The organism is Neobacillus sp. DY30, assembly GCF_030123065.1.
Classification (GTDB): domain Bacteria; phylum Bacillota; class Bacilli; order Bacillales; family Cytobacillaceae; genus Neobacillus.
Window position 1 is genome coordinate 4,196,029 of the sequence record NZ_CP126093.1, and the last position, 115,343, is coordinate 4,311,371.

Here is a 115,343-nt window from a genome sequence, read left to right on the forward strand (position 1 = left end):
TAATATACATGATTTCAGAAAAATTGTAGTCTATTACGACTCCTTTCGTCTTGAATTTTCAAAAAAATACACAAAGAATCCTTAACTGTATAGATAAATTATTTTTATTTATTAACATGGAAATCATGTTTTTCCACAAAAAAAGACCCCCAGAGAAATAATCTCTGAAGGCCTTATAGTCCATTATTTAAGCTTCTGCAAACTCTTCTTCTTGTTCCTCAAGCTTTTTCATTCGTTTCTTATATACGAACTTCGATAAGTTTATCGAGATTTCATATAGCAGCAGTAAAGGAAGTGTCACTACAAAATCCGACATAAAATCAGGAGGAGTAATGACAATTGCGATTAAGATCAATACAAAGTATGCATACTTACGGATTTTCGATAGCACAAATGGATTAATAATTCCTAACGCTGTTAAAAACATAACGACTGCCGGCAGCTCGAACAATACTCCAAACGGAAGTGTCATATTCATAAGAAAGCGGAAATATTTTTCAGCTGTAAAGTTGGTTACAAACATGTCTGCTCCCATATTGACTAAGAACTCAAGCACCATTGGGAAGATGATGAAGTAACCAAAAGAAAGACCAACGATAAATAAAATAAACAGTGCCGGAATATAGGATAAGGTAATTCTTTTTTCAATAGGCTTAAGTGCCGGCTTTACAAACATCCATATTTGGCTTGCCAAAACTGGGATGGTACCAGCGATTGCAATAACTGTTGCGATCATAAAATAAACCCAGATAATGTCACTCGGTCCGAGTACAATCAACTTAACATCAAGACCTCGAACAAGCCAATCGTAAATATCAGTCACATAAATGAATCCAACAATAAAAAAAATAACGAACGCTACGGCCGAGATAATTATCCGTTTACGTAACTCATCTAAATGGTCCACTAATTGTAATTCTTTATCTTCCATGTATTTCCCCTGCCAATTTCATTGGTTGAATAAGTAAACAGTTTTAATAACGTTTCAATAGTCTTAAAGATAAATGAAGAAAAAAAGGTGCAAGAAAGAATCTTACACCTTATTTAGTCAATTTTTGTTTTTCCTCATCTATGTCCTTCATCACATCATCGGTTAATTCACGAGTCGATTTCTTGAATTCCTTCAATGTTTGTCCGAAAGCACGGCCAATTTCAGGCAGCTTCTTAGGTCCAAAAATAATCAAGGCTAGAGTTAGTATAAGGATTAATCCTGGTATGCCAATATTTGAGAACATTGATTTACATCCCCTTTAGTTAATTATCTTTCTACTACGATTATAGTATTGATAAACACTTTTGAGTTAAATATACGCAATAATTCATATTAAATTCACATTATCTAAGAAAAATTACCTAGTTGTGATGTTTAGCATTTATTTCTCTACTATTTACTCTTAACAATTTACCAAGAACAGCCCCTGAAGTCAATGTAAATATGCTTTTAAATTGTAAAAATATTTTGACAATTAGTTGTTTTACCGTTTATAATTTTATCAACAGAAACATATACTATTGAAATATTATATGAAATGGATGTGATGAAGATGGAATTTTCACTCAGTAGTTTTGATGGAGCCCTGCCAGTAGAAGTCACCATCGATGAAGAGAACGGCAGGTATATGATTCGAAAAAGCGACAGCAGCGGGGAGTACTTTAATAGCCCTAATGAATTAATCGAATGGGTGAAAGCACACTTCCATGAGGAGGACTTCTGCCATCCAGATGAATTTAGAGGAATGCTCGATAAACTAGCTGATTATGAATTAAATGGCTCCTATTTTTAAAAACGAAAGAAGCATCACGACGATGCTTCTTTCTTTATGATGCCATACTAGTATCATCCAGGTTTTTAATGATTAGTTGGCGGACTTCGTCAGTTAGTTGTTTATAGTCCTCATGGATTGGGTTAATTGGATGTCCTATAGTTACCTTTATATTTGCTGGTTTTATGAGGCGTCCATTTTTTTCAAAAACATCTGCTGTACCTTTTATTGCAATCGGAACAATCGGCACTCCTGCATCTTGTGCAAGCCGAAAACCTCCCACTTTAAATGCCTGTACTGGGCCGCCCATACTCCTCTTTCCCTCTGGAAAAATTACAAATGAATGACCTTCTTTAATTAATTCTACAGCTTCTTTCATATTGTTAACTGCTTGCTCGCGGTTTTTACGATCTATAAGTACACAATTAAGTGCATCTAACCATGAGGATAAAATCGGCACTTTTTTCACTTCGATTTTCGATACAAAGCCAAATGGCTTATCAATCGCTGCCAAAAGTACTGGAATATCAATATCACTTTCATGGTTGGCTATAAAAACAACTGGTCCTTCAGGAATTAATTTCAAACCCGCTACGCTAACCTTTGAACCTGTCAACTTCATAAAGGTTTTAGAAAAATGCTGTGGGTAGGCATGAGCCATTTTATCTCGTTCCTGGACTGGCAAATGCCTCAGCGTCTTTAATCTGGCTAGCTGCGGGATACTATAAATTAAATAACCGCTGATGTACAAAAAGCATATGATTAGCCTAAACATAGGTTCCCCCTTTTATCATTCTAAAATATTATAAAGCAGCAAAGGAAAATTTGTTTAGGCATAATGCTATTTTTTTCAAAAATAAAAAAGACAGCACCATTAATGGCTGCCTTTTATAATGCGGTCATAAATTCTATATTCGTATTTGTAAGGATTTTTCTCATCCTTAATCCCTTTTTCACAGGAGACAAGCTCCCATTCACGTTCATTGAACTCAGGAAAATAGGTATCTCCCTCAAACTCTTCGTATATATGTGTGATGTAAAGGCGGTCTGCATAAGCAAACGTTTCTTTAAAGATTTCAGCACCGCCAATGACGAAGATTTCATCATCCTGTTTTCGGGAATATTCAACAAATTCCTCCATCGAATAGAAGATGGTCACATCATTACTTTTATAATCCAATTGGCGAGTAATCACGATATTTTCTCTGCCTGGAAGAGCTCTGCCAATTGATTCATGCGTTTTTCTTCCCATTGCAATCGGGTGTCCCATTGTCGTACGTTTAAAGAATTTTAAATCCTCTGGCAAATGCCATGGCAATTCATTATCTTTACCAATGACTCTATTTTCATCCATAGCAACAATAAAAGATATCATACTGAGACTACTCCTTTAATATGCGGATGTGGGTCATAACCTTCTAAAGAGAAATCTTCGAATTCAAACGAGAATATATCCTTTACGTTTGGATTGATCTTCAACTTAGGTAATGCACGAGGTTCTCGCTCCATTTGCATTTTCACTTGTTCCAAATGGTTTTGATAGATATGGACATCACCAAACGAGTGCACAAATTCACCAGGTTCTAAATCACATACCTGAGCAATCATCATCGTCAATAACGCGTAAGAGGCGATATTGAATGGTACACCTAAGAATACATCTGCTGAACGTTGATACAACTGACAAGATAATTTCCCGTCTACAACGTAAAATTGGAACAAGCAATGACATGGTGCCAGCGCCATTTTATCAATCTCTGCGACATTCCAAGCATTTACAATCAGTCTGCGTGAATTAGGATTCGTCTTAATTTGATGTATTAAATCACTGATTTGGTCTACTGTCGTTCCATCGGCACCCGTCCATGAGCGCCATTGGTGTCCATATACAGGTCCTAGTTCACCGTTTTCATCAGCCCATTCATTCCAAATACGTACACCATTTTCCTGCAAGTAACGGACATTGGTATCGCCATTTAAAAACCATAGCAACTCATAGATAATCGATTTTAAGTGTAGCTTTTTTGTAGTTAGTAAAGGAAATCCTTCTTGTAAATCAAATCTCATTTGGTAGCCAAAAGTACTGATTGTCCCTGTTCCGGTACGATCACCCTTTTCATGGCCATTTTTTAAAACATGCTCGCATAGATCTAAATACTGCTTCAAAACTTACACTCCCTTGTCCTTACATATGTTTTTCATTTTACCACATTAAGAGCGTTCGTGTAGCCTTTGAAAGAAGTCAAACGTCTGAGGAGCTAGTTTTTTCAATTCTAACTTTGTTTTATCATTTAGGTAATACATGGCAAAGGTTTCAGCAAAGTATTCCTCAGCATGCAGGATAAAATAAGAATTCCCAGGAAACAATATTCCTCGTTCTTCTTCCCAAATCAGTTGAAACTCTTTATCTTTACTAATATTCTGGAATACAAGGTTATCAATTGAATGGGCAATTTCGTGCAGCTCTAAATTTACAGAGCCATGACCTTTTCCTTTTTCACTGTGCCCTATTTTAACCAAAACTACCTGCGAGCCGCCAATTCCGGGTACCTCATCCCACGTTGTTTGTGTATTGTAGCCTCGTGGAATTTGCCCGGCTAAGTAGCGTGCAGTTTGGTTGTCGGTTAATTTTCCTGTAAATAGCTTAAGAGTAATATCTTCTTCGTTGATTTTTTCTAAAAGAGTTTCAGGCAAATTGGATATTCTAGTGATAATTCCTGCAGCAGCTTTTTCATCAAAAAGGCTTTTAGGTAATAAAATTATTTCGTTTAATGGTTGAAGAGAGGATTCGTTTTTTATTAATTGATAGAGTTCAGAGTTTCTCGGATAATCACCTAATGGAATACTGTCAAATGAGGCTTGCGAGGTGGTAATCATTGATAAAAACAAGCCGGCTATGATGGAGGAAACAACCCATTTACGCATAATATAATCCTCCTAGTAAATAAGTACTTTACTAGAATTATAACATGCTAGATTGTACGGAATAATTGGTAATTAATTGGTGGAATCGAGCAACGCAGATATATCCACATTTTCGCAGATAAATTCGATTATACGCAGATATTTCAGATTTATCGCAGATATATTTTCCAAGTTACTTAATCTAATCGAAAAACACATATAAAACAAAGAAAAGCTGCCTAAATACGGCAGCTTTCCTCAAAACACTATACTTCTAAACCGTAATTCCGGCAAAGTGCAGCTAATCCACCGGAAAATCCGCTTCCGATGGCGTTGAATTTCCATTCACCGTTGTGACGATAAAGCTCACAAATAACGACTGCGGTTTCTACAGAAAAGTCTTCACCTAGGTCAAATCGAAGGATTTCACGGTTGGTTTCTTCGTCAAACAACCGGGCGAATGCATTGGAAACCTGACCAAAATTTTGGTTCCTTTCGTCTGCTTCGTGAATCGTTACAGCAATCGCAATCCGGTGTACATGTGATGGAACCTTGCTGAAATCAATTCTTATTTGCTCGTCGTCGCCATCACCTTCACCTGTGCGGTTATCTCCAGTATGCTCCACACCGCCTGAGGCATGTACTAAATTATTATAGAAAATAAAGTCTAAGTCTTGAGTTACCCGCCCATTGGCATCGGTTAAAAATGCAGAGGCGTCAAGGTCGAAATCATGTCCTCCATGATAGCGGTTTGTATCCCATCCAAGCCCGATAACAGCCTTTGTCAGTCCAGGATTTGTTTTTGTTAAATCTATTCTTTGTCCTTTAGATAAATTGATGCCCATCTATCTCACCTCTTCAGAACTTGATATAAGAAGGAACAAGCTGCGCCTGTTCCTTAAAGATTAAGAATAAGAACGTACTACTTCACTTAAGCTGGCAGCGTTTGTACCAGTGCCAACAGCTGCGAACTTCCACTCTGTATTGTGGCGGTAAATTTCACCAACCACTAATGATGTTTTGCCGCTATAATCATCTGATAAGTTATAACGGATCATTTCTTGTCCATTAGTTGGATTTACTACACGAATAAATGCATTGCGGATCATGCCGAAGTGCTGCTTTCTTTTTACGCAATCATAAATGTTAACGACAAACACAAGCTTTTGTACGCTTGATGGAACACGGCTTAGTTCTACCATTACTTGCTCGTCGTCACCGTCTCCGTCACCTGTTAAGTTGTCTCCAGAGTGCTGTACGCTGCCATCTTTGCTCTTCAAGTTACCAAAGTAAATAACGTCATTGTTGTTTTGAATTTTATCGTTAGCACCTAGTAAAATTACAGAAGCATCACAGTCTATGTTAGCACCTCCGCCAGCTCCTCCGCCGCCAAACAATCCGCCGAAGAGACCGCCGCCTCCGCTTTTACCATTTTGAACTGGATCCCAGCCCAATCCTACCATAATTTTAGTTAGTCCTGGATTTCCTTTTGTTAAATCTACTCTTTGACCTTTTTGTAAGCTAATAGCCATAAAATTCACCTCATAAAATAAATTTTTTATTTTAACAATCAATTAGTATTGTTGTTTCAATTTCTTAAAGTTATCCTGCAGCTGTTCTAGGCGTTTTGTTCCTTCTACACGCAGGCGTTTGTTTTCTTCTTCGATGGCTCTTGTTTCCTGCATACCTTTGATGATAATATTCCAGGATTCCTCGATGGTCTCGATTTTAATGCTTGGACCGCCTGCGAGCCTTGCAATATCAGTACTTTGCTTCGAAATATTGGATGCATTCTTCAAGAGCATCTCATTCGTGCGGCGATCAAGCTCACTCATGGAGTCAGCGACAAGTTTCTGCCTTTTCGCGGCGACCGCTTGAATGAGTCCATTTTTAAAAATCGGAATCGTTGTGACGAAAGCAGAATTGATTTTTCCAATCAGCTTCGTATTACCTCTTTGCAGCAAGCGGATTTGCGGTGCTGTCTGCAGCGCTACCATCTTAGCCATTTCAAGGTCATAAATCCGCTGTTCTAAAGCCTCAATCGCATTTTTTAACGTATCCAATTGCATCGAAGCAATCTGATCACCTGCGGCAACACGGTTTTCCAACTGTGGCAATTGGTTGTTTTTAAGATCTTCCACTTTCATTTCACCGGCTACCACATATTTTTCAAGGGTCAAATAATATTGATAATTTTGCTCATACATTTGCTCTAGCATTTTCGTGGAATCAACCATTTCATTCTGGTACTTCGAAATTTCCACGTATACCTTATCAATCTCAGAGCCCATGGTTTGGTATTTTCCAAAGACTTTTTCAATCATTTTCTCGCCTTTTTTAAAAAGCTTGCCGAAAAATCCGGTAGAAGTTTTTTGAAAGTCCTTTGGATCAAACTTATCCATAATTTTGGTAAGCTGCTTTAGAAGCTCCCCTGAATCTTCAACCTTCGTGGTGCGCATATTCCCTAAAATTTGATCAGAGAAACGGGAGATTTGTACAGCAGGCTCTTTCCCAAACTCTAAGATCTTTATCTGATCTCGTTCATCAATAGACCGTGCCAGATTTTGAACTTCTGTTTCCTTTCTGAGGGTAAGTTTAATATCTGAAATCTTTGCATCACTTAGTGTATCCTCAGTCATTAAGTTAGCAGATTGATTTTGTGGTAGATTCACTCTTTAATCTCCCCTTAAATTTTTTATAATTCCTTTAAAAAATTTACTTTTGAGCTTGAAAGGTTCTTTATATTCTAAATCAAAAACAACATCCTCCAGCCAGTGCGTATCAAATAAACGGTCATGAAGGAAATTTTCAATATCATTATGACCAGGCGGATTATAAACAATAATATCAATACCAAATTGGTTTAAAAGCAGCATAAGAGCGGCATCTGATCGTGATAACATACCGCGGGACTCATTGTTATAAATGATTAACTTCGGCACATGCTGAGAGTAATCAAACTTCTCCAACAACTGAATGATTTCCTTTGGTGTAAACATCGCCTGACTAAATAAATAGACACTTACTTCTTCCATGCTTTCCCCTGGTAACGACTTTAAACCAGGGCGCTCACAAATTCGTCGAATCGCATTTGCAATCCCCTTTTGCAATCCAGCTGACAAAAATGAATATGGCCAATAATGTGCCTGCATCATTGCCTCAGGGTTCAATAATCCGTCTCTGCCGAGTGCGTTCCGGTAGTGAAAACGAAAATCATTAGAGCTTGACCATGTAAAAGGCAGTTGGCGAATCAATAGGCTATGTTCAAATTCTGTTAGATTTTGAATTCGATCCCAATACTCTTTCCGGTTTTTACTCACTCCCTGAATTTTGGCAAACAAGGCAGGGATTTTAACTTGTCCCATGTCGACTTCAAAGCCTGGACGAACCATTGCGATTTCTTTTCCGAGTATAAATAATTCATCATACGTGGTTTTTAAGGTAATGGAAGAGGGCGTATAATCCCTTAATTGCCAAGGTTTATATAAACCCGAGCCTTCTTGGTTGAGAATAGTCTCAATCTCTCTTGAAGCACGATAGGCCACCGTAGTTTGACGATTTCTTCTCTCTTTTGGAAATGGTTCGGCTGGTTGTTTATTTGGATAATGATGCGTAAAAATTTCATCTTCTAGAAATCCAGCTAAACCATCTTTACCTTCCGGATGAAAGATAACTAAATCGCAGCCAAGCTTCATTAAATAGTAGACAAAATAAGGCTGACTTCTCTTCATATCGCCATACCATAAGAATTTAGGCATTTCCTTTTGCAAGTCAACATTATCTAATAAAGGATTTAAATGGTTCATTGACCATTTAATTACATCGACTAAAACCCTTCTTAGTTCGTGATTTTTCAAGCCGCCCTCTTCACGCTCGGTGAAAAGTTCGAGCGTGCTGATCATCGCTTCCCTTATTTTCCGATGAATAGCTGGAGTATTTGACTTATAAAGCAGCCGCTCACCATCAAGGAACGCGGTGAATCGATTAATGGAAAGTTTCTGATCTTGACTGATATTCAGCACCTTTTGAATGGATTGAAAATGCTGGTTATCAATGTGTTTATTTAATGTTTCCTCACTTAATAAATGTAAGTGAGTATCCGAGGATGACACATAATCAAAAAGCTGATTATAGTACTCGTCACTGTCTATCGGAATTCCAAGGAATTTCGCCAGTACTTGCCCGATCTGAATGCTTCCCTGCTCAAATGAAAATCCCGGGCGTTCTGACAGGGGCATTTTCAGCATATCAAGCCAATTTTCCAATGAGAGGGATACAGGTCGGACATTCATTTGGTTGTATGGTAAATTCATTCATAATCCCTTCCCTCAAAAAAGCGAAAGATTTTTGTACGTTACAGTAAAATTATGTAAGGGTATTCTTTACCATCATATCACAGTTAAAAAATTGGTTCATTGTTTATACGAAAGTAATCGTAAAATGTTTCATTAATTAGGCATTTTCCTCATTTTTCACCTTTTTCCTTGTCCTTACATATGATTGAGTACTTAGAGATAAGTAGGTGACTAAATGAGATTTTTATACAAGCGGCCTAGAATGGAAGATGTCAGCGAGGAATTAAGTATCATTATGGATTTAATGGTCTCGAAAACCTTCGTTATAATCGATTTATTCTGGTTATGCTTACTTTTTACTTTGTTTCTTACTCCCGTTCTTGCCAGTGTTAGTATGTCTGTCTTATTTTTTTGTGGTTCCTTTGCTATGTTCAGTTCCATCTATTTTTATTTCTTTTATCCCGACATTAAAAATTAGATTTTGAGTGTTAAGGCCTTTAGGAAATGCTGGAGTATATCTTCGCCAGCGGCAATGCCGAGCTGGTTTGTCAGCGCGAAATCAGCAGGTCCCTTCACTTTAAGGAGCTCTCCATGGCTTGGGACAATTGGATAGCGGCAATTCTTGAGAAAATCCAAATCTAAAACGGAATCACCTGCGCCCGCCATTGCTACCATCCCTTCTCGGTTACAAATATATTCTAGCGCCTTCCCTTTGCTAATAGCCGCTGGAATAAAGTAGAGCTTTCTGCCCTGAAGGCTCATTTTCCAACCATAATTGGCTGTAAGTCCACGAATTTCGATGAGTTCTGATTGGGTGGGAAGACAATTTAATATAAAGTAAAAAAATAAATTATCAGCACGCTTTCTCTCCCCATCCAACATAATTCCAGCCATTTTTAACGCAGATAGTAACTCTTCCTCATGTGCACATCCAGTTTTCAACTGAAACATTAAATGTTCAGACCACTCTTTTAAAGGTTCCCCGTTGTATAAAATATGTGCTCCATTTGTCGTAATTGCGTATGACAATGGTATTTCTTCTTCAAAAATTACAAACCGTCTAAATTGTTCTGTTGTTCTCGTGGTAACCGGTATAAACAAGCTGTGCTGGTTCACTTCTTTCAACATGGAAAAAGCAGCTTCCGTCATATATCCTACCCATTTTCCCTTATTCATTTCAACCGGCTTCAACACAAGATTCTCTGGTATTCCGAATTCTCCGATTGCCCGATCAGAATACATCAATGTGCGGTCAAGATCCGATGCAGTTATCATTTACTAGTCTCCTTAACCGATTTAATTAACCCCATACACAAATAATTCATATCAGGAAATATCTCTACTTCTACTCCTTTTTCTTCTGCGAGCATGAGAATATGTTTCACATAAGGACTTGAAGGATCACGCATGAGGATTTTCCATGGGACTCTTCTAAGTAGTACTCGTGTTGTTTCACCAACTCCTGGCTTGATATAATTCGTGCTTCCTATATTAAATTCTGCTTGGATGGTTTTAACATCCTGCATACCTACAAATTCTGCATGAATTTCTTGGTGTACTCTTTGTAATACAATTCTTTCCGCTTCTTCGCTGATTGCAGAAAATTCACCAGCAATTAAGTCAATATAATCATTCGAAACATCGCTGGGTAGAAGTTCGCGGTAATACTTTGCTCCGTGAAAATCAATTTTGCCAATGTACGTGTCATTTAATACCGTACGGCTAACAAGTCCTGAAACGGTCGAATTTAAACAAGCGCTTGGAATGAGAAAGTCCTCTCTCGTTCCAAAAACTGTCGTGCAATGGCCAGGGTCGGCAACGACAGCAAGTTGATCATCTAGCTGAATTTGATATATTTTTTCAAATTGTTGGCATGCCTTTGTTAATTCAAGCGAAATGGCCCCTTTTCCTGTCCATCCATCCACAAATTGAATGTTTCCCTTTGGGTGTTTTTTAAGGATAAAGTGTAGTGCATTTTCATCAATACCTCTATCACGGATAATGGAAACACTATAATGAGGTAAAGATATGCCATAGCGGGATTGAATATATCTTTTTATTAAAATTCCGACAGGCGTACCAGCTCGCGCTAGAGATACGAGAATGGACTGATTTCCCTTATTTCGATAAATTTGCTCTGCCACAATACCAACGCATAGGGCTACCTTTGATTTATACTCATTGGCGGTTTGCCAAAACAAATCAACATATTCCTTTGGCGGCTGGTATTCTATTGGCAGTGATTCACTATAATGCTGACCAGATTGAACTCTCATTTCGCGATTTACAGTGGAGTCTTCCAGCTGAATCGTACTCAAATCTTTTAATAGAAAAAGAACATCATCCTCAGAATAGCTTCCCATTTTAGCAGGCTGATTGGTTATCATCGACATTCTTTCACCCCTATTACTCTGAGAAAAAGGCGATTTTAATCGACTTTATCTGTAATTTTTCCACTTGTTTTAATAATGGCTGCAGTTTTTCAGCGTCCACTTTCCTTTCAAAAAAAACAAATAATTCATCATATACACCAGGAGGAATATTGTAAACGAAGTGAGCCACATCCTGATCCTCTGGATTAGGAAATCCAATACCAAATCTTGCCCCATACCCTTGGTTATTTTGAATATAGATGGGACTTCTGGTGGTAGATTGATAGAAGACATTTTTACCCATTTCCGCTGCCAATTTCATAGGAATGTACATGAATTCCCCGGTCCCTAAACATATCGTTTTTGATGCCGTTCTGTGTTGTCTCAATACATCAGCAGCTTTAATTACTTTCCGATGGAGAGCGGCGTTAGTGCTGCTAGCTATTCCAAAGCGGCCCGTTTCCTTTATATAGGGAGGCTTATTGCCAGTTTCGATATCTTCTTTTTCAAAAAAAGAAGATAAAGATATTGTTTCCATTGCTGTGTTTATTTCTATATGTGTATCAGGTTGATCCTCGGATGTTTCAAGCTTTTCAATCTCATTTACTTCAACCTTACCGCTCATTAAACTTACGACATTAATATTGATTCCAAGTGTTTTTTCAAGTTGTATAAAATGCTGTTTGTTTTCCTCAGATCGCCAATCCAAAATTGAAACAACCGTATATTCTTCCCTAGGAAACTGTGAATGAATCGACTGGATAATATTGATTGCTGTTTTCCCTGTGGTCATTTCATCATCTACTAAAATAATTTCCCGCTGATTATCAATCATTTCTACCGGAATATAGCAGCGATGAGAGGTAGCATGAGAATGCTCCTCTTCAAAGGTAATACACGGTGTTAGATGATCTAGCACCTCTCTGGTAGTATGGAAATATTCTGCTTCTTCAAAGCAATCAAAAAAAGCGTGTCCGAGTGAAGTAGCTGTCTCTGCAAACCCAATCACAACCGGGTTTACTGATTTAGGAATAAAAGAAACGCTTTGAAAATCTGTTTCTTTTTGACCAAATGATTTCACTAAACTTTCTTTTACTTGACATTTGTATTCTCTTACACTCTCTGCATATCTAGCTGCAAGTAAAGCAGGTATTATAAGACCTTTTTGCGGTTGTATTGGTAAATGTTTTCCTAGAACCTTACTAACAAACAAAAACGACCGTTTTTTATTGATTCTTGCTGCCATTATAAACAATTCTTCAAGAGGTAACTGAAATGGATTAGCACTTACTTCAATGTCCACAGTAATTTTGTCAAGAATTGTATACGTATATGTCTTTTTTGATAAGGTCGATATTTGTGTATCCTTCATGTAGCACCCCGTAAAGCTGAGATTTTAAGATGATTTTTTTCGCCCAAAACAAATGAGGCTTAATTTCGTTCATTTTGTTGGAAAAATCACTTTTTTTCACTCCATTTTCACCCTTTTCTGTTTCAACAATGGAACAGGCATCAATATATTCCTCGTAAGTTACAACATTTAGTGCCTGTACGGCCTTAATATGGGTAGGATGAATAATGGTTTTTCCCGTTAGCCCGTTAGCAATATCCATTAACACTTCTCTAATTAGACCATCCATATTCTGGTCAATTAATTCAGCCCGCCACTTCAAGCCTTCATCACCATATCGTTCGCGAAAAGGTGTCTGTCTAAGCTGTGGTTTTAACATCCTTGGTTTAGAAGAGAAATACTCCCAGACCGGTCCTGAAATTACATAAGGACTTTCAGACCGTTGAAAAACATTTATAATATCTGCAATGCAATCTCGTAAAACCGCAATCTCGTAAACAGTGGTATCCACACTTCTGCGAATTCCGTACAATCCGCAAAAATCAGTTGCCCCAATTCGAACATTCAAGATAGTATCCTTATAGCAATCAAGGAGATGTTTTATTGCCATTAATTCTGTCATTCTTGTTTCTTTATGTATTATTTTATCACTTTCAAGGATAGGCATGGCGTAAAAAGGCTTGTCGTCTGTGTGAATTTTCACAACCTCCGCTAACAAGTCACCGCCAGTCTCTGCATTAAATTTCGGCAAAACAACGCCAGTTAACAATTCAATTGCATTACCTAGCTGTTCCTTCATTCTTTTAAGCTGATCTATATTCCGAATCCGGATAAACATTAGTGGCAGGTCATCAATTGTTAAATAATTTTTATTGATTTCACCATATAATTTTAGCAGTTCCTCTACAAGCAGCACTTCTGCCTTTTCAACCTCGAAATCACCCACGGCATCCTCTAGGTCTATTACAAGGGAAGTTAACCCTTCATGCTTTTTTGACAGGAGATCTTGATGAATATTTGGGCGAGTTGCGGGCATGTATAGAGTTGCGCCAAGTCCATAAGATAAAAGCTCCCGATCACTATACTTATTAAAGTCCCTGGGCTTTTGAAAGAATAATGTTCCAAGCTCATTTTCATAAAAATAGGTAAAATGCTTCATTCTAAATGACTCCTTTAATAAAAAAGATGGGGACTGACTTTCGTCTGTTCCCCATTTTATGTCACACGTTTATAATTATGATTCCTTAGAAACTTCTTTCTTTTTGTTCATGAAATGAACAACAAAAGTCGCTCCAAATACTAGTAGTAAAATAACGAAGAAGGTGATATGACTTACATGAACCCCGAATACTCCGGCAAACATTTTTGCAGATATTAAAAGAATTAAAATATAAGCTGATGTCTCAAGTTCTGGAATACGATCAATTAATGCCAAGAATACTCCGGCAACACCTCGCATCATTAGAACCCCAAGCATACCGCCAAGCAACAGCACCCAAACCTCATTACTAATTCCGAAAGCAGCTAGAACACTGTCAACTGAAAAAGCAATATCCATTAATTCTACTGCAGCAACTGTTCCCCAGAAGGTTCCAAATAGTCGAATGAGCAAGCCCTTTTGATTAATCCCGTGCTCTTCCCCTTCTTCTACCTGACTCGCTTTTCGTTTATCAATGAAATACTTAATTGCTAACCAAGCAAGATAAGCAGCTCCTAAAACTTTAACCAGTGTAAATTTAATTAAATAAACTCCAATTCCAATTGCAATAAATCGGAAGATATAAGCACCAAGTAAGCCATAAAAAAGGGCTCTTTTACGCTGTTCTGGCGGTAAGTGTTTTACCATTACTGCTAGAACAAGAGCATTATCGGCTGATAGTAACCCTTCGAGAATAACTAGGGTAGCGATTAATCCCCAGTTAACCGGATCTGATAAAACCTCGACCCAGTGCTGCCAGTCAAAAAATAATGAATAAGTTTCAATAATTCCTTCCCACATTAAAAAAATTCCTCCCGGATATTAAAAGTTTCGTTCAAAGACCCAGCATGCGCTGGGTCTTTATTCTAGATGTTATCCTACTTGTAATCCAAAGTCTGTAGCAAGAGCCGCTAAGCCGCCTTGGTAGCCGCTGCCAATTGCGCTAAACTTCCACTCACCGTTATGACGATATAGTTCGCCAACAACAACTGCTGTTTCGATAGAGAAATCTTCTCCTAAATCATAACGAATCAGTTCCTCACCGGTTGATTCATTGAAAATTCGGGCATACGCGTTAGAAACTTGACCAAAGTTTTGGTTTCTTGCAGCCGCATCATGAATGGTAATTGTGAACGTAACACGTTGAATGTTAGAAGGAATTGCTGTTAGATTGATGTTTACTTGCTCATCATCACCATCACCAGCACCAGTACGGTTATCACCATTATGTACAACAGCACCATTTGCACCTTGTGGGTTATTGTAGAATACGAAGTCTGTTTCGTTTGTAACCTTGCCATTCTCACCTAATAAGAAAACGGATGAATCCAGGTCGAAGTCATGTCCGCCATCATATTTATTGGTATCCCATCCTAAACCAACTACTACATTTGTTAACCCAGGATTTGTCTTCGTTAAATCTACTTTTTGACCTTTTGATAAACTGATTGCCATTTTTTCATTCCTCCATTTTAGGTAATAGTCTATATACGAGCTCCTCTAGGAAAGGTTTCAAAAATTATAATAAAATTTTTACTATCGGTTTTGCAAATCCTTAACTCATCCATTTTGGCGGGGTATTTTTATCCCAATAAATAGACCCTAGCTCATGATGGCTTTGAAATTCGTCATGATAGGTATGGTAATGAAAATTAAACCAGTAACCGGCTTGCGGTGGATTATCTCTTCTCACATGGAAACGAAGAACATCTTTGTTCGTTTCACTATTTTTGACATTAAAGATTTTTTCTGATTGTCCCTTGCCTGGAGTCTCTGTAATAGCTAGATTTAGTAAATCTTCTGCTGGGAATTGCTCAGCGGTTTCCTGTAAAGCCTTTTCGATATTAGGCATAATAATTTCCCGAAACTCATTTTCAATTACAGGCTTAATCCTTGTACCGAATTTTTGATAGGATTGCAGCTCTGCCTTTTTAATCAGCTCTTCGACAAATTTTTCCTTATCTACTACTTCTTCTGTCTCAAAGAAGCTATTTTCCTCAGCATAGCCTCTTAACAGGGCAGCTTCAATCGTATCTCTCTCTGTAGGTTTCTCAGCATTTACGTTATTTATTAGTTGAGTCGGAGTAATAAGTCCAAATGTTAAAACTGAAACGAGCACCACAAACGATTTACGAATCCATTTATTCATCTAAATTCCCCTTTTTCACCTGGAAGAATTGGATTAATTTTTCCGATATTTTTTGACTCTTACCAATTATTATACTTCTTTTACTGGCAAAATGGAAAAATCATTACTTGCAGAATGATAGAAATTCTTAATTTTCAAGGAAACCAAAGTGAAATTTAGCTGTCTTTCTCCGTAATACGTGGAAACCATATTTTTCAAATCGTTTACTTTTATAATGATCCTTTAGTATGACTCTATTTTTCGATACTCTCATCGCTTCCTCTATCGTTTCCTCATTCAAATCATCATATAGAGCCATATGACCTAAGGACTTAATCCCATCAGATTCAAGGATAGCTTCATCAAACATCGGGTCAAAATAGACACAATCGACGGAGTTATCCGGAAGAGAACTAAGATACTCAAGCGCGCGGCTATGAACAACCTCTATTCTAGCCATCGCCTTATTCATATCGTAAATCTCCGAATCCCAAGTTTTCAGTCCTTCCCTTACCATGAATGCCAAATACTTTTGACCCTCGGTACCTGTCACCGTACCTTCATCCCCGACTATAAAACTTGCGACGATTGAATCTGATGCAAGACCCAGGGTACAATCGAGGAATGTCATCCCCTTTGTAAGTTGTGCAGCTTCGACAAAGGGGTCATGTTCACCGTTTGCCAACCGCTTGATCCGAAACATTGCTGAATTAGGATGAAAAATGAAGGGCTGCTCCGCTTCTAGCGAAAATAGTTCAAGCCTTTCCTTGCCTACAACGATACATTCGCTATTTGTTTCTTTTTGTAAAGCTTGAATGGACTTTTTTCTTCGCGGTATGTACGGCACTGCTAATGTATCTGCGATTTTCATTGCTTTTTCAATCATTTGCTGATTGGTTCGTCCAGCTGTGGTAACAAACATGACGCGTAAAAACCTCCAAAAAAAAGGACGTCGAATGACATCCTTTTAGCAATTGGCATCAAATGCAGCCTTTAAATTATCCATAATGGATTCCATTGGCATTCCTTCAATATCATGACGTGGAATAAAGTGAACCACTTTATTTCCCATTAATAGTGCCATTGATGGTGATGAAGGCTCAATTCCCTCAAAATACTCACGCATTTTTGCAGTTGCTTCTTTATCCTGTCCAGCAAATACGGTTACAAGGTGGTCAGGCTTTTTCTCACTTGTTAATACAGCCTGTGTTGCCGCAGGACGAGCAAGTCCAGCAGCACATCCGCAAACTGAATTTACAACAACAAGCGTTGTTCCACTTGCATTTTCCATATAGTTTTCGACTTCTTCAGCTGTCGTCAGTTCTTGAAATCCTGTTCTTGTTAACTCCTCACGCATTGGTAAAACCATTTGTCTCATGTATTCTTCATAAGCCATTGACATTATAAAAACCTCACTTTCTATATTTGCAGTGTACTATAATTAATTTACTAAGTGCAATTCCAATTAACTTTCCGTTTTTCGAGCCTCAGTCATTTGCTTCCATACAGAACCTTTAGCTGCTTCGCCGCCTTCTATTCTTTCGATTGCCATCTTGATTTGCATGCTGACCTCAAATTCAGGATCGTTTTCAGCTTCCTTTAAGGCTGGCAATGACGTTACATCACCCACCTCATACAAAAACATCGCTGCCCGCCAACGAACTAATTTGCTGGAATCTTTAAGTGCTTTCGCCATCTCTTCACCTGCTTCGGGAAAACCGAGATCAGATAAACAATCACCGGCAGTCCTTCGAACCGTAACGGTTTTATCCTTTAATGCAGTATATAAATAAGGCAATACCGCCTCGTCTTTTATCATACCTAAATAGACAGTTACTAATCGGCGTATAGAAGCCTTTTCATCTTTTAACGCCTTTGCTAAAACAGGTAAATCTTCAATTTCTGGATCATCCATTTGCTCAAGCAGCTGATAACGAATCTGCCAATCGGGATTCTCTAATGATTCTAATGTTACTTTTTTGCGTTCTCGTATTGGTCTTGGTTTAATATCAGATTCCTTTATTTGCGCTCTGGATACCAGATCCTCGAGTCGTTCAGCAGGATAAGCAGCGATTAACTCCTCGATGACTTCTTTACCGATTTGTTCAAAATCGCCATAGCGAACACCAAGAGCATCCCATTTGCGGAGCAGTATATAATTCTCATCCGGAAGCTGTGCTCGTTCTCTTGCCTTTAAAAAGTACTCAGGCATCCCAAATCTTTTTTCAGTACTGCCATCTGTTAGCTTAACTTGAAGCGGAATATCTTTAAACATTTGAACCTCAACCTTGATTTCACCAAAATGTTCATCTACTGGATTACCGGTTTGCGTTAATTGCTCCGCTGTTTCCCCAAATGCCTTACGGACTTGCGGCAGCAAATCCTTCCAGTCGTATTTCGCATTTCGTTCAACCGCGAGGAAATCTGAGACATGATAGACACCCTTGATACCCTCAATTTGAAGGATGTCTTGGATCACATCTGGTGCAGTTTGAGCTGTTTCTTTTTTATAATTATGGCTTTTCCCCATTGGCAGTTCTTGGTCTAAGATAATTTTCATTGTATTTGGGCTTGGCGTCGGTTCAATACCCTTTATTTTCATAAAGTTCACCTAATTCTTTAGTTTCTCTTTACAAGTTTAACATAATGGTGATATTTCATTCTAGAAATTGGTCTTGTAGTACAGTTCGGGAAACGCAGATATAATTTCCCCGAGCAAAAAAAGTACGTCATCGACGCACTTTTTTTACTCACCTTCCGCTATTTCAGCTAGATATTCCCATCTCTCGATTAAGTACTCGAGCTTTTCGTTTAATTCTGCTTCTAATTTCATTAATTCCTGCGCTTTTGTGAAGTCACTGCCTGTGTTACCCATTTCTTCAGCTACTTCTTCTAGTCGAGCTTCCGTTTTAGCAATGACTTCGTCTATTTCTTCCCACTCTTTTTTCTCCTTATAGGTCATTCTTTTCTTTTTTTCCTTTTCTGGAGCTTTAGCCGGTGCAGGATTATTTGCTGCCGTCTTCTTTACTTCTACAGCTGTTTCTTTTTCAAGGTACTCACTGTAATTTCCATAAAACGAATCGATTCGGCCCTCGCCACGCAAAACAAGAAGCTGGTCTACAACTTTATCAAGGAAATACCGGTCATGGGATACCGTAATTACCACGCCAGGAAATTCTTCTAAGTAATCTTCTAGTACAGTCAATGTCTGGGTATCAAGGTCATTGGTAGGCTCGTCCAGTAAGAGTACATTTGGTGCGGTCATTAACAGTTTTAACAGGTATAAACGGCGCTTTTCTCCTCCGGATAATTTGCGTATTGGTGTCCCATGAGAAAAAGGCGGGAATAGAAAACGTTCAAGCATGAGTGCGGCAGATAGGGTTTTACCATCAGACGTCTCCACGACTTCGGCGGTTTCTTTAATGTATTCAATCATCCGCTTGTTTTCGTCCATGTCTTCGCTTTCCTGTGTATAGTAAGCGATCTTTACTGTTTGCCCCATGATGAACTCACCTTCATCAAGCGGAAGCTTTTTGGCCAGGATGTTCAACAATGTTGACTTACCAGCACCGTTCCTTCCGATAATTCCAAGCCGGTCTCCTGGTTTTACAAGTAAATTAAAGTGATTTAAGATTGTTTTTTCCCCGTACCGCTTTGACGCATCCTTGAGTTCAAAAACCTGTTTTCCAAGCCTGCTTCCGTTTAATGAGATGTCAACCTTTTCACCTGTCGGCTTCCCGCCAGAAAGCTTATCTTCTAGTTCATCGAACCGCTGAATTCTCGCTTTTTGTTTGGTTGTTCTCGCTTTTGCACCGCGTCTCATCCACTCAAGCTCACGTCTAAACAGATTTTGCCTCTTCTCGAAGGTGGCAGCTTCATTTTCCTCGCGGATTGCTTTTGCTTCCAAAAAGGCAGCATAATTACCTTTATAGCTATAGAGATTTCCGCCATCAAGCTCAAACATTCGGTTAGCAACACGGTCTAAAAAGTAACGGTCATGTGTAACAAGCAGGATGGAGCCGTTATATCGGCTTAAATATTCCTCCAGCCATTTAACAGAGTCAAAGTCTAAGTGGTTCGTAGGCTCGTCAAGTATAAGTAAATCCGGTTCAGCAATCAGGACTTGAGCCAGCGCTACACGTTTTTTCTGTCCCCCAGAGAGCTCACCTACTTTCTTTGTGAAATCCTCAATTCCGAGTTTCATTAAAATAGACTTTGCATTTGTACTTGCATCCCAGGCATTTAAAGCGTCCATCTGCTTTTGTAATTGGAATAAATCCTCTTGAACCTTTGTATCATTTGGTAATGTATTCAAGAGCATTAGTGTTTTTTCATATTCGCGCATTAACCTAAGAATAGGTGCTTCACCATGAAAGACCTGTTCTAGAACCGTTTTAGCTGGATCTAAATCAGGCTGTTGGTTCAGAAATGCAATCGAGTAATCCTTGCCTGTGATAATTTTCCCATCATCTGGCTGATCTAAGCCGGCAATAATTTTTAAAAATGATGATTTTCCCGTTCCATTAATGCCAATTAAGCCGACTCGCTCTTTTTCACCGATGGTAATAGAGATGTTGTTAAATAATTGTTTTTCTCCATATGTTTTCGTAACATTTTCTACTGTTAGCATTTTCATCGGTCTTGACCATCCCATTCTAGATAGAATTGTTCTAAAAAGTCCACCATCGTTTGATGACGGCTTTCTGCCATTTCTTTCGCAGTTTCCGTATTCAATAAATCCTTCAACTTTAATAATTTTTCATAGAAATGGTGTATGCTCGTTGATTTCCCTTTACGGTATTCATCTAAACTCATTTCCTCGCGTACACTTATGCTGGGATCGTATATGGTTTGTCCTTTTTTACCGCCATAAGCAAATGTCCGTGCAATTCCAATGGCACCAATCGCATCCAATCGGTCCGCATCCTGAACGATTTTTGCTTCAATTGTTTTAAGCTCGGTTTTACTTCCACCTTTATATGAAATCGTATCAATAATTTGTACAATAGCGTCTCGAGTTTCTTCTACCATTTCTATACTTTGTAAGAATGAATCCAGCTTATTTTTTCCTAATTCGGCACTGTCATTAAGCTTTTCATCAGGGATATCATGCAAAAGCGCCGCCATTTCAATAATATAGGGGTCACCAGCTTGTTCTTGTTTGCAAATATGTAATGCTGTCCGTCTCACGCGGTCGACATGGAACCAATCATGTCCTGTTGCGTCATCACCTAATTGACTGCGGACAAACGTTTTCGTTTGTTCAATAATTTGATTCTTCATGTAAAACACCTTCCTTCACCCAAGTATTTTATCATGAAAAGCAAACAAAAAATAACCCCGAGAATTCGGAGTTATTTTTTGTTCGCCTGACGGCCGCTCTTTTTCTGGCTTTGTGACTTCGTGTTACCGATTGTATACTCGCCGCCAAATTCAACATCATTTTTTTGATCTTGCTTTTCAATCTCTTCACGCGTCAAATTTTTATTTTTCACAGTGAATCCCCCTTACCTAAAATGAACTGCCATTTTAGTATGCTCACATGGGGTTAAACTTATTTCAAGCCATTATGCCAGCTGATTCCAAGGGTGTTTTCACCTGCGTGAACGCCAATGACCGCCCCTAACGGACAGGTGATAACTTTTAGTTCAGGATATAATCGCTCTAATTCCACTTTCCATTCATTTGCATGTTCCTGATGTAAACCGTATAGAATATATACTTCTTTAAATTTATTTTTTTCGTAAGAGGATTTAAGATAGTCTAGAATCCTTTCCTTTGCCTTCTTATCACTTCTCACTTTTTCTTTTGTGGTCAGGGAGCCGTCTTCAATTGAAATGATGGGCTTCACGTTTAGCATGCTGCCTAAGAAAAACTGTAAACCAGACATCCTGCCGCTGCGATGAAGCTGTTCTAGGCTTCCTATTAAAACATACGTCTCATTGGTGGTCTTTAGAGATTCTAACTGATCTAAGACAGATTCAAGGCTATTTCCAGCCTCCGCTAACTCCATCCCTTTTTTTAATAAAGCCGTCATTGGTGCAGTTAGAATTTGGGAATCAAAGGTTTTAACAGGAATATCAACAAGCTTAGCAGCCTGTTCGCTTGAAGACACGGTACCACTAAGTTTTCCTGATATTAGAACTGCTATAATCTGGTCATAATCATTGGAAAGTTTCTCGTATAATTCTTGGAAAACACCTACTGAAGGCTGTGAAGTTTTTGGCGGTGTTTTAAGATCTTTTAATCTAGCAAAAAGCTCTGCCGCTGTTAGATCAATTCCGTCAGCAAATTCCTCACCGTCTAATAAAATGGTTAATGGTATTGTATACAGATCAGGATGATTTTTTAATTCTTCATCTAAAAATGCCGTACTGTCAGTTACCCATGCCGTTTTAACCAATATGATCTCCCCTTAAAATTGGTATGAGGTCCTAATATCTAGTTAAAACAATCGTACCTTGAAATCATTTTCTTGTAAATATTAATATCCATAAAAAAACCAGCTAAAATTTATAGCTGGTTTCCACCTGTTCAACGAATTCCTCCAAGGTATGATTGTAATCGTTCATTGGTTTTTATCATAAAATCAATCATCTCAACTAAATCATCCATTTGGTCCTCGCTAATCAGTCTGTCGAATTCAATAGAAATGCAATTATCAACGAGTGATTTTGACGTTGTAATGGTTACAGATTGATGGATCTGTCTTGTCTCTCCCCAAATATTAATGAATATTTCTCGTATTTCCTGTAACTCAGTTTCATTGGTAATACCCTCATGAAAAAATTTCAGCATTATCGTACATCCAGACTTTTCTTGTAACAAGGGGTTTGGCAGTATCTCTGCTGCAAGATTAATCAACTCTGCTTTAATACCCAATTTAGCTGTTACGTTAGAAAATGTAGTCGAGGCGTTTTGAAAGTGTATATCAAAACTGCGGGACATTTTCGCCATATTCATGATGTCATTCCGGTCTATAATAACAATCTCACCCGCTAAATCTAAATCATATAATGCCCCTTCAATGACCACCTTCATATTATCGAAAGCCGTAGGATCAAACATCAACTCACCTCACGTCTAGAACAGTCCTAATGCCTTACCGGTGTCGTCCACATCCATATTTAATGCAGCTGGTTTTTTGGGTAATCCCGGCATGGTCATAACCTCTCCCGTTAACGCCACAATGAATCCAGCACCTATCGATGGCTTGAACTCTCTAACATTGACGATAAAATCAGTTGGTCTTCCTAATTTCGTTGGGTCATCGGATAAGGAATATTGCGATTTTGCCATGCAAATCGCTAAATTAGACCAGCCGAATTTTTCAAAGTCCTCCAGCTGCTTTTTCGCTTTAACAGAGAATTCTACGTCTTTTCCGCCGTATACCTTTTGAACGATCGTTCTCACTTTCGTTTCTAGGGAATCTGAAACGTCATATAAATGCTGAAAGTTGTTTTCTTCTTTTTCGATAACTGCTAACAATGTTTCTGCAAGCTCGACTCCTCCGGCACCACCTTTTTCCCAAACCTCTGTTAAAGCAACAGGAACACCCTCGGTTTTGCACCATTCTAGTACTGTTTGAACTTCCCGTTCTGTATCCGTAATAAATTTATTGATGGCCACCGCTACCGGTAAACCAAAGGCTTTAATGGTTTCAATATGTTTTTGCAGATTTGCAAACCCTAATGTTAGGGAAGGGATGTTTTCCTTTGCCAAATCCGATTTTGCTGTCCCTCCATGCATTTTTAAGGCACGAATGGTCGCAACGACTACAACAGCTTCTGGTTTAATACCAGCACTTCTAGTTTTGATATGTAAAAACTTTTCCGCTCCTAAATCCGCACCAAATCCACCTTCTGTGATTACATAATCAGCCAGCTTGGCAGCGGCCTGGGTGGCAATTACACTATTACAGCCATGAGCAATATTCGCAAACGGCCCGCCATGCACCAGTGCAGGAGTATGTTCAATGGTTTGCACGAGATTGGGTTTAACCGCATCCTTAAGCAATAAAGTGAGCGCTCCTTCAACCCCAAGATCTCCTACTGTAACTGGTTCCTTTTTACCATTATAGGCCACAACCATTCGTGCTAATCGCGATTTTAAATCCTTCAAATCGGAAGCCAAACAGAGAACGGCCATAATTTCTGAAGCAACTGTAATATCAAATCCATCTTCTCGTGGAACTCCCTGAAGAGGTCCACCAAGACCAATAATCACTTTTCTTAGTGCACGATCGTTTAAATCAACGGCTCGTTTCCAGACAATTCGCCGCTGGTCAATGTTTAACTCATTCCCTTGTTGTATATGATTATCCAGTAATGCAGCAAGAGCATTATTTGCTGTTGTTATTGCGTGCAAATCCCCGGTAAAATGCAAATTTATGTCTTCCATCGGTAAGACCTGAGAATAGCCTCCCCCGGTGGCACCGCCTTTAATTCCCATCGTAGGACCCAATGACGGCTCACGCATCGCAATCATCGCTTTCTTACCTATACGTTTAAAGGCGTCACCCAGACCGACGGTTACGGTAGATTTCCCTTCACCAGCAGGCGTAGGATTAATAGAAGTAACAAGTATGATTTTGCCATTTTCATTTGTTTCAATTTTCCTAAGAGCTTCATATGAGATTTTTGCTTTGTATTTACCGTATAATTCGAGGTCATCTTCCTTTAGACCAATTGATTCAGCAATTTGAACAATTGGCTTCATGGTTGATTCTTGTGCAATTTCAATGTCGGACTTAACTGATGTTTTCATTTGCAAAAATGATCCCCCGCATTCACATAGAATTAATAGCCTCTTTTATTGTATCAAATCCTTGATTTATTTTCGTGTAATATTTTTCACAAAACTTTATCCTTTTCTGAAAGTAAGATAATGTTTATAATGTTATTGACCAAATATTTAAAAAAATACTATATACTTAACCATTAGAAACAAAGGGGGAGTGCACCATGCCTATTAACATTCCAAAGCTGCTGCCTGCACGAGAAATACTAGAAAATGAGAATATATTTGTTATGGACGATGAACGGGCCATCAGCCAGGATATTCGTCCATTAAAACTTCTTATTCTCAATTTAATGCCTGAAAAAGAGAAGGCAGAAACGCAGCTATTAAGGCTATTGGGAAACAGCCCGCTGCAAGTAAATGTAAAATTTTTAAAAACGAATTCCTATGAATCTACACACACAAGCAAACAGCACCTTGAACAATTTTACACCACTTTTTCAGAGGTCAAAAATCAAAAGTATGACGGTATGATTATAACTGGAGCTCCAGTTGAACTGATGGAGTTTGAGCAAGTAAAGTATTGGGAAGAACTCACGGAAATTATGGACTGGACAAAAACCAATGTCACCTCTACCCTGCATATTTGTTGGGGAGCACAGGCTGCACTCTTTTATCATTATGGGATTGATAAATTTGAACTGTCACGTAAATGTTCGGGAATCTATGAGCACCAGATCTTCGAGCAAAATGATTTACTTCTTCGCGGATTTGATGATCATTTTTATGCTCCTCATTCTCGATATACAGATGTATCGATTGGTGAAATCCATGAGAACCCTGCGCTTACGCTGTTAGCCGCCTCTGAGGAAGCAGGTGCCCTGCTTATTTCCTCCCGAGATCGAAAACACGTGATGATCACTGGGCATTTGGAATACGAATCTGACTCATTAGCACAGGAATACAATCGTGATATTAGCAGAGGGCTGGAAATTCATATGCCAGAAAATTACTTTCCAAATAATGATCCAACACAACCGCCGATTAATCGCTGGCGTTCCCATGGACACCTATTCTTTTCGAACTGGCTCAACTACTACGTATACCAAGAAACACCATTTAATTGGGAATAAACAAAAGAAGCATCGAGGTAGACCGATGCTTCTTTTGTTGTCTTATAACAATTTGTGGTAAATTAATAGCCCTCCATCGTTTATTTTCCGTAAATTATAGAAAGAATATCGAGCAAAGGGGGGAAACGTTGTGGAAACAGTAGTAGGATTGCACCGAAACCATTTTGGTGAGATTATTAGCTTTGTTACTTCCGAAGGCCGGGTCATCTCTTATCAAAAAGCATTACTAGAAGCAGCAGACGGAATTATCCAAGGCGTTCAGGCAACTGAGAATCATGATGGGAAACTTGTTCTAAATCCTGAGCAGGATCCATCCTTTGATCAATATCCAAATTTATTTTAATTCAGAAAGGGAACATCGATAATGTAGCCTATGAATACCATTTTTGTTGTTTCCTTAATGAAATGGGTCTCATGAGATCCTTCTTAACGAAAACAACAGTAAAAGCACCTGGTTTCTACCAGGTGCTAAGTTTATTCTGCTTCGTTTTGTTTTTGAATTTCTTTTAATGCTTCTATCCTCGATTCATCTTCTTGAAAAAATTGAACCAAATCAACGATTCGTTCAATCGAATCCCAGCTTAAGTGGTGTTCGATTCCTTCAACATCTTTATATATATTTTCATCTTTGACGCCGATGATTTTTAGAAACTGTTCCAGTAGATCATGTCGAAATACGAGTCGCTTTCCAATCTTATTCCCTTTAGTGGTTAAGCTAAAGCCTCGGTATTTCTCATAGACAAGATATTCATCTTTGTCCAGCTTTTGAACCATTTTTGTTACTGAGGAGGGATGAACAGATAATGCCTCTGCAATATCTGATACTCGGGCGTATCCTTTTTCTTCAATTAACATATATATTTGTTCAATATAATCTTCCATACTCGGTGTTGGCATCCCGTACCTCCATAAAAAATACTCTCTTAAAAGTTTACTATAGAAAAAAAATAGTGACAAGTTCAATTATGGCTTTGTCACAGTTTTGGAATTCTGTTCTTCGAATAAAAACTTAATCCTCTGCTCTTGTTCATCTAGAAAAAGCCTTGCATTAAACGATTTATCCTTATTGGTAAAACCTTCAATCAACTCCGTTTTCCCTTCAGATAACAGAAGTTTAACATTCTTTTGGGTAATGTTTTTCCCAAGGATTTTTTTAGATATTGTGAAATTGCATTGGTTTTGTTGATAGTTAGAACACCCGTAAAAGCTGCCTTTATCCACAATGGAGCCATCACATTTTTTACATTTGCCAAGTTTTGTACCGCCTTTACCCTTTGTCATCTTCTTACTAGGGGTAAAATTTTCACGTACATCTTCTGAGAAAACCCAATTAGCAGAATGACCTACACCTGATGAGATTAGGTGGGAGACCATTTTATTGGTCTGTTCCATAAAATTCTTGGGAGAAGCTGATCCCTCTGATATTTCTTTCAATTTTTGCTCCCATTTTGCTGTCATTTCCGGCGAAGCTAAAATTTCCTGTCCAATGGCTTCAATTAAAATTCTAGCTTTAGCTGTCGCATATACTAGGTTCTTCCTTACATCAATATATTTTCTGTCTTTTAACATGGTAATAATACCAGCTCTCGTCGCTTCAGTGCCCAAGCCTTCCGTTTTGGACAAGATTTTCTCCATTTCCTTGTCTTCGATATGTTTACCTGCTGTCTTCATTAACGTAATTAACTGACCTTCGGTATAGCGTTTTGGCGGCTGGGTCTGGCTTTCTTTTACATCCACCTTTACCGTACGGCCTTGTTCCCCTTTGGCTAATTGTGGAAGAGCCGGTTCATCCTCTTTTTCCTTTTGGTTGATGACCTTCCGCCAGCCTTCTTCAATTTGAACCTTACCTTTTGATTGAAACACTGCCCGTCCATCTACCAATGTTGTTATGGTTGTATATTCGGCAATTGCTTTTGGATAATGTGCCGCTATTAAACTCGTAACAATGAGGTCGTAAAGTTTCTTTTCATCGGGATCAAGCCTATCGATATTGGGAATTTGTTCCGTTGGTATAATCGCATAGTGGTCTGTTACCTTTTTTTCGTTTACATACCGCTTGTTATCAACAAGTGATTCTAACGGCAGTGGAAAATATTTATCATAACCATTAATCTGACTTAATTTTGCAAGAATCTCTGGAAAAGTGTTCGCTTCTTCTTTCGTTACATACCTCGAGTCCGAGCGGGGATAGGAGACATTCCCTTTTTGATAGAGTTTTTGAAGAACATCTAACGTTTTCTTCGGTGAAAACTTATATCGTTTATTTGCTTCCGCCTGAAGTGCCGAGAGATTATAAAGTAACGGCGGTAAAAACTCTTTTCTTTCAGATTGTATCTCTGATACTTCTGCAGGCTTATCTCGGCAAAATGCAGCAACCTTCTCAGCCATTTCTTTTGTTTTTACTCGGTTTTCTCCATTATTCTGCCATTTTCCGCTATATTTCTTGCCATCCATGTTAAAATGGGCAATAACTTCCCAAAAGGGTTCAGATTTAAAATTTTCTATCTCTAATTCTCTTTTTACAATCAAAGCCAATGTGGGAGTCTGTACCCTGCCAACTGAAAACACATCAGAAAACCCTTGTTTTTGCAAAAGCAAGCTATAAAGCCTTGAGGCATTCATTCCAACTACCCAATCTGCACATGCACGAGTGTATGCTTCAAAATATAAATTTCTAGTATGATCTTCATCTAATAATTTATTAAACCCTTCACGGATGGAATTAGGTGTTAAAGATGAAATCCATAGGCGTTTCATTGGCTTTTTACAGCCTGTAATCCGAAGAATATTTCGGATAATTAATTCACCCTCGCGTCCAGCGTCGCCCGCATGAATGATTTCGGTTACAGCAGGATTATTAACTAGCTTTTGAATTACGGAAAATTGTTTTACTTTATCCTTCGTTACTTCATATTGGAATTGAGAGGGTATCATTGGCAGGTTATCCAACGACCATTTCTTCCATCCTGGCTGATAAGCTTCTGGGTTCACCAACTGACATAAATGTCCAATTGCCCACGTAACATACGCTCCATTTGTAAACGTCTCGTTTGGAAAAATCTCTATAAAGCCATTTTGTTTTTTATTTTTAAAAATAGAAGCCAAAGTTGATCCTTGATCTGGCTTTTCGGCAATGATTAATTTCATTATGATTGCTCCTTTTTAAGCATTCAGGAATCATTTTCCCATTTTATTTGTCTATTTGTAAAGGATAAAAATTTATCCATTAATAGACCATTAGCTAAATATAGGAAGGATTTTAATCGGAAATTTGAGGAATTTGAGAATATAAACTATTAATTTTTGGAAGTTTTAGAGCGGATTGGATATTAATATGAAGAGAAAACAGAAGTAATGATAGTAAATATTTCAACTCCTTTTTATAGAGGATTTCACAATCATTTTCCCACTTTTCTTGTCATTCGTAAATGCTAAAAAGATATTAAGTGTAAATGGCAAAAACCACAGTACCATGCTGTGGTTTTTGAAAATATTTAAATTTACCTATTTATTTTCATGAACAACTTGAAAAAACCTTCTTGCTTTCTCTCTTAATTCAACAAAATCAGTTTCATTGTAACCTTTTTTCCCTTTAACTATAGAGCTGCCTACACCTAGCGCTGTTGCACCTGCCTTCAGAAATTCCTTTGCGTTAGTTACATCGATACCTCCAGTTGGTACTGTAGGAATTTGAGGAAATGGACCTTGAATATCTTTTAAATAACTAACGCCCATTGTGCCAGCAGGGAAAATTTTCACTAAATCTGAACCGTTATCATAAGCAATGAGTATTTCTGTTGGTGTGAGTGCACCTGCAATACAGAAGACGCCATGTCTTTTGACTGTTCGAATTGTTTCAACGTTAACGGCAGGTGTGAGAACAAACCTAGCCCCAGCCTCAATTGCTTGGATTGCCATTTCAGGGTTAAGAACGGTTCCAGCTCCAACATACATCCGACCTTCAAATTTCAGGCTCATCTCACTAATAATCGACAATGCATATTCTGTGTTGAGTGTAACCTCAACCAACCTGATTCCCTCTTCATATAACGTTTGAAAGATTTGTTCTACATCTTCCACTGCTATTCCTCTTACAATGGAGATAATCTTGTGTTCTTTAAATTGTTCTATTTTCATAGACTTCTCTCCTTATTATCTTTCAACATCATCTGACGTTGAATTCATAAATTGAGATAATTGCTCACGTTCTGGCAGCCCTTCAATATCTCCTTTTACCTGAGTTGCGAGGGCTCCGAATGCATTTGCCCTTTGAACAGATTCATATAATGATAATTTATCCAGTAAACCTGTTATGAAACCGGCCGCAAAAGCATCTCCTGCTCCAATCGGGTCTACTACTCGCTGAACGTTATAGCCTGGCACATACTCTACACCTTTATCAGTAACTGCACATGATCCTGCTGGACCCAGCTTGATTACAACCTTTTTGGGACCAAGGTTAAGAAGCTTATCACCTATTTCCTGTACATCATTTGTTCCAAACAAAAATTCACCTTCGCTAATCCCTGGAAGAACGATATCTGCTTGTTTTGCAATATCAAGTAAGGTTTCCCGTGCAACCTCTTCTTCCCACAGTGTCTTTCGCAAATTCGGATCAAATACAACCTGTACCCCATGTTCTTTCGCTATGGTTATCGCAGCCATTACTGCTTGATGACAAGATTTGCTCAACGCCGGGGTAATGCCAGATACAAATAAATATTTTGCTTGACTTATATATGAAACATCGATGTCCTTAGGAGAAAGACGACTGGCTGCTGAGTTACTTCTATAATAAAAAACCCTAGTTTGATTTTCTCGTAAATATTCTTTAAACATTAAACCCGTTGGGAATTCATTATCTTCTTTCACAAAGGTTAAATCAATATCCTCTCCTCGCAAAAACATCAATAATCCTTTTCCAAACTCGTCCTTACCAACTCTACTAATCCAGCCGGCTTTATATCCCATACGAGATACACCAATTGCCACGTTTGTTTCTGATCCAGCAAATGATTGAGTGTACTGATTAGCATATCGTAAATAACCTTGTTTATTTGGAGTGAACAGACCCATGGTTTCCCCTATGGTAATTACATCAAGCTTTGATCTTTTCATAAAAACCTCACCACTCTGCAACTGTTCCATCTTCATTACGCCAAACTGGATTTTTCCAGTCATGGCCAACTTTTGCAGCTTCTCTAACCTTCTCTTCATTTACCTCAACACCTAAACCAGGCCCTTTTGGAAGGGAAACAAATCCATCTTGGTATTCAAACGTCTGTGGGTTCAAGATATAGTCTAATATGTCATTACCTTGGTTATAGTGAATCCCTAAACTTTGTTCTTGGATAAAGGCATTTGGTGAACAAGCGTCCACTTGCAGACACGAAGCAAGTGCAATCGGACCTAATGGGCAATGTGGTGCCAAAGCTACATCAAAGGCTTCAGCCATTGCTGCAATTTTTCTTGTTTCTAGAATTCCACCAGCATGTGATACGTCTGGTTGAATAATATCTACAACACCTTGTTGTAAAAGTTCTTTAAAACCCCAGCGTGTATACATTCTCTCACCCGTTGCAATTGGTGCAGATGTATAACGAGCAATTTCTTTTAATGCTTCATTATTTTCAGGCAATACCGGCTCCTCAATAAACATCGGACGATACTGATCGAGTTCTTTTGCAAGAATTTTTGCCATAGATTTATGAACACGTCCGTGAAAATCGATCCCAATTCCAAAATCACTTCCTCCAACTTCACGGACGGTCGCAATTCGTTCAATGACTTTTTCAACTTTCGAAAAAGAATCGATATAATGTAATTCTTCTGATGCATTCATCTTAACTGCAGTAAAACCTGCCGCGATTTGTTTTAGTGCTGCTTCGCGAACATCACTCGGACGGTCCCCGCCAATCCAGTTGTAGACCCGAATTTTATCACGACTTGCCCCACCAATTAAATCATAGACTGGCGCATTATAAAATTTCCCTTTAATATCCCATAATGCCTGTTCGATACCTGAAATTGCACTTGTAAGGATTGGGCCGCCTCTGTAAAAACCTGCACGGTACATTACTTGCCATAAGTCCTCAATTCTCATTGGATCTTGTCCAATGATATAGCTGCTCAACTCTTCAACCGCTGCTTTTACTGTATCTGCACGGCCTTCAACGACAGGCTCTCCCCAGCCAACAAGTCCGTCATCGGTCATTACTTTAAGAAATAACCAGCGGGGTGGTACCTTAAATAGCTCTATGCTTTTAATTTTCATAACGACTCTCTCCCTTTACCTTGATCATTAGTGTGTTTAATAATTGTGTTGCAATTGGATGTTTTCCATATTGATCCTTCAACTTCCAAGTAACGATAAGGACGGAACCTTTTCCGTCTCGATGGTGGACAATTGAACCACCGTTTTGACCTAACCACCCTTGGAAATACCCAGCTATTACATTCGATTCCTCAGCAAGTCTAGGACTTCCGAACATGTTTATCGTTCGCTTCGTTCCCTCTTTTTTATAATCTGCAAAAGGGATCACATAATCAGGGAACAACTCAGCCCCTTCCCAGCCGACTTCAGGGTGAAGAGGTATACCATTAAACCATTCTCTGTTTATATAGTTCATAGATGAAGCACGCGGCCAGCTCTCACCTGGTGGCAGTTGACGGAAAGGATAATGTCCATTTTCCTCCAAATGATCTCCCGCCTCAGCTAAGAAAATCACATGACCACCATTATGAATATGTGTATGAATTTCTGCATCTAAGCAATCAGTAACAGCAATAACATCCTTTTCAAGATCATCCGTGATTTTAACTCCATGTGCTTCCAATTTGTTTGCAAATTCCTTTGACAACTGATGAACATATACAGTTGAATCAGGCTTCTGTATAGCATGTTTATTTGTAAAAGTGAGTTCTTCCACGTTAGAAGCAATAACCTGTCCATTGGATATCAACACTAGTTTAAATTGTGCAAATTCGGAATTACTTACATCCGGCACTGTAAAGCAAATGCCATCCTCAGTTTTCCAATATGTTTTGTCAGTCATATTAATATGAATTTCACCATTCAATGTCTCAAAGTTTTGTTGGTTATCACTGAAAATTTCCCACTTAATCGTAACGTCACTTAAATGCGCTAAGTCATTAACCACAATGATATCAACCTTTGTCGATTCTCCTGACCATAGATTCTTATTTGAAGTATCAGCTATTACACAAGTAGGTCCATTAAAATCTTTTAATCTATTAAATTCTTCTTTTGGCTCTCTCATAAAATCCAACCAACCATTTGTCTCCCATTCAATATCAGTGAACTCAGTGACCACATACCCGGCAATTTGAGGTCTTTTTCTCATTTCTTCTATTAAAGATTTAACCCCTCGAAACATCCTTCTTTGCGAATGTACTGACAACTTCTCTAAGTCTCCTAAAGCCTCTTTAATACCGAATTTCGAATGATTAACTAGTGCCGTTGTTGGCTTTTTATAATCATCTTGATGGGTGCCATCCCCTTGATTCACAAACCACCAAGGCTCTTTCCCTTTATAGTAATTACGTAGTTTATCTATACTTGGTAATCCCCACATTCCGAATTCTGAAATAAGGAGTGGTTCTCCCTTAGATTCGTACCCAGTAACAAAGTTTCTTTCACGCTGTCCAATAACATATTCATCAAGATCATTTTCCCATTCTTTGATTTGTTCGGGTAAGGCAAAATAACGATGGTGATCGTTAATATCTGTTTTAACGTGAGTCCAACCACTATTGTCACAATACAATCTTGTTTTATCCCAACGCTTTACTTCATCAAATAGTTTGGCGACATGGTCTTGTTTTTTAATGTCAAACTCAAGATCCCACTCTAATCCCCATTCTTCATTGTAGATGGACCAGATGATAATGGAGGGATGATTGTAATCTCTTATCATCATTTCATTTAAAAGTTTCACAAAACGTTTTTGAGCTGTTGATGTCCATTTCACATAATTTGGCGGCTCTGCCCAAATTAACATTCCAAACCTATCTGCCCAGTATAAATAAACCGGCAGCTCTGCTTTTATATGCTTCCTCAGGAGGTTAAATCCCATTTCTTTCGCTGCTTGTAATTCTTTTTTAATGAACTCAACCGATGGTACTGCATAAATGGTGTCTGGATAAAATGCTTGATCTAATGCGCCTCGGATGTAAATAGGCTCATTATTTAAATAAATCCGTCCATTCTTTTGCTCTACTGTTCGATATCCGAAAGTTGTTTCATACGAATCTACTTTCCCCTCAGATACTAACGTAACCTCAATTTCGTAAAGATAAGGTGTTTCTGGTGACCACTTCTTCATGTCTTGTACATTTAATATCGTTTTGAAATGAGTCAAATTGTTCGTTTGTTGAAAAATTGGTAGAGTTGTTTCCACCATTTGTAACGTTCCCGAATAACTATCCTTATCTCCCCATCGTTCATCACGAAGAGAATGTCCTTTAATGACAAAGTTTATTTCTAGGGGTTCATTTATTTCACCAGAAATTAACGAACTGATTTCAAGGCTTTCCTCATCAATATTCGGTGTTACCAAAACATTAGAAATATATGTTTTATCTCGCATTTCTAATTTAACTGATTGCCAAATCCCACTGACACGAGTATACCAACTACCTTGTTTTCCAATTGGTATCTCTGCATTGGCTTCATAATCATATACTCGAATGGTTAATTGATTGTCATCTTTTATAAGAGTAGATGATATGTTAAATTCAAACGGTGTAAATCCACCTTCATGCTCACCGATATATTGACCATTCCACCAAACTCGACATGAATAATCGACCGCACCAAAACACAAATAATAATCGTGGTGATTTGTTATATTGTCTATTTTTACTTGTCTCTCATACCATGCAGCTCCATTATAAGAAACAAATTCGTCGCCTTCACGCTGCCAAATATGTGGAACTTCAACACTTAGGGCATTCGGAATACTACCTGTATACCAAGATTCACTTTCACCTTTATTTGTTGGATCAATACTAAAATTCCAACTTCCATCTAAAACATAAGTTTTCCGCATGATGTTCCATCCCTTTTATAGATTTACTTAATTCCAGTCATTGTAATTCCTTTAATAATATGTTTTTGGAAGAATATGAACACAATAATAGCCGGTAAGCTTGCAAGAACGTTTGCCGCCATAGGAATCATTAATTCTGCTGTGTAAGCACTTTGGAATGTTGGTATTCCAACTGGCAGAGTCATCATTTTCTCTTCATTTACTGCGAGGAATGGCCATAAGAAATTATTCCAGGAAGTAATAAACGTAAAGATTCCTAGTGCAGCCATTGATGAACGAGATAGTGGTAAGAAAATGCTCCAAAAGATACGCAATGTACCTGCTCCATCTATTTTCGCTGCTTCTACCAACTCATTTGGGATTCCATCATAGAATTGCTTCATTATAAAGACACCTAGTGGTGCTGCCAACCCCGGTAAAATAAGGGCACTATAGCTGTTAACCAGACCAAAGTCCATCATTATTTGAAATAAAGGAATAATTTTTGCTTCAACAGGGACCATTAACCCACCAATAATTAGCCAAAAAATAAAGTTTTTCCCTATAAATCTTAATCGTGATAAAGCAAAAGCTGCGAGTGATGTTAATACAATGGTTACAACTGTTGTTACAGTAGCTACATATAAACTATTCCACGTCCATCTCCAAATAGATGCATTATTCAACACATAACTATAATTGTCTAAGGTAAATGGCGCTTTTATTAATTCGCTAATGACAGTAACCGCCGTTCCCCCTGGCTTCAATGCTGTTATAAACATCCATAACACAGGGATAAACCATATAAACACAAATAGATAGCCGAAAAGATGTAATAACTTTCTACTAGTTGTTGTCCTCTTTTTGACAGATGCCACTGTTTCCCTCTCCTTCCCAAGTAAAAATATTAGTCTTTATTTTGAAAGAACTTAAATTGAATAAATGCAAAAACAATTGTAATGGCGAAAAGAACATAAGACATGGAAGATGCGACTCCCATTTGCTGCTCGATAAAGCCTTTTTCATAAATGTATTGAACTAATGCTCTTGTTTCTGTACCAGGTCCACCATTCGTCATCAAATAAGGCTGTCCAAATAATTTAAATGAATTAATGGTTTGTAATACGACCGTTAATAGCATTACACCCTTTAATGAAGGCAGAGTGATTGAAATGAATTGTTTCCAAGAATTTGCTCCATCCATCTTAGCCGCTTCATAATATTCATCTGGAATTTCCTGTAGACCTGCAAGAAATAAGACCATGTTAAACCCAACTGTCCACCAAATTGTTGCTAATAAGATGGATACCCAAGCAAGATTTTCGTCTCCAAGCCAAAAGATTTCTCCAACAACCCCCATTTTATGGAGAAAAGTATTTAATAAACCAGTATAAGGTTGTAAAATAAATACCCAAATACTTGCGATTACCGAAATCGATAGGACATAGGGAAGGAAAAAGACAGAGCGGAGAAAGGTTGTTCCTTTTAATCCCGCATTAACCAACAACGCAATTCCCAAACCGACAAAAATGAGTGCAGGAGTTGAAATTAACACAAAAAGGATGGTATTCCCCAATGCTTCCCAAAAGTAACTATCCTTGACCATAGTGATGTAATTTTGAAATCCGACAAAGGATGAATCCATTCCTAATGTCCAATCATGTAAACTTATGATAAAACCTTTAATTATCGGGTAAAGCATAAACAGACTATATACAATTAAAAAAGGGGCTAAGAACAAATAGGCTTTCAAGTTTTCTCCCCTAAAAAATTGAAACTTCACGGGTTTTACCTCCCTTTATTTAATAGAGGATCTCGATTTGTCTTTTAAGAATCGAGATCCTCTATTATATTTTTATTTACTTAATAATTCGTTAACTTCTTTTTCCGCGTTTTCAAGTGTGTCCTTAGCATCGGACTGACCATTCATAAAAAGATTTAAATGCTTTTTAAGGACATCATTGATTGCTGATAACTTTGGTGAGTTTGGCATATATGAAACGTAGTTACCAATTTCAGAATAATCACTTCTATAAGCTAAATCTTTAAACTCAGATGATTCTAAGATTTCTGGTTTACTCGGAACATGTCCTGCTTTTGCCCAAGAAGCTGAATGTTCAGTAATCCAGTTAGCAAATGTTAAACTAGCTACCTTCTTCTCTTCTGTTTGCTTCTCTTGTTTTGGAATTACAAATAAATGTGAGTCACCCCAAGTAGCTTTTTGATCAAATATTTGGGGAATTGGTAATGCAACAAACTCAAGACCTTTATTTTGTTCTAGAGCCCCTGTCATCCATACACCATTCATATGGATAGCAGCTTTTTGAGCAGTGAATAGTTCTCCGCCGTTTTTAATGTTTTTTGGCCATAATTCGCCTTCGATCATTTCATTTAATAGATTTAGTGCTTCTAAAGATTTCTCATTATTAAAAGCTGCTTTAGTTCCGGCATCATTTAACATCTCTCCACCTTGTTGGGTGTAGAATGTCCACCACATACGCAGTGGTGAATCTCCATTAGATGTTGCCGCTAATGGAAAGGTACCAGCTGGTGAGTTTTTCTTTACTTGTTTTAAAAATTCTATAAATCCTTCTGCACCTGGTTCGATAGATGGCTTCCCATCGGCACTTAATAATCCTGCTTCATCAAGGATTTTTTTATTGGCAAACATGATAAGCGCATGGGTATCTAAAGGTATTGCATAATGTTCATTATCAATAATTGTAGCGTTTACAATATTTTCACTAAACGTTGTCCAATCGATACTGGCATCGCTTGAAGTCTTCTCAATACTCTCTATTAATTTAGCAGATTGTAGTTCAGCAAGTTTAGAGGCATGTGCTAACGCAACATCCGGTGCCTGCTGTGACGTAACAGAAGTCCTAATTTTGGTGTAGTATTCTTCTGCCTTTAAGTTTAATAGTTCTACTTGAACCTCTTTATTTTCTTCATTAAACTTCGTAACTAATTCCTTCATGAAATCTCCGTCTCCGCCACTTAATGGAGCCCAAAAAGTCAGTTTCGTTACACCATTTTCTTCAATTGTTGAACTTTCCTCATTTCCACCACTAGAGCACGCGATAAGTCCAAATAATAATACCAGAATTAACATGAATACGCTTACCTTTTTCATTTTAAATAACCCCCTCTTTATTGACTTTCATTACACGTCTTATTATTACATTAATACTTGTTATATATCAAGTATTTATATTATAAAAATAGATTTTTTTATCTTATACTATTTTTTCTAATTTGAGAAAGAGTTATCCAAAAGGGCTTATTCCCTATAAAATCAACAGCCAAATAAATATCGACTATCACTTGTATATTCTTTACAAACATATTATTATTTAATTATTGTTACAATAAAATATATATATAAACATTTATTAATACTTTTAATCACATTAATACTTGTAATAAAAGGGGGGAATTATATGAGAACATTACACTTAACATTAGAAGAAGCTATTGAAATTTGTAAAGTTCTGGCCCACGAACACCGAATGAAGATAATTGGAATATTAAGTGAAGGGCCTATGAACGTAAATGACTTATCTGAAAAAATCGGGATTCCTTTTTCTACAGCAGCAGTAAATGTAAAAAAATTAGAGGATGCAGAACTAATTACAACAGAAATTGTTCCAGGACGAGGCACTCAAAAAGTAAATTCGAAAAGGTACGACCGTATCATTATTAATTTGACTGAAAATGAAACCGTGCTAGAGGACATCATATCTATTAAAATGCCGATTGGTGAGTTTGTAAACGTAGACATTGAACCAACTTGCGGTTTATTAAGTGACACAGGAATTATTCATTCTCAGGATGATGTACGTTCATTTTATGAACCCGAGAGGAAGCTGGCCCAACTTCTTTGGTTTAAATCAGGATTTGTGGAATATCATTTCCCTAATCGCATCCCATATGGGTCGAAAGTGGATGAATTAAACTTTTCTATGGAAATTTGTTCTGAAGCGCCCTATCACAAATTGGATTGGCCATCCGATATTACCTGCTGGGTCAATGGCGTTGAGATAGGGATGTGGACTAGCCCTGGAGATTTTGGAGGTGAAAGAGGATATTTAACACCGTCGTGGTGGGGGACAAAAAATACCCAATTTGGGCTATTAAAAAGTTGGACAATTACAAGAACTGCTAGCTTTATTGATGGCGTGAAAATATCTGACATAGGTATCGATCAACTAAAATTATTAGAAAAACCTTATATATCATTAAAGCTAGGTGTAAAGAAAGATGCAGACAATAAGGGTGGAATGAACTTATTCGGTTCAAAATTCGGAAATTATGAACAAGATATTGTAATGACAATTAAACATTTAAAAAAGAATTAATCATTAAAATTACAAAGAAGCAACCATTATTGACTTTTTAATGTCATTAATGGTTGCTCCTTTTGTGTAAATGCTATTGTATAAGTTTTAAATTAGAATTCTGCATATACCAATTTTCTTCAGGAATAATGTTAGATACAGTTAAAATAAATGATGGTATTCGTTCAACATCAAAAACGATTGCACCTATCTTTTTTGTAAACATAAGAAAGGCATCTCCATGTGAATATGATGATAAATCATTTCCGATTTGAAGCAATGACGTCAAGACAACTTGTTTTTCTTCGGCTTCGATGTAGATTTGTGGCGAGAATCTTAAAATCCATTCATCTCCCTCAATTGAAAATCGGTACATTACACCTCACCCTTTATCAACCATTTTTATAAGAATATGAGGCTGATAAAATTTTATGTTTAGATAGATTTATTAATTTTGAATATTGCATGATAATACGATTTATTGGTTAAAAAAGCGCTTACTTTCCTTGACTGTCCAGAAATATTCATGTATATTAAAAGCGTCATGTATCATTAATTGAATAGTATTTATATTATCTTTGTGGTCATGATAATATTTATCTTTGGCACTTTTAACAGTGTCTTGAAAGGCTTAGGAGGAAATAGTAAATGCAAAACGGTAAAGTAAAATGGTTTAACAATGAAAAAGGTTTCGGTTTTATCGAAGTTGAAGGCGGAGACGATGTATTCGTACACTTCAGCGCGATCACTGGCGAAGGCTTCAAGTCTTTAGAAGAAGGCCAAGAAGTTTCTTTCGAAATCGTTGAAGGAAACCGCGGACCACAAGCTGCTAACGTAGTAAAACTTTAATCTATTAATAACAAACCAAAGGCTGGCGTATTCCGTCAGCCTTTTTCTATTTAGGTGCCTATATCTCTGTTATCTCGTTTCAAGTAATCATGTCAGCCTTTTTCCATATTCTTTTAGTTTTTCCCCAACTGTACATTGTGAAATACAAAAGCGATGGGCTAACCTTCTGCCGCCTTCCTTTTTGAACTGTTGATGAACAAAACAGCCATCACAGTATTGAACTAACAAGGTTTCAACATGACTGAACAGTTCTTTTCTGTTTAAATTTTTCACAAGTCTACGGCACCCCGTCTCTTAAATGATTTGTGTCTTTGCAAATATCTCTTTTCCCTCTAAAGCTTGAGTCGCCAATTTATCTGCTTCTTTATTGTCATTTCTAGGAATCGGTGTGAATTTTGGAATGAGTGACAGTGCTTTAATTTTTTCTTCAATCCTGTCAAGCCAGGCATTGAGTACGTCCTCATAACACGGCCACTCTCCCTCCAGCTGCTTTAACACTACCTGAGAGTCCCCTTTAAATTCACAAGGCAAATGATGTACGCCCAATTCCTCCAAAATCGTCAGCGCATAATAAAATGCTGCATATTCTGCTTCATTATTTGTTTCCAATTCATCAAACACTTCATTCGCCCTAATGCGATATTTCTTTTTTCCTTGTTTAAAGAATATAACTACCCCAAGACCAGCAGTATTGGTTTCCTTTTGAAAACCGCCATCAAAATAAACGGTAATTTCATGAGGATCATCTTCAATTTCAGTAACCAGCTTTTTCAATTCTTTCAAAATCCATGATGTCCCAACCTCATCATAAAAATAAATATCACTTGCTTTTCCTAATTTTTCAAGCTCTTCACCCGCTTGTATTGCCAATTCCACCCCTAACCAATCAGAGGTAAATTGGATTTTTTCATTTTTTCCTGTTTTATAATTCCACTCAAGTCTATATTTCATGTTTTTCAACCTTTCTCAAAATATTTATAAGTTGAAAGAAAAAATCTTTTGATTTACACTATTTTACAATATGTTTAACTATCTAATCTTAGCATACCCACATCAACAAAGTAGAAATAGGAAAAATATATTTCCTGTGTGTGGTGTTAGAGTATGATAAACTTTCAATTAATATGAACTGGAGGGTCTGCTTTGATTGAAGTTTATATCGACGGTGCCAGTGCTGGTAACCCTGGACCAAGCGGTGCTGGAATTTTTATTAAAGGGAATGGGACAGCAGAAAAATATTCGATTCCACTCGGCTTGATGTCAAATCATGAAGCAGAATATCATGCTTTAATTAAGGCTTTAGAAATCTGCTTAGAAAAAGGCTATTCGCATTCAGTTGTATCTTTTCGAACCGATTCAGAATTAGTGAATAAAGGTGTTGAGAAGGAATTTGTTAAGAATAAATTGTATGCTCCGCTGCTTGACCAAGCATTACAACTGTCCAAACAATTTGATTTGTTTTTTATGAAGTGGATTCCAAGCAGCGAAAATAAAACAGCAGATGAATTAGCGCGGCAAGCAATCCGAAGAAATACATTGGGGGAAGAGAATGCAACATGAGATTGCTGACAAAAGCCTCCAAGGTAAAGCAAAAATCCTCCTTATTCAGGAGGATTTTTGCTTATATTGCCACTAATTCTCTTTCTTTAACAAACTTTAGGGCCGCATTTCTTGTTTGTATTTTGCTCGAAACAAGGGTTTCTAATAATGACACATAAAAACTGCCATCAAAGGTTTTCTGTGCTTTTAATGTGATCTCTATAGCAGAATTAATTAATTCATCGGAAGCATTCGTGTAGTGTTTTCCGAAATAAATAAAACCGATTGCATCCTCTTGAAATTGAAAACCTTTTCCTTCCAAGTAATGCAAGTACTCATCAACTGTCCGCACTGGCTTCTCCATCCCTCTCCAAGCAATCTAAAACCATCTACTACCCGATTTTAACTTAAAATTCGACATTTTTCTACTATTTTTTGTGCATAAATGCCCAACTACTCCTACTAATGCCCCAAGAATGGCACCGCCGATTACTTCTTCAGGCTGATGTCCTAACATTTCCTTCAATTTTTTTGGAGCTTCTTGTTTAAATTCCACACTTTCCTCTTTATCCACTTTTTCCATTAGATCATGCATGGAATTTACCTTTAAGGTAAGTTCACCTGTTTGCCGGCGAATTCCTTGAGCGTCATACATCACAATCAGCCCATATACAAGGGATAATGCAAAATCAAATGTTGGCAGCCCGCGCTGTAAAGCAATATAGGTAGTTAGTGTAGAAACTCCTGCTGAATGGGAGCTTGGCATTCCGCCTGTTTGAAAAAAGAGGTCTGGACGCCACTCTTTCTTTTTATAATAATGAATTGGGATTTTTAAACCCTGTGCCAATGCAATACTTGAAAGAGCTAAATAAACACCTTTGTTCATTTTTATCACCTCTTATCTTTATTGTTTAGAAAGTTGAGTTTTATTATTCTCACGTGGAAATACTAAAAAAATGGGAGGTGAACAGCGGTGAGTAAACATGGTTCAAGAAATCGCGGTGTCAAGGCACCCGGAGTAAATCCACAGGGATATGGCCAAGATGCGGAAATGACAGAAGATCCTAAGAGTAAATTAGAAAATGCGGCTAAAAAAAGCAACACTAAATAAAAATGAAAAGGCTGTCCCTTTTTTGGGACAGCCTTAGGCTTTATGATTTAAACATATAACTTTTAATAAAAAAAGTTGAATTACATGCAATAATTGCACCAACTAATCTATATAAAAAAAAATCTTTTAGTATTGTTTCGAATTATCCTGTTTATATCGTGAATATTCATTCCTTTGATTTCCGCTATTTTACCAAGCGACTCCTTCATCATAAGGGGGTGTGTTCTTTTTCCTGAAAATTGACCTTCAAAGGGCCATGGGCCATCTGTTTCAACCATAATTTTATTAATCGAATAACTTCGAACTAAAGTAAAGTTTTCTGGTTCTTCCATGGCAACCTCTGGAGTAATTGATACAAAGTATCCATTTGCCAGCATTCTCTCGGTTGTCCGTTGATCCCCTTTAAACCAGTGGAAATGAGCCTTGGAAACAGAATGCTTTTCGAGAAGATCACAAACAACTGGGGCATCAGAATAGACGGCATGAAGAGAGATAGGTTTTTCCCATTTTTTCGCCAGCTTTACAAATATTTCAAGCAATTCAATATAGCGGCCATAGTCTTTTTTTGTAACTTTATTTTCTGCCCTCATAAAAAATGGGAGCCCTACTTCTCCTACAGCAATCATTTTATCTTTGTTACTTCTCATCCAGTTTATTAATTCATCAAGTTCTTTTTCCGTTGGTAGCAACTGCTCTGGATGAAAACCAAATGCTGGTTTTATGATGGGATATCGTTCTGATAAAATAAGATTCCTCTTACAGGAATCGAGATTCATCGAAACAGAAACAAGTGCTTCAATGGCTTCGTTCTCTTGAGCTAGCTCGGCAATTTCAATATCATCATATTGATCTAAATGAATATGTGCGTCTATTAGCTTATCCATCCTTGTCACTTCCTCCGTTTATTAATGAATAAGCAACAGTCCGCTTCCATTTTAGAAATATATCATCTAAAAACAAGCTTTCATCCCGCGGGCGTTTAAACGGGACCTTAAATTCCACTGCCACTCTTGTTGGCTTTGCAGAAATCACAATGATCCGATCCGATAAAAATAATGCTTCTTCTATCGAATGAGTAACAAATAGCACGGTACGACGATAGTCCTCCCAAATCGAAAGAAGCCATTTTTGCATCTCTAATCTTGTTAATTCATCAAGCGCCGAAAAAGGCTCATCAAGACAAATGAGTGATTGTGGACTTAGCAGGGCTCGTATAAACGCGACGCGCTGCTTCATTCCGCCGGAAAGCTCTTCCGGGCGAGCATGTACATAATCAGCAAGACCAGCTTTATGAAGCATTTCGATTGCTTTATCACGATCCTTTTTTCCCAGCAGTTCAGCTCCGAGCAATACATTTTGTAAAACAGTCCTCCAAGGCAAGAGCGAAGGCGTTTGCGGCATAAAACTAATCGAGCCGCGTTTTCCAATAATATTATATCCCTCAAGCTGAATGACTCCTTTCTCAGGAGTCATTATCCCGCCAATTAAGTTAAAAATTGTGCTTTTTCCACTTCCAGATGGTCCGATAATGGTAACAAACTCTTCTTTTTCAATCGAAAAAGATAAATCTGAAAGAACCTCATTTGATCCAAAACTTTTTACAATGTGATCAACCAGTAAATGACTCACTCCATGCTACCTCCCTTGCTTTGCCAACGAATGAAATACTTTTCGGCAGCAACAATAACGGCAAAAAATAAGAGACTTAGTACCATGATGGATAGAATGGCAACGAATACTTTGTCTGTTCTAAATGAAGAAGATGCTAAGGTCATATAAACGCCAATCCCCTTTTCCGCTCCAAGCCATTCAGAAATTACAGCCCCCATAACACTATAAGTTGCTGAAATTTTTAATCCAGAAAAGATGGAGGGGAGTGCATATGGCCATTCAAGCTTCCAAAACAACTGAAACTTGTTTGCCCCAGCCATTAACATATAATGTTTATGGGAATATGGAACTTGCTTAAAACCGTCTAAAGCTGCCACAGTTATAGGAAAAAAACAGGTAAGGGTAATTACAATAATTTTAGGTAATAATCCAAATCCAAACCATATGACAAGCAGGGGAGCGAGGACAATAATCGGAACATTTTGTGATAATATAAGTAACGGGTACACCGAGTCTCGAATCCAAGGGACCAAATGCAACGAGACAGCAACAACCAAACCAACTGTTGTCCCTACCAAAAACCCCTCCACCGCAATTTTCGCTGTTGAGACTATATCTGGATAAAACGCCGTCCAACCTGAAATAATCTCATTCACTATCATTGTAGGTGCCGGTAAGAGCCAATCAGGTACTTTCGTTATCTTTACAATGATCTCCCATAAAATGAACAAAAGAAGGAGAACCGCAACCGGTCTCCATCCTTTTCTAATTAAATAGTTCATCGATATTTTTCCGTCAAGGTTTCCAATGTAATCCCTGTTGGCTGGTAAAGGACTTTAATTTGAGAAATTACATTTTTACTGCCCATTTCCATCATCCGTTCGTTCATTTTTTCAATGATTGAAAACAAATGTGATAACTCACCCTCCATTGTCGTCTCTAACGGATGGACCTCATATTTTACCCCAGACTCATGGATGACTCGAATCGCTTCGTCCACATAAGGTATCACATCTCCACCATCAGTCGGCTTCGGGATGATTTGTATACTAACTAGTGCATTTGCCACAATAACCCCTCCTATTCAGGTAAGAACTCATTCGTAAAAGCTTTTTTAGCTTCTAATTCTTTTTCTAGTAATCCATTTTCATACATCCAGGAAGCATAGTTTTCCCATACTTCAAGCTTTTGTTCACCCCAGCGAGGTGCATCATCCTGGTATTTAGACGCTAACCATTCTTGACTCTTTTTCACAAGCTCAGGATCTAAATCTGGTGCTGCATTTAATAAAATATCTGCTGCATCACCTGGATTATCGATCGTAAATTCATACCCCTTAGCAGCTGCTTTTACAAATGCTTTTACGGTGTCAGGATTTTCCGCAATCATTTTTTCATTTGTCGTTAATACAGGCGTGTAGTAATCTAGCTTTTCTGAGTAGTCTGTTAAATATACCATGTTTATTTTCTCGCCACGCAGCTCTGCCTCGACTCCGGTCCACCCATAATATATCCAAGCAAAATCAATATCTTTTTTAACCGCGGTGAAGAAATCCGTGTCTCCAATATTGATAATTTTCACCTTCTCAACATCGGAATTTTCTGTTTTCATTAATGAATCGATTACAGATTTTTCTGCTGGAGATCCCCATCCGCCATATGTTTTACCCGCAAAATCCTTTGGCGTAATTATGTTTTTATCTGCAGGAGAGGCGAATCCAGATGTATTGTGCTGAATTACAGCCGCAATTGACACAAGCGGGACACCTTGAATCCGAGCCTGTGTTATACCTTCTTGATAGCCAACCCCAAATTGTGATTTTCCGGACGCTACCAATTGGTCTGCACCAGCTTCACCCGGCATAATAATATTTACATCAAGGCCTTCTTCTTTAAAGTAACCTTTTTCCTTGGCAACGTATAACCCAGTATGGTTCGTGTTTGGCGTCCAATCTAATACAACCGTAACTTTTTCTAGGCTTTTTTTATTCTCTTGCTCACTTCCCTGTGAATTTTCCTTAGTATTTGTACCGCAGCCTGCGATTAACAAGACCACTAGTAACAAACTAATCCATGTCTTCACTTTTCATCATCCTTTATTATGTAATTTACAGGAAATAGATTTGGATAACATTTTCACGTTTTTTCACTTAAAAGGACGTTTTTTAAAATGAAAAAGCGCCCTAGTTTTAAGCATGGGCGCACACTAACAAAAGTGGTTTTGTTAAATATGTTCCCTCCGCTGGTGTTAACCAGATCAGGTTCAAAGGGTCATTATCTTATGGATAACCTCTCAACCGGCAACACCGGCTCCCCTATTTTTTAGTCTATTTCCTATCATCATTCACATTATAAATGCATTTTAGCAGTTATCCTATTAAAAAGCATCATCCATAGTTATTTTTTCTCCGCAGTCCCCTATATTTCTCTCCAACTTATGCAAACCTCTTTTTCTAATGCACATTAGCAGGTGAATCTTTTTCTTGCAAACTCCAATAGAAATGCAATCGACAAATTATACAGAAGGAGGCTACCCCTCTTTGGGACAGCCTAGGATCTCAGGAAACAAACGATGCTTCAATAGGCAGAAGACGCTGCAAGCCACGAAGTTCTAGTTCCATTAATTTATTTAATGCTTTTTCCTTTTCGATATTAAGTCCGGCCTCTTCTAGATTACATGTTACAGGAACATCACACTTAATTTCTGCAAGCATGCGTGATAAGTGAAGCATTTCTAAATCCTGTTCAATCTTTGTTTTGTGAGATTTTGAAAGCCGATCAAGATTCGAAATAATCCCCTCAACATGCTCAAATTCTTTTAATAGCTTGAGAGCGGTTTTTTCACCAATTCCCTTTACTCCAGGATAGTTGTCACTTGGGTCACCCATTAAGGCTTTTAAATCAATCATTTGTCGTGGTTTGATACCTTTCTCTTCAAAGAAAGTAGCAGGAGTATGAACAAGGTAATTCCCATACCCTTTTTTTAATAAAATAACCGAAATACTTTCATCCAGCAGCTGAAGAATATCTTGGTCACCAGTTAAAATTGAAACATGAGCATGCTCCCTCGCCTGATACGCGATTGTCCCAATGCAATCATCCGCTTCATAGCCCGCTAAACCGATGTTAGGGATGTCAAACGCAGCAACTACTTCTTTAACTAAATCAAATTGAGGGATTAGTTCGACAGGTGCTTCACCCCGATTACCTTTATAAGCCTCAAATAATTCAGAGCGGAATGTTTTACTGCCCATATCCCAACATACAGCCACATGGGAAGGTTTAAAAGACGAAACCGCCGTGAATAAATGTTTAATGAATCCGTGAATTCCATTCGTTGGAATCCCTTTTGAATTTATCATAAACTGACCTGTTACAGCAGTAGCATAAAAAGCACGAAATAACAGCGCCATTCCATCAACTAGCATAAGAGAAGGTTTTTGATTTTCCAATGTTTTGACCTCCGATCATTTAAAAACAACACGGGTTCTATTATAACATAAAAACCTATTCTATTTTGTTTTCTTGATAGGAAATCCAGTCGCTAAAACTTCCCAAGTAAAGTTTTACCTTTTCAAATCCAGCTGCCTTTAAGGCTAGAAAATTAGGTGTGGCCGTAACACCTGAACCACAATAAACAATGATTTCGTTTTCAGGATGAATGTCTGAGAATCGTTGTTTTTGGATTTCTGCCGAATGATAATAGCCAGCATTAAGGCCATCGAACCATGGCTTATTAATTGCACCAGGTATCCGCCCTGCTTTTTTATCAATAGGTTCCTCTAAACCTAAATATCTTCTTTCTTCTCTTGAATCAATCAAAATGGTGTTCGATTTGTGTTCATTCACCACTGATTTTACTTCTTCCATACTTGCAAGTAGATCGTGATTAACAACCGGCTTGAAGTAGGTTTTTTTATAATCAGGTACTTCTGCTGTTACAGGGTAGTTTCCTTCACGCCAAGCTTTTAGCCCCCCATCTAGAACATACACCTTTTCGTGTCCTAGGTATTGCAGCAGCCACCAAAACCTTGCAGCAAACGCACCCTCGCCCTGGTCATAGGAGATTACTGTTGTGCTTTCATCAATACCTGCCAGTTCAAGTTTATCAATCAACTCCTCGATATCTGGCAAGGGGTGTCTGCCGCCATGTTCAGAAACTTCTCCCGATAAGTCTTTCTCAAGATTAAAATAACAAGCTCCAGGAATATGATGGTGTTCATATTCCTGTCTGCCCTTTTTAGGGTCTGCTAATGAAAAAGAGCAATCCACAATACGGACATTCTGCTCATATAAGTTTTTTAATAGCCATTCTTTGTCAATCATTACATTCATGGTCATCCCCCAATGAAATTAATTCATAGACTCTTCCAGCTTTTGATATACTTCTTGTAATTTTTCAATGGATACCCCACCATCTAGGGCGGTTAGAAGACTTACATAGTAATCATCTGCCTGCTGCTCTATTTGGCCGATTACTTTTTCGAATTGGTCAGATACAATACGGGCGTAGTATGCAGTTAGTTTGTCGCCTTCAAATTTCAAATAATGATCCGCAGGGACATTTAACACTTGATATAGCTCATCACTCATTAACTTCTTTTCATTTTTTTCAAAAAACGACTTTGGATTTTTAAAATAAGATAATGCTTTCGTAAACAGCTGTTTGTTTAGATCGCTAAAAGCCAAAGGAAACTCGATTTCCCCTTCATGTTTCAGCTCAAAAGGTGCAAATGATAAGTCTTTATTAATATCCTTCATGCTTCGCGTTAGACCTGTATAATAGTCGGTTAAAACCTTCCCAGCAAAAGTGTCCAGTCTGACCGTCGTTGCTCGGAGCTCCTGGGCAAAATCGAAACCTATACTTTCTAAAAACTCATCCAAAGCCGCTTGTAATGCCTTTTTCAAATTTCTTCCATCATCACGCAGTACAGCTGGATTAAAGGCTTCTTTGAAAAAATCACCAAAACGGAGGAATACCCTTTGTTTAATATAGTAAAGAAGTTCTTCACCTTCTTGGGTCATTCGTTTTTGTGCACCCACTGCTGTTTGTTTTTGAAGGTAAGCTTTAATCATTGCTTTTTGCTGTTCGATTTCGGTGCGTTTTTTGTCCTTTACAGATTGGTCTTCTTTAGAATTATCAATTAATTTTCCGACTAACTCATGTACACGATTTAATTCATTACCTGCTGATGTCAGAGCCATTTCTGTTAAATCATTTGAAATAAAATGATAGAAATCACCTTCAAACTGTCCCATGCCTGATTTTACAGCTGTTTTCGGCTCCAATTTTTCCTTTAGCGCTAACAAACTAGATAACGGATAGAGATGTGGTTTTCGTATCCCATATTTTATTAATTGTTCTGTTACATATTCCTCTACGGTTTCCTTCTCTTCCTCATTTTCAGCTAAGTCAATTGCATTGATAATAAAGAACATTTTATCGAGCTGGAAGGAATCCTTTACCCGGCCGAGCTGAATTAAAAATTCCCTGTCCGCTTTTGAAAAGGCATGGTTATAATACGTAACAAACAAAATCGCATCGGAATTTTTAATATAATCGAAAGCTACCCCTGTATGGCGGGCATTTATTGAATCAGCCCCTGGTGTATCAACGAGGGTAATGCCTTTGCGAGTCAATTCACAATCATAGTAAAGTTCAATCCATTCTACAAAGCACGACTTTTCTTCCAATGCCACGAAATCAGCAAATTCGGTTAAGTTTGTTTCTACTATTGTTCCAAGCTGCTTTCCATGGAGGAGGAAACCTTTTTTAAATGCTTGTAAAAATGCATAGTGTGTCTTTTCGGCTACACCCTCATGCCCCTTATCAAGCATAACCTTATCAATTTCTTTCACTGCACCTGCTAAAGCAGTAGTCTGCAAATTAAATAACTTTAATGAACGATTTAAATCCTCGAGCATGGCGTTTTCTTCCTTGAATTTCACCAGGACCGTGCCGTGCTGAAATTGTTCGGTTACCGGTTTGATTTTATTTATCGCCGCTGTTGTCGGATTAGGAGAAACCGGAAGTACCTTTTCTCCCATAAGTGCATTGGCAAACGAAGACTTCCCTGCACTGAATGCACCGAATAACGCGACTGTAAAACCTTTGTGTGCCAGACGGTCTGCCTTGTCTTTCAATTCCTTCGAAAGCTTTTGGAAACCTGGAAGACTGTCTATTAGCATTGCAGATTGCTCTAAACGAGCTACCATACTTTGTACTTGGCTTCTTGCTTTTTCCGTTTCATTTTTCTTAGTTATATTTGTTTCTTCCTTAATCACTCGTGAAAGCTGCTTATTCTTCTCAATAGCATCAGGCATTGTAACTGACTGACCCTTTATAACTTCTGCGTCCTCTTCTTCCTGATTAAAAAGTAAATACTCATCTACTTTGTCTTCTATTGATTCATGTAATAAATTCACTACTGCTGATTCTTTAACTGCGGTTTCTTTTTCAAACTCAGTTATTTCCGATAGTGAAATAACATAATTTTCAATGTTTTGGAGCTCTTCTTGATACATATCTTTTAATTTCTCTGTTTTTGCTGCTAATACTGGCATAAGAACATTTTTAAAATCTAACACGGCATCTCTTACTAATTTTTTGATTCCATTTGCCAAGTCCTCTGTGTAATGAAGCACATATTCACCAGAAACTCTCGCACCTTGCTTAACTGTTTGAACAATTAAATCGATTGGAACTTCGACAGAAAATGATTGTGCTTTATTTTGTAACTCTTGGTCGTCTAAACTATGGTTTTTTAAGATAGCAATCAGGTATTCACGCAAATGCCATTCAAGCTGTGATTTTGTTTTCTCTACCAGGTCCTGGTAAAGTCTGTCAAGACGGGCATTCTTTTCTTCTAACGTCTTTTGTTTTGAAAAAAGGAATCCTACCTTAAATTCAGGCTGAGAGGCTTCAAGAAATGCCTCTGCTAACTCTCTTGTTTGAAATGGCATCAAATAGGCATTATTCAAAATCTTAGCTATTTCTATGTCCACTTCTTTTTCAGTTTCCTCGATCCCTTTTTCAAGTGTCTTCAGGTTTGTGCTGATGGATTGATAGGTTTGTGTGAGTTCCTTTTTTTCGTCCTCAGGCAGCTCATCTAAAACTTCAAAAAATGGCTGGAGTTGATCTTCTCTTTTATTCCGGTCTTGTTCTACATGATCTTGTGCTATTTTTTTCAGTGAATAAAAAATGGATTGCTGTAAAAGATGATCCTTATTTTGCAATTTCTGTGCGATAAAAGCTTTTAATTCACTAAATTCATTTAGTTTATGATCTTGGTACTTTAATGAAGTATAAAAGATACGTGCTGGCTTAACTCCCCATGCACCGAAGGAGTCAGTGACGCTATCTTGAAATTGGCGGAACGAGAGCTCCTCTTCTTTGTGTTTATCCACTTGGTTAATAACAAGATAAACCTCTTTACCTGCTTCCGTTAACTCTTTTGTAAATAAAAAGTTTAGCTCCGCTTGGACATGGTTATAATCCATCACGTATAACACTAAATCTGCAAGATGAATGGCTGATTCTGTTGCCACCCTGTGTGCATCATCAGCTGAATCGATGCCCGGAGTATCCATAATTACCGTATTAGCAGGAAGTTGGGAGTCCGCATGACTGATTTCGATTTCTTCGATCTGGTCTCCATCCTTGCAGTAATTCTTTACTAATTCATAATCATACGGTGCTAAGTACACCCGGGGCTTTTCATTTTTGAAAAAAACCTTCGCGTATTCCTCCCCCGACTTTACCTTTACGAGGTTCGCACTGGTGGGAATCGGGCTCGATGGCAGCAAATTCTCGCCGACCACTTTGTTAATCATCGTTGATTTTCCCGCCGAAAAGTGACCGCAAAATGCAATCATAAACTCCCTATTTTGGAGTTTCTTTGCTAACTGCTTTGTTTTTTCTGCATTCTCAGTATCACCGTTTTTGATAAGGTATTCATATAAAGCAAGGATTCTGTTTTTAAGTGAAGTGATAGTTTCTTGCTTATTAGCCGTTTGCACCATAGTCTTTTCCCCTTGTTCACAACTTTGTAATATTTTATATTTTATACGATAATTCAAACTTTTCCTATCGTGAAAACTTAATTTGTTAACATAATATTCACTTCTTTTATTTTATTCCTTAGGTACAATTAATGAATACAGGAAGGAAGTGGAATATGGCATATAAGGAACGAACCGAGTCAGATGAGTTAAAGAATTTTAGATCTTTGGATAATCGTATGATATTACCGAGTAAGGAAAAACAAATCTATTCAAACATAGAAAAAGGATACGAAGGTGAGGTGAAGTTTGATAAGTATACTGAAGGGCTGAATTCAAGTAAGTTTCTGGTATTGAATGATTTACAGCTTGAGACCAATTCTACGAGCTTTCAAATAGATTCATTTATCATCAGCCAAGGGACCCATTTTCCTTGTGAATTGAAAAATTTTGAAGGAGACTTTTATTATAAATCCGACCAGTTCTTTGCAATGAATAATACTGAGATTCAGAATCCCCTTGACCAAATAAAGAGAAGCGGTACATTGATGCGGCAAGTTTTACAAAAGATTAAATACTCTACTTCCTTAAAATCAAACGTCTTCTTTGTCAATCCCACATTCACCCTCTATCAAGCACCATTGGAGAAACAAATTATTTATCCCACTCAGCTCGCTAAATTTTTCGAGGAATTAAATGCGAGAACGTCTACTCTTACTGATGACCACTTTAAGCTAGCAGAATATTTAGTGAAGGAACATAAGCCAGGCTCTCCCTACAGCCGGTTACCACCTTATACTTATGAAAATTTGAAAAAAGGGATAACCTGCCGCTCTTGCTATTCCTTTTCCGTTAAGGCGGGAGAGACTAAAATTGTGTGCAATGTGTGTGGCTGTATGGAGAATGTAGAGGATGGGATACTGCGATCTATTAGGGAGCTGCAGCTTCTTTTTCCAAACATAAAAATCACAACTAATTTGATATTTGAGTGGTGCAAGGTAATTGGATCTAGGAAACAAATTAGGCGGATATTAAAAATACACTTTAATGCATTTAGAAGGGGGAAGTATACCTATTACGAGTAAAACTTCACCATCTAATTTCCAATAAAAATTCTATAGTTACCCAAATCCTTTTTCAGCTTGATTTCGGTCGATATAAGAGCTCTATAGGTACCCGAACCCTTTTTTCAGCTTTGCTTCGGTCACTATACGAGCTCCCAAGTTAGAGTTTCGGCAAACTCTTGGTTAATAAAGCTACCTTTTTCATTTTCACACCATGTTCAAATTTCAAAAAAAATAAGCCAGGGAGTCATCCTTGGCTTATTACAAAATTCTTTAATGCGTTACATTTTTTAAGACGTGCTTCATGACGAATGCGTATATGAATACAGTTCCACCTACAAGTGCAAAAGCCATATTAACACCTTCCTATCCGCTCAACTGTGATGAGAATGATTTTCATTCTACTTTAGAAATAGAATATCACAGCTGATAATCATTTTCAATACAGAAAAGTTAATTGTCATATTTATTTAACAATTTCGGCAAAAACCGATTACAGCTTCCAAAGCTTCCTTCGTATTCTGTGAGTTCCCGCAGTGCTTTTTCCTCCGCTGGTATTCTGATTGACAGCACGAGTATATTTAATATCGTGAACAAGCAAGCTGTTATGTATGCACCAAACATCAATGGTACGACCAAAAGTTCTATAGAGACAACCAAATAATTGGGATGTTTAATGAAACGGTAAGGTCCCCTTCTAACAACCTCAACATTAGGTAATACAATAATTTTCGTATTCCAATAACGCCCAAGCGATGAAAGTGCCCAGAATCGAATAGTCTGCGCACAAACAAACAATGCTGCAAACAACGGCCAGAAAACAGAAACCTCACGAGAAAAGGTCATTTTCTCAAGAAATAATACAACAAAAAACAGCGAGTGCATCAGTACGATAAATTGATAATGCTTCATACCAAATTCTATAGCACCCTGTTCCTTCAGCCACTTCTCATTTTTTCTTGCAATAACTAACTCAAGTAATCGTTGAAATATTAAAACGGAAATAAATATAAAAAAAGGAATCATTCTTTACCCCCATTTCAGTAAAAGCAGTTCTGAACTAAATCCCGGACCTAGAGCGGTGCAAAGTCCATAGCTCCCCGCTTCCCCGCCCATTTCCATAAATCGCCTAAGGACATACAAGATGGTCGCAGAAGACATGTTCCCAAATTGCTTCAATACATCAAGGGAAATATCTGTCATCGAGGCAGGTATTCCTAATGATTGGATATATGCTTCAATGACTTTTTTCCCTCCAGGATGTGCAATAAAATGGTCAATTTCAGACAGTTGGAGCCCATTCTCACTCAAAAATTTACTTACATTAGGTTTTAGCCATTCCTCAATAATACTCGGAATATCTTTCGAAAATACGACAAATAATCCCTGATCCTTTATATCCCAGCCCATGACATCTAAGGAATCTGGCATTAATGTTGATTGAGTACTAATAATGGCTGGAGCTGTCTTTTTAACGCAAAGAATATCAAGGTTTACCTCATTACCGCAAACCAACGCACAAGCCACTCCATCAGCAAATAGAGAAGTTCCTATTAAGTTACTCTTTGAAAAGTCATTCCGTTGAAAGGTTAAACTGCAGAGTTCTACCGAGAGCACCAAAACTTTCGAATCGGGGTAAGCTTTGCAATATTCAAAAGCCCGCGATAATCCAGCAGCACCTCCAGCACAGCCAAGCCCCCAAATAGGAATTCTTTTTGTGTTCTCCCTAAATGGCAATAGGTTCATGATTCTTGCCTCAATGCTGGGAGTCGCCATTCCGGTTGTTGAAATAAAAATTATCGCGTCAATCTCTTCACATTTTATTTCTCTTGTTAAAAAAATCTGGTTTTTAAGACAGCTCTTAATTGCCTGCACACCGAGTTTTACAGCAGATTCAATATAAGCATCGTTTTTTTCTGCAAAAGAATGATCTTCTCTATACCAGCAAATATCTTTAACGATGTGTCTTTTTTCAATTTGTCCGTTTTGGAAAGCTTTAAGCAGCCTTTTGATATCCTTAAACCGCTCTGAAAAAAGCTCTCTAGCGAAGTCGATTGCTTGCTCTTGTTTAATTTCAAACTCTGGAATCGCTTCTGCTACTGAAAGTATCGTTGGCATTGGGTTATTCTCCTTCAATCTAGGTAATGGTATTTTTACCAAAATAAGGAGAAATATGTACAAAAAAAAGCTTCCCTGCTAGAGGGAAGCCAACGTTTTGAAGGTTGTTGTTGTGCTCTTTGATTATAACTGAAATGCAGCAGCTAAATCATTACGCAAACTTTTCCATTTTTCTTAAAGGCCTTCAAAGTCTTTTCAGTTCAAGAAATAAAAAGTGCCTGATTAAAGCACTTTACCACCATTACTGTTTTTCTGACTGGGACTGAACCTCAATTTTGATCTTTTTATCAGCTAATGCCCCACAGACTTTACAATACACGATCTGGTTATAGAGGAGACGGCATGGTTCACAGTAATATTTTTCCATTCATAACACGCTCGCTTCTCAAAATTTAGATACATTTATATCATTCTATTTAAAAATTTCAAAATTGTGTCAACTATTAAAAAAACAAGCTTTTTTCACTATAACAAACATAATCAATTACTTTTATCACAGGTATTAAGTGATAGTTCACAATTTAGCCACAAGAACCCTGCTGTTATTGTGATATAAATCACTGTTATATCAACTTATTACTATTATCATAGTATTTATCTAAGGAATGAACATTTTGTGAAGTGCCAATTTTGTTATTTTTTCTACACAATTGTTTTGTATTATGAAAGAGAACTTATTATTTTAATTTAACTATTCTGAAGGGAGTCTTGGGGGATGGCGAAAGCGGAATTGAAAACAAACAAAAAAACAGAAATTGAAGACAGCTCTTCTCTTAAAGGGACATTAGCGTCCGTTTTCTTTTTGGGAATCTTTATAGTTGTCACTTGGGTAAGTGTCTACTTCTTATTTTTAGACCGTTTTTAGAGAGGGAAAGGGGAAAATACCATGCATATGCATAAGTTTGAAAAAATTTGGCTCATATTCGGTGTAGGCGCACTAATTGTTTTCTTATCAGTTGTAGGAGTAAGCGCTTTTTATTTAGGAAACAAGCCGCCAAGTTGCTTAACTACCATTGATCCAAAGAAAGTTGATACTCAGGCTCCTTTCGATAAGCCCGGATTAAACAAGGTTGAGGGAAAAGAATGGGACTATGAATTAGTGTATGTCGCTTCTGCCTTCTTCTACAATCCTGGGGAAGTAGAAGTACCGCTTGGAGCGAAAGTAAAAGTTATTGCGACGACTAAAGACGTTATACATGGTTTTCAAGTAGCTGGAACGAATATCAACATGATGCTTGAACCAGGTTATGTAAACGAGATTGTCACAACGTTCGATAAAGAAGGCGAATACTTAGTGGTTTGTAACGAATACTGTGGTACAGGTCACCACTTAATGAGTTCTAAGATAAAGGTGGTTAAATAATGAGCAGCCAAACAACAAAATTAAAAGTTGATCCGCGTGATGGAAAGCTTGCGATGGCACACTTTTATGTTGCCTTTATTGCTCTTGCTTTAGGCGGTCTGATGGGCCTCTTACAGACCCTCGTCCGTTCAGGCAAATTTGAGCTTCCATGGGGCATTGATTACTATCAGGTTTTAACTGTCCATGGTGTTTTGATGGGGCTTGTTTTAACAACATTTTTCATCATGGGATTCCAATACGCTGCTGTCAGCCGTACAGCCGGAACCCATTCTCCAACTGCAAGACGAATTGGCTGGATCGGCTTTTGGGTTATGACAATCGGTACCATTATGGCAGCAACCATGATATTACTTAAAGAAGCATCTGTTCTTTATACATTCTATGCTCCACTGAAAGCTCACTGGATTTTTTACTTAGGTATGACCTTCGTAGTTGTGGGAAGCTGGCTTGATGGGGCTGCCCAAATTATGACATATGCTAGATGGAGGAAAGAAAACCCTGGTAAACCCAGCCCATTGTTAAGTTTTATGGCGATTATAAATACAGTAATGTGGATTGTCGCTACAATAGGGGTAGCATCAACTGTATTATTCCAGTTACTTCCATGGTCACTCGGATTAGTAGATACAGTTGATGTCCTTGTCAGCCGTACATTGTTCTGGTATTTCGGACACCCGCTTGTTTATTTCTGGTTACTTCCTGCATATATGTGCTGGTATGCAATTATACCAAAAATTATTGGCGGGAAAATTTTCTCGGATTCTTTAGCACGTCTATCCTTTATACTGTTTTTACTGTTCTCCATTCCAGTTGGTTTCCACCATCAATTGACGGAGCCTGGAATTGATCCAGCATGGAAGTTTTTACAGGTTATTTTAACGTTTATGGTTATTATTCCATCGTTGATGACAGCATTTTCTTTATTTGCAACCTTTGAGAGATTTGGACGCTCTAAAGGGGCAACTGGACTTTTTGGCTGGTTCAAAGTACTGCCTTGGAATGACGCACGTTTTACGGTTCCATTTATCGGGATGGCAAGCTTTATCCCTGCCGGTGCAGGTGGTATTATCAACGCTTCCAACCAAATGAACCAGGTCGTTCATAACACGATTTGGGTAACAGGTCACTTCCATTTAACAGCTGCAACCTCTGTTGTTTTAACGTTCTTTGGAATTTCTTTTTGGCTGGTTCCGCATTTAACTGGACGTAAATTAACAAAAGCGATGAACAAATTAGCTATTATTCAAGGCTGGGTTTGGTTTATCGGCATGGCCTTTATGTCAGGTGCTATGCACTTCCAAGGTCTTCTTGGCGGTCCAAGGCGCTCTGCTTACTCTACTTATGGGGATTCAGCGCAGGCAATGGAATGGATTCCTTACCAAATTGCACAAGCGGTTGGCGGATCTATTTTATTCCTTGGAATCATTTTAATGATTATTATCTTTGTTAACCTAGCATTCTTTGCACCTAAAGGAGAAGAAGAATTCCCTGTTGGTGAAGCAGAGAATCTAGAAGAAAAAGCACCAATGATATTTGAAAACTGGAAATTATGGCTTGGTATTACTGCAGCCCTAATCCTTTTCGCTTACACCATACCGTTTATCGATATGATTCAAAATGCACCTCCGGGCTCTCCTGGATTTAAAACTTGGAATTCCTGGTAATATTCAAGAAACAAGAAAAGGCTTCATTTATGCTGAAGCCTTTTTTGTTTATGCCTTTAATTGATATACTTTGCGATATTTCTCATACAAATAATCGATTAGATATTGAGCATTTAAGCCTTCTCCTGTTACATCATGAAGAATTTCTAATGGCTTTTTCTGCTTGCCATATTGGTGGATTTTATTCTTCAGCCAGTTCTTGATCGGCAGCAAGTTCCCTTCCTCTAACAGTTGGTCAAAGTTCGGCAAATCTTCCAGCATTTTCTTCTTAAACTGGGCAGCATACATGTATCCCAGCGCATATGAAGGAAAATAGCCGAAACTTCCCCCTGCCCAGTGTACATCTTGAAGTACACCTTTTGCGTCATTTTCTGGAGTGATGCCCAGATATTCTTGATACAATTGATTCCAAACTTTCGGCAGGTCCTTTACCTCGATTTGACCATTAAATAGACCTTTTTCAACTTCATAACGAATAATAATATGGAGAGGATATGTTAATTCATCTGCTTCAATTCTAATCAGCGATGGCTTTGATTCGTTTATAGCTCGGTAAAAATCCTCAATGGAAACATCATCAAATTGTCCTGTTGCATATTTCTTTAGTAGCTGAAAGTTATTTTTCCAAAAGGGAAAACTGCGGCCAATCATATTTTCGTAGAATAGGGATTGGGATTCATGTATACCCATTGATGTTCCAGTACATAAAGGCGTACCAATCAAATTTAAAGAGATATTTTGTTCGTATAACGCATGACCGCCCTCGTGAATGGTACCGAAAACAGCTGTACGGAAATCGTGCTCATCATAATTGGTTGTAACCCTTACATCTCCTGGATTTAATCCAATAGCAAATGGATGTACCGTCTCATCGAGTCTGCCGGCGTCGAAGTTATAGCCCATTTTAGCAAGAATCTCCAAGCTTAATGCCTTTTGTTTTTCCTTTTTAAAGGTTTTAAACAGGAAGTGTGTTTTGAGTTTATTAGGAGAATCGGCAATCTGCTTGACCAGCGGTACGATTTTCTCTCTTAGGTCTCCAAAAACTTTGTCAAGGATTTCTACGGTCATACCAGGTTCATATAAATCTAATAAAACATCATATGGATTTCCTTGATGACCCCAATATGTAATAAAACGTTTTGTGGCTGCAACCAATTTCTCTAAGTAAGGTCTGAATAACTCAAAATCCGAATTTTCCTTTGCCTGTTCCCAGACAGATTCTGCTTTGGATTGAAGAATTACATATTCCTTGTATTCGTCTGCAGGAATTCTTTTGTTCCGTTCATATTCTTTTTTACATTCCTGAAGGATTTTTGCTGTCTTTTCAGATAGTTTATTCTTCGAAAGTGTTGCTATATATGCTGCCATATCTTCAGAGGTAGACATTTTAAAAACTTCAGAGGAAAGCATGCCAATTACTTCAGACCGCTGATCCATTCCCTGCTTTGGTGCCCCCGTCCTCAGGTCCCAATAAATCAAGCCTAGCGCTTCATTATAGGCACTCATTTTCTTAACATATTCTAAAAACTTCTTCTCAAGCTGCTCTGGAGTCATTCTCATCATAAATCCCCCTTTGTAATAACCATTTAAATTTTATCATATTTTTCAGATAATAGTGTAAATGAAGATGAGAGGAGCAAGCTGAATGAAAGAATTGGTAGGTCATTGCATCACATGTTCAAAGGAAATTTTTTGTTTAGAAGGTTTTTTTAACGGAGTACTAGCAGATGATCGCAAAATGTACTGCTACGAATGCTACGAATCTAATAAAAAAAGTCCGCAAGAATAATTCCTGCGGATTTTTCGATTGACTAGTCTTCGTCTACTGCTAAATCTTTCACTGGAAGCTTCTCTTCTTCGTTATGTGTTGGCTTACGAAGATTAAAAAGTGCCTTTAGACTGAATGCAAGTAACACAACAACACCAATTAAGAATATTGTATCTGGAACTGCACGCCATGTTAAAATGGTTTGGACAATATCCTTTTGAAGGAACTCAGCTGAACGAGACACTGCATAACCATGATCATACGCGTCTTTTAATTGAATAATTCCTACTGGAAGCAGTGAAACAAAAACCATTCCTGCAAGACCGACGTTAAGTGCAATACAGCTGATTTTCACCCATTTATCGTTCCAAGCCTCTGGTTTAACGATATTTCGCAATGAGTACAATAGAACTGCACAAGCAAACATACCGTATACACCCATCATTGACCCGTGTCCATGGGCAGGCGTTAAAAATTGTCCGTGCTCTAAGAAACTTACAGCAGGCAGGTTGATTAAGAAGCCCAATACCCCTGCTCCAACTAAGTTCCAAATTCCAACAGAGATTAAGAACCAGAAAGTACCTTTATATGGGAAGTTATTGCCGCCATCTTTCATTACTTTGTAATGCTCATAAGCTTCTAGAATTAGCAGCGTTAAAGGAATAACCTCCAGCGCAGAAAAAACAGCACCAAGCGCAATCCAAATTTCAGCGGACCCGTTGTAGTAGTAATGGTGTCCAATACCGATGACGCCGCTTCCTAATAATAAGATTAATTGAAAATAAAGTGCTTTTACTGTAGAACTCTTTGTGACAAGCTTCATTTGAACCATTAAGAATCCAATAACTACTACTGCAAATACTTCAAAAATACCTTCTACCCATAAGTGAATAATCCACCAGCGCCAGTAGTCAGCAAAGGTAAAGCTAGTATCAGGGTTAATTAATAAAGCAAAGATGTAGAATGCGGGTACAGCGATTGCGGAATAGAATAATAAGTGAATGAGTCCCCCTTTATCACTTTCACGCTTTAAGCCGCTCTTGAGTCCTCGATATACAATAAATAGCCAAATGAGCATTCCTGCTATTAATATAATCTGCCATAAACGTCCTAACTCAATATATTCCCAGCCAGTGTGACCAAGGAGAAACCAATTGTTTCCTAAGTAGCCATTTGCCCCCAGCCACTGCCCGATCATACTTCCAGCAACGAGAACAACTAATGCCCAGAACAAAATATCTACCAATAGTCCTTGCTTCTTAGGCTCGTATCCACCAACAAGCGGTGCTACATAAATACCCATACCTAACCATGCTGTTGCAATCCAAAAAATTGCAAGCTGCAAATGATAGCCTTTTGTGATATTAAATGGAAGAATATCATGAATCCACTTTATTCCAAAGAAACCATCTGGTTCAATATAATAGTGAGCTAATAATGCTCCGAGCATAGCCTGTACAAAGAATAATGTCAAAACGATAACAAAATATTTTCCAGTTTTAACTTGTGACAGTGTTAGTGGAATTTTCTTCAGGTCTATTTGCGGGAAGTCCCCTTCTTTATATGCCTTTTCCATATCTAAATGATAACGGTAGAACACCCATAATATAATCCCAATAAAGAGAATTAATAACGTTACACTGACACCGCTCCAAAGGATCGCAGAGAAAGACATTTGATTACCTGCGTCTTCATAATATGGCCAGTTATTTGTATACGTGATTTCATCCCCTTGGCGGACAGTGCTTGAAAGCCACGCAGTCCAGAAGAAGAAGTCTGCAATTTGTTCAATCTGATCACCATCAGCAACATAGGCACGATCTTTTTCTGGCATATCTGATTCTTTAATCAGATTCTTCTTTAATCCCCAGCCATCACCTTTAGTAAAAATTTCTTTATAGTATTCTCTCACTTTTTCAAGTCCAAAAGCTTGAGCATTTGTTAAGTCCATTGTATCCGTTCCGCTGTCATAACGATTTTCACGCATTTCTTTGATGACATTATTTTTGATTATAGACTTTTCTTCATCAGATAAGGAAGAATAGTTGCTTTCAAACTTTTCATTAGCTCGATAATCTTGCATTCCTTCAGTATATATCTTTAAAGCCTCAGCCGTATAATCAGGACCCATATATGATCCATGACCTAAAACAGTCCCATAATCCATTAAACCATATTTTTGAAAGACTGCTTGTCCCCCCATAATGGTTTCTCTTGTAAAAAGCACTTCGCCTTTTTCATTCGTAATTTCTAATGGTCTCGGTGCCTGCTCCTTAAAAATCCAATAGCCGCCAACCAATAAAACAGTAAAACTTAGCAATATAGTAATAATCAAAATAGATTTTAACAATGCATTTCGATTCGCCTTTACTACTTTATTTGTTTTTGTCCCCCGCTGTATTTCCATTTCTGTCATCCTTTCTCGTTTCATTACCTTACGTATTCTATCGTTCACAAGATAGTCACAAAGTGAAACTCCTCATGATTAGGTTGTGATTTTTACCACAAACCAGCTGAGAATTATTTTCAATAAAATTTTCTAACTATGATGGAGGTCACATAATTACATTTCGATCACTGCTAAAATGAAGGTAATCAAGAATTACTAATATGAAGGTGATGTTAATGAAGCAAGAGGACATAAAAAAAAGATTATCAGACGTCCCTCTTTTCAAAGAGTTATCGAATAAGGAGCTGGAACCCTTTATAAATATTGCATTGACCCGCTTTTACAAACAGAAGATGTATGTGTTTATGCAGGATGATCGACTTGACCGTGTATTTTTTATTCATTCAGGAAAAATCAAAATCTATAAAACTGATTTTTCTGGGAAAGAACAAATTGTTTCGATACTCGAACCTGGTGAGATGTTTCCACACGCAGGTTTTTTCCGAGAAGGAAATTTTCCAGCCCATGCGGAGGTGTTAGAAGAGGCAAATCTTATTGTCATTCCTATAGACAAATTTGAAGAAACGCTTATTGCCAATCCAGAACTCTGCATCAAGCTTTTTAAAGTGTTAGGAGAAAAAATTGTAGACCTCCAAGGAAGGCTAGAGGCACAGGTCCTTCATAATACCTTTGAACAAATTGTTTTACTTCTTATTAGACTTTGTCAATCTAACGGTGAACAAGTTGGCAGCAAATATCAGTTAACAACGCAATTTACAAATCGAGAGCTGGCAAACATGATTGGCACCTCTAGGGAAACAGTCAGCAGAACCATCAACCATTTAAAAAAGAAACACTACATTAATTTGTGCGAAGATGGCTTCTATCTAATTGACCGCGATGCCCTGGAACAGGAATTATTCTATTAAAAATCATTCAAGGAGCTGTTAAAAATGGAACAGAAGATTATCGAGCTGGATGTCAGAGAAGATTTAAAAAATAAAGTTGAACCATTCCAAAAAATTATGGAAGCCGTTAAAGAAGTAAAAGATAATGATATTTTTATCCTCCATGCACCTTTTAAACCCGTACCATTGTTTGCTGTCCTAAAAGCAAAAGGCTTCACTCATGAGGCAGTGGAAATTGAGGAGAAGCACTGGAAGGTTACTTTTACCAAGAATGCCTAATTACTTGTTAGAAAGGTGATTAATATGATTTTAGATAATAGAGGGTTAGAACCGCCGCAGCCAATGATGCGGACCCTTGCAGCCTTGGAGAATTTAGATAAGGGTGAAGTACTAACAATTATTAATGATAGAAGACCGATGTTCCTATATGAACAGCTTGAAGAACTTGGCTACAAGCAAAGAACAGAACAACAAAACGACGGAAGTTTCAAAATTGAAATCTTCCGATAAGAAGGTGAAAAATTATGCTTCCTCAGACAATGGGAAGTGAAACAAATATTAAGCTTCCATTCTCATTTATTATATTTAGTTTACTAGCACTAGTGGTATCACAGATCCTTATCCTAGTGAATGGACAAATGGTTGTGAATGGCAGTTTTCGAATACCAGCGATTTGGTCAGCCGCACATTTACTGGTTTTAGGCTGGGCTCTAATGGTGGCAATGGGTGCGATGTATCAGCTTGTACCCGTGGCTTTCTTAACCCCCATTTGGAATGAGAAATTTGGGTTTATCCAGTTTTTTGTTACTGCTATTGGTATCACTTCATTTTCCTGGATGTTATATATCTCGCCACAAAACGCTATGATTCCAGGAATTCTTATGCTGCTCGGTATTTTAATGTTTTTATTGCAAATGTTGATGACCCTCAAAAAACAGGCAAAACCAAATATCCTGACCGCATTTGTTGGAACTGCACTTGTTTGTTTATTCTTAACGATATTCTTGGGAATCACATTGATTTATTCATTACAAACAGGATTTGGTGCTGCATACTATCAAGCTATTTTTAAAAGCCATCTTTTAATGGGCGTAACAGGTTGGTTCACACTATTAATTTTTGGTTTTTCTTATAAAATGGTTCCTATGTTTTCATTATCACATGGGTTTCCAATGGTACATGCTCGATTTGTATATGGTCTTTATGCTGCCGGTCTAGTGATTTCATTACTATCATTTTTCACCGGAAATGAAACGCTATTAAAGGCAGGATTTTTCTTACTGTTTGCAGGTTTTTCCCTATTTAGCTGGCATATCTCTATCATCATTAAGAAGAGGCTGAAGAAAAAACTTGATCATTCATTTACATTTGCTTTAGTGGCAATTGGATTAGGGAACATCATTCATCTAGCAGCCTTCATTGCAATATGGAGTGAACAAAATTCAGCCCTGATGGGTCCGTTTATTTACTTGTATTTATTACTGTGGATCGTCCTCAGTATTATGGGATATTTATACAAAATTGTTCCGTTCCTTTGGTGGACATATAAATACAGTAAGGAAATCGGAAAAAAATCTGTACCATCCTTAAAAGATATGATGAATGAAAAAATTGTCTTTCCTTTATTTTCACTATTTGTAATTGCCGTATTTCTTGTATTCTTTTCAATCGTTTTTGAAACCATACTAATTTTTAATATTGGACAATTTACCGTTTCCCTTGTATTTATCCTAATTGCAATTAGTATCCTTAAAGTCTTAAAAAAATAAAGAGGTGTTTAATGATGTATCTTAAAGATAAAGTGATTGAAGCGTTAAAAAGTGTATATGACCCTGAATTAAATATAAATGTTGTCGACTTAGGATTGATTTATAAAGTTGAAGTAACGGACGAATATGACGTAGAGGTTACCATGACGTTGACCACACCTGGCTGCCCTCTCCATGACAGTATTACAAGAGGTGTAAGGTATAGTGTTGAAGGAATTGAAGCAACAAGGAACGTTGAAGTAAATCTTGTTTGGGAACCTGCATGGTCGCCTGAGAAAATGACAGCTGAGGGGCTTCGTTTATTAGGGAGATAAGAAAAAGGTCAGCCTGTGTGCTGACCTTTTTACCTTATACTTCTACTGCTTCTGTCGGCAGAACATCTTTAATTTTCTGCAATAATGCTGAATCGGTATTTTCATTTAGCATGATATGAACAGTGCCTCGATCGTTTTCACTTCTAATTAATCGACCTATTCCCTGTCTTAAGCGCAATAGCATATAGGGTAAATCGACTTCCGTGTAGGGATCACTAACACCGTTTCGCTTAGCCGTAAATACAGGGTCGTTCGGAGGAAATGGCAATGAAAATATTATCACATTTTCCAATGATCTCCCAGGAATATCTAACCCTTCCCATAGATGAATCGTGCAAAGAATGGCATGCTCTTCATTTTGAAACTTTGAAACAAGCGTGCTTATTTCTTCATCCCCTTCGAAGTACACAGGATACGGAATATTCCGGGAAAGCTTTTCTTTAAGGCTTTTTAATTCATTTTGATTGTTTAAAAGAATAAGCGCCCGTCCTTCTGACTGAACAATCTTGTTGATGACATAATCGAGCTTTTCGTCCGACGAGTTTCGATTGAATTTCGGAAGGAATACTTCCATTTTTTCATCGTAATCAAAAGGTGAATCAACTGAAAAAGATAAATACTCTTTAATTCCCAAGCTATTTGCAATGTAATCAAACTTCTTGTCATTCGATAATGTCGCGGATGAAAAGATGAACGGCTTCTTTTGTGAGAATACTTCATCCCTCATAACTTCTTCAACCATTTTCGGCATAATCACCAGTGACCGTTCATATGCCTTTTCTTCAAACCAGGTAATCCCGTTCATTTCTTTAAGAAAAAGTGATAATGAGTATGTAATCTGTTCTAAATATTCCTCGACAATTTTCAAGTCATATTCATTGATAACATATAATTCACTTTCAAAGACAAGCTCCTCTTCGATTGCCTGGAGCCTATTTAGCAGGGTTGTACCATATTGCACTAAAGAAGGATGCATGGCAATCATTTGTTTTTCGGAACCTTCTGTAGGGACAGCGTGCTGTGACACTGCACTAAAGAACTTATCATTGTCTAAAAGTGCTTCCTCGATCGTATATAACGTTTTTTCACGTACTTCATTTTCCATCAGCCTTGTTAGTAAGGTTTCTAGCGTAGAATCAGTAAAACGATAGCTTAACGCTTTCTGCGCAGCATATTCAAGCAAATGTCCTTCATCAAAAACAACCGAAGAGTGGTCTGGCAATAACGGCAGCTGCCCTTCGCGCTTTCGTGATTCTTTAGTCCAAATATGTTCCATATAAAAATCATGTGAGCAAATAATTAAGTCCTTTGCGTGGCGGTAGTAATCACGATTTAAAGTGAGTCCGCAACGGTGTCTTTTTTCACAAGAAAAACAGTCCTGAACCATATCCCAGTTAATTTTACCCCATGTTTCATCCGACAAAGAAGGATAATCCCTGCGGTCGCCATATTTTTCAAATTTTTGCATAGAGCCATCACTATGAACGAAATCTGGTAATTCCTCATAAATTCCTGCTATGTCATCGTTAAAGTCTTCATGCCTAACATAATCCAGCTTTTTTAAGCATAGATATTGGTCCCTTGATTTTGCCAATCTAACATCAATATTGAGCCCAAGTACCTTTTCAAGCTTGGCAATGTCACCTTCTTTTTTTACAAGCTGTTCGATTAATGTTTCATCTGCGCAGGCAATAATGGCTGGTCTATTGGTGTATCTGGCATACATAATCGCATAAAGTAAGTAAACAATGGTCTTTCCAGTACCTACTCCGGCTTCTGCAAACATAACCTTTTTGTCTTTAAATGCTTTTTCCAGCTGGAATGCCATAAAGATTTGTTCATCACGTAATTCAAAACCTGCCTCTGGTAAAATATCATAAAATAAGTCACCAATCCATTCACTCAGCTTATCATAAAAGGATTCAGTTTTGGATACTACAAATGGAATACGGTCTTGCATATCACCACTCCTATAACGAATTAAATGGAGCCTCTTTCAATAGGCTCCAATTGTTGTAAACTGTTCTATTCAAATGAACGGGGAGGTCTTTTTCCCCAATATTGATATAGGTCTGTGCGGATAAAGCCATTAAACAGCTTCCGCTTTTTTGTAGCCGGTTTCCCATAAAATTGCTCAAACTGTTCATTAGAGGTCATAATGTAGATGGACCAGGTATCCAGCTTACTAAAAGCCTGTCCCATTTCTTTATACATTTGCTCAACAGCTTTTTTCTCACCAAGTCTTTCTCCATATGGAGGATTGCCAACAATCACGCCATATTCTTTGATTGTTGTTATATCTCGTACTTGCATTTGTTTATATTGAATGAGATCACCAAAACCTGCCTCAAAGGAGTTTTCTTGAGCAATTTTGACCATACGATGGTCAATATCAGTCCCCATAATATCCAAGGGTTGGTCATAATTTGCCAAATCCTCTGCTTCAGTTCGTGCGTCGTCCCATACTTTCCCCGGAATCCAATCCCAATTTTCTGACACAAATTCTCGATTAAAGCCGGGCGCAATATTTTGTCCTATCATGGCGGCTTCAATTGGAATCGTTCCTGAACCACAGAAAGGATCAATAAATGGTTTATCAGGTTTCCAATTCGTTAGTGATACCAAGGCAGCTGCGAGAGTTTCCTTTAGTGGAGCTTCACCCTGATCAACACGATATCCTCGTTTATGAAGTCCTTGACCGCTTGTATCGATGGTTATGGTTGCCACGTCTTTTAACAATGCCACTTCAATTCGAAAATAAGCACCAGTCTCTTCAAACCAAGAACTACGCTTATAATGGCTTTTCATTCGGTCCACAACAGCCTTTTTCACAATGGCTTGACAATCTGAAACACTAAATAGCTTTGACTTTACTGATTTTCCGGTCACAGGAAACTCGGCATCTTCTGGGAGATACTTTTCCCAGGGCAATGCCTTTGTTTTCTCAAATAATTCATCAAAGGTATAGGCTTTAAATTCACCGACTTTTATTTTTACTCTGTCAGCTGTTCGAAGCCACATATTACTACGAGCAATCGCGTTTTCATCACCTGTATAAATGACCTTTCCATTTTCCACTTCACACTCATAACCAAGAGCGCGCACTTCTTTTGCTACTAACGCTTCGAGGCCCATTGCAGCGGTAGCAATTAATTGATATTTTCCCATTTATTCCACCCTTAACTTTTTTACCTTATTATGTATGAATAGCAGCTGGTCTATCATACCATTATAGACCAAAATCCGTAAGCCCATGCACCCTGTTGATTTGCACTCCATTACATTTAAACAACCCACATTAATCTTTACCTAAAAGTAAAAAGACTCTCCTCATTAGGAGAGTCGATACCGTTAACTTTATTGGCATTAATAACGTTCTATAAGCCATGTTCTGTACCAGAGTACTGCAAACGGCGTTAAATGCCTCGTACCTAGGTGGTAATCATCTATCTACAGATTCAGGTGAATCTGTCCTTCTCCTCGTTCAATTCCTCAGAGAAAGTGCCCCTACCATTATTTGGGTTTCTCGCTCGTGGGGTTTACCTCGTTCCACCCTTTTCATTTCTGAAAAGGCTCCGTCACTGTGGCACTTTTATAGGTATTCATACCATATCCGTATGGACTTAGGTATTTTCCCGGCCGTCAGCCAAGCCATTGGCTCATGGCTGCCCTAGCTTATGAATTGGCTAGGCACGAACACTACGAGCATCTCAGCTCGTGCGAGCATGGACTTTCCTCTACAAGCAAGCAAGGCTCCTTGCAGCGATTACCCGAACGTTATTAATGAGTACTTTCTTATTATATTCATTTGTATTTTATTAATCAATGGTTTTAATTAGGAAATCATGGGACTATCTGTTAATCGTATAGTTTATTGCCAAAAACATGTTTCTCAAGATTTGATAAACGCTTTAAAATATCAAAGTTAGTCGTTCCTGCAGGCTGTGTTACCGGCTGTCTTCTAGATGTTTCTTCCAGCTGTTTACGTAAGCGGAGATTTTCTTGCTGCAGATCTTCTATTTCCTGTTGAAACACTTCATAATCCTTGATAATCAAGTCCAAATACTTATCAACATCTTCTTGTTTATAGCCTCTAACACCGGTCTTAAATTCTTTTTCTAAAATATCCTTAGCGGTCAATTTCACTTTATCGGACACCATTCAATTCACCTCAAGTCATTCGCCAATCATTACCTATTATTTTTTCAAAAATATGCGATTTTGTCAATTTTTCTTTCTTTTGCCTAATAATCTGAACGTTTTAATTCTTCTTCTTCTACGATTACTTGTAAATCATAAAAAGTGATAAGCCGTATTGGATAAGAGTGTTTGGTTTGATATTGTACTGCCAATTCGTATATGTACTTTGGGCTTCCTTCTTTCTCTTGATCGTATAAAAGAAGCAGTCCGTCACTTTTTTCAATAAAAAATTGATTTTTTAAACGAAACTGCCAAGGTTTTTCATACCCTTTTTTTGTTACAGAATCGATGTAGTCTGCTTGTGCTAAGATTGATTTATACCAATCTGTGTTGTTTTCACTCCAAGAGGCTTCTTGATCTAGAAATGGGGTGATAACAGCCAGTTTTACATCAGGAAATTCTGCTTGTAATTCGAAAACAACTTCAGCAGCCCAAAGTTCAACACCAAGTTGTCCACTAATCAATACCCACTCTAATCCCGCTTCCATTAATGAGATTAACTCTTTCTTTATGGCCGCTTTAATAAACATAACAGCAGGATGATCGTTTTTAAATATTCCTAATTCAAACGGTTTGTAACCTGATATGGCTAAAACTTTAATCAAAGTTATGCTCCTTATTGGCGTTTAGAGAGCCATTTTTTTATAAACATATCAAAATAACCAAAAAAAACAAGGGCGGATTGCCCTTGTTAGTATTGTTATCTAAAACGTCGCGGACGAGGGAATTGACCTGGCGCCATGCCTGATCCCATTCCTGGTCCCATCATGCCTGGTCCCATTCCTGAACCCATGCCTGGTCCCATCATACCTGGTCCCATGCCCGGTCCCATCATGCCTGGTCCCATGCCCGGTCCCATCATGCCTGGTCCCATGCCCGGTCCCATCATGCCTGGTCCCATATTTGGCGGCATGTTGTTCCCTGGAGGTAATGCATTGCTTTGAGCTCCAGCAACAGCTGTTGGTGCCGGTGCCGGCATACCACCTGGACAGCAGTTAATGTGCTGGTTACAGCACTCCTCAGCGCAAGAAGCAGTAGTTGGACAATAGTGTTTATGCTGGAACATATGATGATTAATAGTTGTTATATGTTTTGGATGAATATGCGGAACCACCGTTGTTGAGAACGTGTGGTTTACGAAATTTTGAGTCGGATGAATGACTGGCGGCGCAAAATTAGTTCCAAGATACAATTTAAGCTCTCCCTTCAAAAATATATTCTGTTTACATTAACAGCCTATGATAGGAGAGAAATTCTTGTACTAAGGAAAATACCTATTTTTCATGTATCTGATTAAGAATAACTTCAAATAGACAACTGTCCAGCTCAAGTACCCCATGATACGAGTCCATAACAGACTGGGGACTGGAACTTATTATAGCATCGAATATAAGTTATCTTTTAAGCTTGAAAAAAGTACTGCAGTCAAACAAACGACAACAAAAAATAAATACAAGATTGCTTTATACATCGTATCTACCTCATTTTTGTTTTATAGTCGTTTTTTACTCACAGTTTCATATTTTACAACTTTAAACTATAAGAAACAATATAGTTTTCTGCATTTAAATGTGAAATTTTTGTTACAATACATCAAGGTATGACGAACCGTTGCACTTCATTTGAAATTTAGCGAATTTGCCCTCTAATCGGGTCAATCTTGATTCAAGCTGCTGCTGAACTTTTTGCGCAGGAGTTTTAGTATTATTAATGATTTCAACCGCCTTTTGGCAATAATTCAAAGCACGCTTATAATCTTTTATTTTGTGCTCATAGATTTTAGCCGTTTCAATGCATGCTTCAATACTCAACGTCGGATTTTCAGCGTCAGCCACTTCAATAAATAGCGGTAAACCAGTTTCCCAGTTTTGTTCTTTTTTAGCTTGATAGGCAAGCGCAAGTTTTGCTTGTAATGATGTGAAATCGCTGCCTCCTGCAAGCTTTGTCAAGACCTTTGCAGCTTCACCCTTTTCACCGAGTGAAGCATACCAGCGTCCGACTTCAAAAGATTCTTTTCGTGTTTGATTAATGTCCCTCCCGCAAAGTTGAAAGGTTAGGTGGGTATATAGTGTAACAAGAGATAAGATATCAATTTCATTATGCTTTATAATTCCAAGCATTCCATCAGGCTGTTTACTATCAACGAAATCAAAATAAATCATGGGAGCCAAATAACCCGGGATATCATCTTGCCGCTCAATCCCTAAGACATCTTTTTCGACCACAGCTAGCTTAAGACGATCTAATTTATGTTTCCAAAGTCGTTTTGCTGCATGAAATAAATCAAAATGACCAAAAGCAGGAAGCTTGGGTACATGATCCCTTACAAGGGTATGCCTTGTTTTTACTTGCGGCCAGTCAAAGGATTTTCCATTATAGGTGACTAATGTTTTGTAATTTACCTTCTCCAAAAAGCTTTGATACAGCGGGACTTCTGCACCAGGATGCGGGAGTATATGCTGTCTTAGAACAAGATTTTCACCAATGACACTTGCATAGCCAAGTAAAAAAATCGTATTCCCTGCTCCGCCTCCAAGTCCTGTCGTTTCAGTATCAAAAAAGAATAATTCTTCAGCAGAATGCCCCTCGGCTGATAATGGATGGCTGATAGGCTGTTTATTCCAAATATCAATTGCTGTAAGAAAATCATGAAAATGGTAATGTCCATGCTTTTGTGTTAAAGGATATTTTACTTCACGAATAAGACAGTAATCTTGATCTAAGAAATATGGGGCGACATTTTCGCTTTCCCATTTAGGAAGGAATGGTATCTCAATCCTTGCAGTCTCAGGAGGAGGAGTATTGTTTATTACTGTGGCTCCTCCTGTCATATGCGGTTTTAAACGATTCAATTTATTTTTTAATGACATTTCAGCACTTCCTCGTTTTAATTGGAAGGATTTAAAAAAGCCTCGATTATTTTTAATGTATCCCTCTTTGCGGTCTCACCGGCTGCGTCGGTTCCGATACATGAAGGACAGCCTGATTGACATTTACAGTTATCAATCATTTTTTTCGTTTCCGCAAATACAACTGACATTCCCGAATGAATTTTCTCACTTAACCCTATACCGCCAGGATAACGGTCATAGAAGAAAATTGTCGGCTTCTCATTATGATCAGCCTTAACCTGCGGTATCACATGAATATCTTGTGGATCTGCCATGACAAATAGTGGTGCAATATGATTTAAAGCATGTGCTGTGCCAACGAGCCCCTGTTCTAACCGCTCTTGCCCCATTTCTGCGAACGACTTATTTAACGAAATCCAAGCTGCGCTCGTGTGGAGTTCTTCTTCAGGGAGGTGGATTGGACCAGAACCGATATTTTCATGGGTCTCGAATTTTATTTTCTTAAAGATGGTAGCCATTGCCCGAACGCTTACATCCCCATAGCCAACTTCTGCATACTCCATCTTTTTAAGCTTGTCCTCTTCTAAAACCTTTAGTTGCACAGCTAAATTGGCATCTGTAAAATAGTCAACATCTACTTCCCGCACAAATGCCTTCTTTTCATCCCAATCAAGCTTTTCTACTTGGAATTGGGTTCCTTGATGCAGATAGATAGCTTCATCATGCAGCAGCGTCATGGCCGAGAAGCGGTCCATTTCTCCGATTACTCTTACATTTGCCACATCTGATTGGTCGACAATGATAACATTTTCTTGAGAAGCAGAGCGCAAACTAATATTATGAGCAGGGAACGAATCATTCATCCAATACCATTTATCGCCGTTTTGGTACAGAATACGTTCCTCTGTCAGATATTCAAGCAAATCCTCCGTACCAACGTTTCCAAACTGCTCACCTGCTTTAAACGGCAGCTCGAAAGCTGCACATTTCATATGATCAATTAAAATGATCAGGTTATCAGGATTAATCCTTGCCGTCTCTGGGCTTTTATTAAAAAAATATTCAGGGTTCTGGATAATATATTGATCAAGTGGACTAGAACTCGCAACCATTATAACAAGTGCTTCCCCGTGTCTCCTTCCTGCTCGCCCTGCCTGCTGCCATGCGCTGGAAATCGTCCCAGGATACCCAGTCATAATACATACCTGTAACTGGCCAATATCTACTCCCAGCTCCAATGCATTGGTACTAACAACGCCATAAATATCCCCGGAACGCAGGCCTTTTTCAATTTTCCTGCGTTCGGTTGGCAGATAGCCTCCCCGATATCCCATGATCGATTTAGGACCTAATTGATTTTTAACCAACTCTTGCAGGTAGGTTAAAATAATCTCCACTCGCACTCTGCTTCTAGCGAAGACAATCGTTTGTATTTTATTTTTTAATAATTCCCCCGCAATTTTCCTTACCTCAAGTGTTGCACTTCTTCTAATATTTAAGGGCTTATTTACAATCGGGGGATTATAAAAAAGAAAATGTTTATTACCACTTGGTGCACCATTATTATCAATTAGGGTCATTTTTTCCTCTGTTAGGTTTTCAGCAAGCTCAAGTGGATTGGCAATCGTTGCAGATGTACAAATAAATACCGGGTTACTGCCGTAGTATCGACAAATCCTTTTAAGCCGGCGAATAACGTTGGCGACATGACTGCCGAAAACGCCTCGATACGTGTGAAGCTCATCAATTACCACGAATTTCAGATTTTCAAACAGAGAAACCCATTTTGTGTGGTGAGGAAGAATGGCTGAATGAAGCATATCTGGATTAGTTATGACTACATGTCCAGCCTTGCGGACCTTTTGGCGGATATTTGCCGGTGTATCACCATCATAGGTATAACTGTTAATATCCATTCCCGAGGCCTGGATGATTTCATTTATTTCACTTTTCTGGTCCTGTGCCAATGCTTTTGTAGGAAACATGTAAAGAGCCCTGGCGCTGGGGTTGGATAAAATACTTTGTAAAACAGGTAGGTTATAGCAAAGTGTTTTTCCAGAAGCAGTAGGCGTAACGGCTACAACACTATTACCGGCCATAATCTTTTCGTACGCTGTTCTTTGGTGTGTATAAAGCTTTTCTATTCCTTTACTATTAAGTGAATCTATTAATGCCGGATTAAGGTTATTCGGAAGGGAAACGGTTTGGGCTTCTTTTGCTTCAAGTGTCTTCCAGGTAACAATATTTTCTTTGAAACCATCATTTATTTTTATATCAGCAAGTATATCTTGCAGGTTTTTTTTCAATTTCATAGGATCACCTCGTTATAACCATTATAGCGAATAAACGTTCGCAGAAAAAGCTTGTTAATTATTATTTATTTGTCTGTTACAATAGTATAAGGTATTTTATTTCGTCTGTGGAGGTGGAGCATGAGAATCGAAGATGTTAAAAAGGTGCTTTCTGAGTTCATGCTTTTTAGAGAATTGGATGACTACGAATTAACGAAAATTGCTAACATTTCTATTGCTAGAGAATGGAAAAAGCAAAGTCATGTTTTTCTTCAAGGTGACCCATTAGAAAATGTCTATTTCATTTATAGCGGGAAAATTAAAGTATATAAAAGTGATATCCACGGGAAAGAACAAATTGTCGCTATTATGAAAAAAGGTGAAATGTTTCCTCATGTTGGCTTTTTCAGGAAAGGTAGTTATCCTGCGTACGCTGAAGTTCTTGAACCATCAACGCTTATTACAGTGCCTATTTCAAAATTCGAAGGTGTTCTCATTGAGTATCCTGAACTTAGTATTAAAGTATTTAAGGTACTAGGTGAAAAAATAGTGGATTTGCAAAACCGTCTGGAAGAACAAATTCTTAACAATACATACGAACAAATAATCAAACTACTCATCCGTCTTGGGCAAAAACATGGAAAGGAATTAGAGGACGGAACGATTCTTCTTAAGTCCGAGTTTACCAACCGTGATTTGGCAAGTATGATTGGAACTACACGTGAAACGATCAGTAGAACGCTAACTAAAATGAAAAAGGACGAGCTAATAGAAGTTGATGAACGTGGAAATATGATTATAGATATTGATGTTCTGCTTTCAGAAATTAATTTAATATAAATAACCGCAGCATATACTAGCTGCGGTTTTTCAAATGATTAAGATTTTGATAGCTCAAGCATGTCTGCCATGTCTTCTTGAGCAGTACCAATTAACTTTAAGTTAAATGTTTCCTGGAGAACCTGCAGGACACCTTCAGAAATGAATTCCGGCGGCTTTGGTCCAATACGGATATCCTGGATGCCTAAACTGAATAGTCCTAAAAGAATCGCTACTGCTTTTTGCTCAAACCAAGATAAAACAATGCTTACAGGTAATTCATTAATTTCGCATCCAAATGCATCAGCTAGCGCCATCGCAATCTTTACGGTAGATCCTGAGTTATTACACTGTCCTAAATCGATATAACGTGGAATATTTGTTCCGGGAACAACGCCATAATCAACATCGTTAAAACGGAATTTTCCGCATGATGTTGTCAAAATAACTGTTTCGGGCGGAAGAGAAGTTGCTAATTCGCGATAATATTCCCCGCCTTTACCAGGCGCATCACAGCCGGCAATGACAAAGAAACGTTTTATTTTCCCAGCTTTTACAGCCTCAATTACTTCTGGTGCTAAGCCAAGAACGGTTTCATGATGGAAACCGGTAAGCAGGGTTTCGTCTGAATGTATATCCGCTTCTGGAAGTTCAAGCGCTCTCTCGATTAATGGTGAAAAGTCATCATTAGTAATTTTTTGTACATTCTCAAGACCTGCTACTTCATAACTAAACATTCGGTCAGCATATGTACCTTTAATTGGCATTACACAGTTGGTAGTTGCCAAAATCGCACCCGGGAATTTTTCAAAAAGACGTCGTTGGTCATACCAAGCCTTTCCGATATTTCCTTTTAAATGAGGATATTTCTTTAATGCTGGATACCCATGTGCCGGAAGCATTTCGGAATGTGTATAAATATTAATGCCTTTTCCTTCTGTCTGCTTTAGCAATTCCTCGAGCGCAAATAAGTTATGACCGGAAACCACAATGGATTTTCCTTCAATTTTGTTTTGGCTAACGCGTTTTGGCTCAGGAATGCCAAGACGCTTTGTATGTGCTTCATCGAGCATTTCCATCACACGTACCGTTGCCTTCCCCACCTTCATTGCCATTTCGATATGTTCTTGAACATTGAAATTAGAATTCGTTAATGTCATATAAAGAGCTTCTTGTGTAGTTGTATCAACAAATGAATCCGTATATCCTAGTTGATTAGCATGCGTCCGGTAAGCTGCAATTCCTTTTAATCCATAGATAATGGTATCCTGAAGGCTTGAAATTGTTTCATTTTTCCCACAAACACCAACAACTGTACAGCCGCCAACAGGAGTTTGTTCACATTGATTACAGAACATTCTGTTCCCTCGCTTTCTCGTAAATACTTTTTCATGATACAAATACTAGTAAATTTTTAATGTGACATTTATCACTAAAAACGCAGTTGTAATAAAAGGTTCATAAATTTACCGCTAAAGTATGAACCTGCACAAAGCATAGCCTAATGCATATGATATGGTGAGAAAATACGGAAGTGAGGGAAAGTTTGATGTCTACCATGCCTCCAAGTGATCAAAATAAAAATAAGAAGGTTAAACCTGAGCAGTTTCGAGATCTTTTTAGGACGATGAATGACTTTATTCATGAAAAACCGGTAAAAGGATTTCTACAATCTATTGATGAATTTTTTAATAGTCCGTTTCCAAGTGGAGCTTTTCCTGTTGAGGTTCAGGAAACAGAGGACGAATACATTATTTCAGCTGAGCTTCCAGGGGTTAAAAAGGAGCAAATACGGCTTAATATCTTACCCAATCATGTAAGTATTTCTGTCGAGAATAATGAAATGGAAACAAAGGAAGATTTAAACAATCACTTTTTCCAAAGGAAGGTTTCACAACAAAGACTCTCCCGTACCATTCCGTTACCTATGACCATTAATGAAAAGTTGGTTAAGGCTACTTATCGGGACGGTTTACTGACCATTCGGATTCCACAAGTTAGAGGAAAATCGATTAATATAGAGGACTAAAGAATCAAAATAAAAAACCTCCACATAAACTTTTCGACAAATACACGAAAAGAAAGACGGCTTTTGGCCGTCTTTCTAATTTTTTTATGCTTTAAATATTCCTCCAAGACCTTTAACAAGTGAGGAAACCTGGGTTACTGCACTTACTACCTGCCCCGCTGTATTCACCATCTTATTAACGTCGACCGTGCCATCTTGTGATTTAAATGAATTCATTAGCGATTGAATTCCTCCAGGCTGTTTAATCATTGCATTTGGTTTAGGATACGGGTTCATCACGCTGTATCCGTTCATTTGCGGCATATACTGAATTGGCGGTATTTCCTCCTTAGGCTGCAGAGGATTTTGGAATAAAAATTGTGCACTTTTAGGAGGATATTGCCCCGTTGTATTGGAAACAGGCTGATAAGTCGGGGCGTAGGACTGATAATGCTGCTGAAAGTAAGGGTTTTGTTGTGGATATGGGTACCATTCCATACTTGGTGCTGCTTGGTAAGGGTATGGCTGATTACGCGGAATGGGTTGAAAATTGGATGGATAATTACCTGAGGCTCTTGTATTGATTTGCCCCGAGTATCCATGATTTATATAAGAGTTTGATCTAATTCCACCGTACATGGGCAAACATCTCCTCCGCTTTTTCATTACTACACATTATGTATCAATGAAGTGAGAGGTGCATATTTTCAACTAGTTTTCAATGTCAAAATCCAAAGAACTTTGTCTAAAGTTTAAATATTTTAAAAACTAGGAATCCTTTTTTTTCATGTTACTATAAAAAAAAGATGAAGGAGGAGTTACATATGGACATTCGCTCACTTAAAAGCAAATTTAATCAAAGTCGGGATTACAGCACTGATGATGTTAATGCATTAATGGATTTTGCTAAAAAGGCTTATATTCATAACGAAATTGATATTAAAGAATATCGCCTGCTTGTACGTGAGCTAGAAGCTCAGGGCGCCGTGATTCCTGACAGTTATAAGGAAGACTCCCTCATCGAAAATTCATAATTAATAAAAATTACAGCTAGACAAGCCTATTAAGAGATGCACTTTCTGCATCTCTTTTATTTTTCTAATTCTTTGACAATCTCTCCCAGAAAAAATTCAACTGTTCGATTGGCATTTAAAAATCTTGAGCGGCTTGTTTTCGGAAAAAATGCCTGTATAGACAATTGATCAATATGATCTAAAGTTGTATCGATTTGTTTAAGATGGAGATGTTTTTGCGGATTATTTATTAACCAGCTTTTCATCAATGCTCCCCATTCTTGAGCTGCCTGCTTAACCTCGTCGGCAAAAGGCTTAATTACTTCATGAAAATCATAGCTGGTTCCTTTCTCGCGAGCCTCTTCGTAATATTTCATAAATAAATGGTTATAATTAAGCAGCCTTTTGGTTAATTGAAGTATTTGTTCTGACATGAAAAATTAATCCTTTCTGATATAAAAAATAAAAAGCAGCTTTTAATAAAGCTACTCAATTTGATTTTATTCATATTCTATCGGTAACCAAAAGCCCATTTCAAGTTTTAGTGCTTTTGCGACTGAATTGTTGTGTTCTAAATTTGTTTCATTTGCGGATGGATTCATTTTATCCAGCTTTTCTTCAAGCTTAGAGAGTCTTAGTACGGGTGCCGTTAGTTTGTTAAGTTCTTCGTTATTCATTTGATTGCGAAGGTCTGAGAAAGATGCTTCCAGTACAGTCTCCAATTCTTCTAATTGATCATGTATCTCAGTCAGCATAGAGAGCAGCTTTTCCTTTTCCGGCAATGACGAATTCATCAAATTAAGAACCTCCTCGCGATTATATACTTGGTACTATTCGCTTTCTTTTTAACGCTTCCTCCCACAGTGACAAAACTAGAAGAGATTCGGCAAAGAAAGTGCCAATTTGGCATTTATTACCTTCCTATTCGACACTGCTTCATTTTCGCATGAAAAAAAGGAAAATCGAACAAGCTAAAATCGGAGGTGTTGATAATGTCAAAAAAGAAACAAAATAAAAAATCTGGCGCAGCACAAGTAGAAAATAAAGTTGGCTATGGTGATAAAAAGCTTGAAGGACCAAATCGTCCGGCTGAATAAGAGCATAAAAAGCAAGGCGTTTGCCTTGCTTTTTATATTTTCTTTATATGGGAAACCTTATGTAAGGCTAGCATTAAATCCATCTGATCTGATTTTTCGAAGTACCAGTCTGTTAAGTGAATAGGATGTCGATGTCTTGCTGGAGCGTGCAGCCATGCAGGGGAGATTACTTTATTTTTGCTCCAATCTTCATATTCATAATGATTGTGCTCAATGATTGGAAAGGCTGCTCTTAATATTGGTGTTTTGCGGTTGGTTTTAGTTTTAAAATATTGTTCATAATCAGAACGCGACCCAGTATGTGGTGTTTTATCAGCAAACTCGAAAAAAAGCGGAAATAAACGAGGGTGTGTCAAAATTCTGGCAAGCCTTTTTCCAAGGTTAATTCGTTTTGAAAGTGACTTAAAACCATTGACACTTGCACCATATAATTCTCCCCCACATGTCGGAAACAAGACGCAGCTGAAATGAAGCCAATCCTGAATATTAAAGATCCAAGACCGGAAAACCCTCTTATTATATACAGGATGTTGGATTACGGGTTTATGAATTACATTTTGTTCATTGATGATTAATGCCGTTGTAAGCCGTTCCCGATCTCCTTCTTTCCAATACTTCTCCCACTCTTTTTGGATAAATTCAGAACATTTAAAGAATGGAAGCAAATGAAACATTGGACGCTTTATTTTCGTCGAATATTGATAGACCAGTAATTGGGGATAGACATCGTGGAAAATCAACCAATTGGCTCGTTCAAAAGTTAAAAAAAGATCTTTTCTAGTCTGAGGTTCTAATATTTCCCGAAAAACATGTCCCCCCAGGTCACACATATTCCAACCGCCATTCCTTGATACCATACTGGCAAGGAATGACCATATAATATCGGAATTCTTTTTAAAATAAGTAAAATAGGCATCCGTCCTTGATATATTATCAAGATTTTTTTTATCCGTTTCAGCTTTTATTTGACTGATGGTCTCAATCTCATGTATTGTAAAATGATTCATATTCACCTTCTACTTTCAAATAGGTAGTTTTTGAGAATGTATGAAAAAAGAATCATGCCTTTTGTCAAGAGTCAAGGTACATTATTTTTATTAGCGTGTGTTTACTAAATAATTTTATACACCCCATAACTACGGAGATTTGATATGATAAGTAATAGCTTGAGAGGTGCTTATCATGAATTTTAATTATCCGAACGGAAAAAGGTATATTCCAAATGTTACCGAAACACAAACCAAAGCAAAGAAACCAAGTAATCCCTCCTATAGTAATAGAGGTATGACACTTGAAGACGATTTGAATGAGACCAATGAATATTATCGACAGAGAAAAATTGCTGTCATCCACAAAAAGCCTACACCTGTTCAAATTGTGAAAGTTGATTATCCGAAAAGAAGTGCTGCTGTTATTAAAGAAGCATATTTCAAACAAGCGTCTACCACTGACTATAACGGGGTATATAAAGGTAAATACATCGATTTTGAGGCAAAGGAAACGGCAAATATTACCTCGTTTCCATTGAAGAATTTTCATCAGCATCAAATTGAACATATGAAGGAAGTGGTTTCGCAAGGTGGAATCTGTTTTGTTATTCTCCGTTTTTCAAAGCAGGAACAAGTATATTTACTGCTGGCCCAACACTTGTTGAACTTTTGGGACAGAATGAAAAATGGGGGGAGAAATTCCATTACAAAGGATGAAATTGAGCAATTAGGGACATTCATACCACTTGGATTTCAACCAAGAATTGACTATATTAAAATAATAGATACACTTTTTCATTTTTAAATGAATGAAAATGGCTGAAGTATGAAAGGAAGGAAACGAACATGGCAGAATCGAGAGAGGAGCGCCGTAAAAAACTACAACAGTCCAAAGGTAAACAGAAAGCGAAGAAAAAACCCGGCGGGATGGTTAAAAAGATTTTACTAGTCCTTGCAGCCCTTGGAATTATTGGTATTTTGTCTGGCGTTGGAACTTTTGCTTATTTAGTAAAGGATACTCCTAAACTTGATCCGAAATTATTAAAAGACCCCATCTCCTCTAAAGTTTTAGATAAAGATGGAGAACTGATTGCAGAAGTGGGTTCGGAAAAACGTGAATATGTAAACTATAAGGACATACCAAAAATTGTTGAAGACGCCGTTTTAGCAGTAGAGGATGTACGATTTTATAAACACCATGGTTTGGACCCAATCCGCTTGGCTGGAGCGGTTATAGCCAATTTCCGGGAAGGATTTGGTTCTGAAGGAGCAAGTACGATCACACAGCAGGTTATCAAGAATTCTTTTTTAACTCCTGAAAAAACCTTAAAGCGAAAGGTACAGGAGGCATGGATGGCCTATCAGCTTGAACAAAAATATACAAAACACCAAATTTTCGAAATGTATGTGAATAAGGTTTATGTATCCGAAGGGAGTCATGGACTAGCGACCGCAGCAAAAATATACTATGGGAAACCATTAAATGAGCTTACTCTTCCTGAAGCCGCACAGCTTGCCGGAATGCCGCAGAGTCCAAATAATTACAATCCTTTTGACCATCCTGATTTAGCAGAAAAAAGAAGAAATATTGTACTAATGTTAATGGAGCAGCATGGCTATATTACCAAAGAACAGTTGGAAGAAGCAAAAAGTGTTCCAGTGACAGCTACATTAGTTAAGGAAGAAGATAGAGTTAGAGACGAAAAGCCTTTTGATTCTTTCGTCGATGCAGTTATTGATGAAGTTGAGGAGCAAGGGGACTTTGATATTTTCTCTGATGGCTTAACCATTCATACTACACTTGATCAGAATGCACAATTACATGTGAATACCATACTTAATACAGATGAAGTCATCAACTATCCGGATGCTGAATTTCAAGCAGGAATTGCTCTCATTGATACCAAAACAGGTGAAATTCGTGCAATTGGCGGAGGACGTAATCAAGAAGTGAGTCGCGGTTTTAACTATGCAATTGATACACAGCGGCAGCCTGGTTCGACGATTAAACCGGTTCTTGATTATGCTCCTGCTATTGAATACCTTAATTGGGGTACCTATCAGACAATTGATGATAAACCGATTAAGTATTCCACAGGCCAAGAATTTGGTAACTGGGATAACAAATATATGGGCCCAATATCTATGCGTACTGCCTTGCAATATTCTAGAAATACTCCTGCGGTTCAAGCACTGCAGCAGGTTGGTTTAGAAAAGGCTAAAGATTTTGCCATAAATCTCGGTATTCCATTAAAAGAAATCTATGAATCCTATGCCATCGGCGGCTTTGGAGACAAAACAGTAGGTGTATCTCCTCTCCAAATGGCTGGGGCCTATAGTGCTTTTGGAAATAATGGAATGTATACGAAACCTTATGCTGTTAAAAAAATTGAATTGCGTGATGGTACAGTCCTTGACACTGCACCAGAATCAAAACTTGTCATGAAAGATTCTACTGCATTCATGATTACAGACATGTTAAAGAGTGTACTTGTTTCTCCAGGTACTGGTACGACAGCAAGAGTCCCTGGTCTTCCAATTGCAGGGAAAACAGGTACCACTAACTACTCAGAAGCGGATATGAAAAAATGGAATATAACTAGCAGCAAGGTTGTTCCTGATGCATGGTTTGCAGGATATACAACCAACTACACTGCAGCTGTTTGGACCGGTTATTCTAGTATTAAAACGCCTATTCAACCAGGTGCGGATCAGAAAATTGCCCAATTAATCTTTAAGAATCTCATGGAATATGTTTCAAAAGATATTAAGACACCTGACTTCCCTGTTCCAGACACCGTGCAAAAGGTTAGAATTGAGAAAGGTTCTAAGCCGCCTGCATTAGCAAGTGAATTTACTCCGGATAGTGAAGTTATTATAGAATATGCCGTGAAGGGTCATGCACCCAAAACGGTATCAGAAAGATACAATAAGATTGCAGCACCTAGCAATCCAAAAGCAATCTATGATGCAGCAAAAAACAACGTGACCTTGACATGGGATTACAACAATCCAGACAATGGTAATGTTCAATTTGAAATTACCGTTACTGATGGTGTTACACCAAAAACATCAACGGTAACAGAAAGAGTCGTTACTCTTCAGAACCCAACACCAGGTGCTACGTATAGCATTACAATTACAGCCATTTTGGACGGTAAGAGAAGTGACCCTGCTTCAACCTCAGTAACTATACCTTTACCTCAACAGGATGAAGAGGATGAAGGTAATGGGAATGGCAATGGTGAAGGTAATGGCAACGGCAATGATACCGGTGAAGGTAATGGCAACAACGGTGACGGTGACGGTGGCGGTGGTGATGGTACTGATCCTGGAACCACTGATTCTGGAAACGACAATGGCAATGGTAACAACGGTAATGGTAATGGTAATCCAAGTGGAGGATAACTCCGATAACAAAAAAGCGTCTAGCCCTTTTGGCTTAGACGCTTTTTTACGATATTTTTCTTAGCAAAAAGCTTTACTTGCTCGGTAAACAACTCCGAAAGCTGGCGGTAAGAGTGAAATAGGTTTGGCCTCGAAAGTATATAAGTTAATCTCTCTTCAAGATTAACCGGTTTTACTTCTAGTAAACGAAATGAAATAGGTTCTTTAGAATAAACTTGTTGATCATTTGACCAATATAAAAACTGAATGAAATAACCTATTCCTTTCTTCATGAACGGAAGTGTGGATTGTTGATTCCGATTACGATATAAAGTTTCTAGTTCTGATTTTACCCCATCCCAATTGGCTAATAAGAGGGAAATATTTTCTTCCGAAGCTGCTGCTGAATCTAGCTCCACTAGGTAAGGGTTAATTAGTTCTTTATCCATTGACTATTTCCCTCCCTTTCATTCGCTTTTTACCTTCTCTGCATAGTTGTAATAAAGGGCAGCTCGGGCACTGTGGATTTTGTGCTTTACAATGATATCTGCCAAAGAAAATTAACCGATGGTGAGTAACAGACCATTCATCCTCGGGTACTTTCCTCATTAATGTCTTTTCAACCTCTAATACAGAATCTTTCCAGCGGCATATGCCTAGGCGTTTGCTTACTCTCTCAACATGCGTATCCACGGCGATTGCTGGAATATTAAATGCCACTGATACGACAACATTTGCCGTTTTCCTCCCAACTCCCGGCAGTTTCGTTAATTCATCACGATCACGAGGAACCTCGCCCCCGTATTCATCAAGTAGTAATCGGCACAAACTTTGGATATTCTTTGCCTTATTTCTGTAGAGTCCTATAGAACGGATATCATTTTGTAATTCCTCGAGAGATACTTCTAGATAGTCCTCTGGTGTTTTATATTTTTTAAATAATTGCTTCGTAACCTTGTTGACGAGGACATCCGTACATTGTGCGGACAATGCCACTGCTATCACAAGCTCAAATGGATTTGAATGTATAAGTTCACAATGCGCCTCAGGAAACATTTCGTCCATTTTATCTAGACAAAAACGTATTTGTGTATTGTTTAACAAAGAGTTTCACCTGCCATTAGTAATAAAATTATTTGATTTTAAATGGAAACAAACGAGAGGAAATTTCCTCTCGTTCAGTTTGTCTATTGCTCGAGCCAATTGTAAAAGGGCACTGAAGTAGTTGTGGAAGCTTGAGTATCTTGAGCAGGTCTAGTTGGTGTTTGCTTTTGGCGAAACTTTCGTCCGTGGTTTTTAGCCTGTTCAATTGTCTTTATGCCATTCTTTTTCCATTCAAAAAGAATCCTATCTATATAGCGGAAATTTAACTTACCTGACATCACCGATTCTCTCAATGCTGCCTTTATAATGATGGGATCATGGTGATCATCATCCATCCACATGGCCAGTGATTCACATTCAAATGGGGATAAGGGCCGTCCAAACTCCTTCTCAAAACACGTATATAGATCACTTTCATCTGCCTTCTTGGAAACTTCTTGAGTCTGTTTCGTCGTCATTAAAAATTGTTCTACAAGTCGTTCCCATAATGGTTGAACAGAGTATTTCTCAAACATAATTCCTTCTGTTGAGTATTCATCTATGATTTTAATAAACCCTTTTTGGATTAGTCTTCGCAGAATATCGTTGCATTCCGAAACGGTAATCGTCATACGTGAGGAAAGCTCTTCTGGGGTCGGGAAATCATTTCCCTTTTCTATAAAGGTAATAATATTTAACAAAAGAACAAGTTCATATTCATTAAGATTCATATTACGGTACTCAGAAAATAATACAACAGGAACCGTTATATTACCTTCCTGAAGCCAGGATAATAAATTTGTTTTCATCTTTATGACACCTCTTGATTAGTATAACATGAACAGACACTCTGAGTAAGAGGATTGGAATAACCAGTTTTTATAAGAAAAGTAAAAAGCCTGCAAATGCAGACTTTCTTTTGGTCATCCAATATTTTAATGTTGACGTTTTGATTCAACAAAATCCTTTATTCTTGCTACTGCTTTCTCTAGTAAATCTAGAGAGGTTGCATAGGATAGACGGATATTATCAGGTGTACCGAAGCCGGAGCCTGGAATTACTGCTACCTTAGCCTCCACTAATAACGCTTCAACAAAAGCATCGACATTCGGATATCCTGTTATTTCAGCTGCTTCCTTAACATTTGGATATAAGTAAAAAGCTCCTTGGGGCTTTACACAGGTGAAACCGGGTACCGAAACTAATTGATTATAAATGACTTCTAATCGATGTTCAAATGCCTGCCGCATTTCTTCTACTGGCTCTTGAGGGCCATTATAGGCTGCAATAGAGGCATACTGTGCTGTTGTCGTCGGATTAGAGGTACTATGACTCGCGAGATTTGTCATCGCCTCAATAATCGCCTTATTTCCGGCTGCATAGCCAATACGCCAGCCTGTCATAGAGTGTGATTTTGAAACGCCGTTAATAACGATTGTCTGCTCCTTTAGTTCTGGTGATAGCTGAGCTATCGATACATGCTTATGATCACCATATATAAGCTTTTCATAAATCTCATCTGAGACGATTAGTATATTTTTTTCAAGGCATAATTTACCTAATTCCTGCAGTTCCTCTGCTGTATAAATAACACCAGTAGGATTACTTGGCGAGTTGATAATAACTGCTCTCGTTCTTTCAGAAATGACCGAAGCTAATTGGTCAGGCGTAATCTTAAAACTTTGTGACTCTAATCCCTCTACGTATATGGGAACGCCGCCTGCCAATTTAACTTGTTCAGGGTAGCTTACCCAATAAGGCGTCGGAATAATAACCTCATCACCTTCATTTAAGAGCACTTGAAAAAGCGTGTATAACACATGTTTCGCACCGTTTCCTACAATGATTTCATTTAGTTTATAAGAAAGATCTTGGTCTCTTTCAAATTTTTCAATAATTGCTTTTTTTAATGCAGGCAAGCCAGCTGACGGGGTGTACTTCGTATGTCCTTCGTTCATTGACCTTGTCGCTGCATCTAATATATGTTGTGGAGTGTTATAATCAGGCTCACCAGCACCTAAACCAATCACATCCACTCCTTGATCCTTTAATTCTTTTGCCTTTGCTGTAATTGCTAATGTTGTTGATGGTGTTAGCGCGAGTACCCTATTTGCTAATTGAACTGCCATTTCCTTCTCCTCCTGCTCCAATGAAGCTATAAATTTTCAATTTTTTTTAGCCATTCACCAGTTTCAAAATGGACATAATAATAATTTATTAAATTATTTTCAGAACGGTAATATATTTCCCATAATGGGATATTATTTTCCATTCCTAATTTAACTGATATAATCTTTTTTGGACTTTTCTCTTCCAAAAGTCTCTGTACAGCATCTTCTTTTGAGATTCCATTATTCTGTTTATCCCAAATTACTTTCTTGCTCTTCTCAGGAATCCATACAATGATATTTTCACCTTTTTTATTTTTTCCCTCGAGAACACTAACGGTCTCTGTTCCGTGGTAGATATGGAAATCCTCCACGTCAGTAAACTGGACCTTTTCTTTAGCCAATGAAACAGCTTTTTCTTGTGCTGTACTTAGAGGCTCCTGGGCACTTGCATATACTTTAACAAAAACCCCTACACAAATGGCAATAAATAAAACTAGAAATAAAATTATTTTTTTCATTATACTCCACTTCTTCCAGCTACGGCTCCTAACTTTTCCGGCGTTTCAATCCGTCCTACAAATCCAAAGTACAGGATTTGCAGTGCCGGCTTGTAAGCGTCGGTCAAAGTTGGACAGTCGCCTCCGCTTTACATCTTTATGTACGATAAATCGTAAATATAGCTTTACTTTGATCTTCTTTGTCGAGCGCCAAGCCAAACATTAGGTCCTGTTTCTTTAATGTTCGGTTAAGGGCATCAACGATTTTGTATAAGTCCGGACTATGCTGAAGCTTTACAGTCGAGAGGACTTCTATTTTTGATTCCATAGTATTCCTCCTTTATCTCTCTAAAGCAATAATATCAGCTATAGTCCTCCTTTTCTACAGGAAAGGTGAATACTTCATAGTTATTTTCAGTAAATTTTATTGTTATCGTACCATGCTTCTTTGTAAAAAAGACTTCTGACCATGTATCCTGGAGATTATAGATAATATCTGGGTCAGGTTGGTGCTGCTCTGACTCAAACAAAATCGATATTTGCGGATTAACGTATTGAATCAATCTCTCAGATAACGAATCTTCCTTGGCCCAGTTCGGTACTTTAAAAATTGTAACATCATCTAAGGGTTTCTTTAATAAATTTTCTTCCACATGATCACTAGAGGAAGTCATTAAAAAAAGACGGTGCTTAAAAAACTGCAGCGTAAAATCGATTCCTTCATTTTCTCCTTTTCCTGCAGATAATACCTCTGCCTTTAAATCAGTGATCAGCTCTTGAGTTGTACCCTCGTTCCATGCAAGCACTTCTATTTCTAAAAAGGGTGCAGTCATATTTTTTAGTTCGTTTATTATCTCAGGAGTTGCAATCAATTTCTTTACATTATATTTTGGTATAATTTGAGCAAGTTGGTCAACAAAAAGATTTTGACGGCTGGTAATAATTAATGTTGAAACTTCTTTTACGCGGTATCTTTTAAGAATCTCACTTAAGTCCTCACTTGTTTCTTCTCCACCCGTATTTACCAAGATATTTTCTCCATTAGAGCCTTGAATAAGGGTGGCTTCACCGTCACCTAATCCTAAAAATGTAACAGCAATCTCATGGTCCTTCAAATTTAAATCGATTTTTTCAACATTACCATATTCAAAAGAAGAGGCACTGCCGATTGAAGATAACTGAAAAAAGACTGCTGCCACAAGTAATAACATTTTCATACACATACCTCCCATATTATTAGGATGTGTAATTTTTCCAATTTCATTATAACCATTTATAAATTATTTCAACCAACTCATCAATATTTCCCTTTTTCATCGGTACATCTGGAATGGATTTAAGAAAAGCCTTACCGTATTTAGTTGTAGTAATCCTTTTATCAAAGACCATCAAAATTCCACGGTCATTTTCCGTACGAATCAGACGTCCAAAGCCTTGTTTAAATCTTAAAATTGCTTCAGGTAATGAATACTCCGTAAAGTCATTTCCACCCTTTTGTTTAATAAGTTGACACTTGGCTTCCGTCAACGGCTCGTCTGGGGGACTAAATGGCAATCTGACAATTATCAAGCAGGATAAATCCTCTCCTGGGATATCTACCCCTTCCCAGAAGCTGCTTGTTCCTAGCAGAATAGCTTTATCATACCTTTGAAAATTCCTAGTGAGTCGTGATCGGCTTCCGCTGGTAATCCCTTGAGCGATCATCGCAAAGTCATTGAGGAATCCACTTTCTTTAATAAGCTCATATGTTTTCTTTAACATATCGTGAGCGGTAAAGAGAATCAGCATTCTTCCTTTTGTTGCCTCAGCGATGGTGATAATATGTTCGGTAATCGCAATGACGTAATCTTCTAGACTTGCATTATTTACCTCAGGCAAGTCCTCAGGTATTAGCAGCTGAACTTGGTTTTTATAATCAAAAGGAGATGGGATGGCCATTGTTAAAGTATTGTCTTTGACAAGCCCAATTTCGTTTAGCACGTAATCAAATGAATGATTAACCGTCAAGGTGGCTGAAGTTAAGACAACTCCCTTTTTTACATTAAAAAAACTCTCCTTCAGCGCCGCAGATACAAAAGCAGGCTGGGCATAAAAGGTCGTTACATTCTGTTGTGAACGGAAGTCAATTTCTATCCATTTAACTTCATTAGATTCTTTAATAAAGCAGTCCTGAACCGTCAATCGAAGTTCTTCTAGTTCGTTTCTAAAGGAAATAATTTCCTCTATTTTCCCTTTTTGTTTACTTGTCAGCGATTGCTTATTATTCTTTATCAGCTCTAATCGCTGGGTAATTGCAGTTTGCAGGTCTTTCAAAAGAAAGGCAAACCTCTCTGCACTATGGATAAGCGCGTTACTTGCCTTGCTATTATGATTATGTGAAAAACGCACCTTCGCGCGGTTTAAGCCTCTTCTTTCGGCAGTATTTGATTTTGCAAAATGGGCTGTTAGCTTAAAAAACTCGTCCATTTCGTAGGAAAGATCTGCGGCTAGTTGATTTATTTTTGCAAATGTCAACTCTTCCCTTGAAATACTCAAAGAATCAAGTATCATTTCAAGTTCATAAAAAAGCAGGCGCTGCTCATATTGACCAAATTGGCTTAGAAGTAAACGAGTAGTTAAGTAGTCTAATGACCGGCCAAAGTATTGACTTGCCACTTTCTCGAAATGATGCCCTTCATCAATGACGGCATAGTCAAAGTTAGGCAATAAGGATGTTTCAGCTGATAGATTACTTAATAGCAGGGAATGATTGGTAATGATGATGTCCGCATCCTGTGCTTCGCTTTTAGCTCGTAAATAAAAATCTTGCTCCTTCCAATTTTTATTCATCGAAAAGATTGTATGTTCGTTTTTAATTTTATTCCAAAAAATATTGCCTCCGCTAGAGAGATTTAACTCATCTCGATCTCCGGTATTCGTTTCCGTCAGCCAGACAAGAATTTGCATTTTAGTTAACGTGGTATCATAATTGTCATTTTCCTCTAATAGGGAAAGAGCGAATTTCTCTAGGCTGATATAATGATTCCTCCCTTTCAACAAAACACACTTTATTTCAAAGGGAAGGATTTTCGTTAATAGCGGAATTTCATTATGGATAATTTGCTCCTGAAGCTGAATGGTATGTGTGCTTACTACAATTGGCTTTTTATTCTGTTTTGCAATATAAGCAACTGGAAGCAGATATCCTAGAGATTTTCCAACCCCGGTCCCTGCCTCAATAAGCGTGTGTTTCCCTGAATGGAAAGCATGGTAGACCCCATCCATCATTTGAAATTGACCCATTCTTTTTTCAAATGTGATAAAAGCATTTTTAACCATTTCCACTTTGTCCTCAACGCTATCTGGGTAGTGGTGATCTTCCTGATAGATGCTATCGGTTGGAGTTGTAATACTTTGAGTTTTTTTCATGGCAAGCAAATTGTTGCATATTTCTAACGAATCGTTCCAACTGACACTTGCATGGTCTATCTCTAAAATAATTTCATCTATCAATTGTTGTAGATCACTTTTTAGACCTCCTGAAAGCTGCGAAAGCTGTCGGAGAGTTATTTCCGGTAATTGTGACAACCTATCAACTAGAATAAGAAATAGCTCTGCGGTTACCTGAGCATCACTATCAGCCTGATGAGGGCGGTCATGTTTCAGGTCCTCTCTAACTGCAAGATCTGATAACTTATAGCCATCCGCTGTAGGGAATATGATTCTAGCCATTTCTACAGTATCTAAGACAGATCCATAAAAGCCCTCAAATCCCGCTTGAATTAATTCTTCCTGCAAGAAGGACAAGTCAAATAAAACGTTATGAGCAACGAAATAGGCACCTTCTAATAACGAGTTAACCTTTGGAGCTATTTCTTCAAATAATGGAGCATCTTTCACCATCAAATCATCTAAGCCTGTTAATTCCTCAATAAAAGCTGGGATTGACCTTTGGGGATTTACCAGAGATGAGAAGCTTTCCGTGATTTTTCCGTCTTCAATGACCACAGCGGCAAATTGGATTATTTTATCCCCTTTTTTAGGGTTATTTCCTGTAGTTTCTAAATCTACTACTACAAATTTATTTATCATTTTATAGAACACCTCAAATCTTCATTAAAACGGTATCACAAAAAAGCTAAAAGAAAAAGAAAACCTTATGTAATAGTATATAAAATTATTACAAAAAAAGAAAAAACCCCCGTTCGCAGGGGATCTCTTTACATAATGGTTAATGCAGGTTCAGCATAAATTAGTTCTTTTATTCTGTTATGTTCATCCATAATCGCAACTTTAGGCTGATGGCTTTGGACTTTTTCTTCAGCTACCAAGCAATAGGAGATAATAATAACAATATCACCTTTTTGCACAAGTCTAGCAGCTGCCCCATTTAAACAAATGACACCGCTCCCTCTTTGACCAGGGATGATATACGTTTCAAGGCGTGCACCATTATTGTTATTTACAATTTGAACTTTTTCATTGGCAACCATACCAACAGCATCGAGTAAATCTTCATCTATGGTAATACTGCCAACATAATTAAGATTAGCTTCTGTAACCACAGCACGGTGGATTTTTCCATTCATCATATGCCGAAACATTATTTTGCTCCTCCAATTTCCTGACTGACCTCTAGGATGATATTATCTATTAACCGAACCTTTGAAAATTTAACCGCAATCGCTATAATACAGGTACCAACTATCGTTTCTAATTCTTTTAACTGCGGATACGAATATATCTCTACATAATCAATTTCTCCATTGGTTTCTGAACGAATCATGTTTGAAATTAAACTTGTTATTGTTCGAGGGTTCCGTTCCCCTCGATAGATGGTCTCTTTAGCTGCCGACAGGCTTTTATATAGAGTTACAGCTTGGCGCCTTTCATCAGGCAATAAATTAACGTTTCGTGAGCTTTTTGCTAAGCCATTATCCTCACGGACAATATCTACAGGAATTAATTCAATCGGAAAATTGAAATCGGTAATTAAACCCTCTACCACAGCAACTTGTTGGGCGTCCTTCTTGCCAAAATAGGCCCTTGTCGGAAGGACAATATTAAATAGCTTTGTTAAAACCGTAGCCACACCGTCAAAATGGCCAGGTCTAGATTTCCCGCATAATACATTTGTACGTTCCTGAACGATTACCTTTACGGATGAAGGATGCGGATACATGTCTTCTACAGAAGGATATAAAAGGTAATCTACCCCTTCACATTCAGCTAATGACTGATCTCTATCAAAATCTCTAGGGTAGGTTGAAAAGTCCTCAGTCGGTCCAAATTGCAGCGGGTTTACAAAAATACTTAATACCACAATGTCATTTTCTTCTCTCGCTCTTTTTAATAGAGTTAAGTGACCCTCATGTAAAAACCCCATGGTTGGGACAAATCCGATTGACTTTGATTGCGATTTCAAATTTATTATTTCAGTTTGCATGTCTTGTATCTTAGTAATGACTCTCATTTTATTCCTCCGTAAAGGCCGCTAAGCTCTCTTTCTTTCATCGTAAAGGAGTGCTTATCTTCAGGAAACTGCTCCGATTTTACTTCTTTTACATAGGCTTGTATGGACTCAATAATGAACGGATTTAAGGAATAGTATTGCTTTACAAACTTAGGCACCCTCTCCACACCATAACCTAAAATGTCATGATAGACGAGTACCTGTCCGTCTACATCCACCCCTGCTCCAATACCAATAATAGGAATGGTTACATTCTTAGCTACTTCCTCTGCAAGCTGCTTTGGGACACATTCTAGCACAATCGCAAATGCCCCAGCTTCCTCACATTTTTTTGCGTCTTGCAGTAATTTCATTGCAGCTTTCGCATCTTTTCCTTGAACTTTATAACCGCCTAATACACCCACAGATTGAGGAGTTAATCCAAGGTGAGCACAAACCGGAATACCAGCCTTTGTAAGCGCTGAAATCTGTTCAATTACTCCGTCTGCGCCTTCTAGCTTTACAGCGTGGGCTCCTGTTTCTTGAATTAACCTGCCCGCATTTAGTAAAGTATCCTTATCGGATAAATGGTAGGTTAAGAATGGCATATCCACGACAATGAATGTGTCTTTAGCTCCTCGTTTAACTGCTTTTGTGTGATGGATCATGTCTTCGAGCGTCACTGGCACTGTTGAATCGTATCCAAGTACCACCATACCGAGTGAGTCTCCAACTAAAATTACATCCACTCCTGCTTGCTCTGCTTGTTTAGCAGATGGGTAATCATAAGCAGTAACCATGACGATTTTTTCCTTATTTTCTTTCATCTTCAAGAAATCTGTAGTTTGCTTCATCAACTTTCCCTCCTTTTTAGTAGGAAGAGGGGGAAAAAAGAGCAAATAAAAAGATCCATCTGAAGGCAGAGGATCTTGGTACTCTTTTACATGTTCTATCCCTCTGTCCCGGTCCGTTATACGGATCTAGGCAGAAACCTTTTTAATTGTGAAAATCAGTTTCAGGTGCAGCTCTCAAGGATACCGCCCATTATTTGAATTATAAGAAAAATATTAGAAAACCGCAAGATAATCTTTTCATTAATAAAAGCTATCTTTATAGTTCAATATCCGCTGAGTAGACATGGTGTGTTTTGCCTTGTTCATCTATCATAATTAATACTCCATCGTCTGTAATGCCTTGTGCTGTACCGGTTATTGAATTGGATAGTGTGCGGGCTGTAATTTTTCTTCCAATACTTATGGCATACCCTTCCCATAGAAGCTTTATCGGCAGGAAGCCTTCCTCTAAGTAGACAAGATATAATTTCTCCAGATTCGTGAAAATTCCTTTGATTAAGTCAGATCGGGATACCTTTTCACCTTTCTCAAGGAAAAGTGAGGTGGCAATCTCCTGCAGCTCACTAGGAAAGTCTTCTTTTTTTTGATTAACATTCATACCAATTCCAATAATGATTGAATTAATACGATCCGCTTCTGCTTCCAGCTCGGTTAGTATTCCTGTTACCTTTTTCCCTCTAATGAGGATGTCGTTAGGCCATTTAATTTCCGGCATCAAGCCTGTAAGGTCCTCTATTGCCTGAACAATTGCTACCGCTGTTAATAAGGTTAATTGCGGTGCCTTTGGCAGCGGGATATTTGGTCTAAGAATCATACTCATCCAAATGCCCGTATACTTAGGTGAGTGCCATTTACGGTCCATTCTTCCACGGCCAGCTACCTGTTCTTCTGCGATAATAACTGTTCCTTCAGGGGCATTTTCATAAGCTAAACGATGTGCAATTTTTTGAGTAGATTCTACGCTCTCTTCATAGTGAACGTTTTTACCTATGAAATTTGTTTTTAATCCCAGTCTTAATTCATCAGCAGTTATTTTTTCGGGTGTTTTTACAATCCGATATCCTTTTCGTCGTACAGCTTCTAGTTCAAAACCCTCTTTACGGAGCTCCTCAATATGCTTCCAGACAGCTGTTCTAGAGCAGCCGATCAATTCTGCAATCCTCTGGCCCGATAAGTAGGTTTCCCCAGCATTTGTGAAGGCGTCAAGCAAGTCTTTCCTTAGTTGTGATTGCACTCCATCAGCCACTCCTTTATGATTTTTTTATTATTCGCGACTTTTCCAGTTATTATGGCATGTTCAACCTTAAACAAGCACTCTCTCACCCATGGTCCACCGGTCTTGTTAAACCACTCCATTAAGTCATTTCCCGTTACGTCCATCTCTGATCGTTCTTTAATTGGAAGTCCTTCATACACTTGTAAATAGTGCCCAATGGTACTTTGCTCCTCAATATGTTGTATGACAAGGTAGAGTGTTTCTGTAGAAATGAAGATTTCTTTGGTAGCAGTATATAAATCATATAAGGACCAGCTTGTTTCAAATCTATGGTTTAGATAGTGCAGAATCAGCTGAATCTCCCTAATTTCCTTCAATGGGATTCGCCAGCCTCTAAGAAATTCCTCTATACCCTTCTTGTCGATTTTCAGACAGTAAACAAGCAAAGCCCACATTTCACGTTTGTTTAATTTTTCAATCTTGTACTCTAACATTAATTTAATTCGATCTTCTTGGGTCAATAAACCTGGTAAATAAGAAAGCATATTGGTTAGAAGAACTAGTTCTAATGCTTGTTTACGATTATTTCCACAAAGCAATTTGTCGAACTCAGCTTGTTTTCGTTCAACGGCAATATTCTCAAGTAAATGTATTAAGTCAATCAGTGCATTTAGAGTTTCATCCTCAATTTTGAATGATAACTGACTTACAAAACGCACAGCACGCATCATTCTTAAAGCGTCCTCTTGAAACCGATCAACTGCTTTCCCAACAGTTTGGATCACTTGGTTTTTAATCGAGATTTGTCCGTCAAAGGGATCAATAAGGTTTCCTTCTTTATCCATAGCAATCGCATTCATGGTAAAATCTCTTCGCTGTAAGTCCTCCGTCAGATTCCTAATAAATGAGACTTCTTTTGGTCTGCGGAAATCCTCGTATTCTGCTTCACTGCGAAATGTGGTAATTTCATATGACCGATCTTGAAACAGAACTAAAACAGTTCCATGTTCAATTCCTATATCAACTGTCTTTGAAAATATTTGCTTTACTTCCATAGGGGTAGCTGATGTTGCAATATCGACGTCGTTTATTTCCTTTTCCAAAAGGAAGTCCCTGACAGAACCCCCGACAAAATAAGCTTCAAATCCTGCAGACTCCAGCTTTTTTAAAACTGGCACCGCCGCTAAAAAAGGCCCTTTCATTCTAATCACCCTTAATTTAAGAGCTTAAAATATAATTGCTCATATTGTTCGACAATTTGCTGTGCTCGAAATTTTGTCTTAACCACATTTACACTATTAGCCGCAAATTGCCGATGTAATCGTTGATCACTTAATACCCTGATCGCATTGGCAGAGATTTCGTCAATATCTCCTAATTCACAGATGTATCCAGTCTCACCATGCTGAATAACTTCTGGCATTCCGCCAACATTCGTACCAATACATGGAACCCCGCAGGCCATTGCCTCAAGGGCAACCAGGCCAAAACTTTCTTTTTCCGATAATAAAAGCTTTAAATCACTGATTGAATACAATTCATCAAGATTTTCCTGTTTTCCAAGCAGGTGAACTTTTTCCGTTAATCCTAATTTTTTTACTAATCTGCACACAAGCGTCATTTCAGGACCATCCCCTACTAGCAATAATCTAGCAGGTAAAGCAGCTGATATTCTTGCAAATGTCTTTACAACATCCTGAACTCGTTTAACTGGCCGGAAATTCGAAACATGGATGACAACCTTTTCGTTATCTTTAATTCCAAATTCTTGTTTTAAGTGGTTTGCATTTCTTTTTTGATAAATTCTTTCGTCAATAAAATTATATACAGTTTCAATTTGTTTATCTGGCTGGATAAGTTCATGAGTCTGTTCGGCTAATGACTTTGAAACAGCTGTTACAACATCAGATTTTTCAATCCCAAATTTAATAGCTTCAGTTAGAGATGGATCGTAGCCTAATACCGTTATATCTGTCCCATGAAGGGTGGTGACAATCTTTACGTCCACCTTGGACATTTGTTTTGCCAATATTGCACATACCGCATGCGGGATTGCATAATGAACATGAAGAATGTCTAAATTTTCCCTGTTTGCAACCTCTGCCATTTTACTAGCTAAAGCAATATCATAGGGCGGATATTGAAATACTGAGTATTGATTAACTTCAACTTGATGATAAAAAATATTATGATAAATACGATTTAGTCTAAAAGGAATGCTAGATGAAATAAAATGAATTTCATGTCCCTTCTCGGCCAGCATTTTTCCTAATTCTGTTGCTACGACTCCTGAGCCCCCCACAGTGGGATAACAGGTAATTCCAATTTTTAATTTCCTCATTTTTAATCTCCAATCAAATCACGATTCAAGAGGACTGGCACCTTTGATTTAAAACCTTCAGCAAATTTAACTCCAACCTGTTGACCAAATAATCTTTCCCTTGCTTCAACGGTTTCTATATATCCATTTACAAGCGGTGTATCGACACTATTTTCTGTTTGTTCAAATTGGCTCCTATAGGCCCTTAAAGCAGTTATTTTCTGGTCTATTGTCTCCGATATATCCATGATGAAGTCTGGTTTGTGAAAGCCGTTTATCATATAAAAATAAACCTTTGAAACCTTATGTGGTACTTCATTATTTTTTGTACGATATTTTCTTATCCCAGCAGAAAAGACCGCCTCTTCTACAAGGCGGGCGCAATTTCCATGGTCGGGATGCCTGTCTTCAAAATAGGGAGCAAACACAATTTTTGGACGATATCGTCTAATGATAGAGGCAATCTCTTTTATAAATTCCTCTTTAAGAAGGAGCCCCCTGTCAGGTAATCCTAGTGAAAATCGATCAGAAACGCCCAATATTTCAGCGGCTTTCTTTGCTTCTTGTTTCCTTAATTCAATGGTCCCATTTGAAGATAAATCGGCATCCGTTAAATCACAAATTCCTATCCTTTTCCCACTCATTGTAAGCTTTGCAATACTTCCTCCCATACCGATTTCGACATCATCGGCATGGGCTCCGAACGCTAATATATGTAAGGGCTTATCGCTCATCACTTTCACCATTTTTATGAATGATATTTCTCCACTCTAGGAACCCTTCATCTAAACCTCTTATCAAAAGTTCTGCGGTGCCCATGTTTGTTGCAAGGGGAATAGAGTACACGTCACATAAACGAACAAGAGCTGTTACATCTGGTTCATGCGGCTGGGCAGTTAGCGGATCACGAAAAAAGAAAATAGCATCCATTTTATTTTTTGCAATCATGGCACCAATTTCCTGATCTCCTCCAAGCGGTCCAGACTGGAATCTTGTAATCGGTAATCCTGTTGCTTCTTGAATTCTCATCCCGGTTGTCCCAGTTGCAAAAAGTGTATGCTTTGAAAAAATTGTTTGATAAGCTGTTGCAAATTGTACAAGATCATTCTTTTTATTATCGTGTGCGATTAAGGCTATATTCATGGCAGTACTCCTATTCTAGAATATTTTCAAGTCCATAAACAAAAACATCTTGCTTCATTACTGTCTCTACTGCTATCTTCACACCAGACATAAACGATGCACGGTTATAAGAATCATGACGAATCGATAATGTTTGCCCATCTGCTCCAAATAAAACCTGTTGATGTGCAATTAATCCAGGAAGTCTCACCGAGTGAATACGCATACCATTAAACTCTGCACCTCTAGCGCCACTGATTGTTTCTTTTTCATTAGGATGGCCCTGTTCTTTGAATTCCCGTACAGATGCCATCATTTCAGCAGTTTTAACAGCAGTGCCGGATGGTGCGTCCAATTTTTGATCATGATGCAATTCAATTATTTCGATATCATTAAAATATTTTGCCGCCATTTGTGAAAACTTCATCATTAACACTGCACCAAGGGCAAAATTTGGAGCAATAATACATCCTAACTTCTTTTCCTTACATGTACGCTCCAATTCTTCTAAATCAGCTTTTGTAAACCCTGTGGTTCCAACGACCGGTCTTACATTATACTCCAGCGCTGTTCTGGCATGGTGCATACCTACTTCAGGTGTAGTAAGGTCGATGAGAACATCACACTCAACACTTTGCAGACTCTTTTCAATTGTTGAGTAAATTGGAACATTCTTAATAGACTGGAAACCGTCTAAATCACTTAACATGTGATTCTCATATTTATGGTCAACTACTGCCACTAGTTCAAAATGTTCAGTACTTGTTACCATTTTGACAGCTTCACTCCCCATCCTTCCACGGGGTCCCGCAATTATAATTTTTACACTGTTCATTTACTTACTCTCCTCACTCTTATTTTCTATCCTAGTCCAACGATCCTTGTCTCTTGTATTAAATTTATTCATGACATAATCATGGGCCTCTTCCAAGTCAATATTTAATGAATTGGCCAGGCAAATAATAACAAAAAGAAGGTCCCCCAGCTCCTCGTCAATAGCCTTTTCGGTTTCGCTGGATTTTTTAGGCTTCTCACCATAATAATGATTGACCTCTCGAGCTAGTTCTCCAAGCTCTTCAGTTAGACGAGCCACCATCGCCAGAGGGCTAAAATACCCTTCTTTAAATTGACTTATGTATGTATCTACTTCCATCTGCAGATCTTTGATAGACTTCCCTTTAGGCACACCCTTCACCTCTTTTGATATTTACAAAAGCATCTACTAAATACATTAGCTAAAATAGTTTCGTTTTACAAATATTTTTATATTAAGTATAAACTAACCTTCACAAAATTGCTCTTCTAAGGTTAATTCGCTATAATTAAAGCCGCTGGCTCGGGAATAATTGGCAGAGGAGGAAGGAATCGTGATTTTTGGACTTAAAATGAAAAATGTCTTATTTATTTTAATTGGAACAGCAATTATGTCTTTTGGATTGGTCAATTTTAATATGCAAAATAAACTTGCTGAGGGCGGCTTTACAGGTATAACCCTTCTGCTTTATTTCATGTTCAAATGGGATCCATCATATACAAACCTAATTTTAAATATCCCGCTCTTTTTTATTGGATGGAAATTACTTGGGCGAAACGCTTTTATCTATACCATTCTTGGGACCGTTGGCCTCTCTGTGTTTTTATGGATTTTCCAACGTTATTCAATTGACATGCCGCTAAAGGACGACTTATTACTGGCTGCACTATTTGCAGGTGTTTTTCTTGGAATTGGATTAGGTATTATCTTTCGATATGGCGGTACAACTGGCGGGGTAGATATCATTGCCCGGCTTGTCCAGAAATATGCTGGCTGGAGCATAGGAAGGACTATGTTTATCTTTGATATATGTGTAATTGGAGCATCTGTTCTTACCTACCTCAATTATAGAGAAGCAATGTATACACTCGTTGCAGTATTTATAGGTGCGAGGGTAATTGATTTTATTCAAGAAGGTGCCTATACGGCCAGAGGTGCGATGATTGTCTCAGAAAGAAATGATGATATTGCGAGAAAAATTATGGATGAAATGGATCGAGGGGTTACTGTTCTAAAGGGTTATGGTTCTTTTACGAAAATAGAACGTGAAGTGTTATACTGTGTAGTAGCAAAAAATGAGATTGTACGATTAAAAAATTTAATCACTTCCGTTGACCCGCATGCTTTTGTTTCGGTCACCGTTGTCCATGATGTTCACGGAGAGGGTTTTACCCTAGATGAAAATAAAAAACCGATCGAGATTTAGAAAAGCAATGTCCGGCTGGACATTGCTTTTATTCATTACTTCTATTCATTCCAGTAAAGATAAGGACTAGTCTCAGTAACTCTAAAACAGCTACTGCAGCTGCTGCTACGTATGTTAATGCTGCCGCGTTTAAAACCTTTCGAGCATTCCGCTCTTCTTCATTACGGATTAAACCTAGCGAAACTACTTGGTCCATCGCTCGATTGGAGGCATTAAATTCAACTGGCAACGTGATCACTTGAAAAAGTACAGCCGCCGCCATAAACACAATACCAATTAACAATAGCCCGGTCATTTGAAAAAAGATACCAATCAGAACCAATATCCATGAAAAGTTAGACCCTAAATTCGCTACAGGAACTAAAGCATGACGAAAACGTAAAAATGCATATCGCTGTGCATCTTGTATAGCATGTCCGCACTCATGGGCAGCAATGGCTGTAGAAGCTATGGAATGACCATGAAAATTTTCTGGGGATAACCTTACTGTTTTCGTTCTGGGATCATAGTGATCGCTTAAAAAGCCTCTTCCCTCTTCAACTCCAACATTAAAGAGACCATTAGCATTAAGAACTTCCCTTGCTACCGCCGCTCCTGTCCGATAGCCTGAATTAGCTACACGAGAATATTTCATAAAAGTGCCCTTAACCCTAAATTGAGCCCAGAGCGGTACTAGCATAACAATAAGAAAATAAATTAAAAATCCCATTTTGAACCTCCAGTACTTCTAGATGTAATAATTTATTGGTGAAGTTCAAACTTAATCCTTATGAACTCTAGAACGGTTTTTTCGTATATCCTTTTCACCCTGATATTTTCTCCAGCCTACATAAGAAAGAGTTAAAATGATAATGCTTCCCGTTGAAATAATTACCCACCAAATTGATGGATCTGCCTCGTCCTCATCCATATTTTCAAAAAGATTCTTTAAATCCATTTCTAGACCTTCTAATTCCTGTTGGCTTTTTACGTTATTTACAACCTCTGAACGGTATTCATCAATAAAATTGATACGGGCATCTATTCTTTGAATATTTTCTGCTGAAACATCAATTTTCATACTTGGGTAAATAACGTTGTATAAGGCCATAAAATTATTAAAATTCGAGTGGAAATGCGCGGCATCACCAGTACTAGCCGCTTCTTTAGCTTCCTGGAATGCCGTTAAGATCTGATTCTTCATCTCAGTCCACAATGGCTGATGACTAGTAGCAATCGCATCCACCACTAAACGAAACTTCGTAAGTCTTTGGACTCTTTCCTCGTATTCCATATTTGGGCTTGCTGCAGCCTCCATTGCCTCATCGTGAGATACTGTAACAATTCTTAGTTCATCCATCGTAAAGGGATGTTCTGAGTTGGAAATGTCAGTGAATTGCTCTGAAAAATAACTCAATAGTTTTTTGCCATCTTCATATCTCTGAAATTTTATCATTTGAAGTGCCTCATCAGAGATATTATCTAGCTTCTCTATCGGTGTGTGCTCGTGAGCACTAACCGTCATGGGAGTGAGCATAATGACAATTAAAAATATTAGAACCCATTTATACTTCAATCCTTGTCCCCCCTATCATTACTATTAAAATGTATGAAGAGGTGGACAAGGTTAGACCATCTTTTGCCCTATCAGAAAACTATTTTACTTCTAGTTTTTAAATAGAAAGTTTAAATCGATTTGGCCGTATGACAAAATAATAACCAATTCCTACTGACAACACTGATAGCCAAAAGGTAAAATACCCAATTTGAGGTGTAACTTCATGTAACATATGGTATCGAGGGAGCATGAAAAAGACATAATCAATCACATCATTATGTAAAGTCCAAATAGCTGTAACAATCAAATGCCACCATCTAAAACGATAAAAAGGGGCATACAACAATGCTTGTACTGCCATAGCAAAATGAGAAAAAATTAACATAACTCCGATCCAATCCAATTCTCCTTGAACTGTAAAGACCAAGAGGTTCATTACCACAGCCCATATACCGTATTTAAATAACGTGACCATTGCAAGAGCTTCTATAAGAGGCCAATTTTTCTTCATTAAGAATGCTGCTAAAACAAAGACAAAAAATAAACTAGCAGTAGGACTGTCTGGGACAAATATAAGGAAAATTGGGGGGGTTTCTTTTAACTGCCAGCCATACCACACATACCCATATACCGTTCCTGCAATATTAACGACAAGTAACAGCCATAAAATTGACCTGTTAGCCAATAGAGGATAAATCCATTTCACTACGATTCCTCTTTTCTCATATGAATAATAAAAGCTGACGAAAATCCGTCAGCTTTTATACAATCGTTTATTATTTCCCTAAGTTTGCAATGTATTCAGAAAGCTTTTTCAGCTGTTCATCATCACCCTTAAAGACTCCTGCAGGCATAGTTCCTTTACCTTCTTTTGCAATTGTTGCAATTTCCTCAGCAGATAGCCCTGTATCAACTAACGTTGGGGCTCCAGCTCCACCCTGGAAGCTATCACCGTGACAAGTAATACAGGTATTATCAGAAGCAATCTTATATTCTTCTGATGTCTTATCAACCTCAACGTCAGCAACAATTTTACCGTATTCCTTTGCTGCCTCCCAGTCATGTGTAGAAGCACTTTGCCATGTTAAAAAGGTAATTGCGGCTAACGCCAAAAGCATAAATCCAGTTGCCAAAGGACGCTTACTTGGACGGCGTTCAGGTCCACGATCTATAAATGGAGCTAATAATAACGCACCAAAAGCTAGTCCCGGGATAACCATTGCTCCAACTACTGTATAAGGTCCAGCAGCAAATTCATACTTTAGTAATTGGTATAAAAATAAGAAATACCAGTCTGGCATTGGAACATATCCTGTATCAGATGGATCCGCAATCCTTTCAAGAGGACTTGGGTGTGCAACAGTTAAACATAAAAACCCGACAAGAAATACTGCACCTACCAACCATTCTTTCAAAAGGAAGTTAGGCCAAAATGCCTCTGTTTTACCAGGGTATTCAGAGTAATCTTTCGGAATATTCTTTTTCGTACGTGCCTCAGGCGCTAACACACGGGAATCACCTACGAATTTCATTCCTTTACCGCGATGCATCGAACAATCCCCCTCCTTTATTCGTAAATTTAAGATTATAAGTAGCTCGGAATCAATTTAAGAGTATTATAGTGGTCCGGAAATACCCTGTTTACGAATCATCATGAAATGAGCTGCCATTAATCCAAATAATGCAGCAGGTAAGAAGAACACGTGAATCGCAAAGAAACGAGTTAAGGTTTGAGCTCCAACAATCGTTTCATGGCCCGAAAGCAATGTTTTTAAGTAAACCCCAATAAACGGTACTGCTTCAATAATTTGAAGTGTAACCTTAGTTGCGAACAACGCTTTCATATCCCAAGGTAATAAATAACCAGTTAAACCTAAAGCCAGCATGATGAAGAAAATGAGAACTCCAACAATCCAGTTAAGTTCACGTGGTTTTTTGTATGCGCCTTGGAAGAAAACGCGTAATGTATGTAAGAACATCATTACAATAACTAAACTTGCACCCCAGTGGTGCATACCGCGTACGATTTGTCCGAAAGCTACTTCATTTTGAAGATAGAAAACAGACTCCCACGCGTTTTTGATATCTGGTACATAATACATGGTTAAGAACATACCAGAAAGAATTTGAATAACAGTAACAAAAAACGTTAGACCGCCAAAGCAATAAACAAACGCAGAAAAATGATGTGCTGGGTTAACATGCTCTGGAACTTCATGGTCAGCAATATCGCGCCACAAAGGCGTAATATCTAAACGTTCATCTACCCAATCGTAAATTTTGTTTAACAATGATTACGCCTCCTTTGTCCGTGGTTCAGCTTTTCCTAAATAAAGTAAACCGTCTTTTTCCTGAAATGGATATACATCCAGTGGTGCAATTGGCGGTGTACCCTTAACATTCATTCCGTCCTTTGTATATCGGCCAAAGTGACATGGACAGAAGAATTGATCCGGATGTGCTTCGTCTGACGCCCACCCTACAGTACAACCTAAGTGTTTACAGACAGGAGACAGGGCTACAATATTATCCTGCTCATCCCTATACACCCAGGCAGTATTCGAAACGTCTGAAGTATACCATGCATCCTTTTGTTCGAAAGTGAAATCTACTCGCTGTGGTTCGTTGGTGATATCTTTGATTTTTAATGGAGTTGCTACAAAATCTCCACCTGCTTCGGCCTTTAATACAGGATCAATGGCAAAGCGAACCATTGGCATTAACATACCTGCTGCCATAAACCCCCCTACACCAGTCAAAGTGTAGCTTAAAAATTGTCTTCTTGATACGCGATGCTTACTCATGCTTATCCCCCCTCTATTCACAAGTTAAGTCCATCGGACATAATTTAAACACATATAAAACTAGGACATAACCATGATATATCAATCTTTATCCTAGGTCAATATCATACTATTTTAAAAACATGTTAATCAGCAAAGAATTACAAATTTTCATGCCACTTTTGTGTAAAAAGGGTCAGAAGCTGTTTTACCTGACTTTCAATCATAGATATCTTTTGTGATTCATTCAAGTGCTCGAGCGGCAGGGACGGAAGCCAAATCAATGAACCATTAAGCTCGTCCTCATAGTTCTTCCAATCAATCTCAGACGTTATGTAAAATATATGTTTAAACTCGTTTTTTTCAATATTTTCTTCCCATCTCTTCAATCCATTAATTATATCCTCAAAATGATCACTTTTTAAGTATGTATAGGGAGGAACCAACATAAGTCTTCCAGTAAATTGTCTCTCTAGGTAATTGGTTAGTAAAGTAATAAATTCTGCGCTCGAAGCTGATTGTTTCATTTCATTCCCGAATGAAACAGAATACAATGGAATTACTGCCGTATCCACGTATTCTTTTGCGGTTAAATATGTTTCTATATCCTTTGATACCCACTTCATATATACACCCCCCTTTATTAATCATTAGTTCTATCATATCATTTTTTATTACAAAACATAAAAGGAAAAGAGAGAAAAAATTCAGTTAACAAACAAAATGGAAGCCTGCTTATCGCAGGCTTCCATTTTGTTCTGCTTCCTTGAGTTGATTTAGCTGTTCGGTTAAGGCTCGAAAGGCTGTTTTGTCCTGCTTATCAAGGGCTTCATCAATTAATTGAAGCAGCTTCTCACGTTGAAACCTTTCAATACTGTTTTGCAAAAATTGCTCTGCTATAATCCCGTCTTTTTCATTTACTTGAAGGTGTTTTGGAACAAATGGGTTTTCCTCTAATACAGCAGCGTATTGGTGTGCTTGATTGGATGCATGAAAGTTTAATTGAATAAAAATATCTTCGTCACGATTTAACCGAATATCATGAAAGGATTTTTCAGCATCAGTCGTCATAACATTCTCTTTATAAAAGCGAAACGGTACTTTATCAACACAATGAGTTGACATGATCAGCCCACGCGGACAATACTGTGCTTGCTCTACAAAATGAACCTTCTCCATTAATTGGTCGTGACTCATTAAATAATTTAGAATCCAAACACACTCTCTTCGTTTTAATTGATAATGATTTAAAAACCAGCGAATAAAGTCCTTTTTCTCGTTGACAGAAACAGGGGTTGCCATATGATAGATTCCCTCCTCTGTATATTCAGCTTTTTATTAATTCTCTCTACTGATTAGACGGTCAAGCAAATCAGCATACTCTCCATTTGTTGGATCACCTTTTTGTAACTGTTTAAAAATTTCGGCAGCAAGGTCGATTTTTCCTTCCTCAATTAAAAAATAACCATAATCGTTCAAAAATGCTTCATTATTGTTAAAAAAAGTATATGCACTTTCATATTTGTCTAATGCATCAGAATATTCCTCTAACTTATCGTAGGCTAGAGCAGCATCCCAGAGGAGCTGGGGTTCCTCATCTTCTACAAAATCGAGTTGTGATATTAAATCAATTACAGCTTCATACCTCTCTTGCTGAAAGAAAAGCTTATTTAAAGTTAATGCAGCTTCAGTAAATCCTGGGTCTAATGCAAGTGCCTCACGGAAGTATTGTTCTGCGAGCTCCGGTTTTGCGAGCTTAATGGCAATTTTTCCGCCAAAGAAAAATAAATCCTTGTTAAATTCATCTTGTTTAATACCTTCTTGCACTACGTTTAAGCTATTTTCTAGTTCTTCTTCCCGTTCAAAAGCCTTTGCTAGATGTAGATATAGGGAATGGTATTCTGGGTCCAGCTCTTTTAATTCCTCGAACTTTTCGATGGCAGTCCGATTATATCCTGCTTGAAGTGCTGTAAAGGCGTATCCAAATAGTGTATTAATCTCTAATTTCTCATCATTGGCTCTGTCATAATAGATTAGCGCTTCTTCAAATTCGCCAGAGGCACTTAGAAGCTCAGCCATTCGCTGGTAAATACTCACTCCAGCAATTTCTTGATGTTCCTTTAAAACAGCCTCATATGATTTCAGAGCCTTCGTTACTTCACCTTGTTCACTATAGAGTTCACCAAGTGCAAAATCAATGATAACCTCATCTGGCAGTATATCCTTTGCTTGTTGCAGTTTCCTTTCACATACCTCATATAAACCTTGAACTTGATACAAATCTGCTAAAAGCAAGAGAGATTGTCCAAAGCTGGGGTCGTGTTCGGAGATTTTTTCTAATTCAAGAATGGCTTGTTCCTCATCGCCTGCATCGACTAATATTTCAGCCAGTAATACAAGCAGTTCACCCTCTTCAGGATAAATGGTTAATAGGTTTTCAACTAATGCCTTTGATTCAGCTAAAAATCCAAACTGGAACATTTCTTCAGCAAGAAGGAATTTTTCATCGGGCTGACCTTTGGTTAATACAACATTATATTCATTTATAGCCTCATTATGTTGGCCGTTTTCCAACATTGTAATAATTTTATTCACTCTGTCCATTATCTCTTATCCTCTCGGTTCCCTTAATTAACTATAATGCAAAATAAGATGGGATTCGCACCTTAACATATTCCCCATATCCGGGTTTAAATAAAACCTCTTCCCCTGCACGTACTACTTTCCCCTTATTTACTGTCACTGCAAGTCTATCACTATGATAATGAAATAATGTCATTTCATCAACATTCATGATTTCTCGTGCTTTTAGATATAAATTATAACTAACTTCTGCTCCATGCAACAAACTTGCCTTTTGAGGATATAAACCGATTTTATTTAATACTGGAACGGACAATGGCTGATTCTCTTTCACTTCCTCAAGGACGGCAGGAATTTTTTCATTTTCCATTATACCCTTCCATTTCGACAAAGCCCTTCTTGCATCCTTCCTTAGATGATTAGAAATTAATGGAATCAGCGGGCAATTATAAGGAAAAAGTGCCTCTCTAATCCATCCCCATGGAATCCTTGTTAGTTCATCAAGGTCCTCTACATCGATAAAAATGGCAGGAATCCTTTCTTTCTTACATTTCCTGATAAATGAGGGAGTTAAAAGGCGCAACGGAATTTTTACACTGATTAAATAATCGATAGGACTGCTAATGAGAGCCGTTTTATTTTCTCTTATCTTTTCTGTCAATTCACTTTCAAATGCGATCGAAGTGCAAGTGAGTATTGTGGTACATCCTTTCAAAAGAAAGTTCTCAACCATGTATTTTCGAAATTCCTGAAAGGAGGCAGTAAGAGGTATCCTTGTATCCAAAATTACATAAGACGGGGTCATGATATAAGAATCAGCATTCATTCTTATAAGCTTATTATGGTGTATATGTTCTTTCTTTGCAGCAATTTGGCCCCCCTCAATCAAAAGCGATAATTTGGTAAGTTTCGTTTCCTTGAGGATATTAGCATTTTCAATGATATAACCCATCCTACCACCCTTTTCACAACTTTCCTTCTTAAGACAAGCTATGAATTATTCTTAAAAACTATGACAGGAAAATATAGACAGAAAAAAAGCTGCACAAAGGCAGCTTATTTTTTAAGGCTATTTAAATGATTAAAGAAGTTCGGATAAGAAACTGAGATTGCTTCAGGATCCTCAAGCTCTACTTGGTCCTTACACAGTAATGAGGCGATTGCGAGCATCATCCCAATTCTATGGTCACCATGACTGGATACTTTTCCACCTCTTAGTGTGGATCCCCCATGAATTATCATACCATCATCAGTCGCTTCTATTGAAGCGCCCAGTTTTGTTAATTCCTGAACGACAGTATCGATTCGGTTAGTTTCTTTGACCTTGAGCTCTGAAGCATCCTTAATTATTGTGGTTCCTTCAGCTTGTGTCGCTAATAGGGCAATAATCGGAATTTCATCAATTAACCTTGGGATAACATCCCCCTCAACAACAGTACCTGTTAGCCTTGAAGTATTAATTGTAATATCACCAGCTGGTTCAAAGGAGTTTTCATCATGATTATGAATCTCTAAATTAGCTCCCATTTTCTGCATAATCTCAATGATACCCGTTCTAGTAGGATTTAGTCCCACATTCTTTAACAGAATTTCACTATCTGGGACGATCGCCCCTGCAACTAGGAAAAACGCAGCTGAGGAAATATCTCCAGGGACAAGAATATCAGAAGCAGTAAGCTTTTGACCTCCCTTTATCGTAATTTTACGATTATCCTTTTCAATTTCCCCACCGAATTTACGGATCATTCTTTCTGTATGATCGCGTGATTCCGTTTTTTCAATGATCGTTGACTCTCCCTTTGCTTGAAGACCAGCGAGGATTAGAGCGGATTTTACCTGAGCACTTGCAACAGGCATGTTATAGTGTATCGAATTTAAATGTCCGCCGCGAATACTAAGTGGAGTAAACTCTCCATCTTTTCTTCCGTCAATCTTCGCCCCCATCGTTCTCAGTGGTTCCGTTACCCTTGTCATCGGTCTTTTTCCAATCGACTGGTCACCTATAAGCGATGAGAAGAATGGTCTGCCCGCTAAAATTCCTAACAATAATCTTATGGTTGTTCCCGAATTTCCGACATCCAATAGTTCATTCGGTTCTTTTAAGCCATCAAATCCATTTCCGTAAATCGTTAGGCCATCGTCACTTTCTTCAATTACTACTCCTAACTTTCGGAAACAAGAAATAGTACTTAAACAATCATCGCCTGGGAGGAAATTTGTAACCCTTGTTACTCCTTCGGCAATTGAGCCAAACATAACAGAACGATGTGAAATTGATTTATCTCCAGGTATTTCAATACTGCCCTTTAAACCATTCAGAGTTGGCTGTAATGCTATTAATTCCATTTCATCACCTATATTCAAATCAAATTATGTTCCAATCGAGGTAGCGTAGCTTGAGCAGGCATGAATACACCTTTCTGCTCGCCCACGGTCCTCTTCTGTCTGAAAACTAATAACTAATACTCCGTAAATTTCGTCTTCCCGCGTTTCTAAAATGCGGATGTTTGTTATGCTGATATTTTCTTTGGCTAAATAACCTGTAACCTCAGAAACGACACCAGGATAATCTGGTACGTCAACAAATAAATCGTAAAAGGCAGGAATTGCTCCCTTTTCTCTAACCGGGAGACCATCACGGTATTGCTTCGCCTGCAGAAAATAGCGAAAAATCTCATCACTATTTTCTTGCTCGAGTAACAACTTTACCCAATCCATTTCTTCCTTCCATTTATCGATTAACTCTATCAAAACCTCGCGATTATGAAGTAATATATCCTTCCACATTGCGGGGCTGCTAGAAGCAATTCTCGTAATATCTCTAAACCCGCCTGCCGCTAATCGTGGAATAAGACTCTCACCTTCAGCTAACCTTTCCGTTTGACGGACGATCGATGCCGCAATGATATGAGGAAAATGACTAACAATTCCTGTTAAGTAATCATGGGTATCAGGAGTAACAGTTAAAAATTTTGCATTTGTACCCTTGAGCCATTCTTTAAGCATTTCCACCTTGGAATTTTCAATATGGTCCTCCGGTGTAAACAGATAAAAGGCATTCTCAAAAAGGATTTCTTTTGCAGCAGACACACCACTTTTATGGGAACCAGCCATCGGATGGCCCCCGATAAAGGTGTACCCTTTTTTCTTTAAGCTTGCAGCATTGGCTACAATTTTACTTTTTGTACTTCCGGTGTCCGTAATAATTACTTCTGGATTTAACGATTGCTCTGACAATAAGTGAATAATCGCTTCCGTTTCAATTACAGGTGCGGAAATAATAATTAAATCTGCGGTTTTGGCACCTTCAACAATATCATCAACCACTTCATCAATAACACCTAGCATTTTTCCAAGTCTAGCTTGTTCTTGATTAATGTCATAGCCCATTATGATAGCGTCTTTATGTTCTTTCTTAATACATAAAGCTATAGAACCGCCAATTAACCCAAGCCCAATAACAAAAACTCGGCCTTTCATTGGTAGTCCCCCTAGTTCTCACTCAGTTTCGCTTTAGTTTGTTGTGTTAAAAATTCACCTAATACTTTTAGCACCCCATCATTTTGCTCTGTAGAGCCAACGGTAATTCTTAAAGAAGAAGGAAATCCTAACGCTTTCCCTGATCTAACAATATAGCCTTTTTCCAATAAAAATTGGAACCCTTGATCAGCATCTGCATTGATATCAATTAAAACAAAATTAGTTTGAGAAGGATAATAGCTTAGATTGTGTCTTTCGCAGAAATCATAGAATTGAGTCAACCCTTGTCTATTTTTCTCCTTACAATCTTGAACAAATTCTTGGTCTTCAAGTGCAGCGATTGCAGCCACCTGTCCAAATGAATTAACATTAAAAGGTTCTCTTGCAGGTTCCAATGCTTGAATGATTGACCGGTTAGCAACACCATAGCCGACTCTTAGCGAGGCAAGACCATAAATTTTTGAAAAAGTTCGCAGCACGATTAAATTTGGATATTTTCTTGTTAGTTCTATGGAATCATAATAATCATCTGCAAATACATATTCATAGTAAGCTTCATCCAGCACGACTAACACATGGGGAGGAACTTTATCTAGGAATGGTATTAATTTACTTTCTGAGACATATGTACCCGTTGGATTATTAGGACTGCAAACCCAGACAACATTGGTATTCTGATCAATGGCAGCATACATCTGCTCTAAATCATGTTGGCCATCAAGTAATGGAATTTCCCTTATCTCTGCACCTTCAATCACAGCATTGTGTTTATATTGAGAAAAGGATGGAGTCGCCATTACGGTATTTGCCCCAGGGTGAAGCAGGGACCTTGAAATAATTTGAATAATATTATCCGATCCATTGCCAAATATTAGTTCATCCTGATTGACCTTTAAAAAGGAGGCAGTTGTTTCCCTTAACTTAGTCATATATCCATCTGGATAAATAGCAAATCCTGGTGGATTATTTTGTAGTGCAGATAAGACCTTATTTGAACATCCAAAAGGATTTTCATTTGAAGCTAGTTTAACAATCTCATCTAATTTATATTGTTTTTTAACTGACTCGATAGATTTTCCTGGCTGATATGGAGTCAGTGTTAATAATTGCTCTTTCCATCTCATTTATCTCCACTCCATCCTGAACTAATTTAATACTCCCGCCTATTTGGCCACACTATTGCCTAAGTCAGGTCTTAATACCGTTGCCCCTTCTAAATAAACATGGACAACTTCTTCCTGTGGTACAGCTGTATTTACATGCAACATAACTCGTACACACATTTGTAAAGAATTCGGTACTGATAATTCTCTCATACAAATAACCGGTACAAAGGTCCAGCCGGCAAACTTACGCATTGCCTTCGCAGGAAAAGCAGCATTTAGGTCATCAGTGGTTGAAATAAAAACCGAAGCAACCTGATCTGGAAGAATATTGTTCCCCTCAATTATTTGTCTCAAAAGCTGTTCTGTTGCTGATAAAATTGCTTCTTCTGAATTACAATCTACGGTGATTGCTCCCCTCACCCCTCGAATCATGAAAAGCCCCCCTCGTTATTAAAAATTCTTGAGCTTTGTTAATAAATATTCATCCGAAAGCTCTTGAAGTTTTGGTTTCCCTATTTGCTCTAATACTACAAATTTCACCGTTCCGCCGGCAGATTTCTTATCCTGCTTCATTTTTGCCAGCAATCGCTCACTAGATAAGTGACCTGGAATTTCTGTTTGATACCCCAGTCCTTGAACCCAAGTACTAAACTCTTCTGTATCAAAAGACAATCCTGAAACCTCTTTACTAATTTCCAAAGCAAATATCATACCAATCATTACGGCTTCACCATGGGTGAAATTACCATAGCCCATTTCTGATTCAATGGCGTGTCCTAGTGTATGACCAAAATTCAAGTACGCACGAATTCCCGTTTCTTTCTCATCCTTAGAAACAAATTCATTTTTAATTTGAATTCCTTTTGTAAGTGATTTAAATAATTGTTCAATGGTTAAGGAATCAAGATTATGGATTTCAGCTTTCAGCCAATGATAAAAGGTTGAATCATAAATAAGTGCATGTTTAATAACCTCTGCAAAACCTGAACGAATTTCTTGCCCTGGCAGCGTATTAAGTAATTCTAAATCATAAAAAACAGCTTCTGGCTGGTGAAAAGCCCCAATCATATTTTTTCCCTGAGGATGGTTAATAGCTACTTTCCCGCCAACCGCACTATCGTGAGCAAGGATGGTAGTTGGAATTTGTATAAATGGTATTCCTCTCATGAACGACGCTGCAACAAATCCTGATAAGTCACCTACTGCACCACCGCCTAAAGCGAGAATGACAGATTTTCTGTCGAGTTGGTTTTCTAATGCTATGGACAAGGCATTATAGTAAACATCAAACGTTTTTGCTTTTTCACCACTTGGGGCAGTATATATAACAGGATTCCATTCAGACAGAAGCGGCATGATATGATCGAGATGAATTTTTGCAACTGTTTCATCTGTAATAATTAATATTTTAGTCAGTTTTGAAAAATGATTACGTAAAAAAGGACCGATTTCATTTCTTACGCCTTCGCCAACAAACACATTATAGCTTTTGGAGCTTGTTTGAATTTGTATGGTCTCCATTAAAATTCCCTCGCGTATTCACGCTGACGATTAATTTCTGCAGTAAATGTATCAAAACGATCACTATAAAATTGCTCGATAAGCGCATTAGCAAGTTCCCATGCGACAACACTTTCCGCAACAACCGCTGCTGCAGGAACCGCACAGCTGTCCGACCGCTCTACACTTGCCGAAAATGGCTCTTTTGAATCGATATCCACACTCATAAGCGGCTTATATAGCGTTGGAATTGGCTTCATTACCCCACGAACAACTATCGGCATTCCCGTAGTCATACCTCCCTCAAAACCGCCTAGACGGTTCGTCTTTCGTGTATAGCCATTTTCTTGGTCCCAAACAATCTCGTCATGAACTTCACTTCCAGGCTTTCTTGCAGCTTCAAAGCCGATGCCAAACTCTACGCCTTTAAAGGCATTGATACTTACTATAGCCGCTGCAAGCTTTGCATCTAATTTTCTATCATATTGAACATAACTTCCTATCCCCGAAGGCATCCCAGCTGCAATGACTTCTACAACGCCTCCGATTGAATCACCATTCTTCTTTGCATTGTCGATCGCATTCATCATTTCCTGCTCTACATCAGGATCTGCACATCGTACAGGTGAAAGCTCAGTTCGTTCCTTTAACTCATCCATTGATAAATTGAGGTTAGTTTTTGCCTTAATACCCCCAATTTCGACTACATGTGACACAAGTGTAACACCAACTAAAGATAATAGCTTTTTAGCAACTGCACCAGCAGCTACTCTTACAGTAGTTTCTCGCGCAGATGATCGCTCTAGGACATTTCTCATGTCTCGATGACCGTATTTTATAGCCCCATTTAAATCTGCATGCCCGGGTCTTGGTCGAGTTATTTTACGTTTGACTTCATCCTCTTGTCCCTCTATTAATGGGTCTGCACCCATAATTTTAGTCCAATGCTTCCAGTCATTATTCTCCACTGCTAAGCAAATAGGAGATCCAAGTGTTTGACCATGACGAATTCCAGATGTGATTTGAACCGTATCCTTTTCTATTTGCATTCTTCTTCCGCGGCCATATCCTTGCTGCCGCCTTGCAA

General features: G+C 38.0%; 121 protein-coding genes, 1 other RNA gene and 1 riboswitch (1 of these 123 running past the window's edge). Of the genes, 23 read left to right on the forward strand and 99 right to left on the reverse strand.

Annotation, left to right across the window (positions count from 1 at the left end; genetic code table 11):
* Positions 1-187 precede the first annotated feature (187 nt).
* Both tatC and QNH29_RS20625 read right to left on the reverse strand, forming a co-directional pair.
* Positions 188-931 carry a twin-arginine translocase subunit TatC gene (tatC, locus tag QNH29_RS20620; RefSeq protein WP_283861196.1) on the reverse strand — a complete coding sequence of 248 codons (744 nt, stop codon included), beginning with the start codon at positions 929-931 and terminating at the stop codon, positions 188-190.
* 109 nt (positions 932-1,040) lie between these two features.
* The gene (locus QNH29_RS20625; RefSeq protein ID WP_045524138.1) at positions 1,041-1,235 is read right to left on the reverse strand and encodes a twin-arginine translocase TatA/TatE family subunit; all 195 of its coding nucleotides are present in this window, start codon (positions 1,233-1,235) and stop codon (positions 1,041-1,043) included.
* A 309-nt stretch (positions 1,236-1,544) separates the two neighbouring features.
* On the opposite strand from QNH29_RS20625, the gene QNH29_RS20630 reads away from it, so the two are divergent.
* A complete protein-coding gene (locus tag QNH29_RS20630) occupies positions 1,545-1,784 on the forward strand; it encodes a hypothetical protein (protein WP_283861197.1) in 240 nt (79 codons plus the stop codon).
* 34 nt (positions 1,785-1,818) lie between these two features.
* Here the strand turns inward: QNH29_RS20630 and QNH29_RS20635 are convergent, their stop codons facing one another.
* The 24 genes from QNH29_RS20635 to QNH29_RS20750 all read right to left on the reverse strand — a co-directional run bounded on the left by QNH29_RS20635 (position 1,819) and on the right by QNH29_RS20750 (position 24,777).
* Positions 1,819-2,538 carry a lysophospholipid acyltransferase family protein gene (locus tag QNH29_RS20635; RefSeq protein ID WP_283861198.1) on the reverse strand — a complete coding sequence of 240 codons (720 nt, stop codon included), beginning with the start codon at positions 2,536-2,538 and terminating at the stop codon, positions 1,819-1,821.
* Between the two features lie 99 nt (positions 2,539-2,637).
* Complete coding sequence (locus QNH29_RS20640; protein WP_283861199.1) at positions 2,638-3,138, reverse strand: dihydrofolate reductase; 501 nt, start codon at positions 3,136-3,138, stop codon at positions 2,638-2,640.
* Positions 3,135-3,929 (reverse strand): thymidylate synthase, encoded by a 795-nt coding sequence (locus QNH29_RS20645; protein WP_283861200.1) that lies wholly within the window; start codon positions 3,927-3,929, stop codon positions 3,135-3,137. The genes QNH29_RS20640 and QNH29_RS20645 overlap by 4 nt, the downstream gene beginning before the upstream one ends.
* Before the next feature lie 45 nt (positions 3,930-3,974).
* The gene (locus QNH29_RS20650) at positions 3,975-4,688 is read right to left on the reverse strand and encodes an anthrax toxin lethal factor-related metalloendopeptidase (protein ID WP_283861201.1); all 714 of its coding nucleotides are present in this window, start codon (positions 4,686-4,688) and stop codon (positions 3,975-3,977) included.
* A 245-nt stretch (positions 4,689-4,933) separates the two neighbouring features.
* Complete coding sequence (locus QNH29_RS20655; protein ID WP_283861202.1) at positions 4,934-5,512, reverse strand: TerD family protein; 579 nt, start codon at positions 5,510-5,512, stop codon at positions 4,934-4,936.
* A gap of 60 nt (positions 5,513-5,572) precedes the next feature.
* Complete coding sequence (locus tag QNH29_RS20660; protein WP_283861203.1) at positions 5,573-6,199, reverse strand: TerD family protein; 627 nt, start codon at positions 6,197-6,199, stop codon at positions 5,573-5,575.
* Positions 6,200-6,241: 42 nt separating this feature from the next.
* Positions 6,242-7,306 (reverse strand): toxic anion resistance protein, encoded by a 1,065-nt coding sequence (locus tag QNH29_RS20665; RefSeq protein ID WP_283865696.1) that lies wholly within the window; start codon positions 7,304-7,306, stop codon positions 6,242-6,244.
* Positions 7,307-7,342: 36 nt separating this feature from the next.
* The gene (locus QNH29_RS20670; protein WP_283861204.1) at positions 7,343-8,980 is read right to left on the reverse strand and encodes a YceG family protein; all 1,638 of its coding nucleotides are present in this window, start codon (positions 8,978-8,980) and stop codon (positions 7,343-7,345) included.
* Between the two features lie 456 nt (positions 8,981-9,436).
* Positions 9,437-10,237, reverse strand: coding sequence for a hypothetical protein (locus QNH29_RS20675; RefSeq protein WP_283861205.1), 801 nt, complete (start codon positions 10,235-10,237; stop codon positions 9,437-9,439).
* Entirely contained in the window at positions 10,234-11,355 is a 1,122-nt protein-coding gene (locus tag QNH29_RS20680) for a cysteine protease StiP family protein (protein WP_283861206.1), read from the reverse strand. The genes QNH29_RS20675 and QNH29_RS20680 overlap by 4 nt, the downstream gene beginning before the upstream one ends.
* 13 nt (positions 11,356-11,368) lie before the next feature.
* A complete protein-coding gene (locus QNH29_RS20685; RefSeq protein ID WP_283861207.1) occupies positions 11,369-12,706 on the reverse strand; it encodes a phosphoribosyltransferase family protein in 1,338 nt (445 codons plus the stop codon).
* The gene (locus tag QNH29_RS20690) at positions 12,648-13,844 is read right to left on the reverse strand and encodes an HpcH/HpaI aldolase/citrate lyase family protein (protein WP_283861208.1); all 1,197 of its coding nucleotides are present in this window, start codon (positions 13,842-13,844) and stop codon (positions 12,648-12,650) included. The genes QNH29_RS20685 and QNH29_RS20690 overlap by 59 nt, the downstream gene beginning before the upstream one ends.
* Before the next feature lie 75 nt (positions 13,845-13,919).
* Entirely contained in the window at positions 13,920-14,684 is a 765-nt protein-coding gene (locus QNH29_RS20695; RefSeq protein ID WP_283861209.1) for a TerC family protein, read from the reverse strand.
* Between the two features lie 72 nt (positions 14,685-14,756).
* Positions 14,757-15,338, reverse strand: coding sequence for a TerD family protein (locus QNH29_RS20700; RefSeq protein ID WP_283861210.1), 582 nt, complete (start codon positions 15,336-15,338; stop codon positions 14,757-14,759).
* Positions 15,339-15,438: 100 nt separating this feature from the next.
* On the reverse strand, positions 15,439-16,032 hold the full coding sequence (locus QNH29_RS20705) for a YpjP family protein (protein WP_283861211.1): 594 nt from the start codon (positions 16,030-16,032) through the stop codon (positions 15,439-15,441).
* A gap of 127 nt (positions 16,033-16,159) precedes the next feature.
* Positions 16,160-16,933, reverse strand: a complete 774-nt coding sequence (locus QNH29_RS20710; RefSeq protein WP_283861212.1) for a class I SAM-dependent methyltransferase — start codon at positions 16,931-16,933, stop codon at positions 16,160-16,162.
* Between the two features lie 45 nt (positions 16,934-16,978).
* Entirely contained in the window at positions 16,979-17,413 is a 435-nt protein-coding gene (locus tag QNH29_RS20715) for a BrxA/BrxB family bacilliredoxin (protein WP_283861213.1), read from the reverse strand.
* Positions 17,414-17,476: 63 nt separating this feature from the next.
* Positions 17,477-18,613 carry a conserved virulence factor C family protein gene (locus tag QNH29_RS20720; protein ID WP_283861214.1) on the reverse strand — a complete coding sequence of 379 codons (1,137 nt, stop codon included), beginning with the start codon at positions 18,611-18,613 and terminating at the stop codon, positions 17,477-17,479.
* Between the two features lie 144 nt (positions 18,614-18,757).
* A complete protein-coding gene (locus tag QNH29_RS20725; RefSeq protein WP_283861215.1) occupies positions 18,758-20,647 on the reverse strand; it encodes an ABC-F family ATP-binding cassette domain-containing protein in 1,890 nt (629 codons plus the stop codon).
* Entirely contained in the window at positions 20,644-21,294 is a 651-nt protein-coding gene (locus QNH29_RS20730; protein ID WP_283861216.1) for an HD domain-containing protein, read from the reverse strand. The genes QNH29_RS20725 and QNH29_RS20730 overlap by 4 nt, the downstream gene beginning before the upstream one ends.
* A gap of 71 nt (positions 21,295-21,365) precedes the next feature.
* A complete protein-coding gene (locus QNH29_RS20735) occupies positions 21,366-21,506 on the reverse strand; it encodes a hypothetical protein (RefSeq protein WP_169803677.1) in 141 nt (46 codons plus the stop codon).
* A 59-nt stretch (positions 21,507-21,565) separates the two neighbouring features.
* Positions 21,566-22,414, reverse strand: a complete 849-nt coding sequence (locus QNH29_RS20740) for a DegV family protein (RefSeq protein ID WP_283861217.1) — start codon at positions 22,412-22,414, stop codon at positions 21,566-21,568.
* 131 nt (positions 22,415-22,545) lie between these two features.
* Positions 22,546-23,079 (reverse strand): hypothetical protein, encoded by a 534-nt coding sequence (locus QNH29_RS20745; protein ID WP_283861218.1) that lies wholly within the window; start codon positions 23,077-23,079, stop codon positions 22,546-22,548.
* Between the two features lie 15 nt (positions 23,080-23,094).
* Positions 23,095-24,777, reverse strand: a complete 1,683-nt coding sequence (locus tag QNH29_RS20750; RefSeq protein ID WP_481858746.1) for a formate--tetrahydrofolate ligase — start codon at positions 24,775-24,777, stop codon at positions 23,095-23,097.
* A 197-nt stretch (positions 24,778-24,974) separates the two neighbouring features.
* Here QNH29_RS20750 and metA point away from each other — a divergent pair, with 197 nt between their 5' ends.
* On the forward strand, positions 24,975-25,883 hold the full coding sequence (metA, locus tag QNH29_RS20755; RefSeq protein ID WP_283861220.1) for a homoserine O-acetyltransferase MetA: 909 nt from the start codon (positions 24,975-24,977) through the stop codon (positions 25,881-25,883).
* Between the two features lie 130 nt (positions 25,884-26,013).
* The gene (locus tag QNH29_RS20760; RefSeq protein ID WP_283861221.1) at positions 26,014-26,226 is read left to right on the forward strand and encodes a DUF3892 domain-containing protein; all 213 of its coding nucleotides are present in this window, start codon (positions 26,014-26,016) and stop codon (positions 26,224-26,226) included.
* A gap of 131 nt (positions 26,227-26,357) precedes the next feature.
* Here the strand turns inward: QNH29_RS20760 and mntR are convergent, their stop codons facing one another.
* From mntR to QNH29_RS20805, 9 genes are all read right to left on the reverse strand, one after another.
* Complete coding sequence (gene mntR, locus QNH29_RS20765) at positions 26,358-26,780, reverse strand: transcriptional regulator MntR (RefSeq protein WP_283861222.1); 423 nt, start codon at positions 26,778-26,780, stop codon at positions 26,358-26,360.
* 66 nt (positions 26,781-26,846) lie between these two features.
* A complete protein-coding gene (locus tag QNH29_RS20770; protein WP_283861223.1) occupies positions 26,847-29,030 on the reverse strand; it encodes a DNA topoisomerase III in 2,184 nt (727 codons plus the stop codon).
* Between the two features lie 357 nt (positions 29,031-29,387).
* Positions 29,388-30,020 carry a bifunctional 4-hydroxy-2-oxoglutarate aldolase/2-dehydro-3-deoxy-phosphogluconate aldolase gene (locus tag QNH29_RS20775; RefSeq protein ID WP_283861224.1) on the reverse strand — a complete coding sequence of 211 codons (633 nt, stop codon included), beginning with the start codon at positions 30,018-30,020 and terminating at the stop codon, positions 29,388-29,390.
* Positions 30,021-30,035: 15 nt separating this feature from the next.
* A complete protein-coding gene (locus tag QNH29_RS20780; protein ID WP_349654864.1) occupies positions 30,036-31,100 on the reverse strand; it encodes a sugar kinase in 1,065 nt (354 codons plus the stop codon).
* Positions 31,009-32,157 carry a galactonate dehydratase gene (gene dgoD, locus QNH29_RS20785; RefSeq protein WP_283861225.1) on the reverse strand — a complete coding sequence of 383 codons (1,149 nt, stop codon included), beginning with the start codon at positions 32,155-32,157 and terminating at the stop codon, positions 31,009-31,011. The genes QNH29_RS20780 and dgoD overlap by 92 nt, the downstream gene beginning before the upstream one ends.
* Positions 32,147-34,954 carry a glycoside hydrolase family 2 protein gene (locus QNH29_RS20790; protein WP_283861226.1) on the reverse strand — a complete coding sequence of 936 codons (2,808 nt, stop codon included), beginning with the start codon at positions 34,952-34,954 and terminating at the stop codon, positions 32,147-32,149. The genes dgoD and QNH29_RS20790 overlap by 11 nt, the downstream gene beginning before the upstream one ends.
* Before the next feature lie 23 nt (positions 34,955-34,977).
* Positions 34,978-35,811, reverse strand: coding sequence for a carbohydrate ABC transporter permease (locus tag QNH29_RS20795; protein WP_283861227.1), 834 nt, complete (start codon positions 35,809-35,811; stop codon positions 34,978-34,980).
* 29 nt (positions 35,812-35,840) lie between these two features.
* Complete coding sequence (locus QNH29_RS20800) at positions 35,841-36,716, reverse strand: carbohydrate ABC transporter permease (RefSeq protein WP_283861228.1); 876 nt, start codon at positions 36,714-36,716, stop codon at positions 35,841-35,843.
* A 72-nt stretch (positions 36,717-36,788) separates the two neighbouring features.
* Complete coding sequence (locus QNH29_RS20805) at positions 36,789-38,066, reverse strand: ABC transporter substrate-binding protein (RefSeq protein WP_283861229.1); 1,278 nt, start codon at positions 38,064-38,066, stop codon at positions 36,789-36,791.
* 307 nt (positions 38,067-38,373) lie between these two features.
* Here QNH29_RS20805 and QNH29_RS20810 point away from each other — a divergent pair, with 307 nt between their 5' ends.
* Positions 38,374-39,291, forward strand: coding sequence for an ArsR/SmtB family transcription factor (locus QNH29_RS20810; protein WP_283861230.1), 918 nt, complete (start codon positions 38,374-38,376; stop codon positions 39,289-39,291).
* 73 nt (positions 39,292-39,364) lie between these two features.
* On the opposite strand, the gene QNH29_RS20815 is transcribed toward QNH29_RS20810, so the two are convergent.
* On the reverse strand, positions 39,365-39,646 hold the full coding sequence (locus QNH29_RS20815) for a hypothetical protein (RefSeq protein WP_283861231.1): 282 nt from the start codon (positions 39,644-39,646) through the stop codon (positions 39,365-39,367).
* 272 nt (positions 39,647-39,918) lie between these two features.
* Between QNH29_RS20815 and cspD the strand changes: the two genes are divergently transcribed.
* Positions 39,919-40,119, forward strand: a complete 201-nt coding sequence (gene cspD, locus QNH29_RS20820; RefSeq protein WP_026563856.1) for a cold-shock protein CspD — start codon at positions 39,919-39,921, stop codon at positions 40,117-40,119.
* Positions 40,120-40,206: 87 nt separating this feature from the next.
* Here the strand turns inward: cspD and QNH29_RS20825 are convergent, their stop codons facing one another.
* Positions 40,207-40,392, reverse strand: a complete 186-nt coding sequence (locus QNH29_RS20825) for a zinc-finger domain-containing protein (protein WP_283861232.1) — start codon at positions 40,390-40,392, stop codon at positions 40,207-40,209.
* Positions 40,393-40,413: 21 nt separating this feature from the next.
* Positions 40,414-41,070, reverse strand: a complete 657-nt coding sequence (locus tag QNH29_RS20830) for a reverse transcriptase-like protein (RefSeq protein WP_283861233.1) — start codon at positions 41,068-41,070, stop codon at positions 40,414-40,416.
* Between the two features lie 192 nt (positions 41,071-41,262).
* Here QNH29_RS20830 and QNH29_RS20835 point away from each other — a divergent pair, with 192 nt between their 5' ends.
* A complete protein-coding gene (locus QNH29_RS20835; protein ID WP_283861234.1) occupies positions 41,263-41,679 on the forward strand; it encodes a reverse transcriptase-like protein in 417 nt (138 codons plus the stop codon).
* 61 nt (positions 41,680-41,740) lie between these two features.
* On the opposite strand, the gene QNH29_RS20840 is transcribed toward QNH29_RS20835, so the two are convergent.
* On the reverse strand, positions 41,741-42,022 hold the full coding sequence (locus tag QNH29_RS20840) for a DUF6123 family protein (protein ID WP_218895556.1): 282 nt from the start codon (positions 42,020-42,022) through the stop codon (positions 41,741-41,743).
* Between the two features lie 15 nt (positions 42,023-42,037).
* Complete coding sequence (locus tag QNH29_RS20845; protein WP_283861235.1) at positions 42,038-42,544, reverse strand: divergent PAP2 family protein; 507 nt, start codon at positions 42,542-42,544, stop codon at positions 42,038-42,040.
* An 87-nt stretch (positions 42,545-42,631) separates the two neighbouring features.
* Here QNH29_RS20845 and sspL point away from each other — a divergent pair, with 87 nt between their 5' ends.
* Positions 42,632-42,769 carry a small, acid-soluble spore protein L gene (sspL, locus tag QNH29_RS20850; protein ID WP_034674074.1) on the forward strand — a complete coding sequence of 46 codons (138 nt, stop codon included), beginning with the start codon at positions 42,632-42,634 and terminating at the stop codon, positions 42,767-42,769.
* A 107-nt stretch (positions 42,770-42,876) separates the two neighbouring features.
* Here the strand turns inward: sspL and QNH29_RS20855 are convergent, their stop codons facing one another.
* The 8 genes from QNH29_RS20855 to QNH29_RS20890 form a co-directional block, all read right to left on the reverse strand.
* Entirely contained in the window at positions 42,877-43,653 is a 777-nt protein-coding gene (locus QNH29_RS20855) for a TatD family hydrolase (RefSeq protein ID WP_283861236.1), read from the reverse strand.
* Positions 43,646-44,398, reverse strand: coding sequence for an ABC transporter ATP-binding protein (locus QNH29_RS20860; RefSeq protein ID WP_283861237.1), 753 nt, complete (start codon positions 44,396-44,398; stop codon positions 43,646-43,648). The genes QNH29_RS20855 and QNH29_RS20860 overlap by 8 nt, the downstream gene beginning before the upstream one ends.
* On the reverse strand, positions 44,395-45,162 hold the full coding sequence (locus QNH29_RS20865; RefSeq protein ID WP_283861238.1) for an ABC transporter permease: 768 nt from the start codon (positions 45,160-45,162) through the stop codon (positions 44,395-44,397). The genes QNH29_RS20860 and QNH29_RS20865 overlap by 4 nt, the downstream gene beginning before the upstream one ends.
* Positions 45,159-45,449: an MTH1187 family thiamine-binding protein gene (locus QNH29_RS20870; protein WP_283861239.1), complete on the reverse strand. Its 291-nt coding sequence runs from the start codon at positions 45,447-45,449 to the stop codon at positions 45,159-45,161. Before QNH29_RS20870 ends, QNH29_RS20865 begins: the two co-directional genes overlap by 4 nt.
* 11 nt (positions 45,450-45,460) lie before the next feature.
* Entirely contained in the window at positions 45,461-46,462 is a 1,002-nt protein-coding gene (locus QNH29_RS20875; protein ID WP_283861240.1) for an ABC transporter substrate-binding protein, read from the reverse strand.
* Positions 46,463-46,594: 132 nt separating this feature from the next.
* Positions 46,595-46,706, reverse strand: a riboswitch (TPP riboswitch).
* Between the two features lie 231 nt (positions 46,707-46,937).
* Positions 46,938-47,831: a 5'-3' exonuclease gene (locus QNH29_RS20880; RefSeq protein ID WP_283861241.1), complete on the reverse strand. Its 894-nt coding sequence runs from the start codon at positions 47,829-47,831 to the stop codon at positions 46,938-46,940.
* A 55-nt stretch (positions 47,832-47,886) separates the two neighbouring features.
* On the reverse strand, positions 47,887-48,714 hold the full coding sequence (locus QNH29_RS20885) for a sulfurtransferase (protein ID WP_283861242.1): 828 nt from the start codon (positions 48,712-48,714) through the stop codon (positions 47,887-47,889).
* A gap of 18 nt (positions 48,715-48,732) precedes the next feature.
* Positions 48,733-52,401: a dynamin family protein gene (locus tag QNH29_RS20890; protein ID WP_283861243.1), complete on the reverse strand. Its 3,669-nt coding sequence runs from the start codon at positions 52,399-52,401 to the stop codon at positions 48,733-48,735.
* A gap of 155 nt (positions 52,402-52,556) precedes the next feature.
* Between QNH29_RS20890 and QNH29_RS20895 the strand changes: the two genes are divergently transcribed.
* Positions 52,557-53,465: a nuclease-related domain-containing protein gene (locus QNH29_RS20895; RefSeq protein WP_283861244.1), complete on the forward strand. Its 909-nt coding sequence runs from the start codon at positions 52,557-52,559 to the stop codon at positions 53,463-53,465.
* Between the two features lie 432 nt (positions 53,466-53,897).
* Here QNH29_RS20895 and QNH29_RS20900 read toward each other — a convergent pair whose 3' ends face one another.
* Positions 53,898-54,470 carry an isoprenylcysteine carboxyl methyltransferase family protein gene (locus tag QNH29_RS20900; RefSeq protein WP_283861245.1) on the reverse strand — a complete coding sequence of 191 codons (573 nt, stop codon included), beginning with the start codon at positions 54,468-54,470 and terminating at the stop codon, positions 53,898-53,900.
* 3 nt (positions 54,471-54,473) lie between these two features.
* A complete protein-coding gene (locus tag QNH29_RS20905) occupies positions 54,474-55,562 on the reverse strand; it encodes a type III polyketide synthase (RefSeq protein WP_283861246.1) in 1,089 nt (362 codons plus the stop codon).
* 715 nt (positions 55,563-56,277) lie between these two features.
* Here QNH29_RS20905 and QNH29_RS20910 point away from each other — a divergent pair.
* From QNH29_RS20910 to QNH29_RS20920, 3 genes are read left to right on the forward strand one after another with little or no spacing between them, the layout of a single operon-like run.
* Positions 56,278-56,427, forward strand: a complete 150-nt coding sequence (locus QNH29_RS20910; RefSeq protein ID WP_283861247.1) for a cytochrome c oxidase subunit 2A — start codon at positions 56,278-56,280, stop codon at positions 56,425-56,427.
* Positions 56,428-56,448: 21 nt separating this feature from the next.
* A complete protein-coding gene (locus QNH29_RS20915) occupies positions 56,449-56,925 on the forward strand; it encodes a cytochrome c oxidase subunit II (protein WP_283861248.1) in 477 nt (158 codons plus the stop codon).
* A complete protein-coding gene (locus QNH29_RS20920; RefSeq protein ID WP_283861249.1) occupies positions 56,925-58,589 on the forward strand; it encodes a b(o/a)3-type cytochrome-c oxidase subunit 1 in 1,665 nt (554 codons plus the stop codon). The genes QNH29_RS20915 and QNH29_RS20920 overlap by 1 nt, the downstream gene beginning before the upstream one ends.
* A 48-nt stretch (positions 58,590-58,637) precedes the next feature.
* On the opposite strand, the gene QNH29_RS20925 is transcribed toward QNH29_RS20920, so the two are convergent.
* Positions 58,638-60,149: a carboxypeptidase M32 gene (locus QNH29_RS20925; RefSeq protein ID WP_283865698.1), complete on the reverse strand. Its 1,512-nt coding sequence runs from the start codon at positions 60,147-60,149 to the stop codon at positions 58,638-58,640.
* Between the two features lie 85 nt (positions 60,150-60,234).
* Here QNH29_RS20925 and QNH29_RS20930 point away from each other — a divergent pair, with 85 nt between their 5' ends.
* Positions 60,235-60,378 (forward strand): hypothetical protein, encoded by a 144-nt coding sequence (locus QNH29_RS20930; protein ID WP_283861250.1) that lies wholly within the window; start codon positions 60,235-60,237, stop codon positions 60,376-60,378.
* 22 nt (positions 60,379-60,400) lie between these two features.
* Here the strand turns inward: QNH29_RS20930 and QNH29_RS20935 are convergent, their stop codons facing one another.
* Complete coding sequence (locus QNH29_RS20935) at positions 60,401-62,764, reverse strand: nitric-oxide reductase large subunit (RefSeq protein ID WP_283865699.1); 2,364 nt, start codon at positions 62,762-62,764, stop codon at positions 60,401-60,403.
* A gap of 218 nt (positions 62,765-62,982) precedes the next feature.
* On the opposite strand from QNH29_RS20935, the gene QNH29_RS20940 reads away from it, so the two are divergent.
* Genes QNH29_RS20940 through QNH29_RS20960 form a run of 5 tightly spaced genes read left to right on the forward strand, consistent with a single transcriptional unit; the run spans position 62,983 to position 65,737 of the window.
* Entirely contained in the window at positions 62,983-63,675 is a 693-nt protein-coding gene (locus QNH29_RS20940) for a Crp/Fnr family transcriptional regulator (protein WP_283861251.1), read from the forward strand.
* 24 nt (positions 63,676-63,699) lie between these two features.
* Entirely contained in the window at positions 63,700-63,933 is a 234-nt protein-coding gene (locus tag QNH29_RS20945) for a DUF2249 domain-containing protein (RefSeq protein ID WP_283861252.1), read from the forward strand.
* A 24-nt stretch (positions 63,934-63,957) separates the two neighbouring features.
* Positions 63,958-64,164 (forward strand): DUF2249 domain-containing protein, encoded by a 207-nt coding sequence (locus QNH29_RS20950; protein ID WP_283861253.1) that lies wholly within the window; start codon positions 63,958-63,960, stop codon positions 64,162-64,164.
* A gap of 14 nt (positions 64,165-64,178) precedes the next feature.
* Positions 64,179-65,423: a hypothetical protein gene (locus tag QNH29_RS20955; protein WP_283861254.1), complete on the forward strand. Its 1,245-nt coding sequence runs from the start codon at positions 64,179-64,181 to the stop codon at positions 65,421-65,423.
* 14 nt (positions 65,424-65,437) lie between these two features.
* On the forward strand, positions 65,438-65,737 hold the full coding sequence (locus tag QNH29_RS20960) for a metal-sulfur cluster assembly factor (protein ID WP_283865700.1): 300 nt from the start codon (positions 65,438-65,440) through the stop codon (positions 65,735-65,737).
* 34 nt (positions 65,738-65,771) lie between these two features.
* On the opposite strand, the gene QNH29_RS20965 is transcribed toward QNH29_RS20960, so the two are convergent.
* From QNH29_RS20965 to QNH29_RS21000, 8 genes are all read right to left on the reverse strand, one after another.
* A complete protein-coding gene (locus QNH29_RS20965; protein ID WP_283861255.1) occupies positions 65,772-67,697 on the reverse strand; it encodes an ATP-dependent DNA helicase in 1,926 nt (641 codons plus the stop codon).
* Between the two features lie 65 nt (positions 67,698-67,762).
* Positions 67,763-68,905 carry a THUMP domain-containing class I SAM-dependent RNA methyltransferase gene (locus tag QNH29_RS20970; protein WP_283861256.1) on the reverse strand — a complete coding sequence of 381 codons (1,143 nt, stop codon included), beginning with the start codon at positions 68,903-68,905 and terminating at the stop codon, positions 67,763-67,765.
* Positions 68,906-69,112: 207 nt separating this feature from the next.
* An RNA gene (gene rnpB, locus QNH29_RS20975) (RNase P RNA component class B) lies at positions 69,113-69,515 on the reverse strand.
* 80 nt (positions 69,516-69,595) lie between these two features.
* A complete protein-coding gene (gene gpsB, locus QNH29_RS20980) occupies positions 69,596-69,898 on the reverse strand; it encodes a cell division regulator GpsB (RefSeq protein WP_063251187.1) in 303 nt (100 codons plus the stop codon).
* 83 nt (positions 69,899-69,981) lie between these two features.
* The gene (locus tag QNH29_RS20985; protein WP_283865701.1) at positions 69,982-70,539 is read right to left on the reverse strand and encodes an SLOG family protein; all 558 of its coding nucleotides are present in this window, start codon (positions 70,537-70,539) and stop codon (positions 69,982-69,984) included.
* Positions 70,540-70,637: 98 nt separating this feature from the next.
* Complete coding sequence (locus QNH29_RS20990; RefSeq protein ID WP_283861257.1) at positions 70,638-71,129, reverse strand: CotD family spore coat protein; 492 nt, start codon at positions 71,127-71,129, stop codon at positions 70,638-70,640.
* A 391-nt stretch (positions 71,130-71,520) separates the two neighbouring features.
* Entirely contained in the window at positions 71,521-72,807 is a 1,287-nt protein-coding gene (locus QNH29_RS20995; protein ID WP_283861258.1) for a ribonuclease H-like domain-containing protein, read from the reverse strand.
* 17 nt (positions 72,808-72,824) lie between these two features.
* Entirely contained in the window at positions 72,825-75,101 is a 2,277-nt protein-coding gene (locus QNH29_RS21000; RefSeq protein ID WP_283861259.1) for a DEAD/DEAH box helicase, read from the reverse strand.
* A 120-nt stretch (positions 75,102-75,221) separates the two neighbouring features.
* On the opposite strand from QNH29_RS21000, the gene QNH29_RS21005 reads away from it, so the two are divergent.
* Positions 75,222-75,920, forward strand: a complete 699-nt coding sequence (locus QNH29_RS21005; RefSeq protein WP_283861260.1) for a Crp/Fnr family transcriptional regulator — start codon at positions 75,222-75,224, stop codon at positions 75,918-75,920.
* 38 nt (positions 75,921-75,958) lie between these two features.
* Here QNH29_RS21005 and hcp read toward each other — a convergent pair whose 3' ends face one another.
* Positions 75,959-77,257: a hydroxylamine reductase gene (gene hcp / locus QNH29_RS21010; RefSeq protein WP_283861261.1), complete on the reverse strand. Its 1,299-nt coding sequence runs from the start codon at positions 77,255-77,257 to the stop codon at positions 75,959-75,961.
* 191 nt (positions 77,258-77,448) lie between these two features.
* Between hcp and QNH29_RS21015 the strand changes: the two genes are divergently transcribed.
* On the forward strand, positions 77,449-77,928 hold the full coding sequence (locus QNH29_RS21015; protein WP_283861262.1) for an Hsp20/alpha crystallin family protein: 480 nt from the start codon (positions 77,449-77,451) through the stop codon (positions 77,926-77,928).
* A gap of 84 nt (positions 77,929-78,012) precedes the next feature.
* On the opposite strand, the gene QNH29_RS21020 is transcribed toward QNH29_RS21015, so the two are convergent.
* Complete coding sequence (locus tag QNH29_RS21020) at positions 78,013-78,546, reverse strand: YppG family protein (RefSeq protein ID WP_283861263.1); 534 nt, start codon at positions 78,544-78,546, stop codon at positions 78,013-78,015.
* Between the two features lie 185 nt (positions 78,547-78,731).
* Between QNH29_RS21020 and yppF the strand changes: the two genes are divergently transcribed.
* Entirely contained in the window at positions 78,732-78,941 is a 210-nt protein-coding gene (gene yppF / locus QNH29_RS21025) for a YppF family protein (RefSeq protein WP_283861264.1), read from the forward strand.
* A gap of 56 nt (positions 78,942-78,997) precedes the next feature.
* Here the strand turns inward: yppF and QNH29_RS21030 are convergent, their stop codons facing one another.
* The 3 genes from QNH29_RS21030 to QNH29_RS21040 form a co-directional block, all read right to left on the reverse strand.
* Positions 78,998-79,354 (reverse strand): DUF1798 family protein, encoded by a 357-nt coding sequence (locus QNH29_RS21030; RefSeq protein WP_283861265.1) that lies wholly within the window; start codon positions 79,352-79,354, stop codon positions 78,998-79,000.
* Positions 79,355-79,420: 66 nt separating this feature from the next.
* On the reverse strand, positions 79,421-79,717 hold the full coding sequence (locus tag QNH29_RS21035; RefSeq protein ID WP_481858747.1) for a hypothetical protein: 297 nt from the start codon (positions 79,715-79,717) through the stop codon (positions 79,421-79,423).
* Positions 79,718-80,049: 332 nt separating this feature from the next.
* Entirely contained in the window at positions 80,050-81,024 is a 975-nt protein-coding gene (locus QNH29_RS21040; RefSeq protein ID WP_283861266.1) for a DUF2515 family protein, read from the reverse strand.
* Positions 81,025-81,199: 175 nt separating this feature from the next.
* On the opposite strand from QNH29_RS21040, the gene recU reads away from it, so the two are divergent.
* On the forward strand, positions 81,200-81,811 hold the full coding sequence (gene recU, locus QNH29_RS21045) for a Holliday junction resolvase RecU (RefSeq protein ID WP_283861267.1): 612 nt from the start codon (positions 81,200-81,202) through the stop codon (positions 81,809-81,811).
* Between the two features lie 41 nt (positions 81,812-81,852).
* Positions 81,853-84,414, forward strand: a complete 2,562-nt coding sequence (locus QNH29_RS21050) for a penicillin-binding protein 1A (protein WP_283861268.1) — start codon at positions 81,853-81,855, stop codon at positions 84,412-84,414.
* A 20-nt stretch (positions 84,415-84,434) separates the two neighbouring features.
* On the opposite strand, the gene QNH29_RS21055 is transcribed toward QNH29_RS21050, so the two are convergent.
* From QNH29_RS21055 to QNH29_RS21140, 18 genes are all read right to left on the reverse strand, one after another.
* Positions 84,435-84,842, reverse strand: coding sequence for a YpoC family protein (locus QNH29_RS21055; RefSeq protein ID WP_283861269.1), 408 nt, complete (start codon positions 84,840-84,842; stop codon positions 84,435-84,437).
* Entirely contained in the window at positions 84,835-85,497 is a 663-nt protein-coding gene (gene nth / locus QNH29_RS21060; protein ID WP_283861270.1) for an endonuclease III, read from the reverse strand. Before nth ends, QNH29_RS21055 begins: the two co-directional genes overlap by 8 nt.
* An 83-nt stretch (positions 85,498-85,580) precedes the next feature.
* The gene (locus tag QNH29_RS21065; protein WP_283861271.1) at positions 85,581-86,285 is read right to left on the reverse strand and encodes a DnaD domain-containing protein; all 705 of its coding nucleotides are present in this window, start codon (positions 86,283-86,285) and stop codon (positions 85,581-85,583) included.
* Between the two features lie 126 nt (positions 86,286-86,411).
* Positions 86,412-87,605, reverse strand: coding sequence for a pyridoxal phosphate-dependent aminotransferase (locus tag QNH29_RS21070; RefSeq protein ID WP_283861272.1), 1,194 nt, complete (start codon positions 87,603-87,605; stop codon positions 86,412-86,414).
* A 26-nt stretch (positions 87,606-87,631) separates the two neighbouring features.
* On the reverse strand, positions 87,632-88,105 hold the full coding sequence (locus tag QNH29_RS21075; RefSeq protein ID WP_283861273.1) for a cell wall elongation regulator TseB-like domain-containing protein: 474 nt from the start codon (positions 88,103-88,105) through the stop codon (positions 87,632-87,634).
* Positions 88,106-88,241: 136 nt separating this feature from the next.
* Complete coding sequence (locus tag QNH29_RS21080; protein ID WP_283861274.1) at positions 88,242-88,412, reverse strand: YpmA family protein; 171 nt, start codon at positions 88,410-88,412, stop codon at positions 88,242-88,244.
* Positions 88,413-88,446: 34 nt separating this feature from the next.
* Positions 88,447-89,301 carry a ComEC/Rec2 family competence protein gene (locus QNH29_RS21085; RefSeq protein ID WP_283861275.1) on the reverse strand — a complete coding sequence of 285 codons (855 nt, stop codon included), beginning with the start codon at positions 89,299-89,301 and terminating at the stop codon, positions 88,447-88,449.
* 46 nt (positions 89,302-89,347) lie between these two features.
* Positions 89,348-92,155 carry an ATP-dependent DNA helicase DinG gene (dinG, locus tag QNH29_RS21090; RefSeq protein WP_283861276.1) on the reverse strand — a complete coding sequence of 936 codons (2,808 nt, stop codon included), beginning with the start codon at positions 92,153-92,155 and terminating at the stop codon, positions 89,348-89,350.
* A 128-nt stretch (positions 92,156-92,283) separates the two neighbouring features.
* Complete coding sequence (gene panD, locus QNH29_RS21095) at positions 92,284-92,667, reverse strand: aspartate 1-decarboxylase (RefSeq protein ID WP_283861277.1); 384 nt, start codon at positions 92,665-92,667, stop codon at positions 92,284-92,286.
* Positions 92,667-93,536 (reverse strand): pantoate--beta-alanine ligase, encoded by an 870-nt coding sequence (gene panC / locus QNH29_RS21100; protein ID WP_283861278.1) that lies wholly within the window; start codon positions 93,534-93,536, stop codon positions 92,667-92,669. The genes panD and panC overlap by 1 nt, the downstream gene beginning before the upstream one ends.
* Positions 93,533-94,369, reverse strand: a complete 837-nt coding sequence (gene panB / locus QNH29_RS21105) for a 3-methyl-2-oxobutanoate hydroxymethyltransferase (protein WP_283861279.1) — start codon at positions 94,367-94,369, stop codon at positions 93,533-93,535. Before panB ends, panC begins: the two co-directional genes overlap by 4 nt.
* Positions 94,370-94,625: 256 nt before the next feature.
* Positions 94,626-95,603, reverse strand: coding sequence for a biotin--[acetyl-CoA-carboxylase] ligase (locus QNH29_RS21110; RefSeq protein ID WP_283861280.1), 978 nt, complete (start codon positions 95,601-95,603; stop codon positions 94,626-94,628).
* Positions 95,588-96,787 carry a CCA tRNA nucleotidyltransferase gene (locus QNH29_RS21115; protein ID WP_283861281.1) on the reverse strand — a complete coding sequence of 400 codons (1,200 nt, stop codon included), beginning with the start codon at positions 96,785-96,787 and terminating at the stop codon, positions 95,588-95,590. The genes QNH29_RS21110 and QNH29_RS21115 overlap by 16 nt, the downstream gene beginning before the upstream one ends.
* Positions 96,788-96,798: 11 nt before the next feature.
* Positions 96,799-97,926, reverse strand: coding sequence for an N-acetyl-alpha-D-glucosaminyl L-malate synthase BshA (gene bshA, locus QNH29_RS21120; protein WP_283861282.1), 1,128 nt, complete (start codon positions 97,924-97,926; stop codon positions 96,799-96,801).
* Between the two features lie 2 nt (positions 97,927-97,928).
* On the reverse strand, positions 97,929-98,651 hold the full coding sequence (bshB1, locus tag QNH29_RS21125; protein ID WP_481858748.1) for a bacillithiol biosynthesis deacetylase BshB1: 723 nt from the start codon (positions 98,649-98,651) through the stop codon (positions 97,929-97,931).
* The gene (gene mgsA, locus QNH29_RS21130; protein ID WP_283861283.1) at positions 98,629-99,048 is read right to left on the reverse strand and encodes a methylglyoxal synthase; all 420 of its coding nucleotides are present in this window, start codon (positions 99,046-99,048) and stop codon (positions 98,629-98,631) included. The genes bshB1 and mgsA overlap by 23 nt, the downstream gene beginning before the upstream one ends.
* Before the next feature lie 10 nt (positions 99,049-99,058).
* Positions 99,059-99,862, reverse strand: coding sequence for a 4-hydroxy-tetrahydrodipicolinate reductase (gene dapB, locus QNH29_RS21135; protein WP_283861284.1), 804 nt, complete (start codon positions 99,860-99,862; stop codon positions 99,059-99,061).
* Entirely contained in the window at positions 99,863-100,180 is a 318-nt protein-coding gene (locus QNH29_RS21140; RefSeq protein WP_283861285.1) for a nucleotide pyrophosphohydrolase, read from the reverse strand.
* Positions 100,181-100,394: 214 nt separating this feature from the next.
* On the opposite strand from QNH29_RS21140, the gene QNH29_RS21145 reads away from it, so the two are divergent.
* Positions 100,395-101,267, forward strand: a complete 873-nt coding sequence (locus QNH29_RS21145; protein ID WP_283861286.1) for a YitT family protein — start codon at positions 100,395-100,397, stop codon at positions 101,265-101,267.
* A gap of 28 nt (positions 101,268-101,295) precedes the next feature.
* On the opposite strand, the gene QNH29_RS21150 is transcribed toward QNH29_RS21145, so the two are convergent.
* The 16 genes from QNH29_RS21150 to aroC all read right to left on the reverse strand — a co-directional run.
* Positions 101,296-101,976, reverse strand: coding sequence for a zinc metallopeptidase (locus QNH29_RS21150; protein WP_283861287.1), 681 nt, complete (start codon positions 101,974-101,976; stop codon positions 101,296-101,298).
* Between the two features lie 51 nt (positions 101,977-102,027).
* The gene (ypjB, locus tag QNH29_RS21155) at positions 102,028-102,822 is read right to left on the reverse strand and encodes a sporulation protein YpjB (RefSeq protein ID WP_283861288.1); all 795 of its coding nucleotides are present in this window, start codon (positions 102,820-102,822) and stop codon (positions 102,028-102,030) included.
* A gap of 97 nt (positions 102,823-102,919) precedes the next feature.
* The gene (gene lhaT, locus QNH29_RS21160; RefSeq protein ID WP_283861289.1) at positions 102,920-103,510 is read right to left on the reverse strand and encodes a lipoprotein heptaprenylglyceryl N-acetyltransferase LhaT; all 591 of its coding nucleotides are present in this window, start codon (positions 103,508-103,510) and stop codon (positions 102,920-102,922) included.
* A gap of 70 nt (positions 103,511-103,580) precedes the next feature.
* The gene (locus QNH29_RS21165; protein WP_283861290.1) at positions 103,581-104,354 is read right to left on the reverse strand and encodes a menaquinol-cytochrome c reductase cytochrome b/c subunit; all 774 of its coding nucleotides are present in this window, start codon (positions 104,352-104,354) and stop codon (positions 103,581-103,583) included.
* 66 nt (positions 104,355-104,420) lie between these two features.
* Entirely contained in the window at positions 104,421-105,095 is a 675-nt protein-coding gene (qcrB, locus tag QNH29_RS21170; protein WP_283861291.1) for a menaquinol-cytochrome c reductase cytochrome b subunit, read from the reverse strand.
* 3 nt (positions 105,096-105,098) lie between these two features.
* Positions 105,099-105,614, reverse strand: coding sequence for a QcrA and Rieske domain-containing protein (locus tag QNH29_RS21175; RefSeq protein ID WP_283865704.1), 516 nt, complete (start codon positions 105,612-105,614; stop codon positions 105,099-105,101).
* A 134-nt stretch (positions 105,615-105,748) separates the two neighbouring features.
* Positions 105,749-106,213 carry a YpiF family protein gene (locus QNH29_RS21180; RefSeq protein WP_283861292.1) on the reverse strand — a complete coding sequence of 155 codons (465 nt, stop codon included), beginning with the start codon at positions 106,211-106,213 and terminating at the stop codon, positions 105,749-105,751.
* 109 nt (positions 106,214-106,322) lie between these two features.
* The gene (locus QNH29_RS21185; protein WP_283861293.1) at positions 106,323-106,889 is read right to left on the reverse strand and encodes a ReoY family proteolytic degradation factor; all 567 of its coding nucleotides are present in this window, start codon (positions 106,887-106,889) and stop codon (positions 106,323-106,325) included.
* Positions 106,890-106,925: 36 nt separating this feature from the next.
* The gene (locus QNH29_RS21190; protein ID WP_283861294.1) at positions 106,926-108,191 is read right to left on the reverse strand and encodes a tetratricopeptide repeat protein; all 1,266 of its coding nucleotides are present in this window, start codon (positions 108,189-108,191) and stop codon (positions 106,926-106,928) included.
* A gap of 31 nt (positions 108,192-108,222) precedes the next feature.
* Entirely contained in the window at positions 108,223-109,122 is a 900-nt protein-coding gene (locus QNH29_RS21195; protein ID WP_283861295.1) for a hypothetical protein, read from the reverse strand.
* Between the two features lie 104 nt (positions 109,123-109,226).
* On the reverse strand, positions 109,227-110,516 hold the full coding sequence (aroA, locus tag QNH29_RS21200) for a 3-phosphoshikimate 1-carboxyvinyltransferase (RefSeq protein ID WP_283861296.1): 1,290 nt from the start codon (positions 110,514-110,516) through the stop codon (positions 109,227-109,229).
* Positions 110,517-110,540: 24 nt separating this feature from the next.
* Positions 110,541-111,650, reverse strand: a complete 1,110-nt coding sequence (locus tag QNH29_RS21205; protein ID WP_283861297.1) for a prephenate dehydrogenase — start codon at positions 111,648-111,650, stop codon at positions 110,541-110,543.
* 11 nt (positions 111,651-111,661) lie between these two features.
* Entirely contained in the window at positions 111,662-112,774 is a 1,113-nt protein-coding gene (gene hisC / locus QNH29_RS21210; protein ID WP_283861298.1) for a histidinol-phosphate transaminase, read from the reverse strand.
* Positions 112,775-112,813: 39 nt separating this feature from the next.
* A complete protein-coding gene (aroH, locus tag QNH29_RS21215) occupies positions 112,814-113,188 on the reverse strand; it encodes a chorismate mutase (RefSeq protein WP_283861299.1) in 375 nt (124 codons plus the stop codon).
* Positions 113,189-113,206: 18 nt separating this feature from the next.
* A complete protein-coding gene (gene aroB / locus QNH29_RS21220; RefSeq protein ID WP_283861300.1) occupies positions 113,207-114,277 on the reverse strand; it encodes a 3-dehydroquinate synthase in 1,071 nt (356 codons plus the stop codon).
* Positions 114,277-115,343 carry the 3' portion of a chorismate synthase gene (gene aroC / locus QNH29_RS21225; protein ID WP_283865705.1) on the reverse strand. Its footprint extends 106 nt past the window's final position, so the window shows 1,067 of its 1,173 coding nt (coding positions 107-1,173); the start codon falls outside the window, past its right edge; its stop codon occupies positions 114,277-114,279. The genes aroB and aroC overlap by 1 nt, the downstream gene beginning before the upstream one ends.

Bases quoted from the DNA above. Each gene is read 5' to 3' on its own strand.
- QNH29_RS20725 (WP_283861215.1), bottom strand. From the start codon at position 20,647: ATGAAAATGCTAACAGTAGAAAATGTTACGAAAACATATGGAGAAAAA.
- QNH29_RS21180 (WP_283861292.1), bottom strand. From the start codon at position 106,213: ATGAAGTGGGTATCAAAGGATATAGAAACATATTTAACCGCAAAAGAA.
- QNH29_RS21080 (WP_283861274.1), bottom strand. From the start codon at position 88,412: ATGGAATCAAAAATAGAAGTCCTCTCGACTGTAAAGCTTCAGCATAGT.
- hisC (WP_283861298.1), bottom strand. From the start codon at position 112,774: ATGAGATGGAAAGAGCAATTATTAACACTGACTCCATATCAGCCAGGA.
- QNH29_RS20745 (WP_283861218.1), bottom strand. From the start codon at position 23,079: ATGTTTGATCCTACGGCTTTCGATAATATGAAGGTGGTCATTGAAGGG.
- hcp (WP_283861261.1), bottom strand. From the start codon at position 77,257: ATGTTCTGTAATCAATGTGAACAAACTCCTGTTGGCGGCTGTACAGTT.
- QNH29_RS20670 (WP_283861204.1), bottom strand. From the start codon at position 8,980: ATGAATTTACCATACAACCAAATGAATGTCCGACCTGTATCCCTCTCA.
- QNH29_RS20935 (WP_283865699.1), bottom strand. From the start codon at position 62,764: ATGGAAATACAGCGGGGGACAAAAACAAATAAAGTAGTAAAGGCGAAT.
- QNH29_RS20790 (WP_283861226.1), bottom strand. From the start codon at position 34,954: ATGCGGAAAACTTATGTTTTAGATGGAAGTTGGAATTTTAGTATTGAT.
- QNH29_RS20685 (WP_283861207.1), bottom strand. From the start codon at position 12,706: ATGAAGGATACACAAATATCGACCTTATCAAAAAAGACATATACGTAT.
- QNH29_RS20930 (WP_283861250.1), top strand. From the start codon at position 60,235: ATGAAAGAATTGGTAGGTCATTGCATCACATGTTCAAAGGAAATTTTT.
- yppF (WP_283861264.1), top strand. From the start codon at position 78,732: ATGGACATTCGCTCACTTAAAAGCAAATTTAATCAAAGTCGGGATTAC.
- QNH29_RS21005 (WP_283861260.1), top strand. From the start codon at position 75,222: ATGAGAATCGAAGATGTTAAAAAGGTGCTTTCTGAGTTCATGCTTTTT.
- QNH29_RS21030 (WP_283861265.1), bottom strand. From the start codon at position 79,354: ATGTCAGAACAAATACTTCAATTAACCAAAAGGCTGCTTAATTATAAC.
- QNH29_RS21205 (WP_283861297.1), bottom strand. From the start codon at position 111,650: ATGAAAGGCCGAGTTTTTGTTATTGGGCTTGGGTTAATTGGCGGTTCT.
- QNH29_RS20695 (WP_283861209.1), bottom strand. From the start codon at position 14,684: ATGTGGGAAGGAATTATTGAAACTTATTCATTATTTTTTGACTGGCAG.
- QNH29_RS20890 (WP_283861243.1), bottom strand. From the start codon at position 52,401: ATGGTGCAAACGGCTAATAAGCAAGAAACTATCACTTCACTTAAAAAC.
- QNH29_RS20805 (WP_283861229.1), bottom strand. From the start codon at position 38,066: ATGAAAAAGGTAAGCGTATTCATGTTAATTCTGGTATTATTATTTGGA.
- QNH29_RS21020 (WP_283861263.1), bottom strand. From the start codon at position 78,546: ATGTACGGTGGAATTAGATCAAACTCTTATATAAATCATGGATACTCG.
- recU (WP_283861267.1), top strand. From the start codon at position 81,200: ATGAATTTTAATTATCCGAACGGAAAAAGGTATATTCCAAATGTTACC.
- QNH29_RS20845 (WP_283861235.1), bottom strand. From the start codon at position 42,544: ATGAACAAAGGTGTTTATTTAGCTCTTTCAAGTATTGCATTGGCACAG.
- QNH29_RS20945 (WP_283861252.1), top strand. From the start codon at position 63,700: ATGGAACAGAAGATTATCGAGCTGGATGTCAGAGAAGATTTAAAAAAT.
- QNH29_RS20650 (WP_283861201.1), bottom strand. From the start codon at position 4,688: ATGCGTAAATGGGTTGTTTCCTCCATCATAGCCGGCTTGTTTTTATCA.
- QNH29_RS20710 (WP_283861212.1), bottom strand. From the start codon at position 16,933: ATGTTTGTTACCACAGCTGGACGAACCAATCAGCAAATGATTGAAAAA.
- dapB (WP_283861284.1), bottom strand. From the start codon at position 99,862: ATGAACAGTGTAAAAATTATAATTGCGGGACCCCGTGGAAGGATGGGG.
- QNH29_RS21190 (WP_283861294.1), bottom strand. From the start codon at position 108,191: ATGGACAGAGTGAATAAAATTATTACAATGTTGGAAAACGGCCAACAT.
- mntR (WP_283861222.1), bottom strand. From the start codon at position 26,780: ATGCCAACACCGAGTATGGAAGATTATATTGAACAAATATATATGTTA.
- QNH29_RS20640 (WP_283861199.1), bottom strand. From the start codon at position 3,138: ATGATATCTTTTATTGTTGCTATGGATGAAAATAGAGTCATTGGTAAA.
- QNH29_RS20895 (WP_283861244.1), top strand. From the start codon at position 52,557: ATGGCATATAAGGAACGAACCGAGTCAGATGAGTTAAAGAATTTTAGA.
- bshB1 (WP_481858748.1), bottom strand. From the start codon at position 98,651: ATGGTGAAAGTGATGAGCGATAAGCCCTTACATATATTAGCGTTCGGA.
- mgsA (WP_283861283.1), bottom strand. From the start codon at position 99,048: ATGAATATAGCCTTAATCGCACACGATAATAAAAAGAATGATCTTGTA.
- QNH29_RS20865 (WP_283861238.1), bottom strand. From the start codon at position 45,162: ATGAACTATTTAATTAGAAAAGGATGGAGACCGGTTGCGGTTCTCCTT.
- QNH29_RS21000 (WP_283861259.1), bottom strand. From the start codon at position 75,101: ATGAAATTGAAAAAAAACCTGCAAGATATACTTGCTGATATAAAAATA.
- aroA (WP_283861296.1), bottom strand. From the start codon at position 110,516: ATGGAATTAATAGCATTACAGCCAACTCTGAATGGTTTAAAGGGCAGT.
- QNH29_RS21070 (WP_283861272.1), bottom strand. From the start codon at position 87,605: ATGGCAGTTCAATTAGCAAATAGGGTACTCGCGCTAACACCATCAACA.
- QNH29_RS20995 (WP_283861258.1), bottom strand. From the start codon at position 72,807: ATGTCATTAAAAAATAAATTGAATCGTTTAAAACCGCATATGACAGGA.
- QNH29_RS21150 (WP_283861287.1), bottom strand. From the start codon at position 101,976: ATGGGATTTTTAATTTATTTTCTTATTGTTATGCTAGTACCGCTCTGG.
- panC (WP_283861278.1), bottom strand. From the start codon at position 93,536: ATGAGAGTCATTACTAAGATACAAGACATGCAAACTGAAATAATAAAT.
- QNH29_RS21185 (WP_283861293.1), bottom strand. From the start codon at position 106,889: ATGGCAACCCCTGTTTCTGTCAACGAGAAAAAGGACTTTATTCGCTGG.
- QNH29_RS20970 (WP_283861256.1), bottom strand. From the start codon at position 68,905: ATGGGAAAATATCAATTAATTGCTACCGCTGCAATGGGCCTCGAAGCG.
- QNH29_RS20770 (WP_283861223.1), bottom strand. From the start codon at position 29,030: ATGAAATTAATCATTGCCGAAAAGCCAGATCAAGGATCAACTTTGGCT.
- QNH29_RS20780 (WP_349654864.1), bottom strand. From the start codon at position 31,100: ATGAAGAGAAGGTTAGAGAAGCTGCAAAAGTTGGCCATGACTGGAAAA.
- QNH29_RS20665 (WP_283865696.1), bottom strand. From the start codon at position 7,306: ATGACTGAGGATACACTAAGTGATGCAAAGATTTCAGATATTAAACTT.
- QNH29_RS20940 (WP_283861251.1), top strand. From the start codon at position 62,983: ATGAAGCAAGAGGACATAAAAAAAAGATTATCAGACGTCCCTCTTTTC.
- QNH29_RS20955 (WP_283861254.1), top strand. From the start codon at position 64,179: ATGCTTCCTCAGACAATGGGAAGTGAAACAAATATTAAGCTTCCATTC.
- QNH29_RS20625 (WP_045524138.1), bottom strand. From the start codon at position 1,235: ATGTTCTCAAATATTGGCATACCAGGATTAATCCTTATACTAACTCTA.
- QNH29_RS21040 (WP_283861266.1), bottom strand. From the start codon at position 81,024: ATGAATCATTTTACAATACATGAGATTGAGACCATCAGTCAAATAAAA.
- bshA (WP_283861282.1), bottom strand. From the start codon at position 97,926: ATGAGGAAATTAAAAATTGGAATTACCTGTTATCCCACTGTGGGGGGC.
- QNH29_RS21085 (WP_283861275.1), bottom strand. From the start codon at position 89,301: ATGAAAATGTTATTACTTGTGGCAGCAGTCTTTTTTCAGTTATCTTCA.
- QNH29_RS20680 (WP_283861206.1), bottom strand. From the start codon at position 11,355: ATGTCGATGATAACCAATCAGCCTGCTAAAATGGGAAGCTATTCTGAG.
- QNH29_RS20965 (WP_283861255.1), bottom strand. From the start codon at position 67,697: ATGCAAGACCGTATTCCATTTGTAGTATCCAAAACTGAATCCTTTTAT.
- QNH29_RS21065 (WP_283861271.1), bottom strand. From the start codon at position 86,285: ATGAAAACAAATTTATTATCCTGGCTTCAGGAAGGTAATATAACGGTT.
- dinG (WP_283861276.1), bottom strand. From the start codon at position 92,155: ATGATAAATAAATTTGTAGTAGTAGATTTAGAAACTACAGGAAATAAC.
- dgoD (WP_283861225.1), bottom strand. From the start codon at position 32,157: ATGAAAATTAAAAGCATAGAGCTATTTAAGGTACCACCCCGCTGGTTA.
- QNH29_RS20660 (WP_283861203.1), bottom strand. From the start codon at position 6,199: ATGGCTATTAGCTTACAAAAAGGTCAAAGAGTAGATTTAACAAAAGGA.
- tatC (WP_283861196.1), bottom strand. From the start codon at position 931: ATGGAAGATAAAGAATTACAATTAGTGGACCATTTAGATGAGTTACGT.
- QNH29_RS21015 (WP_283861262.1), top strand. From the start codon at position 77,449: ATGTCTACCATGCCTCCAAGTGATCAAAATAAAAATAAGAAGGTTAAA.
- QNH29_RS20715 (WP_283861213.1), bottom strand. From the start codon at position 17,413: ATGTCAATGGCTTATGAAGAATACATGAGACAAATGGTTTTACCAATG.
- panD (WP_283861277.1), bottom strand. From the start codon at position 92,667: ATGTTTCGGCATATGATGAATGGAAAAATCCACCGTGCTGTGGTTACA.
- QNH29_RS21055 (WP_283861269.1), bottom strand. From the start codon at position 84,842: ATGGATAAAGAACTAATTAACCCTTACCTAGTGGAGCTAGATTCAGCA.
- QNH29_RS20840 (WP_218895556.1), bottom strand. From the start codon at position 42,022: ATGGAGAAGCCAGTGCGGACAGTTGATGAGTACTTGCATTACTTGGAA.
- QNH29_RS20705 (WP_283861211.1), bottom strand. From the start codon at position 16,032: ATGAATAAATGGATTCGTAAATCGTTTGTGGTGCTCGTTTCAGTTTTA.
- cspD (WP_026563856.1), top strand. From the start codon at position 39,919: ATGCAAAACGGTAAAGTAAAATGGTTTAACAATGAAAAAGGTTTCGGT.
- QNH29_RS20675 (WP_283861205.1), bottom strand. From the start codon at position 10,237: ATGATAACTGCATCGGATCTTGACCGCACATTGATGTATTCTGATCGG.
- QNH29_RS21165 (WP_283861290.1), bottom strand. From the start codon at position 104,354: ATGCATCGCGGTAAAGGAATGAAATTCGTAGGTGATTCCCGTGTGTTA.
- QNH29_RS20960 (WP_283865700.1), top strand. From the start codon at position 65,438: ATGTATCTTAAAGATAAAGTGATTGAAGCGTTAAAAAGTGTATATGAC.
- aroH (WP_283861299.1), bottom strand. From the start codon at position 113,188: ATGATTCGAGGGGTGAGGGGAGCAATCACCGTAGATTGTAATTCAGAA.
- QNH29_RS20900 (WP_283861245.1), bottom strand. From the start codon at position 54,470: ATGATTCCTTTTTTTATATTTATTTCCGTTTTAATATTTCAACGATTA.
- QNH29_RS20750 (WP_481858746.1), bottom strand. From the start codon at position 24,777: ATGAAAACATCAGTTAAGTCCGACATTGAAATTGCACAAGAATCAACC.
- QNH29_RS20915 (WP_283861248.1), top strand. From the start codon at position 56,449: ATGCATATGCATAAGTTTGAAAAAATTTGGCTCATATTCGGTGTAGGC.
- QNH29_RS20775 (WP_283861224.1), bottom strand. From the start codon at position 30,020: ATGAAAATAGAACAATTTAAAGAACACAAGATTATCTCCATTGTAAGA.
- QNH29_RS20810 (WP_283861230.1), top strand. From the start codon at position 38,374: ATGAGAACATTACACTTAACATTAGAAGAAGCTATTGAAATTTGTAAA.
- QNH29_RS21075 (WP_283861273.1), bottom strand. From the start codon at position 88,105: ATGAAAAAAATAATTTTATTTCTAGTTTTATTTATTGCCATTTGTGTA.
- QNH29_RS20655 (WP_283861202.1), bottom strand. From the start codon at position 5,512: ATGGGCATCAATTTATCTAAAGGACAAAGAATAGATTTAACAAAAACA.
- QNH29_RS21140 (WP_283861285.1), bottom strand. From the start codon at position 100,180: ATGGAAGTAGATACATACATAAGTCAATTTAAAGAAGGGTATTTTAGC.
- QNH29_RS21115 (WP_283861281.1), bottom strand. From the start codon at position 96,787: ATGAAAGGGCCTTTTTTAGCGGCGGTGCCAGTTTTAAAAAAGCTGGAG.
- QNH29_RS20950 (WP_283861253.1), top strand. From the start codon at position 63,958: ATGATTTTAGATAATAGAGGGTTAGAACCGCCGCAGCCAATGATGCGG.
- gpsB (WP_063251187.1), bottom strand. From the start codon at position 69,898: ATGGTGTCCGATAAAGTGAAATTGACCGCTAAGGATATTTTAGAAAAA.
- metA (WP_283861220.1), top strand. From the start codon at position 24,975: ATGCCTATTAACATTCCAAAGCTGCTGCCTGCACGAGAAATACTAGAA.
- QNH29_RS20885 (WP_283861242.1), bottom strand. From the start codon at position 48,714: ATGAATGTAATGATTGACAAAGAATGGCTATTAAAAAACTTATATGAG.
- QNH29_RS20920 (WP_283861249.1), top strand. From the start codon at position 56,925: ATGAGCAGCCAAACAACAAAATTAAAAGTTGATCCGCGTGATGGAAAG.
- QNH29_RS20815 (WP_283861231.1), bottom strand. From the start codon at position 39,646: ATGTACCGATTTTCAATTGAGGGAGATGAATGGATTTTAAGATTCTCG.
- QNH29_RS20830 (WP_283861233.1), bottom strand. From the start codon at position 41,070: ATGAAATATAGACTTGAGTGGAATTATAAAACAGGAAAAAATGAAAAA.
- QNH29_RS20925 (WP_283865698.1), bottom strand. From the start codon at position 60,149: ATGAGAATGACTCCAGAGCAGCTTGAGAAGAAGTTTTTAGAATATGTT.
- QNH29_RS20730 (WP_283861216.1), bottom strand. From the start codon at position 21,294: ATGAAGAATCAAATTATTGAACAAACGAAAACGTTTGTCCGCAGTCAA.
- QNH29_RS20910 (WP_283861247.1), top strand. From the start codon at position 56,278: ATGGCGAAAGCGGAATTGAAAACAAACAAAAAAACAGAAATTGAAGAC.
- QNH29_RS20700 (WP_283861210.1), bottom strand. From the start codon at position 15,338: ATGGCAATCAGTTTATCAAAAGGTCAAAAAGTAGATTTAACGAAGACA.
- QNH29_RS21050 (WP_283861268.1), top strand. From the start codon at position 81,853: ATGGCAGAATCGAGAGAGGAGCGCCGTAAAAAACTACAACAGTCCAAA.
- QNH29_RS20720 (WP_283861214.1), bottom strand. From the start codon at position 18,613: ATGAAAATAAAGGGTATTGAACCGACGCCAAGCCCAAATACAATGAAA.
- QNH29_RS20635 (WP_283861198.1), bottom strand. From the start codon at position 2,538: ATGTTTAGGCTAATCATATGCTTTTTGTACATCAGCGGTTATTTAATT.
- panB (WP_283861279.1), bottom strand. From the start codon at position 94,369: ATGAAGCAAACTACAGATTTCTTGAAGATGAAAGAAAATAAGGAAAAA.
- QNH29_RS21195 (WP_283861295.1), bottom strand. From the start codon at position 109,122: ATGGGTTATATCATTGAAAATGCTAATATCCTCAAGGAAACGAAACTT.
- QNH29_RS20690 (WP_283861208.1), bottom strand. From the start codon at position 13,844: ATGAAGCATTTTACCTATTTTTATGAAAATGAGCTTGGAACATTATTC.
- QNH29_RS20855 (WP_283861236.1), bottom strand. From the start codon at position 43,653: ATGGATAAGCTAATAGACGCACATATTCATTTAGATCAATATGATGAT.
- QNH29_RS20630 (WP_283861197.1), top strand. From the start codon at position 1,545: ATGGAATTTTCACTCAGTAGTTTTGATGGAGCCCTGCCAGTAGAAGTC.
- aroB (WP_283861300.1), bottom strand. From the start codon at position 114,277: ATGGAGACCATACAAATTCAAACAAGCTCCAAAAGCTATAATGTGTTT.
- QNH29_RS20905 (WP_283861246.1), bottom strand. From the start codon at position 55,562: ATGCCAACGATACTTTCAGTAGCAGAAGCGATTCCAGAGTTTGAAATT.